Genomic DNA, 115,097 nt, shown 5'->3' with positions numbered 1-115,097 from the left:
GTCGTTCAAGCTTTAGCTCGTATTCCGTCCGTCTGGATTTGCTTAGCACTAACCACATGACCGCGAGCCCTGCACCCAAAAGAAAGATGATCAGTGAGGTAATGACGAGTTGGTGATCCTTTTGCCTTTCGATTTGCTCGGTTTGTGTCGCGACCATCTGTTCGAGTCGGTTTTGATAATGCCAGAGGGACTCTTGCGTGGTGCGGAAATCGCTAATATCAGTAATAATTGAGAAGAGTAATGTCGTACCTCGATAGTCGACAGGTACCGACGAGACTTCTACGGTGCGGGATGAGCCGTCGGCCGTGCGATGACGAAAAACAAAATAATTTCGGTTTTCAAGTTTGGCGAGTTTGCGCTCTTCAGCGACTGCATCTGGTGATAAGTCATTGATATCACTGATGCTCATTTGAGTTAGTTCATTGTTCGAATAGCCATAAAACCGACTCGCGGCAGGGTTGGCTGCCACAATTTCACCACTATCTGGCACGATCAACATCATTACCAGCGTATTTTTTTCAAACATCTGATCGAATAGGTCGACTTGACTCTGTGGCGTGGCAAGGGCTACCGGCACAAGCAAGACGCTTAACAGAAACATTAACAACTGCTTCATCACAAGTGGTGTTCGCTGCGTGTGGCCTAAAACATAAGCGTAACATATAAGTTAATTTGTTGTGTGACACCTGTAACCTAATGTGGCTGAGGTCCTTTACATCAGCGTGATTTGGAGCAGTGTGTGATGTTCTTCACTATGTTAATGGAATGTTTGCGCTAGAGCGGCTAGCTGGGCTTTTCACAGTGCGGCGTTAAACGGTGAGGCACCTGGGGAAGCGCCTTTACGCCTTTTTCTAGCGCTTGAATACGAGTGTCAGGCGATGGGTGGGTCGAGAGTAACTCTGGTGGCGCACCCTCTGAGGCTTCGGCCATGTTTTGCCATAAGGCGACACTCGCACTCGGATCAAAGCCAGCTTGATGCATAAGCTGTAAGCCAATTTTGTCAGATTCAGACTCCTGCGCACGATTGTAGGGCAGTAAAATCCCTACTTGCACGCCAAGCCCTAAACCGGCCATAGCCATCGCAGCGTATGGGCTGTCAGACATTGACATGCCTGTGATGGTGAGTCCCAGCGTGGCGAGTTGAGAGCGAGATAGGCGCTCGTTGCTGTGGTCAGCCAGTACATGTCCGATTTCATGCCCGATTACTGCCGCGAGCTGATCTGGAGTGTCTGCCACATTGAGTAAACCTGTATAAACGCCCACTTTGCCCCCCGGTAGTGCAAAGGCATTGACTTGCTCGCTATCAAATACGACTACTTCCCATTCGGAGAAATCTGCCTGTGGGGGTACGACGGCCAAAATAGCATCGGTGACACATTGTACATAGGCATTGATGGCTTGGTCGGAACTAATCGGCTGAGATTGTTTCATCTCTTCGAAAGAGCGTTGACCAAGGTTAGCCATTTGGTCACTTGAAAACAGTAATAGTTGATTGCGCCCGGTGGGAGAGTGTGCGCATGCTGAGAGCAATATCGTGAGGCTTGCTGACAAGAACACGGTTTTTGCGATGCGTAGCATGAGGGCTCCCTTTATGGTTATACTCGTTGATGATGGCAAGCTGCTGAAAAAACTAACGTATAGTAATCAACTAGACGCCGTTTTCAATATCGGGCTTTCATGACATGTAGCTTGATCCCACCCAACAGTATGACAAACATCCATAGCGACGATGAAAAATAGAGGCAAAGTGTGAGCATTTGGAAAAAAGCGATGTCATTGGAGGCTTTGAATGCTTCTTCGAGTAATACCTTGGTTGCTCATTTGGGCATAGAGTATACGGCATTTGATGAATCGAGCCTCACTGGGACCATGCCTGTGGCTCCCCATACCCATCAACCTTTAGGCATGTTGCACGGTGGCGCGTCTGTGGTGCTCGCAGAAACGCTGGGGTCGTTGGCGGCAAACATGTGTGTGCCTGACGGTAAGTATTGTGTTGGGTTAGATATCAATGCCAATCACTTGCGCGCGATGCGACAGGGGACAGTGACTGGCGTGGCAAGTCCTGTGCATCTTGGGGCAACCACCCAGGTCTGGAATATCACTATTTACGATGAGCGAGGTCGAGAGGTGTGTGTAAGCCGACTCACTATGGCAGTGCTCACCGATAAACGCGCCGATAAATCGTTGGAGGACTGAGTAAGATGGTCGTTGATATCGAACACGGCAAGCTAATCGTGACCGCGCATGAAGTGGTGATCAAATTGCCCGCAATGAAATTGAGTATGCAGGTTCAATCCGACTCTCTGCAGATGATCGCGGATGCTAATGTGTTGGTGGCTGATGCTGGCGATGTCCGTTGGTCACTGCCGTTAAGTGCGCAACATATTGCGTTAATTTCAGATATTACCGGTATCCAACCGCAGTAATTTGATTGATCCCAATAGATACCATCTTCCTCTGGAGATCGATAGAAAGACACACCGTGCAAGTGTTAATCATCACTTGCACAGTGTGGCAGGTTAGACGCACGATTAACTGTGCGACGCGCTTATCTCGTAGCTGGTAAACTTGCGCACATTGATCACGCCCGTATCAAATATCAGATACTGACCCTTGATCCCTTGTAATACACCACTGACTTCAGGGTGTTTATCAAAGTTATGAGAGCTGATTTTGGTGGGGTGTTTAGTGACAGGGTAACTAAAGCTCAGGGCATCCAGTGCGGCGGGTTGAACCGCATCGCCACCATACTGTAGGCGGATATCCGCAAGTTCTGACTCAATCGCTTGAGTCAGTCGTGCCGCTTCGGCGTGGAGATCGAGCTGACCATTATCGCCTTTTAAGATAGCGCGCCAATTGGTTTTATCCGCGACATGTTGTGCCATGGCGACTTCAACCAGTCCAGAAATATGACGTCTTTTTACCCGAAACAGCGGAAGAGCCTGCGTGGCGCCTTGATCGTGCCAGCGGGTTGGCATCTGGTTAGCGCGAGTAATTCCGACTTTTAACCCAGACGTGTTAGCTAGATAGACGATGTGGTCTGTCATGCAAAACTGCTCTCCCCATTCTGGCTCGCGACACGTCCCTTGAGCATAGTGGCAGGTTTCAGGTTTCATAATACACATGTCGCAGCGGGCGAGCTTTTTCATGCACGGATAACAATGACCTTGCGAGTAACTCTTTTTTGTTTTTCGCCCACACGCATCGCAAAAGATATTGCCAGTGTGGGTCAGGGTTAGTGTTTGTCCAAGGAGAGGGTTGAGATGCAGCTCTTCGTCACCGACACGCAGAAAGTACTGTACCTCTGCGCCGGCTTCTGTGCGCATCTTATCTAAGGTTCCAATCACGACATTGCTCATTTTAGTTTTATTAAGAGCGGCAAGTGTAGCAAATGGCGTGCACGGACGTCAGGCGGGAAAACACAGGCCAGCAGCGACTCGCCTGTGTTTGGCTAATCGTTAGCCGAGGCGGTCTTCAACCATTTGTTGGTTGTCGGTGGCATGTTCACGGTACAGGCTCACCGAGACGACTAACACTTCTTCTTGTGTGTCTTCGTTAATGTGTTCAATCACGAAATAGTCTGCGTCTTGATCTTGAACGCCACGCTCGGCTAACCGCAGCACATCTTCTTGAATGTTTCCTTGGATCTCGATATTGGCGGTCTTCTCAAAATCACCAAAATCGAGGGTGGATTTGGCAATCAATTCCGGCGCAGCAAATGCATTGAAAGACAGGATTGAAGCAAAAAGCATGGACATCGAGAGGATTTTTTTCATGACGCATCGTTAAGTCGGTGGATTTGCTGACAACCTAGCAAAGTGGCGGCGGGAACGTTGTCAGCGCTGCGTTAAAACTGAAAGATTCGTACGTCACTAGTGACGAGTGACGCAATGATATCCGTTAGCGGGATGCGTCTTCTACATCATCGCCAAATACGTCGTCTTCCTCGAAGCCGGTAGCATTGCCGAGATAGTCGGCAAGCAGATCGTCATCGGTTGGGATCACGTGCTGTTGTAATGTATCCATGATGGTTCTCCTTGTGCTGCGCCTGTTTTCAAGGCTTAGCGGTTTCCCCTTTTAGTTTGTACATGGCAGTTAGCTGACTCAGGGTGCCAGACGACAGGTTGCGTCTTTTTACTAATTGACCACATTAAACGATTTAGATGGTTGATTGCCATCAGTGTATTCAGTCTATGGCGGCTCGATGTCAGTATTGTGACAAGTTAACCACAGCAATAATGTGTTTTGAGTTAGCGTTGCGAAGCTGCTGGCTGAGTGAACTGCGCCACAATGGGACAATGGTCACTTAAACGGTAACGCATCACGGTGTGGTAATCAAAGTGATGCTGGTAGCTGTATTGCCACTGCTTGGCTAAAGGTTCACTGACTAAGATGTGATCCACCAAGCGGTTATACATAACTTGATTCCACGATTGGGTTCGATGGTTGTACCGTCTTGCCTTACAGCGTGCTCGGACAGACGCGGTGACGTTTATTAAATGGGTCGGTGTGGGGGACTTTTCAACCAGACGCGTCTGAAAGTCTCGCCAAACGGCATCATCGCTCTCACCGATGTAGCGATTAAAATCGCCTGCGACCACGACGTGTTCGCCAGCATGATGACGATCACTCACCCAATCGGCTAAGACACGCATCTGCTTGTTAAGTTTATCGCAGCTTCGGGTGCCTTGTGATTGATGAAAACAACCTGATTTCAGATGGACAGACAGCATATGAAACGGCGCTTGTTCAGGGGGCGTAATAATCACGTAGGTGGCATAGCGTAGCGCTGGGATACCAAAAAAGTGGGGTAACGCGATCGCGCGAAGATCGTTTGGATCCGAGACAGTCCATCCATTGCGTACCGCAATGCCAGTCAGTTGTTGACTATTGGGTTTATCACGCAGCGCGGGGTAGCGGTCAGAAAAGTAATAAGTGTATTGATCGCTGGGTACAACGCGTGCGAGTGCCGCCGGACTATCGACTTCTTGAAACGCGAGCACGTCCGGCGAAAGCTGTTCAAAAACCGAGGCAAGTTGATGGTAATCTTCGTCACCACGATCTCCAGCGCGTTGATCGCCTTTTAGAGTTAACCATTCAAAGTTCCATGTTGCTATCGTCAGCGCAAAGCTCGGGCACGTTACCGCCCAAAGTATCACTACGATTCCAAACCGCCGGATCACAGTGGCGTAAACCTCAATTATGACTTCATAACTGTGATCTTACTTGAAGCCTGTAAGTCACATTTGATCGAACCCACAAAATGCGGACAAGGTTTGATTTTAACTAACAAAAGTCACAACAATTCATCACAACATTGATGACCTTGTACGCGTTTATTCCTCCGAATTTCTCTATTCGAAACTTCGATGATCTGTATCAACACAATGGCGACCCCACTTGCTATTAAATGCCACATCTTGTGTTGTTTGCTAGGTTTAAATCCAATATATGGTGATGGAGGGCATATGCCAGCGGTAATAAAGCGCGACGGAACACGCGTCTCATTTGATGCAGACCGGATTGTTCAAGCGGTAACTTGTGCGCGAGAATCGGCACAGCGTGTGCAGGAGACGCGTTCGTGTTCGTTATCGGATCAGGCGATTCGATCATTGGCCGATAAGATCGCAACCCAGTTCGCTGGCGAGAAAGAAGTGGATATCGACCACATTCAATATGCCGTGGAAGATGCGCTAATGTCTGGGCCGCATAAAGCGGTTGCACGTGCCTACATTGAGTATCGTCACGATCGCGATATTGCCCGTGAACGCCGTGGCCGATTGAATCACGAAGTGCAAGGCTTGGTAGGACAAACGAACACCGAGCTGTTGCACGAAAATGCCAATAAAGATAGCAAAGTGATCCCAACTCAGCGGGATCTGCTGGCCGGTATTGTCGCCAAGCACTATGCCAAACAACATATGCTACCCAGTGCGGTGGTACGTGCGCATGAATCGGGAGAAATCCATTATCACGATCTCGATTATGCGCCTTTCTTCCCGATGTTTAACTGTATGTTGATTGACTTGGCGGGCATGTTGCAAAAAGGCTTTAAGATGGGTAATGCGGAAATTGCGCCGCCAAAGTCCATCTCGACTGCAACCGCGGTAACGGCACAAATCATCGCGCAAGTGGCCAGTCATATTTATGGTGGTACCACGATTAACCGTATCGATGAAGTGCTGGCGCCCTATGTCGAAGCCAGCTATCACAAACACCTAAAAGTGGCGCAAACTTGGTCCATTGCCAAGGCGGATGAATACGCCATGGCACGTACCGAGAAAGAATGCTTCGATGCGTTTCAGTCGCTGGAGTATGAAGTGAACACCTTGCATACCGCCAATGGGCAGACGCCATTTGTGACCTTTGGCTTCGGACTCGGACAAAGCTGGGCCGCCCGTGCGGTGCAACGAGCCATCCTTGCCAATCGTATTGCGGGCTTGGGCGAAAATCGCAAAACGGCGGTTTTTCCTAAACTTGTGTTTTGCATTCGCGAAGGGCTCAACCGTCATCCTTCAGATCCGAATTACGACATCAAACAGCTTGCGTTGGAGTGTGCGTCCAAACGCATGTATCCCGATATTCTCAACTATGAGCAAGTCGTTCAGGTAACCGGTTCTTTTAAAACGCCCATGGGATGCCGCAGCTTTTTAAGCGCCTATCAAGAAAATGGTGAGTGGGTCCACGAGGGACGCAATAACTTGGGGGTGGTCAGTGTCAATTTACCGCGATTGGCGATTGAGGCTGAAGGCGATGAAGAGACATTCTTTGCGCGCCTAGATGCCACGCTTAATATTGCCCGCCAAGCCTTGGATACCCGTATTGCACGTTTTAAAGGGGTGAAGGCCCGTGTTGCGCCGATTTTGTACATGGAAGGGGCCTGTGGCGTACGTCTTAATGCCGATGATGACGTGAGCGAGATTTTTAAAAATGGTCGCGCATCTGTCTCCTTAGGGTATATCGGATTGCATGAGACCATCAATGCTCTATACGGCAGTGATCCTCATCTCTACGACAGCGTGATTAAACAGAAAAAAGCCAAGGCAATAGTCGCGTATTTACATGATGCGACGGAGCGCTGGAAAGAAGAAACGGGCTACGGCTTTAGTTTGTACAGCACACCGAGTGAAAACCTGTGCAGTCGTTTTTGCCAACTCGATACCAAAGCCTTTGGAATGATTGAAGGGGTCACAGATAAAGGCTACTACACCAACAGTTTCCACTTAGACGTGGAAAAGCAGGTGACGCCTTACGATAAGATTGATTTTGAAATGGATTATCCACGCTTAGCAAATGGCGGATTTATTTGTTACGGCGAGTACCCCAACATGCAGCACAACATCGAAGCGCTCGAAAATGTTTGGGACTATAGCTACACACGTGTGCCTTACTATGGGACCAATACGCCTATTGATGAGTGTTACGAGTGTGGATTCACAGGGGAATTTGATTGCACCAGTAAAGGATTTACCTGCCCTGCATGCGGCAACCATGATCCCGCCAAAGTATCGGTCACGCGCCGTGTCTGTGGTTACTTGGGCAGTCCTGATACGCGGCCATTTAATCCGGGTAAACAACAAGAAGTGATTCGTCGCGTCAAACACATGTAGGAGAGGGGCGTGAACTACCACAAATACATTCCTATTGATGTCGTGAATGGTCCCGGCACACGGTGCACATTGTTTGTCTCGGGTTGTGAGCATCAGTGTCGTGGCTGTTACAATAAATCAACATGGTCGCTTACCAGCGGCCATCCATTCACGGATTTAATGTGTGAGCAAATCATGCGCGATCTCACGGATACCCGTGTTCCAAGGCGTGGCTTATCACTGAGTGGTGGTGACCCCCTGCATCCTGCCAATCTCAATGGTGTAAAATTATTGTTACAAAAGGTGGGCGAGCATGCACCAGACAAGGATGTTTGGCTATGGAGTGGTTATACTTTGGCGGATCTCTCGCCGGAACAACAAGCAATATTGGCTTACGTTGATGTGCTGATTGATGGGAAGTTTATACAATCTCGCGCCGATCCTAACTTGGTCTGGCGAGGGAGTGACAACCAATGCGTACACTTTTTGTCCGAGCGAGCCCAGCAGTGGCAAGAGAATCAGCGCTGAGAGGTTGCCAATTTTCCCGCATGGGGTAGGGTATTACGTATCTTGAGCATCCAAGCCTAAAAGGACGTAATACTATGTTAGATCTGCTCTCGCCTGCCCAGCAGGATCCGATCCTCTCTTTGTCATTGGCATTTCGTGACGATCCTCGTGAGCACAAAATGGATTTGGGCATTGGTGTATATCGTGACAGTCACGGGCAAACACCGATTATGCAAGCGGTTAAAACCGCGCAGCAATCATTGGCGCAAAGCCAGCAAACCAAAGCCTATGTTGGCCTTGCTGGCAATGAAAACTTCAACCAAGCCATGGTTGATCTACTGCTGAAGGGTACGGATGCTTACCATCGCTGTGCCGCAGTACAAACCCCGGGTGCGAGCGGTGCGTTGCGGATGCTGGCTGACTTGATGCATCTCGCCAAGCCGGTGACCACGGTATGGCTTACTGACCCAAGCTATGTGAACCACAAACCTGTCATGGAAGCGGCAGGCCTAACGGTCAAGTTCTACCCGTATTTCAATCGAGACACCAAAATGGTGGATACCGATGCCATGCTGAATGCATTGTCTCAAGCCGGCGCTGACGACGTGGTGTTACTGCATGGCTGTTGTCATAACCCAACGGGAGCGGACATTAGCCTGAAAGAGTGGGAAGCAATCACTGATCTGGCTAATCGCAATGGCTTTACTCCGTTTGTTGATATTGCGTATCAAGGGTTTGGAGATGGCGTAGATGAAGATGCGCGTGGCCTACGTGTGTTAGCCGATAATGTTGAAGAGATGCTGATTGCTACCTCTTGCTCGAAAAGCTTTGGCCTCTATCGTGAGCGTACCGGTGCTGCCATTGTAGTGGGTAAATCAGCCAAAGAAGCGCAAAATGCCAAAGGACGTATTTTGCAGCTGGCGCGTAGCACCTACACCATGCCACCGGATCATGGGGCGGCGATCGTCGAAACCATCCTCACCGACGACGCCCTCACGAAGCAGTGGCGCGAAGAAATCGAAGCAATGAACACACGCATTAACCGCCTGCGTGAGGGCCTGACGGCAGCTTTACGCGATCGAACCGGTGATGGCTACTTTGACTTTATTCAACAGCACCGCGGGATGTTCTCTGTCTTGGGATTGAGCACAGAACAAGTCAATCAACTGCGTGATAAGCATGGCGTCTATGCGGTTGGAGATAGCCGCATCAATATTGCCGGCTTAGCGGAGCGCCATATTGATACACTGGCCGATGCGCTGGTGGACGTAACGCGTTCTTAATTTAGCGCGGGTTGTATAACGGAAGAGGGCTTTTAGCGCATATTGCTAGGCCCTCTTTTTTGTCAGTGTAAAACGCGCATGCGGACGTAGAAAAAGGTGCGCCCTTGAGAAGACAAGGGCGCAAGCTGGTTCATGTGGATGGGGGATGATGAACTAGCTTAAATCGACATTTTTACAGCCAAAGAAGTATGTCGCGAGAAAGCCAACCACATAAGCGATAAGCAGTCCGGCAACAAAGATCAGCATGCCCGGGAAAATGCCGCTATCTGACGTCATCAACGGGATCGCTACGATACCTGAAGGGCCGAATACTGTGTTCAAGCCAACCGGCAGACCTAAGTACGACACCAGACCGATAAAAAATCCGCCGGCTGCGCCACCAATACATGCTGTCACAAAGGGCTTCACGCGAGGTAAGGTCACGCCATAAATTAGTGGTTCACCAATACCGAGCAGGCCAGGAATAATTGCGCCTCTCACTTGGGTGCGCAGTAGCGCATCTTTCTTCGCTTTGAAATACAGCGCCATGGATGCACCCACTTGGCCACCACCCGCCATCGCGAGAATAGGAAACAGCGAATTAAAGCCTTGGGCCTCCATCAACGCGAAGTACACAGGGACGAATCCTTGGTGAATGCCGAATACCACAGAAATCAGGAACACGCCGGCTAAAACCGCAGCACCTAACGGGTTATCGTTTAAGTTAAGGAACAGCCAAGACATTGCTTTGAATAGCTCGCCACCGATCGGCATGATCAACAAGAAGGTGACTGCACCCATGATAAATAGGGTGATGAGCGAGGTTAAAATCATATCGAGATCGTCTGGCATGTATTTGCGAACCTGACGTTCTACTTGCGCACCGACAATGGCTGCGATCAATACGCCAATAATATTGCCGCGAGGATCGATCGTCATTCCAAAAAACTCACTCATGCCCGAGTAGATGCCCGAACTGGCGTCGGGGTCATAGCCCAACACAAACAAAGACGCGAGAATGGCACCATTGACGCCCGAGCCACCAAACGCTTGCTGAGCGTTGTAGCCGAGTAAGATACTCAGAAACGCGAATAAGCCTTTGCCAAATACTTGCATATACGCGATCAAATCGACCACAAACGGACTCGGGGTTTGGCCCAGTACAAACATCTGCTCTAACAAGGTCGCAAAACCAAGTAGCAAGCCCGCGGCAATAAAGCCGGGGATCAGTGGCGTGAATATGGTGGCAAACTTACTCAGAAAGCGTTGAATAGCGCTGGTTTGTTTGCTTTTTAGCTGTTGTTTTTGCTCGGCCGCCAGTGTAGACAGATCTGGCTGCGTCGCAGCCGATGCTTCGTCACCACTGACGGTCAAGGATTCAAGAAGCTGATTCATCATCTCTGCGGCTTGCTGTGCTTTACCGGGCCCGAGAATAATTTGAAACTGCTCATCGCTCTCGACCACCCCCATAACGCCGGGGATTGTTTTGAGAACTGACTGGTCAGCCAAGCTGTTATTGGCAAGGGATAACCGCAGTCTTGTCATACAGTTACCACATCGACTGATATTGCTGCTCCCTCCAACGGCGGACAGCAGTTGCGCGACGGTATTTGCAGTGATTTTGGCCATGGGGGCGATCCTCTGGAGCTTAAAATAGTTAATCACGATGGAGGGCTGCACGAATAAAACCGTTGTGCTCGGTGAGGAGAGTTTTTGCTTGCTCGGCGTCCAAATCGGCCAAAATCATCAAGATGGCGGTTTTGCAATGACGATCGCATGCGCAGAGGGCCTGTTCAGCCAACGCTTTTGAGGCGCCGGTTGCCTCCACCACAATATTGATTTGGCGTTGGATCAGTTTGGCGTTAGTGGCTTCAACATCAACCATCAGGTTACCAAACACTTTACCGCTGCGGATCATTGCTCCAGATGTCAACATATTGAGGACGAGCTTTTGCGCGGTACCGGCTTTCATGCGCGAAGAGCCGGTGACGACTTCGGGCCCTACGATGGGCAGAATCGCAACATCTGCGGCCTCAGCCATTTGGCAATGAGGATTACAAGCAATCGATGCTGTCATGGCGCCAATGGTTTTTGCATAGGCTAATCCGCCGAGTACATAGGGCGTACGACCGCTCGCCGCAATACCGACAACTACATCTTTATCGGTTAGGTTGAGTGACTGTAAATCGTCTTGGCCTAGTTGCTCGTTATCTTCCGCGTTTTCCACCGCCTTTAAAATAGCTTGATGGCCACCCGCGATAAGCCCAATGACTTGATCCGGATGTGTGCCATAGGTGGGAGGACATTCGCTGGCATCCAAGACACCTAAGCGACCAGATGTTCCCGCACCCATGTAGATTAAGCGTCCGCCGTGTGCAAATGCATGAGTAATTGCATCAACCACTTGCGCAATTTGTGGCAAGACGGCTTTCACCGCAAGCGCCACTTTTTGGTCTTCATCGTTGATCACTTGCAGCATTTCGACCGTTGAAAGTGTGTCTATCTCTGCACTGGCCGGGTTGCGGCTTTCTGTGACCAATCCGCTTAAATCAATTGTCATGCCTTGTTCTCACATCAGCTGTTATTTGACGGCGATTCTATGGAATAAAATRTTCCAATATAGTGATCAAAATCACTGTTATGGTTATTCTTTATACACTGTGATTCTGGAATAATATCGATAATACTTGGGGTAAATGGCGCTTAATATGCAGGTGAATGATGCTTTTTCAGCAATTTAGGGGTATTCGATGTAATTCCAATATTGGAATAATTTATTTATATTATTGAGGCGTTATGTCAATTATCAATAAAATTTTGGCTCGGCGGACACAATTGTCGCAGCGCGGGTGCCTGATTGGCGATTGGGTTGTCGCGCATCCAGAGAAAGCGGCGCAGCTAACGAGCCAAGCGCTGGCTAAGCAGGTGGGGGTGAGCCAATCGAGCATTGTGAAATTCAGCCAAAAAATGGGTTACAAAGGATACAGTGAGTTCAAGTTGGCGCTGAATGAAGAGATTGGCCGTAAGCAAGTGATGCAATCGACACCGATGCACAGTGACATCTTAGCTGATGATCCGATGACGGTGATTTCCCAAAAGTTAGTCAAAGCGAAAACGGAGGCCATGTTTCAAACTACCAATGCCCTTTCTTATGAAGCCTGTCATCAAGCGGTAGCGTGGCTTAATAGAGCTCGTCGGGTACAAGTGGTGGGGATTGGCAGCTCGGCGCTGACTGCGAAAGATCTGAGTTTTAAATTATTGAAACTAGGGATCACGGCGCTGTGTGAACAAGACAGTCATGTACAAATTGCCGTCGCGCGCACGTTGGGGGTGGATGACGTGCAAATTGTCATTTCATTTTCGGGGGAACGAAAAGAGATTTTAGTCGCCACGGAGGCTGCTAAAGAACAAGGTGCCAAGGTGATCGCCTTATTAGGACCCGGACGAAGTCGTATCAGACACATCGCAGACATTACGTTCGATACCATTGCCGACGAAATCAAACATCGCAGTTCGTCTATTGCGTCCCGCACGGCGCAAAATGTGATCACAGATTTACTGTTTATCAGTTTGGTGCAACAAAGAGATGAGAGCGCTCGGCAATTGATCAGTGATATTTCATCCGATATCAAACAGATCTTATCGTGATGAGCTTAAAGGGACGTGTGATTAAAAAGGCCCGATGTAATCAGGCCTTATTATGTGCGGATGCTTTGGCACCCAGACAGGTAGATGCGGGATAGTGCTTAGCGTTTATTCTTTAAATAGCGCTTACGCCGCGCTTCTTTGTTCGCCGCTTTTTCTGCCTCGCGGCGTGCGGTTTCTTCTTCCACTTGCACTAACTCAGTTTCAATCATATCGGGCGCTTCCAGGGTGATACCACCCAGCGCCCCGGTACGGAGGTCGTGAAGCAGGATTTCTGACGCCTTATGAATATCGACCCGCCCGCCAGCACGCAAACAACCGCGTTTCGCACCAATCGCTTCCATCAACTCGATTTCAGTTTCGGGTAAATCGTCTAGCTGATAGCGCTCTTGCAGACGTTCTGGATAGGCGCTGGCTAGGTACTCGACGGTGTAAAACGCCACTTCGTCGTAGTCCATTGCCGTGTCTTTGACGGCGCCGGTTGCCGCGAGGCGAAAACCGCTATGTGGATTCTCTACTTTCGGCCATAGAATTCCCGGTGTATCGGAGAGCACCACGCCATTTTGCAAGTTAATTCGTTGCTGCTGGCGCGTCACGGCGGGCTGGTTACCTGTTTTAGCAATCACCCGGCCGGCAAGGCTGTTAATGATGGTTGATTTCCCTACATTGGGGATCCCCATGATCATCGAGCGAATATTTTTGCCCATGGCTTCGCGATGAGGAGCAAGCGCGCGGCAACGCTCCATGATTCGATTGACTTCACTTTGCTGCTGCGTGGTGATGGCCATAGCAGAAACGCCTTGCTCTTGCTCCAGATGAGCCATCCACATATCTGTCATGGCAGGATCGGCAAGATCGCGTTTGTTCAGAACTTTGATAACAGGCTTATCGCCGCGCAGTGTGCGGATCAGCGGATTCTCACTGCTAAAGGGAATACGTGCGTCGAGCACTTCGATGATCACATCGATCTTAGGGACGACTTCTTCGATTTCTTTCCGCGCCTTGTGCATATGGCCCGGAAACCATTGAATCTTGTTGTTAACCATTTTCTTACGGCCTTTTCTACGTCTGCATGCTACCAATACGGAAGCACGACGCTGATAGATAGCGTTATTATGACGCGCATCATACCACTTAACCGTAACAATGAGAAAAGCAGGCCATGCTGGCCTGCACACTTGGAGGGTAAATTATTTCTTATTATCAAACTGCTTGATTAAAACAGAGGTATCACAGCGGCCAAACCCGCGCTGTTGGAGTTGTGCGTAGCGCTGATCAACTTGTTGGGTGAGAGGGAGATCCACGCCTAATTTGGCGGCTTCGTCTAAACAAAAGCCAAGGTCTTTGCGCATCCAGTCAATGGCAAAACCGAAATCAAACTGATCGTCTGCCATGGTATGGGCGCGGTTGCTCATCTGCCACGAGCCTGCTGCACCGTGCTGAATGGCGCTAATCATTTTGTCGATATCTAAATTGGCCGACTGGGCAAATGCGATCGCTTCCGACAAGCCCTGCAAAACGCCCGCAATACAAATTTGATTGGCCATTTTACAGCGCTGTCCACTGCCATGGGGGCCGATGTGTTGGCTCGCCTTAGCGTAAGCGCGCATGACGGGTTCAACGCGTTCAAAAACGGATGGCTCACCTCCAACCATAATGGTCAATGCGCCATTTTCCGCGCCTGCTTGTCCGCCCGACACAGGAGCATCTAGAAACTGGATGCCTTGTCGGCCACAGACGTCAGCGAGCTCTAAGGCCAGTTCGGCTGATGTCGTGGTATGATCGACCAGCACACTGCCTTTTTTCATATTGGCAAGCACCCCGATATCGCCATACACGACGCTTCGTACATCGTCATCGTTCCCGACGCACATAAAAACAATATCGGCGTGAGAGGCAGCCTCCGCCGGTGTCGTACCGAAGGCCCCTTGATATTGCTCTGACCAGTGTTCTGCTTTGGCCGTTGTGCGGTTATAGACAGTGGTTGGAAAGCCATTTTTTTGTAGATGTCCGGCCATGGGAAACCCCATGACGCCTAGGCCAATAAAAGCCACAGAAGGAGTTTGAGTTGTCATATAGCATCCTTGTTGTTATATGAGCGATAATTTATCAGAAACTTAACCTGATTTGTTCCTTCAGATGATAATCTTGTACCATCACATTTTGTGTTGTAACACGGATTACTATGACAGCACCTCAATCTATCGCTTTAACCATTGCACACATCAACGACACCCACTCGCATTTTGAATCGACACCTGTTTCGCTGAGCTTGGATAGCACACAGACGCGTGTTTATGCGAACTGCGGTGGCTTTGCACGTATTGCATCTGCCGTTAAGCGTTTTCGTGCTGAGGCGGACCAGCAAGGCCACGCGTTCATGTTCTTGCATGCGGGGGATTGCTTTCAAGGTACCTTGTACTATTCCCTATTTAAGGGGCAAGCCAATGCCGATATGCTCAATCAGTTGGGCATTGATGCGATGGCAATCGGGAATCATGAGTTAGATCAGGGCAATGGTCCGGTTGCTGATTTTCTTGATCGTATTACCTTTTCCTTGCTGGCCGGCAATTGGCACGTTGCCAATGAGGCTGCAGACAAAGAAAAACGCGTCAGTGAAAAGCCCGCGTTGTTGCCTTATTTGCCCGAACAGAAACGTGCCAGCGTGCTGATCAAGACGATAGCAGGGCGTAAGGTGGGTATTTTTAGTCTCGCGGTCGAGCAGATGGCTGCACTGGCTAACCCTGATCATGACACGCCCTTTTTGCCTGTGACAGAAATTGCCAAAAACACGGTAGCATACTTGCGTTTGCAAGGGGTCGGTACTGTGATCCTGCTCAGCCACTTAGGGTATGACAAAGATAAATCATTGGCTGAATCCGTCTCTGGCATTGATGTGATTGTGGGCGGGCATACCCATGTCTTGCAGGGTGACTTTCAAAACATTGGCCTCGACAGCCAAGACCCTTACGGTTATCAAGTGAATGATACCTGGATTGTACAAGCCGGTTGCCACGCTCAGGCAATTGGACGTTTTACCTTAACGCTAGATACCAAAGGGCGCCCGACTCATTTTGAGGGGCAAAACTATTTATTGTTAGGCCGTAGTTTGGCGATGGATGCGTCGCGCGAGCATAAACTGACTGCTTCCTCATACCAAGCGGCACGTGACTATTTGAGCCAACAGCCAAATCTTCTGATCTTGCCGAGTGATCTCACGCTCAAGCAGTATTTGCAGCAAACTTATCGCCCTCGGGTGGCTCAGTTAGAAAGTGACATTGTCACGCATGTGCCACAGCGGTTGCGTCATGTTCGCGTGCCGGATCAGCAAGGCGGCAGTGATGTCGCGCCATTGGTGACGGAGAGTTTTCTATGGGCGGCGCGTGAACAGGGTATCGAGGCAGATTTTGCCATCCATAATGCCGGCGGCGTTAGAGTAAGCTTAAATGCGGGGCCACTTTCTGCCGCACTTATCGCCGGCTCGTTACTTCCGTTTGCGATTGATGTGATTGCGTATCGGGTAACGGGCGCGCAAATCCGCAGTGCTCTAGAAGGTGCAATTAATAATGCCACGGATAATGGGGTGATTGGACTCGGGTCGGGCAGTTTTCCCTATTGTGCCGATCTACGCTATCGCTATGAAGCATGGCAGCCGATGGGGGCGCGGATCACCCAATTAGACATTAAGCGCGGCCAGCACTGGATTGCTATTGATGACGAGCGCCAATACGTTGGTGTGTCATCTTCATATACCGCGCAAGGTAAAGAAGGCTATGACGCTCTTCAAACCGGCCGTCGTCGCTCAATTGGTTTATCGATGGCGGAATGCTTCATGCAATACGCGCGAGCGCAAGATGTATTGCAACTCCCTGACCAGCCTTTGGTGTGTTATCTCGTATCACCTCAGCAGGGCGAAAGCTGCTGGCAATCATAATCACTTACTTGGCCCATCCCTTGCTTACTATCAGATGAAGGGTAACCACGGCACTTTGTTGCCGCAAGGTTAAGTTTTCATCTCCATGGTCGATATGTATCTAGGAACGCAGTTTATCGGCACACGAATAGAAAGTGAGGTTCGTATGGAAATGCGTGATTGGTTCGATGTGGGTTTAATCACCTTTTGGCTACTCGCGTGGGCATCGTTAGTGTATTTTGTGCCCGTTATTTAAGCGAGTTATCCGTGGTGGCGTTGTGGGATGCGCGCTTTAAACGCACTCCCCAACGCACCAGTAACGGTTGTAAATAAATGGGTAACTGAATGGCCCCAATGAGGGGTAAAAATACCGGCCCCAATGCGGCACCTGCCACCGTATAAGTGAGTAACACGTTGCGGTTCACGGCGGTAACTGCGGCAATCATACTGGCTTCTTCCCCGTATCGCCGGTAGATAATGTACGCAACTGCAAAGAAAAGCATGCATAATGCGACTGAAATTGCTAACAGCTCCAAGGCGTAACCGCTATCCTTCTGCCACATGGCGCCAATCGGACCCACTAAGCCCAATGGAAAGCTAAACACCAATACAATCGTGAATTGCGCCAGTTTTCCATGAATACGTTTTAATTTTTCAGGCTTAATCCATGCGTGAAACAGCGCGGCCATTCCCATCGGACCAAAAATAAAGATCACAAGCCTCGCAATATAACTGTGTAAGTCGAGTGAGAACGCTTCGCCACTCAATAGGCTCAGATTAATAAAGAGAACAATGGGCATCAGTAACGTCGACGCAATGGTGTATGCCATGGCGATCAATGCGTCCATTTCTAATGAGCGAATAATGGCAGGTGTTGCGAATAACGAGCCAGTGGCACAGATCCCGCTGATCGCGAGTAGCATGGTATCGGAGGCGCCCAGTCCCCATGCAATCGTACAGGTAACGATAGTCAGAACCACGGCATGCACAAACGCATAGAGCCAAACTCGCCATTGCCCGAGTGCTTTTACCAATAAGGACTGATTAATCCCGAGTAAGGTAAATAACATTAATGCGAATAACACATAGGGCAGGTAGGGAAAAAGCGCTAATGAAATGTGAGGAAACGCAAAACCGATTACAGCGGCAATAAAAAGAAACAACGCAGAATGTCGAGCAAGAAATGCCAGCATAGACAGCACCCTAATCACATGTGTAACGGCAATGTTACCAGCTTTTTTCTGCAAGTGAGTAAAGATTGTTCGTTTTCGTCGATTTATACGCAAAAAAGCCTGATATAGCATGTAGCAGAAGGAAGGTTCAGCAATCGATGTTGTTTAAAATCGACCATATCTCCCATGATTTATATCAGCCCTTTATTTAACCTAAAATTAACAACAAATCACCGCTGTGCATAGGGGTGTTTCGAATAAGTAAAACTAATGGCTAGGTTGAATTATCATCAGTGTAGAATCTAAGTCACTGTTTCTATAATGCGCCGCGAGTGATTCAGAAAACAAAGCGAGGATCGTATGACAACTTTTACGGCAAACATGCCACGCACACGTCGATCTTACGCGGTGACAATCAAAGGACTGATCGCTCATGCCATGGATGTGTTGTTCACCAACAACACCAATGCACATGCTTATGATGCAAGCCGTTTACCCGCACATTTGCAACGTGACATTGGCATAAACCGATAAGATGACCTGATAAAAAGTAAAGCGCCATATCATAACGATATGGCGTTTTTTTTGTTCTATCGCGACGGTTAACGTAAAGAAACCGGTGTGCGACTAGTACTTTGGTTTGGATCATGGCAGGTTAACCATTGACGCTAAACGTATTTCAATGGAGCGACAAACATAATGGGATGGTTTTCTAAGTTATTCTCACGAAACGATGCCCCTCGCAAGGCATCAGCCCCAACAGTTACCCCGACTGAATACAAAGGTTACCTTATATATCCCGAAGCAACGCCAGAAAACGGGCAGTACCGAGTGTGTGGGCGAATTTGCAAACGGCAGGGACAAGAAACGCTCACGCATCAGTTTATCCGCTCAGATTTATTGGGAAACCAGGAAAATGCCAACAGCTTGATGCTAGTAAAAGCCAAGATGATGATTGACCAGAATGGCGATCGCCTATTTTGACCTTACTTCTGGCATGGGCTTCTGCGCTATACCAAAACTAATGCATAAATATTCGAAACAAAAAAAGATAAAATGTAGCACTGATCACATTTACACCAGAATTGCGATCCTTGCCCTGTGGTGATTGTCGCTCAAACTCGTTAAGTTAGTGATGTTGCGTTGCTAAGCATCGGACGCTGACAACAGACTGCACCCACGTCGCACGTGCCTTATGTGGTGCTTGCGGCGTTATTTTTTATCGATTTTTCGCAGTCTTTATGGGTTTTATCAAGGTATGCCTTTTTTTGTCAGTATTATGCCTACAGGTGCTTGATATTTGACCTGTGGTTCGTTACAAAAAATTTCTCATAAGCCAATAGTCAGGGAATAGCTATGCAGATTGGTGTTCCAAAAGAAAGGCTCGTTAATGAAACGAGAGTTGCTGCGACACCAAAGTCGGTGGAGCAGTTGATAAAACTCGGCTTTGAAGTAGCAGTTGAAAAAGGCGCTGGCGAGCTAGCGAGCTTTGAAGACACAGCCTATGAACAAGCCGGGGCGAGTATTGTCGATACCGAAGCCGTTTGGCAATCGGATATCATTTTCAAAGTGAATGCACCGGGTGTGGTTGAAGAGACCGGTCAAGATGAAATTGCTCTCATTAAAGAGGGTGCCACGCTAGTCAGCTTTATTTGGCCAGCGCAAAGTGAAGAGTTGCTGGCGCGTTTGGCGGCTCGCAAGATTAATGTGATGGCGATGGACGCGGTGCCAAGGATCTCCCGTGCACAATCGCTGGATGCGCTAAGTTCGATGGCCAACATTGCTGGTTATCGCGCGGTGGTCGAAGCCGCGCATGAGTTTGGCCGTTTCTTCACTGGACAAATCACTGCGGCAGGTAAAGTGCCACCTGCGAAAGTCTTTGTTGCGGGCGCTGGTGTGGCCGGGCTTGCCGCCATTGGTGCCGCAGGTAGCTTAGGGGCGATTGTCCGTGCGTTCGATGTACGCCCTGAAGTGAAAGAACAAGTTGAAAGTATGGGCGCCGAGTTTTTAGAGGCTGATTTTAAACAAGACAATTCAGGCAGTGGCGATGGGTATGCCAAAGAGATGTCTGATGAGTTTAATAAAGCCGCAGAAAAGCTCTACGCTGAACAAGCGCAAGATGTCGATATTATTATCACGACCGCGCTCATCCCCGGCAAACCTGCCCCGAAACTGGTGACCAAAGAGATGGTCGACAGTATGAAACCGGGTAGCGTGATTGTTGATTTGGCCGCTGCAAACGGCGGTAACTGCGAATACACGGAAAAAGATAAAGTGATCACAACACCCAATGGGGTGAAAGTGATTGGCTACACCGATATGGTGGGCCGCTTACCGACGCAGTCATCACAGCTGTATGCCACCAACTTGGTCAACCTCACCAAACTCCTTTGCAAAGAAAAAGATGGCAATATCGGCATTGACTTTGACGATGTGGTGATTCGTGGTGTGACCGTCATCAAAGAAGGTGAAGTCACATGGCCTGCGCCACCGATTCAAGTTTCGGCGCAACCTAAAGCGGCACCGAAAGCCGAGCCTGCGCCGAAAGCCGAGCCTAAGAAAACCTCTCGTGCGACTAAATATGGTTTGATGGCCGCGGCTGCCGGGGCATTTGGGTGGATCGCGAACTATGCGCCGAGCGAGTTTCTTTCTCACTTCACGGTGTTTGTTTTGGCCTGCGTGGTCGGCTACTACGTGGTGTGGAATGTCACTCACGCACTGCATACACCACTGATGTCGGTTACCAATGCGATTTCCGGGATTATTATTGTGGGCGCATTGCTGCAAGTTGGACAAGGCATTGGGTTTGTCACCTTCCTCGCATTCATTGCCGTGTTGATCGCGAGTATCAATATATTTGGCGGCTTTACTGTTACAAAGCGCATGCTTGAAATGTTCCGTAAAGGGTAAGGAGAAACAATGTCTGAAGGATTGGTACAAGCTGCGTACATTGTATCGGCGTTGTGTTTTATTCTGAGTTTGGCTGGACTGTCCAAGCAAGAATCAGCGCGTGCCGGTAACTATTACGGTATTACCGGGATGGCGATCGCGTTAGTCGCGACGATTTGGGGTCCTGAAGTACAGGGCGTTGGCTGGATTATTCTTGCGATGGTCATCGGTGGTGCGATTGGTATTTATTATGCCAAGCGTGTTGAAATGACCGAAATGCCTGAGCTGGTGGCCATGCTACATAGCTTTGTAGGTTTGGCTGCGGTACTAGTGGGCTTTAATACCTATATTGATCATCCACCATTGACTGGTGCGATGCTTAATATCCACTTGGTTGAGATCTTCCTCGGTGTATTTATCGGCGCGATTACCTTCACCGGTTCAATTGTCGCCTTTGGTAAACTCCGTGGAGTGATTTCTTCCAAAGCCTTGATGCTGCCACACCGTCACAAGTTGAATCTAGCCGCGGTTGTCGTCTCGTTCTTGTTGCTGATTAGCTTTGTGAATGCGGAAGGGTCAACGGCAGCACTGTTGATTGTGACCGTGATTGCGTTAGCGTTTGGTTATCACCTCGTGGCCTCGATTGGTGGTGCAGACATGCCAGTTGTGGTGTCGATGCTTAACTCCTACTCAGGCTGGGCGGCTGCCGCCGCAGGCTTTATGCTAGCAAACGATCTGTTGATCGTGACTGGTGCGTTGGTAGGTTCGTCGGGTGCGATTCTGTCATACATCATGTGTAWAGCCATGAACCGTTCGTTTATCAGTGTGATTGCGGGTGGGTTTGGTTCTGATGGTACGGCGTCATCCGGTGACGAGGAGATGGGTGAATACCGTGAAGTGACCGCCGAAGATGTTGCTGAGATGCTGAAAGACTCAAAAAGCGTCATCATCACCCCAGGCTATGGCATGGCGGTTGCTCAGGCGCAGTATCCCGTCTATGAAGTGACAGAGAAGCTTCGTGGAATGGGTATTGACGTACGTTTTGGTATTCACCCTGTTGCGGGTCGTTTGCCCGGTCACATGAACGTATTGTTAGCCGAAGCGAAAGTCCCTTATGACATCGTGTTGGAAATGGATGAAATCAACGATGATTTCCCTGAAACGGACACTGTCTTGGTGATTGGCGCGAACGATACGGTTAACCCTGCCGCGACCGAAGACCCGTCAAGCCCGATTGCAGGTATGCCAGTGCTTGAAGTGTGGAATGCACGCAACGTGGTGGTATTTAAGCGTTCTATGAATACCGGCTATGCTGGGGTACAAAACCCGCTGTTCTTTAAAGAGAACAGTGCGATGTTGTTTGGTGATGCGAAACAAAGCGTTGAGGCAATATTTAAAGCGCTTTGATTGGCAAAAAGCGTCAATATAGGTATAAAGAGTCAGCGAAGGCTGGCTCTTTTTTTGGGCGGGAAGGTTCACGTTGAACTGCGGTGTCATCGTTACCGATTGCTTTCATCGTGTGCAATACACCGAACTTACATTGCACTGACATTTCATTCACGTTGGGTGATAAGCTTGCGACTATGCGAATCCTGCTGTTAATGACCTTGGCGCTTATTGCGCTGCCAACGAGTGCTGCAAGCTCTTTCTCTGAACAAATGACAGCGTTCAGAGCACAGCTATTGCTTGCCGATCCGGTGGCACGATATAACCTTATTGGCATTAATCGCGCCTTCCCCAAGGTCTTACTCAGTCCCGACAGTTTATTGCCACAAACCGCTAATTACCCGCTTAAAGACATTCGTCGTTTGTACCAAGCCGCACAAAAGTGCCAAGGGCCGTGGCCTGTTCACCCCAAAGTGACCGAGCCTTTAGTGTTCACGCGCGCCATGTGTAATCACACTCAGTTGCCGGTTGCTTGGTTTTCCCGCTCAGGGTTTATCCATCCAGGAGGAGGCAGCTATGCGGCGAAATATGTCGAACAATTTCCGTCTCGGCGCAGTGAGCTGACCCGTTTTTTTCATATTCAAGAACGGCCAACGGCTCAACCGGATACCTTGTTGGGGCGGTTGCAGCGTATGGATACCGCTGCTGTCGAAGCACTGAATAGTGGTGCGAAATCGCTACTCAGTAGTGATGAAATGTGGGTTCGTGTCGGTAGCTATTATCACTTGTACCCTTCGACACAATGGCAGCCATTATTAGCAGAGTTTGATTTGCGTTTGTCCGCGATGGGCGAACAAGATTTTTGTTTGGCGCGCGTGGGAAACATTTGCTGGAATGAAGAAAAAGCGCCGACGTATTGGCCCTACTTAGTCGGTGCCTTGATTGTTATCAACCTTGCGGCACTCGGAGGTTGGGCATTTAACCGTTGGACGGTTCAGCGCCGGTTGATGCAAGAGCGGATGCTGGTGCTACAGATCCTCACCCACGAACTGCGTACGCCGATTGCCAGCCTCTCAATGACGGTGGAAGGGTTTAGGCGCAAGTTTGATACCTTGCCTGAGTCATTTTATGACGAGTTTCGACGCTTGTGTGAGGATGCACGTCGCTTAAAGCAGTTAGCGGAAGCGAGCAAAGACTATTTACAATCGAACCAAAAGCCGTTGAATAAAGAGACGATCCCTTCACTAAAAGAGTGGTTGGGGTACATCTGTGACGAGCACAATGTCACTATGTATGTCTCGCAAGATGGCGCTGTCAGTGCCAATGTGTATTGGCTAGCAACCTCATTGAACAATTTGATCGCTAATGCGGTCAAATATGGTGTAGCACCGGTTGAAGTGCGCGCACAGGTATTGTCAGATCGTTTTACGATCGCGATTCAGGATCAGGGCGACCTGACTGCCAAGGACTGGAAACATATTCGTAAACCCTTTGTTAGTCAAAGTGGCTTAGGCCTCGGACTAACTATCGTGGAATCTATGATTGAGCGGATGGGGGGTAAGCTAAGCTTATCGGGCCCGCCCACTACATTTACTTTGGAGATTCATTGTGACGCAAGCGACGTTACTTCTGGTTGAAGATGATGCCAACTTGGCTGATGGCCTACTTGCCAGTTTAGAGCAGGCCGGTTACCGCTGTTTATACGCAGATAGCGCGACAAAAGTGGCAGAGCTATGGCGTGATGCAGATTTGGTGATCCTCGATCGCCAGTTACCCGAAGGCGACTCAATTGATTGGTTGCCTGACTGGAACAAACTCAAAACGGTACCTGTGATTTTGCTGACCGCGATGGTCTCCGTGCGTGACCGTGTCGGCGGCCTTGACTCGGGTGCCACCGACTACATCACCAAACCTTTTGCTGAAGCAGAATTGCTGGCACGTATTCGTGTTCACCTGCGTAACCCTGTTGGTGAAGTCGATGCATCCAGCGATGAAATTGTTGTCAACGATGTGCGCATTGATACTGCAAGTCGCGCAGTAATGTGTGGCGAGCAAGAAGTCGTACTGACACGGACTGAGTTTGATTTGCTTCATTTCCTGGCTAAAAATGCGGGACGAGTGTTCACACGGGATGAGCTACTGGATCAGGTTTGGGGCTACAACCATTACCCAACGACGCGCACGGTTGATACGCACATTTTGCAACTTCGCCAAAAGTTGCCTTCAGTGAATATTGAGACATTGCGTGGCGTTGGCTATCGCATGAAAGCATAATGCGTTTACGACTCACGCACGGTTTATTCGCTGCTGCCTTGATAGCAGGTGGTACTCAAGCGGCCTGGTTTGATGGTAATGATGCCTTGACCAGCGCCCACCAACGCCTGCTGGAAGGGAATACAGCAGGCAGTATGGATGCCATGATTGAAGCTTGGCAGCAGCCAAATCTATCCGCTTCGCGTCAGCAGCACTTGGCGCAGCTGCTTGCGTTGGCGATAACCGAAGATTGCGGGCGGAGCTTGAGTCAGCAGACGATGCCAGATTGGCTGAGTAATTTATCCCTGCGTCGTGAAACGGTACAGACGACCAGCCGTGTCTATTATCGCTTGCAAGTTCGTGGGGAGTCTCAGCCCGGTATTGCTCGTTTTTCGCTTAAGCATTGGCCTGATGAAACCATCATTTCGCAGCGATTGAGTGGTCAAAACCAACACCAGTGGTTGCTAGAGCAAGATGGTCTTTCCGAACCAGTGAAAGAAGGGCTCTATCAGCTTGAGGTGACGTCAGTAGAAGGAGAAACATGGACCAGCTGGTTATTGATGACGCAGCCTCAACCCTTGCAAAAAATCAGCTGGAAAGACACGCGAAGTTGGCGGATAGCCCCGCCTGACAGCTTAGACTCTACATGTCAGCGCCCGTTTCTGACGCTCAATCTCTATCCCCACAATCAGCCAGATGGTGCGCCGATATGGTCGGTCGAAAAGCACAAACGCCTGCCCACGACGTTGCCAGTGCTGGATGTACCGAACGGCCAGTATTGGTTTAGTGTGGCGCTGATTGAAAGGCGCTGGCAAGGTGCGTTGTCTGTTGAGGAAGTGCAGCGAATTGGCCGGGCTATTGATTTACCGGATTTGGATCCGGATGCGCTTCGCGCAATAAAGCCCGACTGACCAAGGTGTTACACGGCTGAAACCTGACATTGTTCACATCTTTTGACCTTACCTGATCGCGCTGGTTGCCAAGCCGCTACGCTCTTTAGATAAAACGAAGAGGAAAGCGAGGCAACCTAATGCACGATAAAAAACACCTACTTGTGCTTGCACTTGCAGCATGCACAGGGTCTGCAGTGGCAGCGACCAATCCTACCGATGCGCGAACAAATGCTATGGGTGGGGCTGCGGTCGCAGCAGGCGACTACTTATCTGCGGGATTTCACAACCCTGCCTTGGCGGCACTTGACCCTGACAGCGCGTTTGGGGTGATTTTTCCTTATCTGGGCGCGGAAGTGCGTGACCCAGATGAGCTCATGGATGATTTAGATGATATCTCTGATGCGTACGATAACAACGACCTAACGGCCGCGCAGCAAGCAATGCGAAATGCGCAGGGCGATCAAGCACACTTGGATGCGGGGGTCGGTGCAGCCGTAGGGATCCCAACTGGCTCCATTTCTGCGACACTCTTTACCTCAGGGATCATCGAAGGCGCCGTCTTACCGGATATTAAAGACAGTGATATTACCACACCGTCAATTAACCCCAGTTCGACCGCGACCATCGTTGCCGTGGGTGTGGGTGAGCTGGGTGTTGCGCTTGCATCAAACGTGGAAATTGCAGGTCAACGTATTGCGGTGGGTGTCTCCCCAAAATTGCAGCAGATCACAACCTATAACTATGGCGTCTCGGTTGATTCTTATGACACCGATGACTGGGATGATAGCCGTTACCGTGAAGAAGATAACGGCTTTAACATTGATGTCGGGGCGGTGTGGCAGACTGGCCCTTATCGCGTCGGCTTAGCCGGTAAAAACCTGATCAGTAACGATGTGGACACAGTGACAAGTAGTACAACGGGTCACAGCTTTACCTATGAGGTAGGGCCACAGTTTACGCTTGGCTCGGCGTTTGTTTCCGACTTTGTCACCATTGCCGGCGATATCGACTTAAACAAGAGCAAAGGATTTAAAGGTACTTTAGATATTGATGATGATACCCAGTTTTTCCGGATCGGGGCTGAATTTGATGCCTTTGGTCATGCTCAATTACGAACCGGTTATCGCGCGGATATGAAAGATAACGTTGAAGACGCGTTTACACTGGGTCTAGGCTTGTCACCCTTTGGGGTGGTTAACGTGGATATCGCGGCGAGTATCATTGATAGCAACAGCTATGGGGGCTCAGCCCAACTCGCGTTTACTTTCTAAACTCGTGGTGACGAAAAGTCGATGACAACGCAAAAGGCAGGCCCTAAAATAGCCTGCCTTTTTAATAGATGAGCGTATTTATGTTCGACGGTATTACATTGACGCATGATGAGCAGCAACAGGCTGCAGAGCGTATTCACGCTTTGATGGCAGAGGGCATGAGTAGTGGTGAAGCCATCATGAAAGTCGCGGCAGAGATCAGAGCACAAGCAGCGGCGGCCTCAGCGTCTGAAGAGTGAGAAAAAGCAGCAGAATATGCTGCTTTTTTATTTACAATTCATCGGATCCCTGATTTATTTAATAGTAGAGAGGTCAAGGGAGTCGGGGATGAGTCACGCGGTCGAACAAGCAAGAGAGTGGGCACGAGTCAGGCATGCGCTGCAACGATATGGTGCGCAGCCTTATCGTTGTCATCTCGATCATGTAGAGCGTATTGCTGCACCTTATGGTGAAGACGCGCGTATTGTCGCTCAGTTGCATGATATTCTTGAAGACACCGCCACTCGTGTCGAAGAAATCGCCGAGCGCTTTGGGCCGACGATAGCGCGAGCAGTTATGCTGGTGACCGATCCGCGCAAACCGACCCGACATGAGAGAAAACGGGCACTCAACCAACGTTTGATCGCGCTGGATCCCAGCGATGAAGCCGCATGGCTCGCCTTGGTTGTTAAAACCTGTGACCGTCTTGCCAATGTGATCGCAAGCAGTGAACACAGTCCTCCGCGTTTTCAGCAATACCAACGAGAGCATGGCGGCTTTCGGGTTGCCGTATATCGCCCTGGTCTATGTGATAATTTATGGGCGGAGTTGGATGGTCTGATTGATGCCGGCCAGCAAGCCGACCGACACCCCGACCACCAACTTCACGCCTCGATATCGTAGACAGTCGGAATGGGTTGACGTTTGTGCTGGGTGGCTTGATAGACCTGAATGATCTTCCCTTTCACCGCCTCATCGACGGGCTTGCCTTCCAAGAAGTTATCAATCTGCTCATAGGTCAGCTGAAGCGCGTCTTCATCGGCTTTTTGTGGTGATAACTCCTCCAAATCCGCGGTCGGAACTTTATTGACCAATACCTCTGGCGCACCCAGTGCCGCAGCCAGTTGGCGCACTTGTCGCTTGCTTAATCCAAATAGAGGAGCAAGATCGCAGGCACCATCACCGTACTTGGTATAGAAACCAGTAATGTTTTCCGCAGAATGATCGGTTCCAATCACCAACCCTTGAGTTAGTCCAGCAATCTCGTATTGAGCGACCATGCGGGCGCGTGCTTTGACGTTACCTTTGACGAAATCAAGGGTGTCTTCGTTATCGGGTAACAGATCCACCGCCGCGACGGCATCTAATACCGCACTGTGCGTGCCATCAACACCGGGTTTAACATTGACCGTGACCGTTTTGCTTGGCTTGATGAACGACAATGCCAATTGCGCTTCGTCTTCATCTTTTTGCACGCCATAGGGCAACCGCACGGCGATAAATTGATAGTGATTACGGCCGAACTCTTCGTTCAATTGCTCAACGGCTAGCTGGGCTAATCGACCACAAGTTGAAGAATCAACGCCCCCGCTAATACCTAACACCAGGCTGCGCGTTCCCGAGCGGGTGAGCATGGTCTTAATGAAGTGAATGCGGCGTGTAATTTCTGCTTGTGGATCGATAGAAGGTTGAACGCGCATTTCTTCGCGGATGTGTTGTTCCATGTTGTGTTCCTCTTGATTTCGCTTGCATGCGACCGACGTGATGATTCTTATTGTGCATGATCTCGCAAAGCTTGGGTATAGCTACGCCACGATTAACCGTTATCACTGGTTATGAGATGGCCAATAGCGTCGATTCACTTCGCTGATGGTCGCGCAATCAGGCAGATACATGTAAACTTCGTGACAAAGAGGAATGATATGACTGAAAAAATTGCCATTTTTGGCAGTGCGTTTAATCCGCCCACACGCGGGCATGCATCTGTTATCGAACAGTTGACGCATTTTGATCGCGTACTACTGGTACCAAGTTATAAGCATGCGTGGGGAAAATCGATGGCCTCGTTTGAGCAGCGTTGCCAATGGGTTGATGCCTTTATTCACGATTTGAACATGCCGCAGGCCTCGTGCTGTCGCCTTGAAGCAGAGCTGGGTAAAAATGGTGACGCTGTCACAACTTATATGTTGCTGACCGCGCTGCAGGCACACTATTGCCACGCCGATCTGACTTTTGTCGTCGGGCCAGATAACTTATTAAAGTTCGGCCAATTTGCGCACAGTGAGCAGATCCTGGCGCGTTGGTCCGTGCTAGGAATGCCAGAATCCGTCAATGTACGCAGTACGTATATCCGCGATCGGCTGGCAAAAGGGCTGTCAGTCGACGACTTGACGACCCCAAGTGTTGCCGAGCAACTCAGCCATACAGCATTCTCGCTCTCTAATTAAACGATTACAGCGTGATATTCGTCGGACAGCGCGAGGGCGGCATCGTAAGATAGCCCGAGCGACGTCGCTGCAGTTTCCAGCTTGTTGCCGGATTTAAGCTGCGCCCTTAGCTGGCGGACGGTGAGGTATTCGCACAACGCTGAATAGGTAAGCTGAGTGCAGGCCTGGAAGGTAAAATGCGCGTTGTCACCTTCGAGTGGCCGTCCAGCATTCGCATGATCAACACAGGCCGCTACACATTGATAGCTAGCGTCGTTTGCGATTGCGGGTGATAGCGTCACCAGCTGATCGAGCAGTACCCCATGCAGGCGACGCGTTGCCGGTGTGTTTTGGTTCGCGCCGGATAACGGCTCAAGTGCTGTGAGTCCGGCATGCAATAATGCGCTGGGTATCACGTGGCCCGCAGACTGAGGAAGTGACACCGTCACTCTAGGCGATACCGTTAGCTGATGCAGGCTGGTGTGTGGCGTGATCATCAGTGCGTATAGACAATCAAACGGGAGCCAAAAGCCTTGGCCAGCGTACACGGGAATATCCTGTTTACCGAGGCGTACGAGAACTAAACCGAACTCTACGTATAAGAAAGTGGCGGTATGGCGACGCTTTCGCGGGGTAAGCACGAGGCAATCTTGGTGATAGGCGGTGTATTCGCTGGTGTACTTCATGTCTGGCTCTCATTTTTACAGGTCGGCAATGTTGAGCACTTTTAAACAAGAGGTCAAGCCCCAATATGGTTGAGGGAACTCACGAGTACAGAATAGGTCTGACCTCCAACCTCTATAAAATGTCGCTGGATTAACTTTGAATCCTTGTTTGACCGCGTAGAATGGCGCGGTTTTTATCAAATGAAACGGAAGAACGTGCAAACAGTTAACGATCCTTACCAAGACATCCGTCCTTATCATGATGATGAGGTGCCTGCAGCGATTCATCGCTTGATCCAAGACGATGAATTTATCAATGCGATCTTATCCTATCGTTATCCTCATGCTTCGGGTCCGCTAGGGTGGTTACTTAAGCCCGCACTGAAACTTTATCTCACCCAAAAGTGGCGCAACATTAAAACCGTACAAGACGTGCAGTTGCATGTCGCGAGTTACATGCGCAAGATGATCAAAACATCATGTGACAACGTCACTGTTTCGGGGGTCGAGCACCTCTCGCCGGATAAAGCGTATCTCTTTGTCTCTAACCATCGTGATATTGCGATGGATCCCGCGCTGGTCAATTGGTGTTTGCATCAGCAAGGCTTAGACACAGTGCGTATCGCGATTGGTGATAATTTGTTGCGTAAACCCTGTGCTACCGAGCTGATGAAGCTAAATAAGAGCTTTATCGTCAAACGCTCAGCGAGAGCGCCGCGTGAAATGATGAAATCGCTCTCCCAGCTGTCGGCGTACATACGCCATTCATTAGATGAAGGCCAGTCTATCTGGATTGCTCAGCGGGAAGGGCGTGCAAAAACAGGATTAGACATGACCGATCCTGCCATCCTTAAGATGTTCTACATGGAAGGGCGCAAAAACAAGCAATCCTTTGATGAGTACATGCAGGCACTAAACATCGTTCCGGTAGCCATCTCATATCAAAATGATCCTTGCGACTTAGACAAAGCGACTGAGCTAGATGCCGTCAACCGTTTGGGCGCTTACGAAAAGAGTGAATTTGAAGATATTCAAACGATTGTAAAAGGCATTGTGGGGCATAAGCGTCAAGTTCATGTCGCCTTCGGTGCACCTGTGACGGTGTCACAATCAACACCAGAGACTTTAGCGGCGGATATTGATCGGCAAATTCACTGTCTATATCGACTTTATCCAGCTAACTATATCGCGGCGGGGGAAGCGCATGACAGTGTTACCGCCGAAGAGCGCGAGCTGTTTGAACAAAAGTTGGCACAAGCACCTGAGGTAGCACGCGATTATATTCGTCAGATGTATGCGAACCCGGTGATTAATGCGCAACGTGCCGCCAGTGATCAAGCGACGACATCGATAGACCAATAGTGACAAGGTCACCTATTGCTAGCGTGAAGGCGATCCCACACGGGCGGATCGCCTACTTCTTCGAGCATAAAGTCGATAAACTCGCGTACTTTAGGGGCTAAATGTTTGCGGCGAGGGTAGACGATATAAATCGGAAGCGCGAGGCAGGGACGCCAATCTGGTAAGATCTCAACCAGCTCACCTTTTTGAAGTTCATCATCGAGGAGGTAGGTCGCTAAATAGGCAACCCCCATCCCCGCTTTTACAGCTTCAAGCACGGCAGGGGCGTTATTGATGTTATAGCGGCCCGATACGCGAACTACTTGCTCATTGCCTGCTTTATTGAATGGCCATTTATCATAGCTGCGCTCGCGACTTTGATAGGTGATACAGTCATGGTGCCTCAAATCACTCAATTGACTTGGTGTTCCTTGCCGAGCTAAATAGTCCGGCGAGGCAACCAGTTTAAATTGGCAATCCGCGAGCTTGCGAGCCACCATTCCCTCTGGCGGTTGTTCATGGATCGCGACCCAGCAATCATAGCCCTCTTCAACCAGATTAGGGCGATGATCAAAGAGCGTAATATCGAGATCGAGCGCAGGGTAGTTTTGCCGAAATGTGGCAAAACTACGCGTGATCAGGGTATTACCAAATGACTGGGCGACACCGATACGCAACTTGCCCGTCACTTCGTCACGATAACCTGCCACCATGGCTTCTGCTTCGTCTAGCGTTGCCATAAGTTGCGCACCATAGTCGGCGTATTGTGCGCCGATTTCCGTTAGCGACACAGAGCGCGTATTCCGCTGTACCAATTGCACCCCCAACCTGTCTTCCAAATAACGCACTTGCTTACTGACTTGAGACTTTGAAATCCCTAACCGTTCTGCTGCGCGAGTGAAGTGTTGCTCTTGAGCCACGGTAGCCAAAACAACAATTTGTTGAAGGTGATCAAGCATTGCTTACGCTTCCCTGAAAGTTGGTAGCCAGAAGCGTACCACAGTTCAACCCAGCTCGGGAGAGCAGGGCATCATTTAGTGACGCCGTCACGTCATTAGTTGAGAGACCCAAAGTGGCTATTGCACTTATTTCATAAAATACTATCCAAGCGTGACAACTTACCAACTGCCAAGCTCGCTTATCGCTTCGATCATTCTATGACCAATGACGGGTCCACCTATCGCCTTCCTGTTATCTCTAACAAAATAAAATGAATACGTATCAATCAGTTAAACTTATAGTTTTCCAGTGGAAACAATGATACGTGTGAATTGTAAGTGCTTACTACAAGTGCTGTAGTTTAATTACGGCCGACGTGTTTGCGGATGCTACTGCTAACGATTTATTAATATCATTCATTTAATAAATCGATGTTATCTGTTTATATTCATGGGCTAACATGGATAGAATTCAGGCTGGAGGTGGACATGATCGAATTACTCAAGCAGTTTTTTATCTTAGGCTGTATGTCATTTGGTGGCCCTGCGGCACATATCGGCTATTTCGAGCACGTTTTTGTGAAAGAGAAGCAGTGGCTGAGTGCAGAGGCATTTGCGTCAGGTTTGGCGATCAGTCAGTTTTTGCCAGGACCAGGCAGTAGTCAGCTTGGTATGTATATTGGCTATCAGCGCGGTGGCTATTTGGGAGCATTGGGGGCATTTGTCGCGTTTACGTTACCTTCTTTCGCTTTATTAACCGCAGCAGCGATGTTTAGCAGCAGCAATGATACGGCGGGTTGGGTAAGCACGCTGATTAGTGCGGCTAAGTTATTGGCTGTGGTTGTGGTGATTGACGCGACAATATCGATGGGGCGAAAATTCATTCATTCGTTCACCACAGCGATGGTTGCAATTGTCACCACAGTATGGCTATTAGCGTCGCCGTCTGGCGTTGTTTATCAAGTACTCCCCATCTTACTCGCTGGTGTGATCGGGGCCGTTGGCTTTAAACAAACCGCTGTTCAGGCTACTTCGATATCGATAGTGCACGCGCAACGGCGCAGCGGGATCATTCTCAGCCTGTTTGTATTCTTACTCACGGTTCCTTGGCTTTTCAATAGTGTGCTGCCGGTACAAGTTTTCAACCTTTTCTACCAAGCGGGAAGTTTTGTATTTGGCGGCGGCCATGTAGTTCTGCCGTTGTTAGAGCCTATATTGGGTGACGTTGTCACAGACTCCTCCTTGATTGAAGGTTACGCCGCCGCACAATTAGTGCCAGGTCCGATGTTTACCATGGCTAGCTACCTTGGCGCGACGGTTGAAGGGCTATCGCCAATATGGGGCAGTATTATCGCGACAATCGCAATCTTTTTACCCGGTGCGTTATTGATGTTTGGTGTATTGCCCGTGTGGGAGGCCGTTAAATCGCAGCCTAGATTGGCGGGGGCCATTATTATGATTAATGCCAGTGTTGTCGGTCTCTTAGCGGCAGCGCTTTATCAACCCGTTTGGGTGTCAGCTTATAGCCAGTGGACTGATTTAATCCCGATAGTCGTTGGCTTAGCTGCACTCATTAAATGGCGATTATCGGTTTTTTGGGTGCTGCTAATGATGATTGGTTACCAATGGTTCTTTTGATGCCGTCCAGCCCGATATGAGTTCGGGCTTTATTTTACTCCCTTAATGCACTATAACTTTATATGTTAATCACAAATTCAACATACTATCTGGTGGTCAAAGATATCTCAGTAGCCAAGACAACAGGTATCACACCATGCGGTGTTTAGATGTGGTGGGCAGAAAGTGCGGTGCCCCAAGCGGTTATAACTCTTGGGGCGATTGGTAGTGAAGATATCCTTTATAGCGAATATTGCCATGTCTGGCGACTGCCGGTTTCCGAAGCACGTTGAGCAAGTTCAATCGCGTAAATTACCTTAGTCGCTGATTCGGCGCTCACCGGAGAAGGGCGTTGATGTGTGATCGACTCTGCCAGTAAAGTAAAAAGTTGCTGGTATTGGCCAGTATGTAATGGACAAGTCATTTTAGTGACGCTGTCACCTTTCTCTAGCGTTGCTTCATGCGACTGAGTACCAAAGTTTTTGTCCAATATGGACATGGCTGCACGCAGTTGATCTTCTTGAATATCTAACCCGTTGCAAGAGAAGGTTGCCTTTTCGCCGTGTACCGTAAAGCGCTCTGTGGTGCCTGACCGATATGGGCTAGAGTTCAATATCACTTCGCTATCTGGGTAATGCAACGTGAGCTGAAAATAGTCCGTTGTTTGGCTGCCCGGGCGTAAAGCGCGACACTGAGCTGAAATAGCGTCTGGGTCTCCGAGCAGGGTTAGTGTTTGGTCAATCAGGTGCGAACCCAAATCGAAAAGAATACCAGCGCCTTCGCCAGGCAGCTCTCGCCAACGTTGCCTAACCTCTGGGCGATAGCGGTTAAAGCTTGAATGCATGACTTTAATAGCACCAAGCTCATCTTTTTCTAGCAGTGATTGGAGAGTTAGAAAGTCGCCATCCCAACGGCGATTATGGTAAGGACAGAGGATTAGGCCTTTTTCATCCGCCAATGTTGCCAGAGCAAGACCGTCTTCACTGCGCGTGACAAATGGCTTTTCCACCAGAACATGGCAACCGGCTTCGAGTGATTGGCGTGCGTGCTCATAATGCAGATGATTGGGTGTGGTAATGACGACCAAATCAGGACTTTCATGCTCAAGCAGCGTATTAATATCCGCGTAGCATGTCGCTTGGGGTAAATGTTGCGTGACGTTCTCGGGCTTACTGGAGACAACAGCCGTAATATCAAACTGCGACATCGCATTAAGAAAAGGAAGATGGAATGTGTTGGCAGAAAAGCCGAAGCCAACCAATGCGGTTTTAATCATGAATAAACCCAAAATGGACGGTGTTTGTCTAAACCCTATAGAAAACCTCAAAGATGATCAATTGGCGCGCTCGACAACATCTATTATGCTTGTGCAATCAAGAAGCTCGGGTCGATAGCTTTTTGACTGAATGCATCAGAGAGACGCGGATGTGTCGCCATTTTAAATTGCTTAGGCCGGGCACTGCTAAGTCAAAGATTGATTTAAGGAGACATTTTAACTTTGCTATAAAATGACATTACAACTTTGTCCTTACACCATTGGTGCGCATTATCTATCTTATGTTAAATCACATATACGTCAGATGAAAATTAGCATCGATAAGACAAGCGCCTGCATTCCTCGTCGATACGTTTTCTCCCCCTTCAGTGTGTTAACACGACTATTCAACGTAATTATATATTTACCATAAAATAGCTAATCACCACTTTCTTTAATCAACTCAGTTCAAATGCTTCGCTTGACCTAAGGTGCTTCAATCACGCAGTGATAAGCTAAATGATGATCTTTTATGGGTATATTTAGTGTTATCTCAGCAGTTTCAGCCTGTTGACCTTTTTAGGTGCTGCAAGGTTTGCTACAGTTTTGCTAGTTTGTACGCGAACCGTTAAATAAGGGAAAAAATGAGAGCTCAAATAGTGGCTTGGCTGTTAGTCGCATTGACCAGCTTCAATGTGTCTGCTGAGGATGAAGGCGAAGCCAAACAAGCCTCCGCACAACCTAAGTCGTATGCGGAACAAAGTATTTATGACAAGCCATTGATGGAACGCTATGTTTTGGATGAGATTCGTAATCTCAGAACAGATTTTCAAGCCCTTGAAAAGCGTATGGTGGTTGAGATTACCGACCGTGAATTAGACGTAGCGGACAAATCACTTAACTATGCCAATGTCACCGTCACTTACTTTTTCTATTTGATTGCGGGCGCTGCATCATTGATCGCACTGGTTGGTTGGCAATCGTTGCGTGATATTAAGAACAACACCAAAGAACTCGCTGACCAACAGTTATCGGAAATTGCTGAACAATATGAGCGAAAGTTCCAAGCGTTAGAGCGCGATTTGAAACGCAAAACACGTATCATCGCCGAGAATAACAAAGAAATTGAACGGATTAATGAGATCCATAACCTTTGGTTACGCGCACAGCATTCACAAACGCCAGAGCAGCGGATGGAAATCTACAATGAGATCTTGAAAATTCGCCCTGGTGATCTAGAAGCCCTCACTCATAAAGCGGATGCCGCGATGGAAATGGGTGAATACCATTGGGCGTTGAGTATCAGTAACCGTGTTTTAGAGGTGGATGACAAAAATGCCAACGCCCTCTTCCAGCGTGCTTGTGCTTATGCGCGTCTTGGTGCGGAAGAGCAAGCGATATCTGACTTGGAAGTCGCCGTGGCGGAAAGCGCTTCTCTGCGTGAAGCGGCTCGCGAGGAGGCTGACTTTGAATCACTTCACGGTAACGAGCGCTTTGACGTGTTGATTGATCCGGAGAGTAATCCTTAGTCAGCATGCATTGTGGCAAATCACTGACAATGGGCAGCATGCGCTGCCCGTTTTTTATCCACCGGCGAGTTTGACGGTGTGGCCTTTTTTCTCAAGATGGGCTTTGATTTGATCGCGTTTATCCCCTTGGATTTCGATAACGCCGTCTTTAATCGCGCCACCACAGCCGCATACTTTTTTAAGCTCGGCGGCGAGTAGTTTTAACGCCGCGTCTTCAAGATCCAGCCCTGTTACTAAGCTAACGCCCTTCCCTTTACGCCCTTTTGTTTGGCGCTGAATACGAACGATGCCATCTCCCTTTGGGCGAACTGGCTTTTCCGTTGCCTCTTTGATGCGGCCGGTTTCGGTAGAATAAACTAATCGGTTGTTGTCAGACATGGTGTATACGTAATGTGAAAACCTTGGTGAGACTATACCAAAACAAAAAGCGGCTTTGCAGATAAAGCCGCTCATCTTATTGGTTGGTATACATTGGGTGTATTAGGCGCGCAGTTTTTCGCCGTTGCGATCAATATAAAGTTTGAGGGCGGGTAAGGTTCCTTTCATCAGGTTTCCCCGAACCATCATGTACCAGCCCTTTTCGTCTTTCTCGGGATCGTCATTCATCAGGCGAAACCCTTTGTACTCTTCGACTTGGCGGGTTTGTTTACGAGCAAGCGCATCAAACTCGGCAGGATCAGTGACCATGCTGGTATCGACCCACCATTCAATCGACTTTTTGACACCAGTCAAGCTGCCAGACACAACTTTACCGCCTAGCCGTGCACGATACACCTCTTGGATATCACCAGAGCCTTCTACTTTCTCAATGGTGTAGCCACGGTGAAAAAGGCGTTGGGTCATAGTTTCCTCCTGATGCCGTTCCCACAACAGTAATCTACCTATTATGAGTTACGAACCTACTAAATTTTTAGACTATTATCACGTTGAGTTCGAGGATTTTCACTAATTTTCAGCCTTGGAAAGACAGGTGGTTAGACAAAGTGCGATATGTTTCAAGTTTTACTCTTTGGTTGATGTTACTATACATGCATAGAAATAAAGTTATAGTGCACCATGAAAAAGATTAATCCCATTGATGACAAGAACTTAAGTGCGAGTATTCAAAAATTTAACCAGGGCATACTCTCCGTTGAGGATTGGAATGGTGTGACAGAATCTCGGTACAGTCGAAACTCTCTACTAAGCTATCGAAATGACTGGCAAGTTTTTGTTTCTTTTTGCCAAAGCCAACATGTCACGGCGTTACCCTGCGCGGTGACAACACTGCGTCGATTTGCTGAACTCACCTCTCAGCAGCGAAAAGTATCGGCGATCCGCCGAATCATTGTCACTGTGGGCTTGGTGCATCGCTTACACCGTCAGCGAGATCCGAGTAAGCATCGCGAAGTGAAATATGCCATGGCGCGGTTGCTTGCTGCGAAACTCCCAGAGGCAAAAGAGGCCGCACCATTTAAAAAAAGACACCTGTCAGCACTTCGAGAGCGGTACCAATCAAGCAAGCGACTACGCGATATCCGCGACCTTTTAATTTGGTCATTGTGTTATGAGGGCTTACTCAAACGCAGTGAACTCGCTGCACTCGCCGCAGAAGATATTCTGTATGACGGCGAAAAGGCCTATGTGATGATTGGAGAGCAACGAGTTGTGCTCTCTGAACAAACGGCAATGACGCTCGCCATTTGGCTCGAGTACAGTGGGATCCATCAAGGCCCCCTACTGCGACGAATTAACAAGCATGGTCACTTAGGCGACACACCGTTAGACCCCTCTTCAATTTATCGCGTTTTTCGCCGCGCCAGTGATGTGTTAGGAGAATCAGTGATGTTCTCTGGACAATCACCACGCGTAGGGGCTAGTAAAGCTCTGGCAAAGCAAGGGTTAAGTATCAAGCAAATCCAACATCTAGGCCGCTGGAAAAGTCCGGCTATGCCGGCGCAATATGTCGGCAACCGCGAAGCCAGTGAGCAAGCCAAGGCACGTTACCGACATAAAAAGCCTACAGAGTAGCCCCTAAATCACCCGTTTCCCTGTTGCTTTGCTAATACACTGGGCGAGATATTCGTGGAAAGGATAACCATGATGCTCTACCAATTTGGGGAACATTGAAATCGGAGTCATTCCTGGGAAGGTATTGATTTCATTCAGTAAGATTTGATTATCGTCACTCAAAAAGAAGTCGATACGAGACAAGTCTTTTAAGCGTAGGTGCACAAATGCTTGACGCGCATACTGTTGAATCGCCTCTATTTGTTGATCCGTGAGGTTCACCGCTTCAATATGCGTATTGCTATGGCTCCCGTCGCTGTACTTTTCCTCGTAGGTGTAGAAAGTGTCCTCTGGGCAGCTGATTTCGCCCGGCGGTGTGACAATTACATCCTCTCCCATGTGGAACGCGGCGACTTCAAGCTCACGTGGCTTGATCGCTTTCTCGATAAGCACTTGGTCTGAAAACGTAAACGCATCTGCAATTCGCGCTTCTAGCTCATCGTCTTTCGACACTCGGTAGCAGCCCACGCTGGAGCCTTGGCTTGCCGCTTTGACAAAAACCGCCCCTTGCTCGTCATAAAAAGTACGTGCCCGAGCCAAGCTACTTGGGCTTTGATCGGTTAAAAAGACGTAAGGTGTGTTCGGAATCCCAAGGGCGTCAAACCATAGCTTGGAGGTGATTTTGTTAAAGCACACTCGGCTCGCCTCAGGTCCGCAACCGAGATAAGGCAAGCCTGTAATTTCTAATAATGATTGAATATCACCTGTCTCACCGGGAAAGCCGTGAATACAAGGCACCACATAGTGGATTTGGGTGTGTTCTACCTTGCTACACAGCATGCCATCGGTATCCAAATGGCAGCGCATGCCATCCGCTAAATGCCAACCTTGATCGGTCATTTCCACTTTATGGACTTTCACTCGCGGCAGTTTTGCCAGTTGTGACTCAAGATACTGAGCCGAAATCAAAGAAATCGCATGTTCAGCGCCACCGCCACCACACAGCAAAAGAAGGTTTATTTTACTCATCATTTTCTCACAAGACGTGTCATGCACGTATTTTGCTGACTTTTAAGCCATAGTAGACAATTGTTCGCTAGCTTTCATTATCCAAACAATCTTTATGCCCGCTTTGATAGTCAATTGCTTGTCAATTATACAAGTGAGTACGGCACACCAGGCGCTCAGCTGTGCGTCACCCACCACACACAAAAAAGCCGGCAAATCGCCGGCCGGTTCAGCAAATGGGCCGCGCTTAGTTAACGCGCACCATTTGTGGGTTGGACGAGCGTTTGATATCCGCAATGGAGCGAACAAATGGGCCATATTGGCGCACTGTTTGTGGAAGCGCCTGAATCGCTTGCTTGGCCGCATCTCGGGTTGGGTACTCGCCATAGAGCAAGGTGTACCAAGGCAAACCATCGACCATTTTTTTATTACTCCAAAGCGGCTGATCACTGGGCAGGCGTTTAGCGTAATCGCTAAATCCACGATCGTGACTCAGTGCTACAACTTGAATGGTATAGCCCGGCCCTTGTTTCGCTGGTTTTACCGTTTGCTTTTTAGGCGCAGGTTTTTTTGGCTGAGCTTGTGGCATCGGCTCCGCTTTCGCCATCTCTGGCTGTTCGGTCGCACGGGTATCGGTCGACTCAATGGTCTGACTATAGATTTCGGTAGTGACGCCGCCACCGCTGCATCCCGTCAAGAGCGCGGCAACAGCCAATAAGGCCAATTTTTTCATTGCAATTCTGTCAGTTATCCAAGTTTGTGTCATTGTGCCCCCGACCTAACAACCATTCAATAAAAACTTAGGTGGCGGCGTAAGGTTTCGGCTGCAGCTCACAGATGGCCACCCCTGCCTGTTTCTCAGTGTATCGTGTTGAATAAATTCTGCTCCGCACAGATCACATTGCGTTAAAAAAAACCGCTGAATTCAAGCACGAATAGATACACTGGCTGACAATCTGTCCTGTTTCTCGGCTTATCATGCCACGCAAAGGAGGAGCGTTATGTCAGGGATTGATCAGTTACTTAAGCCCAAATCAATCGCGGTTGTTGGTGCCTCAGACCAAGCTAACCGCGCTGGGTATGTGGTGACTCGCAACCTGCAATCGGGGGGATTTCAAGGCCCAATCATGCCCGTCACGCCGAAATATCAGGCGGTTGCGGGAATACTGGCCTACAAAACCATCGAAGCACTGCCATTAGTGCCTGACTTAGCCATCCTGTGTACCCGCGGCGAGCACAATCTCAGTCTCATCGAACAGCTGGGCGAACGTGGCGTCAAATTAGTTATCGTGCTAGCAGCGGGCATGCGCGGGCAATTTAATGAGCAAGGCGAAAGTCACTTTTCACGTATGCAGGCAATTGCGGCGCGCTATACCATGCGGGTGCTTGGACCGAACAGTCTGGGGATGATTCTGCCTTGGCTCAATTTGAATGCGTCATTTGCGCCTGTGTCTGCCAACAAAGGAAACATTGCCTTTATTTCTCAATCCGCCGCTGTCTGCACCACAATTTTAGACTGGGCCAAAAATAAGCGAATCGGCTTCTCAACCTTTATTTCACTCGGCGAAGCCTGTGACATCGACTTCCCCGAGTTATTGGATTATCTGTGTCGTGACAGTAAAACCGATGCCATTCTGCTCTATGTCGATTCAATCCGTGATGCGAGACGATTTATTTCCGCCGCTCGCGCCGCGGCACGTAACCGACGTATTTTGGTGCTAAAAAGTGGCCGCACTCGCGGTGGCTCGGTGGCATTGGAACAGCTGAGCCACACCAATATGGGCCTCGATGCTGCCTATGACGCAGCCATTCGTCGTTCGGGGATGCTGCGCGTGAATAACACTCACGAACTATTCGCCGCGGTCGAAACCTTGTCGCACTCCGTTCCTTTACGTGGCGAGCGTTTGGCCATTATTACCAATGGCGGCGGCCCTGCTGTCATGGCAGTCGATACACTGATGGATTCGGGCGGTAAATTGGCGTCTCTTAGTGAGAAAACTATTGAAGCGTTGAATCAGGTATTACCCGCAAGTTGGTCGCGTACCAACCCGATCGATATCGTGGGCGATGCGGACACACAACGATACCAAGATGCCATTGATATTCTCTTGGCGAGTGATGATGCCGATGCACTGCTTATCATGCATTCACCCTCCGTCACGGCGCCGGGGCTGGCTACCGCGAAAGCCATTATCGCTGCTCTCAAGGAAAATCCGCGCGCGCGGCGTTTTAATATTCTCACCAACTGGCAAGGCGAAGGCGATGACGCCACCGTTGCTCGACTAGCATTTACCCATGCTGGCTACCCGACCTATCGTACGCCAGAAAGCGCCGTTACCGCCTACATGCATTTGGTAGAGTACCGGCGTAACCAAAAGCAGTTGATGGAAACACCCACGTCCACCGGACAAACAGACTACGACTTGCCGGCGGTTCGCGCCTTTATCGATCAAGCCGAAGACATTGAGCACCTCACTCTCACCACACATGAAGTCCGCCCTCTTCTTGAAGCGTATGGCTTACACGTCATGTCAACCTGGCTGGCTAGCGATCCGGTCGAAGCGGCGCAAATTGCCGAGCAAGTGGGCTATCCGGTTGCGGTGAAACTGAGATCGCCGGATATCCAGCATAAGTCGGATGTACAAGGCGTGATGCTCAACTTGCGCACGGTCGCTGAAGTGGCGAATGCTTCACAAGCCATTTTGGACCGCGTGTCTATGACATTCCCAAACGCACGCATTCAAGGCTTATTGATTCAATCCATGGCTCCCCGCGCCGGTGCGCAAGAGCTAAGAGTGACCATCAGTAATGATCCCGTGTTTGGCACCATTATCTTACTTGGTGAAGGTGGCTCGGACTGGGACGTGACCAAAGATGCCGCGGTGGCCATCCCGCCGCTCAATATGGCGTTAGCCCGTTATTTGGTGATTGGCGCGATTAAGTCTGGCAAAATCAAACAGCGCAGCTTCCCCGTTTCCATTGATGTGCCCAGTTTATGCCGCTTTTTAGTGACACTGTCACAGATGATCATTGATTGTCCTGAAATTGACGAGCTGGATATTCACCCACTGTTAGTCGCTGGCGACGAGCTCACTGTATTAGACGCCTCTCTACAATTGCGTGATTATGCCGGTAGTYAGCATCAACGTTTGGCGATACGCCCCTATCCTAAAGAGCTTGAGCAACAGGTTACCTTAAAAAATGGCAATACATTGCTATTACGTCCTATTCTTCCCGAAGATGAGCCAACCCACAAAGCGTTTGTAGAGCAAGTATCGGAGGAAGATCTTTATCGGCGCTTTTTCTCTGACGTAGGCGAACTCAACCATGAGGCCCTCGCCAACCTCACTCAGATTGACTATGACCGAGAAATGGCACTGGTTGCGACCTACACCTCTCCTTCTGGACAAGAAGAAATTTGGGGCGTGGTCCGTTTACTGGCCGATCCTGAAAATACAGAAGCCGAGTTCGCCGTGCTGGTGCGTTCGGATTTAAAAGGCGTTGGCCTTGGCAGTATCTTGATGACTGCAATCATCAATTACGCCAAACAGGCTGGCCTGTCTCGTATTACCGGCATGACAATGCCGGCGAACCGAGGCATGATTGGATTAGCACAAAAGTGCGGGTTTAGTATTGATGTGCAGATGGCAGACGGCGTGGTGGATATGCTGCTGCCATTGCATAAAAACCAAGATGCATAAACCGATTACGGCGTATCAATTGGAATGTCACCGGCTTGCAAATAGGGCGCAAGCAGCTTAGGGACTTGCCGCACCAACCAAGATTTCGCATTGCCCATACGGTTGCGCTTCCACGCGAGTCCCATCTTTAACTCGAAAGGTGTACTGCCCTTCAATAGCTTAAGGCGACCCGCTTTCAAGTCATCTTGGACCCAAAACCACGGTAAAGTACCAATCCCCTGACCTGCCAATATCGCTTGATACTTATCATGCATCGAGCTGACGGTTAAACGCGGTTGATCTTCCAACACATTGTAAGTAATCGGCTGCATGCCGCGTGCAGTATCGGCAACCGCAACTCCCCGATAACCAGCCCGAATATCCGGGTCGACAGGTCGCGATTCCTTATGAATGGGATGATCAGGCGTGGCAACCCAGTACGCACTCATTTCACCTAAAGGTTGTACTTTAATCCCTTGAGGAACTGACGCTGGGATCGGCGCAATCAGCACATCGGCTCTATCTTGCGCGAGCGATTCCCAGCATCCGGCAAGAATTTCTTCTGACAGTTTCAAACGCGTGCTGCTTTTATTGGCAAGGCGCTCAATGAGCGGGAAAAAGAACGCACTTTTAAACAAACCGTCGTAGGCAAGCCGAATTTCGAGCTCCCACCCATGAGCTAACGACGCCGCATCGGCAATCATCTCATCGGCCGCGTTCAGTAATAAGCGTCCACGCTCTACCAATAAATGGCCGGCATCGGTAAATGTCGCGCGGTGACCGGACCGATCAAAGATCACTAGTCCAAGCTCATCTTCCAGCTTTTGAACTTGATAGCTCAATGAGGAAGGGGCTCGATTGAGTGACTCCGCTGCGGCGGCAAAACTGCCTTTTCGCTCAATGGCATCTAAAACCTGTAACGCTTCAAACGACAACATAGTGCTTCTCTTAATCTGCATCACGGAACGTCGAGAGAATTGACGATGGGCGATGCAGGTAGGGACCTATAAAGTCTTAACACTTTAGCAGGGTTTTCAGTGCACTCCTACTTCAAACGCCAATAAAAAATGCCTATCAGATGATGAGATAAAGGCAATAAATCAGCGATATAGCACAAAATCGTCACCGGATTTATTTCCTTTCAACAAGAACTGTCATACAGTAAATGAGAGGTGACGATGAGACTAGACCGGATTGAAATAGCAGGCTTTCGTGGCATTAAGCGCCTGTCACTACAAGTTGATGAACTCACCGTTTTAATCGGTGAAAATGCGTGGGGTAAATCTTCCCTTCTCGACGCATTAGAAATCGCGTTGCATCCTAGTGGTGATCGCCCTAGCTTCAAACGCTCGGACTTTCATGTTGACCACACCCTAGGGATTGCCCCAGAACAACAATTTCAAATCGTACTGCGTTGGCAAGAAAGCTTTGCTGGCGAACATAAAGCGCGGCGCTATCGACGCTTTACACCGGTGTGGAATGGCGAGCATGAGGGTTGCCGTACTCTCGATTATCGCTTGAGCGCCACCACAGAAGAAAGCAAAGTCCACGTACGTCGCGAGTTTCTATCCAGCCAGGGCGATGTCATTCAAGATATCGAGAGCGATGCGCTGGCACAGCATCTCATGCAGATCCATCCTGTGGTGCGGGTACGCGATGCAAGACGCATGCGGGTCCCCGGACAAACAGTAACTAAAGACAATACCCGCCTAGAGCAACGGCTCGACAATACCTATCGCCGATTGTTAATGATGCCCGGCCACGTCAATAAAGGCGAGATTAAGAGTGGGCTACATGCGATGCGTCAACTGCTAGATCATTACTTTGCCGTGCAAGAGCACGACCGCCCTCCCTATCCTATCCATGCTCCCGGAACGCTAGCTTTTACCCATAATCAAATGCATCCCTTAGAAGCGGTGGCCAACAATACCTCCAATCAAAGCCACCTTATCCTGATGGGACTGTTGAGCGCATTTGTGCGGGCGCGAGGACCAAAGCAGCTTAAGCGCAATGCGCGACCGATCATGGTATTTGAGGATCCTGAAGGTCGCCTGCACCCCACCTTATTGAATCAAGCTTGGCGCCTTATCCAGTTGATGCCGATGCAAAAAATACTGACCACCAATAGTGGTGATCTTTTGGCGGGGGTTCAACTTGATCATATCCGAAGATTGGTACGCCATCCGACCGAGACACGCAGCCACCAAGTCCCCTCACAGCTGTTAAGTAAAGATGAACGCCGTCGCGTTACCTTTCATGTCCGCTTTCATCGCCCCAGTGCCTTGTTTGCGCGCTGCTGGCTGTTGGTTGAAGGCGAGACGGAGATTTGGTTATTTAATGAGCTAGCTCGCTTGCAAGGTTATGACCTCGCTGCCGAAGGCGTCCACTTAATTGAATTTGCACAAAGCGGTCTACGTCCATTAATCAAAACCGCCAAAGCCTTGGGGATTGAATGGCACCTAGTCGCCGATGGTGATATGGCCGGGAAGAAGTATGCCGCAACAGCGCGCGGACAGATTGAGAATCAGCCGGAGGGCGTCAGGCTTACCGTTTTGCCGGATAAAGACATTGAACATTTCTTGTATAACAACGGCTATGAACCTTTGTTCCGAGATATGGCAGGCATGACAAGCCAACAGCCTCACATGAATGACAGGCGCATCATTACCAAGGCACTCAAGCGTTACGCCAAACCTGATGCCGCGCTCGCGATCATCGCCTATACCGAGAACGAACTGAAAACGCCGATCCCTAAGTTGCTTCGGTGGATCCTGCAACGCGCGATCGGCTTAGCCAGAGGGATGGGCTAATTAGCCCTCCTTGTTGATACGCTGGAAAAACAGCGTCACTTTCCCCACTTCAACCCCCCATTTGCGCATCGAGGTGACATTAAATAAATGATCTGAATCTTGTCGGAACATCCAGTCGTCAAAGTGCAGTTGATACTCGCTGTCACCAACGGGCACAACCAAATCATAGCGCCAATTTAACGCATTCCCTTCGACAACCCCTGTCGCAGTGCCCACGATATCTCCGGCGGTCCCTGAATAGGTGCCGTCTGCGTGGCGGGTAATCGTCCAAACACGCGTTTGGGTCTCGCCGTCGTCATACACAAAGGACTCGTCGAGTGTCAGTGTATCGCCATCCACCGTGCCAATGATATCTACCTCAAAACGCCGACGTTGCTCACCAGAAAAATCTTGCACCATACCCCATGCTTTTGTGTGTCCTTCAAAATACTCAAACAAGTCAAACGCAGGGGTACGAGCTTTGTAGTCTTCAATGTCCGCTGAACACGCCGTCAACAGCAGCGCAGCCACGGCGAGCAAGGCCCACTGAATTGGCTGGATCTGCCTCGTCGGTAGAATCATGATGGATCTCCTAATAATGCTTTACGGTGATCGGGGTAATCGGTGTTTTCTGATAACCAAATGGCCAAGAAGGCGTCGGCCAATGCCACATCAGTCAGATTAAGTGTTGGCTGCCAGTTTTGGTCCGCGCGTTGGTAATAAAATGTACCGCCGGTCCGAGTACGGACAAAAGCGAGACGATCGTTCTCCTTGATATCGCCCCAAGCTGGCGAGATTGTTTCCAGCCACACTGCGCGCTGTGATGCAGAGAACCCAAGGTGCTGCCACTGATCGTCCGTCGCTTCCATCAGTCGTTTGTCGCTGATATCTCGGGCATAGGTAATCACCAACGCATGTGGCTCTTGTGATTGATACTCTCCCTCAGGCGCACGCAACTCGGAGCGATAAATCGTCCACCAGCCCCATGTGAGTGTTGCCTTGCCAACTTGAGGCCAAGATTGCCATGCAGTCTCTATCGGGGAAGATGCCGTCTCGGCAGAACTCGGCCAAGAGAGAATCAAGGTAAGCCAGCTCACAAGCAGAATAGCTTTCATCACTCACCTCCTGAGGCCAACGTCGTTGGCTGTGTTTTTTCTACCAGCCAACGCATTAGGTGGATAAGGATCACACTGTACACCGCCCAGACCGCCACTAGAACGAGACTTGTGGTGAGCCAAGGTTGCGGAAAGACAATCGCGCCAAGCCGTTCTCCAGCAACATAACTGCTCGCGCCACCCAAAGCGCCAATCAGACTCATCGCCCATAGAGAATGGGCGAGAATAATCTCACGCAACAACCAAATAAAGGCGCAGAACCCGCACCAAAGTAGCGCCAGCCACTCCGGCATCCACGTTGATACAGGTTCAGTGGCAAGCCAGCCAAAATGGATTAACACGTTGTCACCGACAAGGCCTATCGGCGTTAAGGTGATGATCGCCCTCAAGACATTGCGCTGATAGAAAATCGCCGCGGCAAGCATGGCGACCAGCAGCCACTGGGTGCTACTTTGCCCCAGCGCTGCCGTGAGCCAAAACACGTTAAAAAGCAGGGAGATCACCACAAAGCGCATGGGATTAAGCCTCACGCCAAGCGGGGCGACTAAACAGCAACTGCACAGCGCTGATGGTGCGCTCGCGGAATCCCCCCTCGCAATAGCAGAAGTAATACCGCCACAAACGCGCAAAGCGTTCGTCATAGCCAAAGGTTTGTAGCGTATCAGCGTTTTGGTTAAAACGCTGATGCCAGTCGGCGAGTGTATTGGCGTAATCGATACCAATATCTTTTAAATCACGCATCACAAAGTCGGTCTGCGCGGTAAAATGATCCAGCAACACATTGACTGAGGGCAGGAAGCCGCCAGGAAAAATGTGCTTTTGAATAAAGTCCACATTCCGGCTGTAGTGGTCATAGCGTTGGTCGGAAATGGTAATGGCTTGAATGGCCATCAGCCCCTCAGGTTTAAGTAACGATTGACACTTTTTCACGAAGGTATCGAGATATTCTTTGCCCACCGCTTCGATCATTTCAATCGAAACGAGCTTATCGTACTCACCATCAAGATCGCGGTAATCTTCTTTTAGCAAGGTGATTTGGTTTTGCAGGCCCGCTTGTTCAATACGAGCTTTTGCCCAGGCATATTGCTCTTCAGAAATCGTCGTCGTGGTGACTCGGCAACCGTACTCTTTAGCGGCGTAGATAGCCATGGCCCCCCAGCCCGACCCAATCTCAATTAAGTGATCCGATGGTTTGAGCTTGAGTTGCCGACAGAGGCGGTCCATTTTCTCAATTTGTGCCGCTTCCAAGCCCGCAGTGTTCTCGGTGTAAATAGCACTAGAATAGAGCATCTGCTCATCAAGAAAGTGGCGGTACAGATCATTACCCAGATCGTAATGCGCTGAAATATTACGACGTGCGGTGTCTTTTTCGTTGCGGTTTCGCCAGTGTGCCAGCTTATTGCCAAGATTCACCAACCAACCGGTGTGTTTTTCAATGCGATCGATGGCAGGTAGATTGCGAGCAAAGACGCGGATCACATCGGTCAGATTGGGAGATTCCCACCAACCATCGACGTAAGCTTCAGCGGCGGCAATACTTCCGCCGGTCAACATACGCGTGTAAAAGCGCGGATCGTGGACGAGCACAGAGGCATGAAGACTAGCTTGTGGATCACCACATTGTAAGGTTTGCCCCTGCTCGTCGACTAAAGAGATACAAGCATCTTTAACATGTGCCAGTAATGTGTAAACCAACTGCTTAGCATAGTGCTCTTTGCGTGTCAGCGTGCGTTGAGTTTGAGAAACGTCCGTCGCAGACATAATTACTCCTTCTTCACACCTGGGTGCGGATAAAACGGTGCGCCCTTTATCCATAATTTGAGCGCCTGCCAATAAATACCAATGAGAACTTTTACTGTCTCGATCGGGGTTCGGATCAATAGTTTATTGAGGGTTTTCGTGGTAAAGGGGCGCCGCTTCATACCTAAAGTGGCATCGAACTCTCGATCATCTCGGTGCGCTTCTAAGTGCACATGCACACGTTCACCCAGTGGTTTGAGCCGCCAATGATACCGTTGCTCAATCGGGTTGAATGGTGAGACATGAAAGGCTTTATCATGCTGCCAGCGCTTCCCCGCGGGTATCGCATAAAAATGCTTCTCTCCCCAAGGGGTATTACTCACCTCAGCCAACAAATACCGCCACTGATTGTCCTTGTCGTAGATGTAATAAAGGTTCACTGGGCTAAAGTACACGCCCAAATAGCGCAGTTGGCACAATGCGTAGACTTTACCCGAAATACGCTCACCGGTTAGCGCATAGAGTTTATCGAGACAGGCCGCTTTGGTGTCCGACTCCCCTGCGAAATAGTCGGCGTGATGAAAAGCGGCGACCCCCCACTTCCCGAGTCGAAAGCCGCGCACACGCTCTGCCAGTGTGCTTAGCTCATCCAAATCAATCAGCGGCATAAACACGGGATAGTTAAAGGCGTGTTTGATCGGCGTAAAGCGTCTATGCCGAACTTGGCCAACATAAAGCCCACTTTGAAGTGATTCTGCCACTGTACTCACTAACTCATTTCCTCAACTACATCGAGCGCACTGCGCACACCATCTTCATGGAAGCCGTTGTACCAGTAGGCGCCACAGAACCAGCTTCGTTGCTGGCCATTAATTCGATGGCGCTGTTGCTGCGCGGCGACGCTTTCGGTATTAAATACCGGATGCGCATACACAAACTGCCGTAAAATCTTACTCGGATCGATTCGATCCGTTTGATTTAGCGTGACACAGAAGGTTTCAGGCGACTGAATTGACTGCAATATATTCATATTGTAGGTCAAAGCTGCAGGTTGCGTGTCTATATCTTCTGACACGGGCAGATGATAGTTCCAGCTCGCCCATGCCCCTTTGCGAGTGGGAAGTAATGAGGTATCGGTATGGAGCACCACCTCGTTATCTTGATACGGAATTGCGCCTAACACTTCACGTTCAGCTGTTGAAGGATCGGCTAGCATCGACAGGGCTTGATCGCTATGGCAAGCAAAAATGACATGATCGAACTGATACTCGCCACTCTCTGTGGTGAGCACAACGCCGTGCTGGTGACGTGTTACTTGCCTAACGGGGGTGTTTAATTGGATCTTTTCAGCAAACGCTGGGGTGAGCTTTCTAACATATTCACGCGAGCCACCCGGAATGACGTACCACTGCGGGCGATTCGTAATATCCAGCAAGCCGTGGTTTTGGAAAAAACGGAGGAAAAATGCCAGAGGAAATCCGCGCATATCTGAAAGTGTGGAGGACCATATTGCCGCCCCCATCGGTAAGATATAGTTTTGACAGAAGTAGTCGCTAAACCCGTGCTGGTTAAGAAACTCCCCCAAGGTGTGCATAGCCAATGTATCTGACACTTGGCCGCGCTGATGAGCCTCACGCGCCAAACGGTTAAAACGCATAATCTCGGCTAAGAAACGGTAAAACCGAACATTCACCACATTACGTTTTTGCGCGAACAGCGACGCTAAGCTATGTCCGTTGTATTCCAGACCATTTTCATCGTTACGCACACTAAAACTCATCTCAGAAGGCTGTCGACCTACCCCGATTTCTTCCAGTAAACGTTCATAATTCGGATAAGTACGATCGTTAAACACGATAAAGCCCGTGTCGATCGCATAGCGTCCACTCTCAACCTCTACGTCAACGGTCGCCGTGTGACCACCGAGATAGTCGTTGGCTTCAAAGAGCTGAATGTCATGACGCTTATTTAAATAGTGGGCACATGTCAGGCCCGCAATACCGGAGCCGATAATGGCAATTTTCATGCTTGTTTCCTTGTCATGCGTCGAGCAATGGCGATCTGCCATGATGTAGGGAGTAAGGCGATAATTTTCAGGAAATAGGTAAACTTACGCGGAAAGTGAACTTCTGCTTTGCGTTTCTCAAGCCCTGCTTGAATGGCCGCCGACGCTTGCTCGACGGTCACCCGCATCGACTGATAGCAGCTTTAGATGCACCATACGCCTCTGCACGCGGTAAAGGCATGTAACTCGCTGAAGAGCCAACGATTGCCAAATGGGTGCCCGGCACAAAGCTTGCCTGCAAGGCTTCGATACAATTAAGGACGCCAAACACGTTGATATCGAATACGCGTTTAAACAAGGGTACATCGATTTTTCCGTAGTCGATGTATTCACAGGTGCCGGCATTTAGGATCACCAAATCAGAGCTTGCTGATAAGGCACCGAGCGCTTGATGGGTTTGGTCCCTGTCTGTGGCATCAAACACTAACGGCTCGAGAGAAGCATGATCGCGCTGCATCGCATCGAGCTTGTCTTTGTTACGACCACACGCAATAACGCGCCACCCTTGGCGCGCATAGTCTCGCGCTAATTGCTCGCCAATCCCCGATGTCGCGCCAGTAATCACAACCTGTTTCATTGTCCTAACCTCGCTTTTATGTAAGTGAGTAGTCGACCCATCAACGGCAAGGCCTCATAAATCATTTCACCCATGTCAAAATAGTCACGGTGACGACTGATTCGCCCATCCGTAAACGTCAAATGCGAGCAACCATGCACCTGTCTCGGTCTGCCTTGTTGCACACGCGGATGAGAAAACGTCATGGTCCACGTCACGAACGCATCACTGTCGCCAGCCGTGGTATGGTGAATATCAAACTGACAGCTGGTGACGTTTTGATACAAGGAAGCAAAGTACGCTAAGAACGCAGATAGCCCTTCAATACGGTGTGCTGGGTCGATAAACACAATGTCGGGGTGGTAGATCGTTTCAAGCGATGCCAAATTGTCTTTACTGAGTGCTTGATAGACTTGCGCAAAACGCACCACTTGAGTTTGAACGCTCCCGCTCTCCATTATGCAGACTCCTTGGGCTGATTTTTGGCCGCCTCAAAAATCGCTAATGCCTGTTTGCGCTGCTTAGCATGATCAATAATCGGTTTGGGGTAATCCAATGACCGCGCATACTTTTCCGCCCACGACCAAGGTTGATGGATTTGCTTACCAGGCACCTCTTTTAGTGCTGGTAGCCAACGACGTATGAAGCGCCCATCACTGTCGAAGCGCTCCCCTTGGGTTGTCGGATTAAAAATTCGAAAGTAAGGCTGCGCATCGGTGCCAACTGACGCTGACCATTGCCAACCACCGTTGTTGGAAGCAAAGTCACCGTCAATCAGCTTGGACATAAAGTAGTCCTCCCCCCAACGCCAATCGATGAGCAAGTCCTTGGTTAAAAAGCTGGCCACTATCATCCGCAGTCGGTTATGCATCCATCCGGTGGTGTTTAATTGCTGCATCGCAGCATCCACAATCGGAAAGCCGGTTTTACCCGCTTTCCACGCTTCAAAGCGCGCTTTGTCGTTATCCCATACCACAGACTCTCCCCACTCTAAAAAGCAATGCTTTTTGCTAATACTGGGGTTTTGAGCACTCACTTCTTGATAGAAATCGCGCCAGATTAACTCTGACAACCAAGTTGCTGCGCCTGAATCGGGCTCGCGCCAGTGCGGATGCTCAGATTGCAGTCGCGTTAAGCATTGGCGAGGGGACAATGCGCCAATGGCAAGATACGGTGACAGCTGACTGGTGCCATCAATGGCAGGGAAATCCCGTTGCGCCTTGTAATCTGCGGCTTGTTCTCGGCAATAAGTGCGTAACTTATCTAAGATGGCTTTTTCCGTGGTCGGCCATGCCGAGACGGCCTCGGTTGGATAGTCAAATTCAATCGGCTCAAGAGAAGCAAAAATAGTAGTTAACCGCGTATCATCAGCACGAGCAGCTGGTGCCTTGAGCGGTGACTGATCCATGCCTTCTAATGCACGTAGACAGGCTTTTTTAAACGGGGTAAAGACTTTATACGCATCGCCTTTCCCAGAACGAATCGTGCCGGGCGCAAACAGATTACGGTCATGATAGGCGTACCAATCAATGCCCTTCGCCTCCAATCGTTGCTGTGCTTGGCGATCGCGATTTTGCTCATTCAGCTCGTATTCACGATTCACAAACACGGCGTTGACGTCTAGCGAGTTCGCAAGGGTTGCGACCGTTTCAGACGCCTTCTTATAGTCAGCGGCTCGTGTCACCAACAGCGGAATGTTAAGTGCACTGAGTTCGTCACGCAGCGTCTTAAGTCTTGCTTCAATCAATCCCGCCTGAATCGGGGCCATATGGTGGGCAGCCCATTGATCCGGTGTTTCCACAAAAAGGCCCACAACAGGCTCGTTTGCTTCGCACGCTGCATGCAGTGCACGATTGTCGAGGCAGCGCAGATCGCGTCGAAACCAAACTAAATGCATAACGGATTGTTCTCCTTGAGTTCTTTTAGCTCGTCTCCATGTACGGAGCAAATAAATGGCTGGCTCACAATGTGAATGTCAGATTGTGCGTAACACTGCCGTAGCTGATTAAGCTGGGAACGATCGAGACGGTGCGCAGCCATCACTGCGAGCGTGGGAATCTTTTGCTCTCGCATAACTTCGAGGATAAGGCCAAGTTGGGAGTGTGGCTCACGCAAAATGGTGACGTTGTAACCTTTTTCATTCAGACGCATCGCCATCATAGTGCGCTGATAATCTTCTGTGTCGGTGAGTGTCACCAACCAACAAGGGAACTTACTGTTGCGTTTTGCGTTCGCCAACATTGCCGCTTGGCATTTTTCGATCACCGTACTGCGCCACATATCCTTCTGCAGAGAACTGATGGCGCTTTGCTCCTCATCCAACCACGTATCTAGCGGCGTAAAGACGTGTTCGATGAGCCAATAAAACGGATATTCTTTTAATAAGGTTTCGACGTACTGGCCGAGTTTTTTCAATGATAAATCACGAATCAACTTCATCAGCTCACGCGCTGACGTGTCATCTTCGCTATCTATTGGGGTCTCGGTTTGCGACAGTAACGGTTTCACTTTGCTGATCGGAACACCTTTATCTAGCCAGCGTAAGATCCGACCAATCATGGCGACGTCTTCATCACTGTATAGACGATGGCCTTTCGGCGTTCGCGCCGGAGATAGCAAACCATAACGGCGTTGCCATGCGCGTAATGTCACCGGGTTGACGCCGGTACGATCAGCGACTTGGCTGATCGTCAGCGTGTTTTCGAGATTAGAGTCCATAACGTAACCTTAAGGCATCTGGATACGGCTTCAGATACGCTTGACTAGCAAGGTAATCATCTGGGTGGTTGTGCAAATGGTGAGAAATTAGAGTCAACGGCGCTAACAGCGGCATCGTACCTTGACGGTAAGCATGAATAAGGTGAGTCAGCTCTGCTTTTTGGCTCTTGTCTAAGTTGTTCTTAAAATAGCCTTGCAGATGCATCAGCACATTGGTGTGCTTTTTCCGTGTCGCACGGATAGCCAACGACTGCATAAACTGCGTGCGATACTGGTGGAAGAACTCATCAATATCGTACTCCGCGATGTTCGCCATAAAACGGCCCAACTCTCGGTAGCGCTCAGGCGAGTGCGCCATCAAGACTAATTTGTACCGCGAGTGGAATGCAACCAGTGCTTTTCTTGTCACGCCACTTTCGACACTGCGATATAAATCGTCTAACGCAAATAACCGGAACACAAAATTCTCACGCAGGATGGGATCATTTAATCGGCCATCTTCTTCAATTGGCAGCCACGGCATACGTTCCATTAATGCTTGGGTATACAGCCCTACCCCAGAGATATCAGAGGTGTAGCCATTTTCCCGATAGACTTTGACACGCTCCATGCCACAAGTGGGCGACTTGGCACAAACGATATAGCCGCGCAGTGCTTTATAGGCCAATTCATCCGCTTTTCGTTCACTAAAGGCCACCATTTTTTCAGTATGATCTTTGCTGGCGTCTTTCGTCTCAACCAAACGAATGTCGCCCACATTCCCCTTCTCTAATAAACGAATCGTCGGCCTTGGAACCGGTAGGCCGACTGCGACTTCCGGACACACAGGGACAAAATTGACATAGGGAGCGAGCTCTTTGGTCACAAACGGACTGCGTTTATGACCGCTATCAAAGCGCACCTTTTCACCAATCACACATGCGCTAACACCAACTGGAAACGACATGCTTCACCTCTTCTTATCAAGCGGCATGAGCCGCAGAGTTGTACATTTATTTTTTGTTGTACAACTCAATGTAGGTGAAGGATCACTTTTGTACAATTTTTTTTATTTGTACAAGTTTATTCTCGTCCTTGATCTGTCATCACGCAGTGGCCTCAACAACTGCTACGCTTGATTTATCCTTTATCAAAGCGGGAGTCTCATCTTTGTCTCACTATTGATACGATTTGAGTCATTCGCGTCACATACACTTGAAACCATCATGATATAGCTTTCACGACCATGCCCTTACAGAGAACGAAACTTAACAGCAATGACCGTCTTTCCATTGCGAAGCGTCCTTTTCRGCCTCGCGGCCGCTCTATGGGCGTGATTGCGATAATCTGCTTTTCTATCCTGATTGCGACTTTTTCCTTATTTAATACCGCACAAGAACAACAAAGACTGCGCACCGAGCAGCTGTTAAGCGTGGAAGCAAAATCCTTTGCTGACGCGTTAACGCGTCATATGAATGCTCACCTTAATCAACTCAGTGTGCTTGCCAGTGAGATAGAAAAAGATATCCCTTCAACGTATTCGACATGGCAAGCATTAGTGCAAGCGCATCAGGGAAATGACGTTCATTTTCAAACTCTTTTTTGGGCAGAGCCTGATCGGACGATTCGTTGGCATTATCCCCAAAGTGATTCAGAACAGCCCGAGCAGTTCCCGTTTGACGTTTTAGGAGAAGATAACGCTCAGCTTTCGCGTATGGATGTAGAGTCGCTTCATAACTGGCATATTGCACACCCTATCTATACGCAAAATCGGAATACCCCTGATTATTTCCTCGGTGGCACCCTCGATGTTGCGAAACATATCAGTTACCTAGCAGCCGATTACCTCGATACGTCTCAGAAACTCACGCTCTACGCTGCAAGTAATGGGCGCGCTGTATTCGGGGAAATACCGCCTAATGGAGCGGCAACAGGACAAGTTGGGCTCACGCTAACCGGCGCTAGCCCCGAGTTTGTCGTCACATTGTGGAACACCCCGGAGTCGGAACACTTTTTGTCCTTGCCGATGCTCATTTACATCTCAGGGTTGGTTGTCACGATCCTAGTGGGGATTGCGTTGTATTTAATTGAAATCAATTTAATGGCAAGAAAAGCGGAACAGGCGACCATTTCTCGGCTACAAAATGAAATAACCCAGCGCAAAGACGTTGAAAATCAACTGCATTTTATTGCTAATCATGATCCCCTCACCTATCTGCCAAATCGCCATGCGCTGCTTAATCACATTCAGCACACCATTAATAAGACGCTCTCGACAACGCGTACGCTATCGCTGATTTGTATTGATATTGATAACATCAAGGAAATCAATGATCTTCATGGCTATCGCGTTCATGATGATGTATTAACTACCGTCGCCAAACGCTTACAAAATATACTGCCCCCCCAAGCTTATTTAGCCAGAACCAGTGATGAACACTTTGTCATGCTGCGCACCGATTTATCGCCGTTAGAAGCCGAGGTACACGCCAAGCAAGTACGCTTGAGTGTAGAAAAAGAATGCCAAGTTCAGGGAGTGACTGTTTTACCCAACTGCGCGATTGGTGTGGCGTATCGCTATGATACATCTATGCCGGCTCATGAATTACTGCGCCACGCCGATACTGCTGCGCATCGAGCTCGACAACTCATGCACCACCGTGTAGTGGTATTTCAAATGGCGATGCGTGACCACCTTCAGCAAAAACGCGACATCGAATACATCATTCGCAAAGCCATCCAAGGCAGTGAATTGATGCTGCATTTTCAGCCCCAGATCGATTTAAGAACGCAGCGTATCGTGGGCATAGAAGCCTTGGTACGCTGGCAGGATGAAGGGGGAACTATCATTTCGCCTGATACCATCGTGCGCACCGCTGAAGATACAGGGTTGATGCAGCAATTGGGGAATTGGATTATTAACAAAGCGCTTGAGCACTATGCCATGCTGCTCACTGAGGGCTGTGCACCGCCGATGCTTGCTATCAATGTCTCTGGTCATGAATTTCAAGACAGTTTTCTGGCTGATACGATTTTACAAGCCATCGAACGCCATAAAGTGCCGGCAGAGCGCGTGCAAATCGAGTTGACCGAGCAAGTGTTTATTGAAAATTTGGAACAAAATCAACAGACACTGCACACACTCACCGAAGCGGGTGTATCACTAGCGATTGATGATTTCGGGACTGGATACTCATCACTGGCATACCTGAAACATTTCCCTGTTGATACGGTTAAAATTGATCGCAGCTTTATCGACCAACTACCAGGATGCAAAGACGATGCAGTGATTTGCCAAGCCGTGATTGGCATGGCGGACTTGTTAGGCTTGAAAGTGGTCGCTGAGGGCGTCGAACACCAAGCACAGATGGATTATTTAGCCCAAATCGGCTGTCGCTATATTCAAGGTCATCTGTACTATCCCGCGATGGGCATCGATCAACTCCTTACCTTGTTAAAACAACATACTCCGTACCAGCGCTATTCGAATTCATAGCCAAGTAACCGACGTGTACACGCGTTACGACTCCCACCACTGGACGTCGTTATCTCCCAGACATAATGCTTCTTTACGCTTCTTGGGCCACTGTTTAATCCGATATTCCAACTGCATAGCGGCTTGTTTGCTCATAGCAGGAGATTGCCATACCAGAGAAAGTGGCCCTTTCCCTCGCAACGCACGCGCACCTTTGCCACTGAGGTGCTGCTGAAAGCGGCGCTCAACATCCGTCGATACGCCACAATACAAAGCATTATGCCGCGTACGAACCAAGTAAACGAACCAGAACTCGCTCATCTTTCTTACTTGGATAACAGCGCGTTTAATGCCTCACGCAGACTGGCGACTTCTTGCTCGAGCGCATCAACCCGCGCTTCCAGCATGTGGTTCATCCCGTTAGATGGGTTTGGCACCGCGGTGTTATCTGCACTTAGCTCAGGCGTTTCTGTTTCGGGTCTCATTTTGCTTTCAGAGCTCGATTCGGCTGATTCACCAAATAAATGGATATAGCGCGATTCCCGTTTACCCGGTTCACGTGCTAGCTTGATAATCCATTTGGCCTCTATCATGGCACTTAGCGTGCTCTCTACCTGCTGCATATCGGCAAATTCACATAACCTTTGCGTCCGGGTGCGTAGCTCACCCGCAGTCTGGGGGCCACGTAACAACAGCACGCAAATAATCGCTTTTTCTTGATCCGTAAACGTCAAGTTACCGAATGGCGTATTACAGAAACGATGCTGGTACTTGCAGACGCGGCTTCCCATCCCTTCCTGTGGGCTGATAAGACGTGAATCAATAAGCTCGTTCACAACATCTAACACATCGGCGTCGGTGAGCGTATAGACAGGCTCTCGGTTACTTTTTTGATTCACCGCCGTCGTGAGCGCATTTAAGGTCAGTGGGTAATGGTCAGGCGTGGTCACTTCTTTTTCAAGCAAACTGCCGATGACACGTTGTTGATAGGGCGTTAATCGCATTGACATGATCCATGTCCTCATCGAGATAATAATCGTGTTATAGCAAGTTGGGCATATCCGAGCAATTACGCTTCAACTAAGTGCTGAATAATTCGGCACAAACAGGCCCTCAGACTGGTATCAGGATCACATGTTAGTCAGGCTTGAGTGAAAAGATCGCGACACATAGCCTGACACCAGATGATATACTGGTAGGAAATGGATTGTGGAGTACAAACTATGGGCCTGTTTCGTTCAACCCCAAACCGTAACCTTGGTTTGTCAATCGTGGCGAAAAACTGCAAGGTTGTTGGTGATATTGAGCTTGACGGAGATATCCAAATTGATGGCTTTGGTGAAGGCAATATCACTCAGGCCAATGCCGTGGTTATCTCAGCAACCGGACACTTCCGTGGTACGATTCATGCCAAGCACATTACAATTAACGGTTTGGTTGAAGGACAATGTGAAGCCGATGCGATTGACATTCTCTCGCAAGGTAAAATGAAAGGCGTGCTCAACACCGAGCAGCTCACCATTGAGAAAGGCGGCTTGCTCGCAGGTGAAAACCGTGCCACCTTGGCCACCGATACCGTCGTGCCACTGGACGACCAAACACGCAGTGAGCGTACAGAGAATAACGAAAAGAAAGACCGAAAAGCCGCAAGTCGCTCATAACGACGTGGGCTTAGCATAAAAAGTGAAGGAGAATCGGCACATGTCCGATACCAGCAGTACCAATATGAGTTTTGACGAGTTTTCCCCAGAGCTGCAAAGCGTGATTCGTTATGAAAATGCTCCTGAAGCCATGTACACGATGATAGCCTCTGTTCATGACGCTGCAGAGCCTAGTGTACGTGAAGCATGGGAAAAGCTCCCTGCTAGTGCGCAAAATGTGCTCGACAGTTTCGACCAGTTTCATGCTTTAGTGGCAATCAGCCAAAGTTATGTCGGGATTGATACGCTCAACGAATTGCAAAACGTCAAACTCGATGACATGTCCGAGGACGATCAAGAGAATTACAAAGCGCAGGTATTGGACGATGTACTTAAACGTTGCGTTAAAGACTTATCCAAGCAATTGAAGCAGGCGCGTTTAAAACCCGCGCTTAAGCGTGAGTTTCAATCTATCTTTCAAGTACAGTAATGCTCACACAGTAAGTCCATCGCACGAGAATAAAATAAGGGCCAGTATTATACGCTGGCCCTTTTCTTTTTAAGCGCTCTTACGCTGCTGTTTTGCACCTCGTCTGGCTCTTACTGCGCCCGCTAGCTGACGTAGAGTTAGCTCGGTGTCTTCCCAGCCAATACACCCATCGGTGATGCTTTGTCCATAAGTGAGCGACTGCCCTTCAATCAAGTCTTGACGCCCCTCAATCAGATGACTTTCGATCATGACGCCAAAGATTGCGTCATTGCCGCCAGCAATTTGCCCCGCGACATCGTGACAAACCTCTTTTTGCTTTTGATACTGCTTGCTGCTGTTCGCGTGGCTAAAGTCGATCATTACCTTTTGGCGCAACCCGGCACCTGCAAGCGATGAACAGATCTGATCAACATCTGTTGCGCTATAGTTAGGCGCCTTGCCGCCACGAAGGATCAGGTGACAATCATCGTTTCCTGCCGTTGCCACGATAGCAGAATGGCCGTATTTGGTTACCGATAAAAACTGATGCGGCGCGCTTGCTGAGCGAATGGCATCCGTCGCAATCTTAATATTGCCATCCGTGCCGTTCTTAAATCCAACCGGGCACGACAAACCTGATGCCAACTCACGGTGCACTTGAGACTCAGTGGTACGCGCACCAATAGCGCCCCAACTGATTAAATCGGCCATATATTGCGGCGTGATCATATCAAGAAATTCGCCCGCTGCCGGTAGGCCCATATTGGCAATATCGAGTAGAAGCTCTCTTCCCAAACGCAGGCCATCGTTAATCTTGAAACTGTTGTCTAGATAAGGGTCATTAATCAGGCCTTTCCAACCCACCGTCGTACGCGGCTTTTCAAAATAAACGCGCATCACCACTTCCAAATCGTCATTAAGCTCTTCTCGGAGTGCTTTGAGCTTGCTGGCATATTCTTTGGCAGCATTCGGGTCGTGAATAGAGCAAGGGCCGACTACGACCACTAATCTATCGTCTTCGTCATTCAAAATATGATGAATAGATTGACGTGCATCGAACACGGTCTTCTCTGCTATCTCTGTGGCTGGAAATTTTTCTAATACAGCGATCGGTGGCAGCAGCTCTTTAATTTGTTGAATTCTTACATCATCTGTCGGGTGTACACTCATGGGCTTGATCCTGTGCTTGCATGCAGCTTCATAGGGCTGCTTTTTCCTTCATGAGCCTTTACGCTAACGTGAACACCGCCATGGTGCAAATATTTTTTTACGAGTTTTAAAGTTAAAAAATACTGGATAAATTTGACTAGAAACAGTTGTTGAATTTCTCCATATTTTGACAACTATGCGTCAACTCATAAAAAAGCCACCGCCTCGTGGTCACTTATTGCGCATGTTCTACACATGCTATTACACTGACATTAAACGATTAAGGAGCGTCTCACGTGACAAAACGCCTGATTGCAAGCGCGGCTCTGGCATGTGGCTTATTATTGCCAAATGCTCACGCCACCAACTTCAACTACAACCACATACAGATTAACGTTCTGGCCAACCCAAGTGGTTTAGGCGGGCTGGCGCGCTTTGCATTTATGGAGGGTGCACACTTTGTCGCCAAAGGAGATACGCAGTTTGAAGGCGACTGGTACACCTCTGCGGGTGCAGGCTTTCACGCCCCAGTAAACGAGTTTGTCGATCTGTACGGAGAGATCGAAGCTGCGTGGCTAAGACGTCCAGAGGATGACAAACACGACACTGGCGACATTGCGACAGTAATTGGTGGCGGTGCTCGAGCTTGGATCGCCCCTCCTTTCGAAGCCACAATGTATGTCGGCTCGATTATTTTCGACAAAGATGACAGCGAGAGCATTGTCGAACTTGGCGGTCGCTTTCATTCAACAGAGGCACTTTCACTGGGTGCGACGTGGCGGGCAAACGGTCTTGAAGAAAATAGGTTGATTTTTTCAGTCAGATACCTGTATTAATAGACCACGGTCATCCACCCTATTCTTTCCTACTCTGGATGACCGTGTCAGTGCGACCTCTCTCACTGGCTTTATCGCTATATTAAACTAACTTTATGTGAGATACGTATGCCACCAATGAAGGTGGCGTGTGTCTTGTGTGCGTGGTGATAAAACCCATGTCAGGACGTTCGCCGTCATTGTGCGTGGGAACTGTCGGAGGGTAAAACGATGGTGATGACTCAACGTATTGATGAATTTGAAAGAAAAATTCAAGAGGCCTATCAAGAAGGTAATATCGAAACCGCACATCGCTTGGAAGAGCAAGTGTCGATGTTACGTCGACGCCTTACAAAACCGGCTGCGGATTTTAAAGCCGCCAGCCAAGTTGAAGATTTTCATGAGGTAGCAGACGGCGATTACTACGACAACTAACCTCACTTCCCTCTTCAGTACGCGCCTATTCGGTGCGCGATAAATAACAAAGCCTTCTCAAAAGAGAAGGCTTTTTTACTGACAGAATGAGGTTTTAAAGGGCCTAGTCAGCAAGTTATCTCGTGAGGCGCTTATTGCGCGGCACGTTCGCGGCGCACAATCCACGCAGCAGCAGTGATAAAAGCAACGACCAATGCAGTTTCCACAGCGTTTCCTATTAATAGTCAATGAATCTTGTATGCAGCCGTCCACCGCACACTCCAACCCGCATTTGCTTAACCATCAAGCAACGATTGCTGCACAGTGTACGTAATATGTAATTAAATTGCTGCAAAAAAGCACAGTTTCACCAAAGAAAAGTGAGATTTTTGGGCATCATAGCGTTAAGCAAAACAAAGTTTCATTGGTGTACAAAATTTAGTGATATACAGCGAATATCTTCCTGATGGTAGCTAGCCGCCGGCATAATAGATAAAACAAAGGAGGGATACCCCTCCTTTTATTCGATAAACGGTATTTTGCCCTATTCTGGTTTAGGTTTTTTCCGCATCATGGGCGTATCGCCAGCAGGCACATTGTTATAAAAGCTCTTATCGCGTTTCTTAGGTGCTTTCGGCTTCGCCTTTTGGGTTGGCTTTTTGCGTTTCGCAGGCCCTTTCGACTGAAGTTTGACTGATTTTTTCTCTTTGAGACCTTTAAATTTACCCGTTAGGCCCTCAATCGCAGTGAAAGATAAGCTCAAACGCAAAAAAGCTTCAATATTTTTAAAGCTTCGCCAATCTTTCGGGCCAACCAATGAATAAGCCAAACCTTGATGTCCAGCTCGCCCAGTACGACCCACACGGTGAATATATTCTTCCGCATGTTTCGGCAAATCAAAGTTGATCACCATAGAGACATTAAGCAAGTCCAGACCACGGGATGCCACATCCGTAGTGACCAAGACATCATGAAGGCCGCGCTCAAACTCATCCATAATACGATTACGAGATGACTGGTTAAGCTCACCGCTCAAGGCAATGGCTTTATAGCCGGCTTGGTTAAATCTCTCCGCAAGACGCTCAGTGTCTGCGCGCGTTGCGGTAAAGACCATCACTTGTTTGTGCGCATTAGCTTCCATTAAGTGATCCAATAGCGCATGCTTGTGATCAAGATGATCACTTAGCACAAAGTGCTGTTCAATGTCACTATGTAGAGTATGCGTTTCTCCCGCCGCAATGCGTTTAGGGGACTTAAGCAGCCCTGCAGCCATGTCTGTCACTTGCTGATGGTCCAGCGTCGCAGAAAACATGAGCGTTTGGCGTAAACGATGGTTAGCTTGCTCGTTAATGGCATCTAATTGCGCCTTGAATCCAAGATCGAGCATACGATCAGCTTCATCAAGGATCAGCATTTCCAATCCAGCTAACGACAAGTGATGCTGTTTCAGATGATCGGCAAGACGCCCAGGCGTGGCCACAACGAAAGTAGGTGACTGACGGAAGACTTTCGCTTGCTCGTTAAAGTTTTCCCCCCCCAATACCAATGCGGCTTTATGGGGCGTACCACTGGTCAGCATACGCAATTGCCCATACACTTGCTTTGCCAATTCTCGTGTGGGCGCGAGCACCAAAACACGTGGGTCGCGACGACTGAGAGGTTTAGTACGTAGCACGCGCTGCATTGCCGGCAATAAAAACGCCAGCGTTTTCCCTGAGCCCGTTTTTGAGGAGGCCAACAGATCCTTCCCAGCCATAACAACAGGAATCGCCTGTCGCTGGATATCGGTTGGCTTTTCAAATCCACGGTGGGCAATGAGCGACAGTAAACGTCTATCTAATCCCAGATCGTCAAATTGCAAGGTATTACTCCAATGGTATTTCTATGACAAAGCGCGCAGTAGCGCCATTTAAGGTCGCGAATGCTACCATACTTTACAACAAAACACTGCACTAAAAACGGGTGCAACACGCGTTGAGGATAGGGATGAAAGAGACGATTTACCACCAATGGAAACGCCTGTCGTTGGTAGAGGCACAAACCGTATTGCCGGATGGACGCTCTCATCGGCATCATGTCATTCGCCACCCTGGCGCTACGGTTATTTTACCCATGCTCGGGGATGGCCGCCTTGTGTTGCTCAATCAATTTCGACCCGCGGTTAATCAATGGTTGCTAGAAGCGCCCGCTGGGACATTAGAGCGTGATGAATGCCCGCTAGAAGGTGCAAAGCGTGAGCTTGAAGAGGAAACGGGCTACCAAGCCATGTCATGGCACTCGCTGGGCTCTGCACTCCCCGTGCCCGGATTTTGCGATGAAGTTCAGCACTTCTATCTGGCCTCTGACCTCACACAGACTGAAATGAATCTGGATGATGATGAGTTTATCCAACTCCGTCTGATGACCGTGGCCGAAGCAAGAACACGCATTGCGGCAGGAGAGATAAACGACAACAAGACCGTTGCCCTTATTGCACGCGCTGATTATCAAGGCTTATTGTCACGGCCTCAATCTTAGCTACCCACTCCGCATTGTTGTTAATGAAATGTTGACGCCACAGTATGGCAACGAGTAGCTTGGACAGGTATGACCAGATTAACAAGGAGTGTGTATGTTTTCTTCCCCTTTGGCGCGTGCTAATCAGCACCTTTCGCTGTTTGGGTTTCTCAAAGTTCCTATGATTGGTTGGTGTCGGCCCAAGATTCTTGCTATTGACGATCAGCACGTACAGATGAGAATCCCATTAGGACGCCGGACTAAAAACCACCTAAACAGCATGTATTTTGGCGCGCTAGCAGTAGGTGCCGATGTGGCTGGCGGTTTTCTTGCCATGGCGATGGCCGAGCAACACGGGATTAAAATCAGTCTCGCTTTCAAAGCAGTCACGGCAGATTTTCATAAGCGCCCAGAAGACGATGTGATTTTTACCTGCCTCGATGGGCAAAAAATCCAAGCCATGATCAGCGAAACCATCGAAACCGGTGAGCGTGTCAATCAGCCTGTCACCATTGTGGCTACCTGCCCCACGCTTCATGGCGATGAGCCGATGGCAACTTTTGAGTTAACCCTATCCCTCAAGCAAATCAGCTAGTTTCTCTCTATATTGCAAAGCAGCCTTACCTATTCGGTAACGCTGCTTTACTGCCTCATATCAACATCTTGCACACTATTTCTTGGTAATCAATCAGTTACATTTAGCATCCGGTTTGAGTGTGACGTATCTATAAAAGTCTTACTCAGCATATTGACTTTTAACTGTCGCGCTCCTGATGCTGCTTAGCGACGAAATTCACCGAGTTATTAACTGTTTCTGTGGATAGTTCTACAGTTATACACAGCCTCAATCTTGAGACACTGCCATAAAAAAAAGCACCGCGATTGCGGTGCTTCGTCGTATCATGCATTGCGGTGATAATGGATTTGATAAAAAATCCGGTACAGTACGGGCACTACAATCAGTGTTAACACGGTCGCAAAGCCCAACCCAAACATGATAGTCACTGCCATTGGGCGGAAAAACACATCCGGTAACAGCGGCAACATCCCTAAAATGGTCGTCACCGCAGCCATACAAACCGGACGAACACGACTTACGGCCGCGTCCACTACCGCTTGGTAGCGCTGTTTGCCACTGGCAACCTCAATATTGATTTGGTCAATCAATACAATCCCATTTTTCAGTAGCATACCACTTAGGCTTAAGAAGCCGAGTAATGCCATAAATCCGAACGGCGTATTCAGTAAGAGCAGACCCGTGGTCACCCCGACAACTGCAAGCGGCACGGTTAACCAAACAATTAACGACTCTTTCACCGAGTTAAATAGCAGTATGGTTACCAAGAACATAAAGAGGTAGCCCAGAGGCATAATACTAAACAGCCCTTCTTTTGCTTCTGTGGATGACTCATGCTCACCGCCCCATTCAATACGGTAGCCCTCTGGAAGAGGAATCGACTCAATATCACTGCGGACCCGCGTCAATAACGTTGCCGCAGTGACGCCACCCAATGGATCGGGGTCAGCCATCACTGTCAGCATGCGTTTGCGATTTTTACGCATGATGATGGGGTCTTCCCAACGAAGGTCATAGTCGAGAATCACCTGTTGCAAAGGAATATAATTTTTCAGCACAGGGCTCCAGATCTTCATCCCTTCGAGGGTATTAATATTGACGCGCTCCTCATCCGGCAAGCGGGCCACAATGGGCATCAGATTGGTGCCATCACGATACACGCCAATGCGTTTGCCACTGAACGTCATGGTCAAGAGATCGTCCACGTCTTTTTTCGTAATCCCGTAGCGACGCGCTTGGCTCTCGTTAAACTCAGGTTCGAGCACTTTGGTACGTTCGCGCCAATCATGACGAATATTGACGGCATCGGGGTCTTGATGAAGACGTGCTTCCACCTGCTTAGCAATAGCTCGCAATTCCGTCGGCTCAGGTCCGATAATCCGCGCTTCAATTTTAGATCCCGACGCAGGCCCTAAGGTGATCGGTTTGAGCTTGAGTTGAACATTCGGATATTGCTGCTGAATATGTGAACGCACCAGCCCCATCGTGGGTTTCACATGTGCATACTCGTCCACGCGGACGATCAGCTCACCGTACGCGGCGTAAGTTTTCTCTGGTGAATAGGTCAACATGAAGCGCTGAGACCCTTTCCCTGCACTGGTCGATACATAGCTCACCCCTTCTTGTTCACTCAACCAGCTTGAGACATCATCCAAGGTGCCTTGGGTCGCCCGAATATCTGTCCCTTCAGGCAGCCACAAATCCACCATGAACATCGGTGTGGTCGAGTCAGGGAAGAAAGACTGTTTCAGATGGCTAAACCCGTAAACACTGGCTCCCAGCGCAATGACCATGACAGCTAGAGTAAGATAGGCATGATGCATACAAAACGATAAGAATCGTTTATAGATCACAAATAGCACGCCATTGTAGGGGTCCGATTGCTCATCACCCTCGAAAACGGTGGTTTCTTTGAAAAACATGCTGGCAAAAAAAGGCGTCAGCGTAATGGCTGTAAACCAACTGAGCATCAAGGAGATCAGCAGAACCGTAAACAAGGTGCCGCAATACTCACCGGTTGCATCTTCAGATAAACCAATCGGCGCAAACGCTGTAACCGCAATCACGGTCGCCCCCAACAAAGGCCACTTGGTCTGAGTGACAATATCGTGCGCGGCCTGCATTCGCGTTCGGCCGCGTTTTAAGCCGACTAATATACCTTCAACCACCACAATGGCGTTATCCACCAGCATGCCAAGCGCAATGACCAAGGCACCGAGTGAAACACGCTGTAAATTAATATCGAAGTAGCGCATAAACACGAACGTGCCCAGCACGGTTAGCAGTAACACCAAGCCAATTAAAAGGCCCGAGCGCAGTCCCATAAAAAAGAGCAACACGATAATAACGATCGCCACCGCTTGCCCGAGACTAGACACAAAACCGCTGACCGAGTTGTCGACTTCATCGGGCTGGTTATACACATGATGCACTTGAATACCAACCGGCTGATTATCATTGAGCTCCGCCAAACGTTTATCGACGCTCTGCCCAACTTCAACCACATTGACACCATCAGCAAAAGAAATACCAACTTGCAGCGCTTGCTTACCGTTATACGACAGGACTTGGCTCGGTACTTCTTGGTATCCCCGTTTTACATCCGCAACGTCGCGCAGGTAAATCAGGCCTTGTGAGCCCGCTTCGGTGAGGATTAGGTTGCCCAATTCATCCACAGACGAGAACTCGCCGGTAGGATGAATACGAATATACTCATCCCCCACTCGCACAGCTCCCGCATTGCTCACTAAGTTTTGGGTTGCCAGCAGGTTAAATAAGGTATTAGGAGAGATACCCAAGCTGCTCAAGCGCTGAATCGACACTTCGATAAAGACTTGTTCCTGTTGCGCACCGGTCACTTGTACTTTGCCCACCCCTTGGACTAATTCAAGCTCACGACGCAAATAATCCACATAGTCTTTAAGCTCGCTATAGCTATATCCGTCACCGGTTATCGCCAATAAAATCCCGTACACATCACCAAAGTCATCCATCACTTGTGGCGGGTTCACGCCAGGAGGAAGTTGTCCCCGTGCATCGTTCACTTTTCGGCGCAGCTCATCCCATATCTGGGGAAGATCATCGGAACGATATTTGGGTTTCATTTTAACCGTGATCTGGGAAAGGCCACGGCTGGAAATAGAGCGAACTTCATCGACATAGGTAAGCTGCTGTACCGCTTTCTCAAGCGGATAAGTGACTTCTTCTTCAACCTGCTGCGGCGTTGCACCAGGATAGCTGGTGATGACCATTGCATCTTTAATGGTAAAGGCCGGATCCTCTAAACGCCCTAGCCCCAAAAACGCGATGGTACCCCCAATCAAAAAGATCAGTGTAATCATCCAACTGATAACTTTGTTTTGAATAAAATAACCTGCCACGCCTTGCTTCATGATCTCTTTTCCTCTTGTGACGCGAGCTGTACGGTTTGCCCATCGGCCAGTTGATTCGCGCCGTCAACAACAATGCGATCACCCTGTTTCAACCCTTCAACCACTTCAATCCGGTGACCGTGAATGCGCCCCATCTCAATCTGCTGCTTGTGCACGGTATTGTCCTCAGCATTCAAGAGCCATACATAACTGTGCTCGCGATCAAGCGGGTCACCATCTTGGTTAAACACCGCTTCTATCGGTATAGAGAGCCCTGTACGGGTTAACTGCAAGCCTTGACGAGAAATACTGACTTGAACGGGCATACCATCGAGAATGAATTGTTGCTCTGGCATCGGCATCGTTAAGGTCACCACAAAGGCACCGCTTTGCGGATCCGGCTCGGCGGTATATTCGTCGATCGATGCCTTGAAGGTATTGCCTTGTTGGGTTATCACTTCGGGAACCAACCGCGTTTGCACCGATTGCGTGTTCACACCCGCATTGCGACTAAACAAAATATCAGGGACTTGAATGCGAATGTCGGCACGTGTGGCATCGTGGATATTCATGATCGCTTGCCCCGGCGCAATGGTTTCAAATGGCTCCACGCTGACACGAGAGATAACGCCATTTTCCGGTGCTTTCAGCTCAACGTAGGATAAATGCAGCTTCGCCAGCGCCAACTCTGCTTGCGCAATTTCGCGCTGTGCTTTTAGCTCATCAAATTGTGATTGAGCCAGCATACCTTGTTTAACCAAGGGGGCCGAGCGACGATACTGAGCATCCGCGACATCAAAGCGCGCACTGGCATTCTCGACCGCTAAGCGATAGTCTGTTGGTTCAAGTCGCGCCAGTACATCGCCTTTCTTGACCAAATCTCCCGCTTTTACGTTAATTTGCTGCACCTCGCCAGGCACCCGAAACGCTAACGTTGCTTTATCTGCCGCGGCGGCCACCGCGGGGAAGGTAATACGTTCATCTTGTTGCTGATGGTGCACCTTAAAGGTTGTCACCACTGGCGTTGCCACCTCGCGAGGAGCAGACTCAGGCTGGCACGCCGAAAGGAGCAGCACACAGCCCCCAATACCCAAGAGTTTTGTGATTGCTTTCATAGTCCACGCTCCTTCACCCAAGCTCGTACCCGATCGCCCTCTTGAAGCGCACCCGAGCCGGTCGCGACAATCACATCGCCATTTTCAAGGCCATCACTCACTTTGCCATCCTCTAAACGAATGGGCGTGAAAGACACAACACCTTGCGGATCGACTCGCCAAACACCAAGCTCATCCCCTTTTTTGATCAATGCTGAGTCAGGAATGGAAGTCTGTGCATCTGTCGGAATGGTGACACTCACTTTCGCTGCCATGCCCGGCAATACATTCACCGCTTGTGGCCGCATTAAGCTCACCGTGACCCGATAGGACGCTGTTTTCGTGTCCGCCTCTGTATCCATCTCCTTAAACTGGGCAGGAAAGCGGCGATCGCCATACGCGTCAAACGTCACAAATGGCGTTAACTGCTCTGTTTGCTGGCTAAAGTAATGAAAGTAACGTTCAGGTAACTGAAAGCTGACGTTAATGATATCTTTCGACTGAATGTGGAGGATAGGCTCTTGAGCTCGGGCAAACTCATTGACTTCTTTCATGCGCAAAGACACGGTACCTGAATATGGCGCTTTTAGCTGCGTATAATTCACATTCGCCTGCGCTTGCTCTAAACCAGCAGCAGCCTCACTCAACGCCGAGCGCGCTTCATCAAAGCGCTGTTCAGATATGACTTTGTCATTGTGTAGACGATCTGCGCGATTGAATTGCACCTGGGCCAGTTGATACTGGGCCTTGGCCTTGTCTAGCTGCAGACGATATTGCTGCCCATCCAACTCCGCTAAAATATCGCCTTGATTAACATCCATACCTGCTTTCACCGGCATGCTCTCTATCACGCCTGATACTCGAAAGGAGAGCAACGCCTTATCATCGGCTTCAACCTGAGCGGGAAATTGACGGGTAATCCCTTCATGACCGATAGCTACCGTCAACAGCTTAGCGGGTCGAGCTGGCGTTTCTGATGGTGCGGAGGTCGCCTGCTCACCACAGCCACTGAGTAGCAAGGTGACGGCGCAAACCAGCACAGCACTTTTATTCATCTGCCTTTCCTCACAACAAAACCTAGCACTCGACGTTAGGGTCAAGCACTAGGTGTTTGATTGGTCTTTAATTTTTAATCTAAGTTGACACCACACCCATGCTAACGAGCGTGACGAGATGTATCAAGATGTTTCCGGTAGGCCAGCGACCTGTTCAACAATAGCTTGGGTATGTTCACGAATTGTCGGTAAGTACGCTTTGAGTGTTTCAGTGTCTTCCGACGATGACTTTTCAAGTTCTAAACAAATACCTGAGAGTGTGTTTGCCCCAATCATCGCCGCGGCGCCTTTCATCTTATGAGCGAGCTTCTTAACAGCAGCAACATCTTGCTCATTAAACGCCGTTTCCATTTTTTCTAAGTCATTGGTCTGATTGTTTACGTACTTATCAAGGATCATTTTCACCAGATCCATGCTATCGCCCACCTGTTCTTTGACATGAGCAATATCGACGGGAGGATCATTGGATACCATGGTTGCCGCTCCATTCACATGATGATCGGGGTCAGGTTCAATATCTGTATTTATGTCTGTGTCTGACTCGCTGGTGTGTTTACCTGCCGTCAACGTGTTTTCATCTAGATCCGCCAAGTCCAGCCCATCATCGGTGTCATGCGGATCGTCATAATGGACCGCATCGTTGCTGGAATAGAGAATCAGCAACTCAATTAACTGATCTTTGCTAAAAGGTTTGGCTAAGTGCCCATTCATGCCTGCATCCAAGCAACGCTCCGCGTCACCCGATAGCGCATTAGCGGTCACGGCAATAATCGGTGTATGCTTATCAAACTCACGAATACGGCGCGTTGCCTCAAAGCCATCCATTTCAGGCATTTGGCAATCCATTAAGATCATATCAAAAGGTGCTTTTTTATGCAGTTCAAGCGCTTCTTTGCCATTTTCAGCCAGCGTGCGCTTACATCCCAGTTTGGCAAGAATGATATCAATTAAATCTTGGTTGACTAAGTGGTCCTCCGCAACCAGAACATTTAAATCAAAACGAATATTGTCGTACTGCCCAACGGTCGCAAGATTGTCATCAAGCTCCGTCTCATTCGAGGTCAATACCCGATACAACTCGCTGTAATTAATTGGGCATGTCAACGTCTGCATACCGGTGTCGTGATGGCCATTGTGACTAACGGCGATACTTTTAGCGACTTTGCCCACCAGATGCTGACAGCTCTGCATCTTRTCTTGATCAATCATYAAGGTTARYTGTTCGCTATCTCGCGTATCAACTTGCGYCCCCTCAGCAACAGTGATAAACGAGACAGACAGGCGATCGAGATATGCTGCCAATGTTGTGGTGAGCAAATTATCTTCTGAGACCAAACAAACCCGCTGCGCTTTTTCTTCTGCACTCAGTTCATAACCATCGAAGAGTGTATGTGGTGAGTCGGTAAAGGTGATAGGCACAGTAGACACAAACGTCGTGCCTTTGTTTTCTTCGCTATGAATAGTGATATCGCCATCCATCAATCGCAGCAATTTACGACATACCGGTAGGCCCAAACCTGTCCCTTGATAAGAGCGCGAATACGAGTTATCCACCTGAGTAAAGTTTTCAAAGATAGCCTCATGGCGATCTTCTGGGATCCCAATCCCCGTATCTTCCACTTCCATAACAAGGTTCGTGGCTTCGCCATCTTGTGTTTGAAACAAGCGTACGTAAATATGCCCTTGTTTCGTAAACTTCACCGCATTCCCAACTAAGTTGATAATCACTTGTTTATAGCGAACGGCATCGAGTTCAATATCACACGGCATACGAGGATCAATAAAACAATGGAGTCGCAATTGTTTTTCGGCCGCTTTAGCGGTAAAGATGCTTAGGGATTCATGTACAAGATCGGCCACATTGAGTACTTGCTTTGAGAGCGTCATTTTACCGGCCTCGATTTTGGTCAAATCGAGCACATCGTTGATGATGTTTAGTAGCGCGGTAGAGGAATGTTGTAAGGTATCGACGAAATAGCGCTGCTGTTGCGTCAGTGGCGTCTCAATTAATAAGTTCGACATCCCTACAATGCCATTCATCGGTGTGCGAATCTCATGACTCATCATCGCCAGGAAATTGGTCTTTGATTCATTGGCGCGTTCCGCCTGCTCTTTCGCTCTCGCCATCTCTTTAGAGATCATATCGTTCAGGTTTTTCTGCTGAACAAAGTGAATCATTGAACTCAAACTCGACAAGATCGGATCGATCCAGCTTTGCAACTCGTCATCATAGGTGGTTGATTCATCGAACAAACAGACCACGCCGACGAGTTGGTTAGACATGTATAGCGGTAACCCCAAAACATTAATGATCATTTTTTGGTTGTTACCCGCGACACCCGCCATTTGCAGGCTACGTTTACTTTGTTTGGTTTCAATAATTTCAACCAACAAATTACGAACAAACTCGTCGCCTACGTAACCGTTTTGAATCAGGCGAGTTTGGGCAAGCACATTATAAGGTAAACCCATTTGCTCAGGTTCATCATTGCCTCCCACTTCGACGATAATGCCATGATTACTCTCACCGATACGCAGCAAGATTTTAAGGACATCATGGAAACTTTTACTAAAATCCTCTCGAATCAAAAATTTATCTTGTAAGCTCTTCATGGCGGAGAATAACTCTGCCCCTTTAGAGACTTTTTGTTTATCAAGGTGTTGCTCGGTGATGTCGCGAATAATAGCGACATTCAGTGCGCGTGGATCTTCGTCTTTGATGGGGGTGGATTTCACCTGCACCACTCGCTCTCCGCTCTCAGTTTCTATTTCATAAGAGCGATTGGTCTTGCCATTCAAATCGTAAAGTGCCTGTGAAAAATAAGCGCGCGAGTTGGGCTTAACTCTTGACACAATGGCCGATAATGTAATGGCTTCATCAGGGACGGACTCCAACTCAAACAGCCGCTTTGCCGAGTCGTTGATGGTAATAATGGAATGTTTGTCCCCCAGCACCAAGAGTGCATCGGTATAGCTATGAATAACGGTATCGAGGTACGCGCGGCTCTGCTCGGCTCGGCTGATTTGCTTGGCATATTTCCAAATAAAGAATCCCACCAGCAAGTTCAGCAAGATAATTTGCGTCGTCGTACGTAATATCTCAGTGTTGAGCTCTTTATCGATATACCTGCTATCACGATAAATGATCAGATCGCCGACTTTTACCGAACGGCTGCGATCATCGTATTCAAGAGGAATGGTCAATTGACTCAGTTCAGAGTCTGCCCGCGTCCCTTTTGAGTCTGTGACGTAACGGAACTGTCCATTCACATCAACCAGTTCTAATCGATGGACGTATCGCGATCCCATCTCGCTATCGAGATCATTTTGGACATTCTCAAAATCATAATTCCACATCAATGTGGGCAGGCGCTGTTTGAGTCGCTGACTGAWGGACGTCAAGTCCTGATTCATATCCGACTCTAAGCGCGATTTCGCAACGTGATAGTTATAATAGCCAAATCCACCTAGCAGCAGTGTTGCCAACACAATCAAAACGATAGCTAAGCGCATTCCCACTCGATTCATACTTATACCTGCATGGTTGCGGCGAGTGTTTGCGTTTGCTCGCGCGCTTTCTCAAACGCTTTCAACACGACACGTTCTTTCAATTTCAGTTTTTCGCAAGTTTTCGACACCCAATTCCAATTGGCATGCTCGATATTCTTGCATACTTCCAGTAAAGCACCGTAGTAGCCATTTTGTGCCAGTAAAGCTTGCTTAGCTTCTTGGCTCAGATCCAAGTGACCCACCACATCTTCCATCGGACAACCCAACATGGCATCTAAAAAAGAAAAAGCACCAACCAGAAAACCTTCATCAGCATCGAGTCCTTTCAACATGGGTGCAGTTTGTTGCATAAAAATTGCGCGCAAAATGGCAGCGTTTTGCAAATGTAAACACTCCTGATGATTCATATTGGACATGATGAGGAGAGAAATTAAACGGCGTAATGACTCTAAACCGAGATAAACCACCGCTTGTTTGGGATTAGTGATGCTTTTTTTCTTGGACTTGGCCAATACATTGGCGCTGGTGACCACCTTATAAAGCAGGGACACATCACGCGATATAACGTCCGTGATTTCGTCAATGTCATAGGGACTTCGGTTGATGATAATACAGGCATCCAACAGGTTGATGACTGACGGCGCAACATCACTTTGACGCCGGATTTTCGGCTGCTCAAAAWAATAACCTTGAAACAAGCTAAAACCAAATTGCTGCGCCAGCGTAAACTCTTCTTGCTTCTCTACTTTTCGAATTAAAAAGCGGATATCAGGATAATCAGAGATGGTTCCTACCCAGCGCATCGGATCGTCACGATCCATATCGACACTGATTAAATTAAACAGATTAATATGTTCTAACCATTGGTTAGAAAAGACCGAGCTGGATGCCAGTAACATAAAACCCGCCTTTTTGTAGGCTCTAAGCTTGTTCAGTAGTAAGGGGGAGGGACGGGTTTTCTCACTAATGCAGATCACCAAACGTGACACCGGCATGGATAAAGGTAACTCGTCAAGTAGTGCGGTTTCGGAAAAGCTCACCACGTAACGTAACTGGTCGTCTAATTCATTACCAGACAGGAAATTAGCACTCAGTATTCTTGATGTGGCAGTGTCTTCGTCAATTGACGGAAACTTGTTTTCTAGACCTTCACGAAAAAGCAGCTCGCTTCCCCAGTGCTGCTGTCGGTCATCAAAAATTGGCTGACACGAAAAGAAGGTTTCACTCACGATGTTAACCCCCGAAATTAGATCCCTTTAATAAACGTAGACTAATCGCGCCAACCCTGATGATTTTTTCTGATTGAACTGAGTAAGTTAAGCGCTAATCGCATCTAACCGATAGCCACGCCGTGCTAGGGTATTTGCTTCGCCACCCACCCAAGCGCGATTATGGCCTTGCGCATCAACTTTGACCACGGCAGACAGTAGCGATCGCGCCCCAATATGCTCACCCTGCTCAAAAACAAATCGATTATGTGTGCCCTGATACTCAGTCAAGTACGCCGCTAAGGCGGCAGCAGCACTTCCAGTAGCCGCCTCTTCATCCACTCCGACCGCAGGTGCAAAGTTTCGACAACACGCAGTGATATCCGACTCGTGGGGAGACAAAGCAAACGCATGCACCCCAATGCAATCGTACGCCTCCGTCAGCGCAATAACCGCCTCTCTGTCTTGTGACATCCGAGCAAGTGCATCGAGGGACGCAAGCGGCAAAATGATATTGGGTCCACCCGCGGAGACGACTTTGACAGGTAATCCCGTCGATAGGATATCTTTACTGTCTATGTGAAACGCATCGGCAATCACCTTTTCATTCGGCCCGTCACTGATAACTGGAATTGCCGTTTCAAAGTTAACTTTTCCCGAATCTAAGATGGACACTTGCAGGACGCCTGCCCCGGTTTCTTGCGTATAATCGCCAGCTTCAAGTTCACCCAACTGCCAAAGCGCAGAAAATGTTGCCACAGTGGCGTGACCACAAAACGCGACCTCATTAGTCGGGGTAAAGAACCGCAATCTGACATCAGCATGCTCGCTATGACAAATAAATGCCGTTTCTGGATAGCCGAAGTCTGTTGCAATCGCCTGCATTTGTGCATCATCCAGCACATCTGCATGCCTAACAACACCGGCGGGATTCCCTCCCTGCCCTTGTGCAACGAATGCATTTAGGTGATAGAACTCAACAAATCTGTCCATCATTGCTTCCTCGCGATAGCCGCTGTGTGCGGGTTTCCATTTAAAGGCTAGCGTCGATTAACGCGACACCCTGCACGCCTTGTGCTCCTTCCATCCTATGCGCTTATACTAAAGTATGACAATAAAAACTTGTTCCGTATGCCAAGACAGACGGTAAATAAATCAAACTATTAGCTGTGTCTGATTCAATATTGTTACCCTTTTCGTGTGGGTCAACACACTAAATATGTATAAAATCGCGATGAAGGTGCCGTTCCGGTCTAATCTTTTACTAGAACAAAGAACTAGGTGGAGGATAGGCCGTGAAGCTGCAGTCAAAGTTATTGATTGGAACAACATCTTTAGTGATCACTTTTGTTGTGGTCAGTGCACTGACATTAGGCTTTCTCACCGTTAATGAATCCAAATCATTGCTGACTAAGCGGATTGAAAGTCAACTCACGGCTAGCCGAAACCAAATAGCACAACAGCTAGAAAGCTACTTCAGCATCATTCGTCGTCAAGTCGAATCAAACGCTAACAATTTGATGTATCGGCAAGCGATGCAAGATTTTAGCGTCGCATTTTCAACAACATTTCAAACACACTCCACTACAGTATCTTCATCACTAGAGTCTTACTACAATAACGAATTTGCCAGTCAGTATCGAAATCAAAACGCAGGCGAGAGCCCACCATTAAACAGCATGCTTAGTGGTCTATCGCCACCGGCTCGCTACTTTCAAACACTGTATATTGGTGATAATCCATCCCCCCTTGGTAGCAAAGACAACTTGAATCGTTCTCCAAACGATACCGACTATGACAATGTGCACGCCAAGTATCACCCCATCATCAAAGCGTTTTTAAACCAGTTTGGCTTTTACGATATTTTCCTCGTAGAACCTTATAACGGTCACATCGTTTACTCAGTCTATAAAGAGCTGGATTTTGCGACATCACTCACCTCAGGCCCTTACAGTAATACGGGTATTGCCGAGATTTATAAACGAGTGCTGGCGTCGGGTGAAACAGTGTTAAGTGACTTTGCTTCTTACTTGCCTTCATATGATGCCGCTGCGGCTTTTATTGGCACTCCCATAACCCGAGATGACGGTTCAGTCAGCGGCGTACTAATTTTTCAAATGCCCATTGATGCCATGAACGCAATCACGACACACAAACAAAATTGGAAGAAAACCGGTTTTGGGGAGAGTGGTGAAACCTATTTGGTAGGTAGTGATAACCTCATGCGCTCAGATGGTCGATTCTTAATAGCCGACCCCAGCAACTATTTTGAACAACTGGCACTATCTGGTGTGGCGAAAGAGACCATAGACGAAATCCGCGCTCGTAATACGACCATCGGCTTACAGCCGGTAAACACGCCAGGAACGCAAGCTGCGCTCGCTGGAGACACTGGATTTTCCCTCTTCGATGACTATCGCGGTGTTCCAGTATTTTCCGCCTATCAGCCTTTGAATATTCAAGGGTTAAACTGGGTACTGTTGAGCGAAATTGATGAAAGCGAAGCCATGCTGCTGGCGCAATCACTCAAAAACCAAACCTACTCAACATTATCCGTGATGCTGATCTTGGCATTACTAGCAAGTGTCCTGGTTAGCTGGTTAATGGCTAAAGCGGTTACATCACCGCTACGCAAAATGGTCGGTACGGTGCACGATCTATCGTCTGGGAGTGGAGATCTGCGTTATCGTCTCGAGTCCTCAGGTTCGAATGAGCTCTCAACCCTGTCTGCAGGTTTTAACTATTTTATCGAGTACTTGGATAGCACCTTCTCCAACTTATTAAGCGCCATTGCTCGGTTAAAACCGATATCTGAAGATGTTCAGGAAATCAATGGCATACTGACTCGTCACGCGACCGACACACAATCGCAATCCGATGAAGTACGCAACAGTTTAACGTTATCACTCGAAACCAGTCATACCGTTGAAAGTGAACTCACCAACATCAAATCCGCCACAGAGCATGCAGCAACAGAAGTCAAAGATGGGCGGAAAGCCGTCAGCGATACGGTGACGGTGATGCGAGAGTTGGAAGGAGAAATTGACGATGTTTCCTCTGCGGTCGATGAACTAAAACAACACGCAGAAGATATTAAAAAGGTCGTTGATGTGATTAGCGATATCGCAGAGCAAACTAACCTACTCGCCTTGAATGCATCTATCGAAGCGGCACGCGCTGGGGAAATGGGACGCGGTTTTGCTGTCGTTGCCGATGAAGTTCGAAACTTAGCTTCAAAAACAACACGATCAACATCCGATGTGACGGAGATGGTCAACAATATTGTCGCCAGTACGCATCACCTGTCCTCAGCGATGGAAAAAGGACAAACATCGACACGTGCATGCGCCTTGAGTGTGACCGAAACAGAATCTAGCCTCGAAGATATTGCGCATGCAATGACTGCAATCGATGCGCATGTAGCGCAAATTGACTCAGCGATTAACCAACAGGTAAACGTTCTCTCTGGCGTCAGCGATAACTTTACCGTAATGGATGATAGGTTTGAGTCAACGCGTCGTGCCATTGATATGTGTGCAGGTCTAAGCGATGACATTAACAAAATGGAAGAAAAACTCAGACACATCGCCGGTAATTTCAAAGTAACCAATGCCGAGTTCTCGACCGCACGACGAACAAAAATGCGTTTTGATGAAAACCAATAAAATAACGCCTCGGTTTGATGTTAACGGAGATGCTCTTAGCAAGCGACGCGATTTTCGGACGAATATGGTAGGCTTGTCAGTAAACTTTTTAATACCGTATGAGATGTAAACTTATGGACCCTTTACAGCATATTGCCGATGACGCACCCGAGCATGAGCCGGAGACCTTGCCATCACTCGACGAACAAAAAGCGATTGTGGCAAAACTCAAAGCCTTTGAGGAGAAAGGTGAGCTCACTGACGAAATTCTCGCGCAGTATTTTGCCGTTAAGCAAAAAGACACAAGCGACGAAGAAGAGTAAGAACAAAACGAAAACGTGACCGCGTCACTTTTTAAATTTATCTTACTTCTACGAAGAAGATGCCGAGAGATGATAATGAATGACATTAGCGGCGCAGGGTTGACACTTGCGAGGCTAGGATAGAAAGAAGATTATCGACACTGATCCGCCCCGAGCTCAAACTCGGGGCTTTTTTTTGGTTTACTCAGGGGCAATGCCGTCGGTTTTCGCCGCACAGATAAAATCATTTTTGTGCAGGCCTTTAATCTTATGCGACCACCACGTCACGGTCACTTTCCCCCACTCCAGTAAGATACCGGGATGGTGTCCTTCTTGCTCGGCCAGCTCAGCCACTTGGTTGGCAAATGCCCACGCCAACTTAAAGTTACGGAAGGTGAACTCACGTTCGAGCTGATCAATCCCATCTCGCGTCACTTTACGCCACTGCGGAATGTCTTTAAGCAGCGTCGGCATTTCCTCAGCGCTAACCAAAGGGGCATCGATATTACAGGCTTCACATTTCAACTCAGTTAGTTCAGACATGTTGCGTTTCCTTTTGCTGTTCTGTCTTTTTCGGTTTGGGCGGGAACAAAGGCGCGTGAAGGCCCAGTTCCATCGCTTGCTGCACATCAGCAATCAAATCACGTTGACTGATGGCAAATAAATCGTCAATCGACTCAATGGTAAAGTAAATGGGTTGCATGATGTCAATCCTATATGGCGTGCGCATGACATCTATCACTTCTAAAGGCTTACGTACCGCTTTGTCGCTATTAAAGGCGTACTCAGTCTCCGCCGGCGAAGACAAGATCCCGCCGCCATAAATACTACGGTTGCCTTGCGAGTCACTGAGCAAACCAAACTCGACCGTAAACCAATATAAGCGTGCAAGATAAACGCGCTCTTTGGGCGTGGCTTGCTTACCGAGCTGGCCGTACATATGGGTAAACTCAGCGAATGCTGGGTGAGTCAGCATCGCACAGTGACCGAAGATCTCGTGAAAGTAATCCGGCTCTTGCAGGTAATCGAAATCGTCTTTGGTGCGCAAAAAGGTCGCCGCAGGGAATTTCTTATCCGCCAGCAAGGCGAAAAAATGGTCAAAATCGATCAATGCAGGCACAGGAGCCACTTGCCAACCGGTTTCTCGCATTAACACGGCATTCACATCTGGAATCTGTGGCACCGTATCATGCGGCAAATCCAGCATTCGCAACCCGTCGAGATATTCCTGACAAGCTTTATCTTTGATACATGCAAGCTGCCGTGTAACTAGCTGGCGCCATACATCGTTTTCTTGTGCCGACCAGGCTACACGACCCAGCTCATCAACTGGTTTGGATTCGTATTTACTCTGTTTCACGTTCACCGCCTTGTGTCGTTGTCTGGCGTAAAAATCGCGCGTAAACAGCGGCCCTTAGCCTTACGCAATGTCTCCGTTACTCACAGATTACGTCGACTTTGCAGAGAAAATCATCTCCTCACTGCGGTTTTAATTTTACCTTTGCGTAACATTTATTTTACATTGCACATCCGAAAGGCTGCTGCTTTAGCCAATGCTTCACCCTCGAGGGATCCGCGTGCTTGCATGGCTCGTAGTATCTTAAAAATACCTAACTGCAAGGACGAGTGATGAATTTACAACTGAGCGAACTGATAAATTACGACAACATTGACAAGATTCAGATCCGTGGCATTGATGGCATGTTATATCAAGCCATTGCGTTTTTGCGTCACGGCGATGCGGTAGAGCAGAAGCTGATTTACCACGGCGATAAGCCCTATTTATCTCGCAGTTTGCTGGCAGTGAAAGATGATTTTGAATGGGTTAATGCCGCGCAATACGTGCTAGTCACTGACACGGCATATGATGAAATGATAGGGCTTGGCACGGAAAAACCATTGTCGTCCCTAGAGCAGCCATTGCATTGGAAATAACTCAACAATGCCCCAACCTACGGGGCAATTTCTTCCCCGTCCCACGCAAACAATCGGCCGGTGTGACGACTGTCGAGGCCATCCAACACCGACAACAAATAGCCAGCCGATTGGGCCGGGCTGAATAACTTGCCGGGCTTAACATTGGCTTGGAATGGCGCGGATAAATGGCTATCGACCGTCCCCGGATGCAGACCGACCACGGTTAATGATTTGTCTTGACGGCCAAGCTCAATGCTCATGCATTTGATCAGCATGTTCACCGCCGCTTTACTTGCGCGATAGGCGTACCAACCGCCCGCACGGTTATCACTGATACTGCCCACGCGCGCCGACAAGATGGCAAGCTTGGCCTCGGCGTTGCGTTTCAATTTGGGCGCGAGGTGCTTGCTCAATAGCAGCGGCGCGACGGCGTTGACGTCAAAGAGCTGATGCATGGCCTCACTACTGCACGCCGCGAGCCGCTTTTCTGGGCTGACCGCATCATCATGAAGCATGCCCGAGGCAATGATCACCGCATCTAAGCTGTTGTCGTCGATGTGCTCGGCCGCCGCTTGTATTGATGCTTCATCGCGAATATTCACCGTCACAGGCACCACCTTTTCACTTATCTCAGCAAGTGGTGCGGGATGGCGCCCCAACGCAAAGACTTGCTGAATGGATGGTTTGTCGAGCAATGCGCGGCAAAAAGCTTCACCAATCGCGCCACCTGCGCCGACAACCGCCACGCGCTGCATGGAATCACTGTTCATTCTCTTGGCTCCTCAAACAAAAAGAGATGCAAACTGCATCTCTTTAGTTAGGGATGAGGCGATCCTGTCGATCACCGTGCGTTAAAACTATAGCTTACGTAGCACGATCATTAGGTATAGCCCCCCTATCAACGAAGCAATGATCCCAGCCGGCATTTCTTGCGGATACAACCATTGTCGTCCGAGCCAATCGGCAAACAGCATCAATCCCATGCCAATCAACCCGGCGGTGACCATATGCGCCCGGGCATTTTTCGCCCCCCAGCTACGCGCAATGTGCGGGGCCATTAAGCCGACAAAACTGAGCGGCCCCACCACCAAGGTGGCACTGACGGTCATGACCGCAACGAGGGCCAGCAACAGCATGCGAGCACGTCCAACCTTAACCCCCAACGATTGAGCCGTTTCACCACCGAGCGGCAAAATATCGAGCCAACGCTGGCACATTAATCCTAGCGCCACCAGCACGGCAGCAACCAAGGCCAGTGTGGTCACCGTACTGTCAGTCACATAGTAGGTTGAACCTGAAATCCACGCGAGCACTTGATACGCGCGAGGATCGCCACCTGCCATCAAGAAGCTTTGTACCGCTTGCATCAGTGCGGCTATGGCGACGCCAGTGAGCAACACCTTTTCTGGCTGAAAGCCAGTTTTGCGATTAAGCAGCACAATCAACGCCAAGGTTGCCCCCGCACCGATTAGACCACCGACATATAAGCTCAGCATAGATGCGCCCATGCCAGCAAAAATAGTGACAATCAGTCCCAGCGCCGTACCGGCACTGATCCCCATAACTTCAGGGCTCGCCATCGGGTTAGCACTTAAACGCTGAAGCACGGCACCGGCAACAGCAAGCACACCACCCGCCAATGCCGCGGCCAGCAACCGTGGCAAGCGCCATTCCAACAAAGACCAATCGCCACTGAGCGCCAGCCACTGCCAGCCCTCACTTTGACGCGATACGGTAGCAAAAATCCCCACACCCAACACCAGTAACATCAGCGTTCGGCCTAACGGCCAATACTGACGTGGCGTGGGCGCCCCGGCATGCATCTGTTGGCGTTGACGATTCCCCAGTGACACCCGTGGTAACAACCACAAAAGAAGAGGCGCTCCCAACGCTGCCGTGGCGGCGCCGGTGGGCACCATCATTGCCCGGCGGCCCGGTAACAGTTGGACAGCCAAATCGGTGGCGGCCAACATCAAGGCGCCTAAAATCATCGCTAGGCTCAATCGGGTGATGAGCTTACGAGCGCCACATAAGCGCGCAATCGCGGGCGCGGCTAGACCGACAAAGCCAATCACGCCAATTAAGCTGACCACCCACGCGGTCAGCAGTACCGATAGTCCCAGTGCAATCACACGGATTTTAGCCAGTGATACGCCCAAGCTTTTTGCTCCTTCATCTGAAAGGCTTAGGACGTTGAGCGGCTTTAACAAGGCAAGGATCAACACGACCGCCAATCCAACACGTGGCAATAAGGCTTGCACACTGTGCCAGTCGGTTTGCACCATCGAGCCCGCGCCCCACACCATCATGCCGTGTAGCGCTTCTTGATTCATCAACAGCAGCACGGTGCTGAGCGCGCCGCAGTAGAGGTTTAAAATCAAACCCGCGATCACCACTACGGTGGGCGATAGACCGCGTCGCCATGCCAGCGCAAACACCACCAGCATGGTCAGCACTCCGCCAGACATCGCCACCATCGCGCTCGACCAAATCAGTAGCCAAGGGGCATAAAGCGTAGCTAGCATCAGCGCCAAGCTGGCACCATTCGCCACCCCCAGCGTCGAGGGCGAGGCCAAGGGGTTACGCAATACCTGTTGCATCAAGGTACCGGCCAGCCCCAAACACGCCCCTGCCAACAATGCGGTGACCAAGCGTGGCCACCAGGTTAAATGCATCACCACCCCAATCGACGCACTGTCATCCAGCGACCACAGCGACTGCCAGAGCATAGATGCATTCACATTCCACTGCCCCAACTGAGTGGAGGCGAGGCTCAACAATGCCGCCAGTAATGCCAAGGGCACCCATAATAGGTTCAGTTTCATGACTGCCCTCCTTGCTCGATCAATGCCGCGGTCACAAGGCGGGCAAAACGTAACGCCGACGGAATCGCGCCAAAGCTCCATACCGGATCAATCATCAATGGCGTATGACCCGTACGTTTAACCAAATATTGCCAAAACATATTGGTCTGAAGAGTTTGCTCGACGCCCGCGGGGAGTGGGCGCACAATCACTAGTTGCGCATCAAGGTCTAGCAGCTCGCGGGTGGAGACCATGCTAAACCCCCAACTGTTGGTGGTATTTTGCCACGCGTTGCTGAGCCCCAATTCACTGATAGCGGCGTGATACAAGCTGTTCGTCCCGAACACCCGCACATGATTGGCATCCAGAAACTGGATCATTAACAGCGGTGGCTGTTCGACGGGAATAGTATCGCGCAGGCTCGCTAACTGCTGTTTCGCATTAGCAATCAGGGTTTCACCGGCCTCAGGACGGTTGGCCTCACGTGCAATTTGCCGCGTCACGGTTTTGAGCGACGCCCAGCTTAGGCCGCTTTCATACAGAGGAATTGAGCTGACCGGCGCAATGGTGCTTAGCTTGGGCTTCATTGCCTTAAAAATGGGCGAGATCAGAATTTTATCGGGGTGAAGCTCGGCCAAACGCTCCATGTTGGGCTGGGTGCGAAGCCCAATATCGACGGTTTTTTCTGGAATGGGCGGGGCTTTCACCCACGAATTGTAATCCGCCTTTTGCGCGACCGCGACGGGCGTCACCCCTAAGGCCAACAAGGTTTCAGTTTGGGTCCAATCCAGCGAAAGAATACGAGGCGATGCGCTGACGCTCGCTGACATCATGGCCGCGGTCAGCCAGACCACAAGCGTCAAAAAAGAGGACTTGATCATACCGGCGATAACTCCCCCGGCATAGCAACCGCATAGCCGGCGGTATGATCGGCAATCGGCATTTCAATGCCATAAATCGATTTGAGGGCCGACTCTTGAAACACATCGCTAACCGCGCCTTGAGTCAGAACTTGCCCGCTGTGCAGCGCGACAATCTCATCACAAAAACGCGCTGCCATATTAATGTCGTGCACCACAATAATGATGGACTTATCCAGCTCTCGGCTAAGTTTACGCACCAAGGTCATCACCTCAACTTGGTGGGCCACATCCAGTGCAGATAGCGGCTCATCGAGCAGTAAGTAACGCGTTTGCTGTGCCAGCAGCATCGCAATCCACAACCGTTGGCGCTCGCCGCCCGATAAGGTATCGACCAAGCGCTCGGCATAATCCTGAGTACCAGTGAGCGCCATTGCCTCGTTGATCGCTTGGTGATCGGCTTTGGTCAACCTCCCCAGCAAGCCATGCCAAGGATAGCGACCAAAACTGACCAACTCGTACCCGGTTAAGTTATCGGTTGCCGGTAAATGCTGTGGCAAATACGCCACCTCGCGCGCAAAGGCTTTTTCCGACCATTTTGATAAGGGCTTTTGGTCTAATGCGATCTGCCCGCTGCTGGTTGTCTGTTGCTGCGCTAACAGCTTTATCAACGTCGACTTGCCCGACCCATTGTGTCCGACTAACGCACAAATTTTTCCCGGCGTAAACGACAAGCTCACCTTATCGAGTAACACTTTTCCGTTGACGGCAAACGCAACGTCCTTTGCCTCTAACATATCCCGATCCTACTTCTGCAAACACAAGCGCGTGGCACTTGCCCGTTATCTCTGAGAGCGCTAATTTTCCGATGCTTAAAAAGCAAATGCAAACCATTTTGATTTCGCTTTGTACGCTTAGCGCTTGTTAATGAGAGAAATTAGACCTCAACCAAGTCCCTATTAGGGATCCAAGCGTCATTCAGCCTCGTACCGCCAAGGGTGAATAAAAGTTTGTTGTTACGACTGTCGAGAGCCCTATGTCCGCGCCCATCAGCCTTGTATGGCTAAAACGCGATTTACGCCTGCGGGATCATGCCCCTTTACAAGCTGCCATTGCCGCGGGGCGTCCCTTAGTGATTTTGTACCTGTTTGAGCCATTGCTGCTTAACGATCCGCACCATAGCGAGCGCCACTGGCGATTTGTCTGGCAGTCGCTGTGCGATCTTAATCAGCAGCTGGCGCCGCTTGGCGGGCAGGTCACCATTTGCCAAGGTGACGCACTCGCCGTTTTCGACGCCATCCACCAGCAGCAGGCAATTGGCGCGGTGTACAGCCATCAAGAAATTGGCGTCGACGCGACATTTTCTCGAGATAAAGCGGTGGCGAAATGGCTAGCAAGCCATCAGATCCCTTGGCATGAATATCCCACTGGGGCGGTGATCCGCGGCGCGAAAAGTCGGGTTGATTGGGACGCAGAGTGGCAAAAAGTGATGCGTGCCTCTCTTGCCGATCCGGATTGGCAACAAGCGCGCTGGCCAGACACATCACTTACGCTACCCGCGCTCGGTCACCACAAGTGGGACTCTCCCGCGCCACGCTTTCAGCCCGGCGGGCCGAGTTGGGCGTATAAAACCTTGCAATCTTTTTTCCGCGAGCGTGGGCAAACTTATCAGCGCCACATCTCTAAACCGCTCGCCAGCCGCAAAAGCTGTACCCGACTGTCGCCCTATCTTGCTTGGGGTAACATCAGCTTGCGCGAGATGTATCAAATTACCCTCCTCCATTGGCAGAAAAAGGGTTGGCGGCGTGCGCTGGTCGCTATGGTGTCGCGTTTACATTGGCACTGTCATTTTATGCAGAAATTTGAAAGCGAGCACCACATGGAGCATCGCCCCGTTAATCGAGGCTACTTACATTTTGAGTACGCGAACGGCCCGCAGAGCGATGCGCATCTGCTCGCATGGCAACAAGGTCATACCGGTTATCCGCTCGTCGATGCCTGTATGCGTTGCCTACACGCCACTGGTTATATCAACTTTCGTATGCGGGCGATGCTGGTCAGTTTTTTAACCCACCATCTACTGATTGATTGGCGGCGTGGTGTGCATCATTTGGCGCAGCTATTTCTCGATTTTGAGCCCGGTATTCATTACCCCCAATTTCAAATGCAGGCTGGCGTGACGGGCGCCAATACCCTGCGCATTTATAACCCAGTGAAACAATCGCAAGAGCAAGATCCGGAAGGGGCATTTATTCGTGAATGGTTACCTGAGCTCTCTCCTTTGCCCGACAGTTTGATCCATACCCCGTGGCATATGACCGATATGGAAGCGATGATGTATGGGGTGGTGCTTGGTGAAGACTACCCGAAACCTATTGTCGATATCGAACAAACCGGCAAACGTGCGCGTGATATTTTATGGTCGTTTCGTCAACAAGACGCGGTTCGTATCGAAAAAGCACGGATCCTCGCCACCCATGTGCGTCCAAACAGCCCTGAGCAAACACATAGCCCTGAACAACGAAAAAGCCCGGGGCACGCAGACAAGCGCACTAAAAAATCACGTTTACCTGCCACTCAATCCCCTGGAGGCAACCCAGATGGCGCATAAAAAGCCGCACCTTCCCACCAAGGTATGTTTGACGTGCGAACGCCCCTTTACGTGGCGTAAAAAGTGGGCGCGCTGTTGGGACGACGTTAGGTATTGCTCTGACCGTTGCCGTCGCGAAGGTCGTCGCCATGCGCGAGCGGCGACGCACTGAACGCATCTAAAAGCGAATTCAATTTCGGGTGTACCCACTGACGTTTAATCGATACCGCATAGAAGGGCTCATACACACTCGGCAGTAAGGCGTAGCGGGTGAGCATGCCGCTATCTAGCTCATCGCGAACCACCACTTCAGGCATCACCGCCAACGCGTCATTGTCTCGGGTTAATAGGCGCAGCATCGCCATATCATTAGCTTCTGCCATGATGTAAGGCTTAAGTTGATACTGCGCAGAGATAGCATCAAACCCCGAGCGAATCGGGTTATCGCCATAAGGCAACACCCACGCTTGGTGCTGGTAGCTGGCATCTAAGGTGGGCGACAAGGCTTTACCCGGCCAACCAATCACGGCTACGGGCTGGCGTGCCAGTTGCTGATACTGCCAAATTTGTTTATTGGTGCCACGCACCGCGATATTGGTTAGCGCCAGATCCAACTGGTGATCAGACAGCGCATGAAGCAAGCCGGTTTGATCCATCGACTGCAACACATAACGGCACTCCCGTTGATTGACCAGTGGCTGAATAAACTGCTCGATAAAGTTCCGCGACATGGTCGATAAGGTGCCAATGCGAATCGTGGCACTGGACAGCGCCCCGCCGCTGGATAGCAACTGCTCTAACTCTTCCCCCTGTCGGAATATCTCTTCGGCATAGTTCATCGCTTGATAGCCACTTTCGGTCAACGTCAATGTACGACCTTGCCGCTCAAACAATTGCACCTGCATCGCCTGTTCAAGCTGTTTGATTTGCGACGACAGCGCCGACTGCGAGATATGCAGCTGACGGGCGGTCTGAGTCAGGTTTCCGTGGCGCGCCACCTGCCAGAAATAATACAAATGATGGTAGTTGAGTCGGCTCATCGTTCTCTAAAACAGAATGAAAAGTGATTTATTATGTATTTTACTTAACTGTAGTAAGTTTTCACAATGGTTCGCATAACTATTGCTGTGAGGTAAGTCATGTTATCCCTATTTCTCGTCACTCCGCTCAAACTGGTGCTGCTCGCTCTGGTTGCTCTTCTTGGCGGTGTTATATGGCGATACAGTGCCACTGCGTTTGCGGGCGAAGCCGACAAACACCGTTTTCTTTCATCCTTACTGCTCACCTTGTCGGCAGTCTTGCTGGYTTTAGTCAGTAATCACCTGTTGCTGTTTTGGCTCGCTTGGGTGGCAGTTAGCCTCTCATTGGGTCGCTTAATTCTTTTCTATCCGCATCGGCCTCGCGCCCAACTCGCGGCACACAAAAAAATGCTGCTCGCCCGCTTTAGCGAATTGCTACTCGGTGGCGCATTTTTACTGTTGTTTTTCCACTACCAAACCGCACAGATTGACCAATTGATGTTTCAAATCAGCCAGCAGCCTCACACGCTGACTGTAAGCATCGCCGCCTTTATGTTGGTGGGCGTGGCGATTATCAAGTGCGCTCAACTGCCCTTGCACGGCTGGTTGATTCAAGTGGTGGAAGCGCCAACGCCTGTCTCTGCCTTATTGCACGCCGGTATTGTGAATCTTGGCGGGATTTTATTGATGCTATTCGCGCCAGTGCTCGCGGCAAGCCCCAGTGCCAGCCTTGCCCTGCTGGTTATCGCAGGCATCAGTACGCTGGTGGCGGGACTGGTGAGCCTGACACGCGTGAGCATTAAGGTAAAACTGGCGTGGTCGACCGTCGCACAAATGGGTCTGATGTTAGTCGAAATCGCCCTAGGTCTTTACGAGTTGGCACTGCTGCACTTGCTGGCGCACTCTTTCTACAAGGCGTTTTCTTTCCTCAACAGCGGCAATGGCGTGAATCATTGGCTCGCCACCCAACTGGCTGACGCCTCAGTTCCGCGTCGCTGCCATTGGCTTGCCGCGATGGCCACCGCCGCCGGTTTGATTGTCGCCGTGCATCTAAGTGTTGGTATTTTAAATAGTTTGGCAGCCGGTTGGTTGCTATGGATGGCGATGACCATGCTGCTATTACCGGCCTTTACCCGCCCAGGCGCTGCTCGCCCGACACGCGTGCTGCTCAGTAGCATGTTTGCCCTTGGCCTGCTCGGGCTTTACGCCGCCATTAAACATAGCTTGATTGTGTTTGTCGCGGGCGGAAATGCCACCTATTTATTTGCCGATGCCTTTGCGCTGGTGCTGTTTATCGCGCTATTTGCTCTGTCATTGGCGGTCCAGTACTGGCCTCACAAAGCGTGGGTCAACCGCCTGTTTATTTGGCTGAACGCCGGGGCTTACCTTGATGAATGGGCGACGCGCCTAACACTCAAATGGTGGCCGAGTGCTTCTTTAATCCAACTACAAACGACCCAATGGCAACCGCATAAGGAGACGCGTTAATGATTGCGAAAACGCCCAACGTATCTGCACACCCTGAGTCCGTCGATGTGAGCGATTTTCGCGATGCCACCCAGCAAGCAGTCGCAGCAATTGCGCCAAGCTGGCCGTTGGATCAAATGATTGCAGTGAACCCATGGTGGCCGCAACGCTTTACCCCCATTGAGCAAGTCTTTGCCGAACAAGCGGTGTTAAGCGGGCACTGTCCGCTAATGCCGTCGGCGTACTATCTGTCGCATTGGCAATCGCCCATTAGTGAGGCACATCTTGCCGAGGCCATCTCAACCTCTGGCAGCGCATTGACGGTCAGTGATTGTCTGCGTGCGCTGCGTAGCCATAGCAGTGACCTCCCGCGTTGGAAACCACTGGCTGAGTTGTGTGACCGCACTCGAGAAGCGCAAGAAGGCTTATCGTGGCAGCAAGAAATCCAGCAGCAAGTGAGCCAGTTTCTCGCGCTTTATCACCAATACCCACAGCGCTTTGATGCCCAAGGCCAAGGCGGTGAGCACCTTTATCAATGCTGGTTGGATGTGGTGAGCCAAGATAAAGGCATTAAAACCCTCACTGGCGTGGATTTGCTTGCCGATTTCGCCGCACTGCCCACTCAAATGGATGCACTTATCGCTGAAGCGGCCACCTTTTGGCAACCGATCCTTCACGACCAAGACGGTAACTTGGCCTATTGCCACGCGCTGATGCATGGTTTATCAGGTTGGGCAAGCTGGCAGGCTTGGTTAGATTGGCAGCAACAGCTCAGTGACAGTGAACAACAAGATCATGGCATGGGCCTCTTCGCGATTTTACTCGCATGGGATACAGTGCTGGCACGTTGGCTTGCCAAACACCGTGAAACAGCGTGGACAAGCATTCGTCAGTCCATGCACCATCAAGCGGTGAATGTGCGCCATTGGTATCACCAAGCACAACAACAGCTCGCACCACTGTGGATTTGGCAACAAGCGCTAGAAATTAGTCAGCAGCGCCCTTGGGCACACGCCTTGTCCGCGCAGGCCAGTGTCGACACCCTCGCCACCTCACCCATGTTGCAAGCTGTGTTTTGTATCGATGTACGCTCTGAACCGATGCGTCGCGCGTTAGAAGCACAATCCGATCGGATTCAAACTCTTGGCTTTGCTGGCTTTTTTGGCTTGCCGATCGCCTATCAGCCCACGGATAGTCATATTCACCGCCCGCAACTGCCCGGCTTACTGGCACCGGCGGTCACCGCCTCACAAACCCATGCTACCCCCGAACGCTGGTTACGAATGACCAAGCTCGGCTGGCAGCGTAGCCTCGATGCGCCCGCCGCCAACTTAGGCATGGTCGAAGCCGGTGGCATGCTGAAGCTAGTGAGCCTATTAAAACGCGCATTACGCATTTCTGGCACCGAAAACCCGCTAAATCGACTCAGCCATACTGACAGTGATTGGGCGCTCACCCGTGACAATACACCGTTAAGCGCAGTAGAAAAGGCGGAGCTAGGCGCTGGTATCTTGCGGGCAATGGGCATTGCTGATCAACTGGCCGATGCCGTCTTGTTGGTGGGTCACGGCAGTGAAACCTGTAACAACCCTCATGCAGCAGGGCTTGACTGTGGTGCTTGCGGTGGACAAACCGGCGAGGTAAATGTCCGCGTACTTGCACAGCTTCTTAACGATGCCGACGTACGTGATGCCATGGCAAAGCAAGGCGTGACGATTCCCGCCAGTACCCGTTTTTATGCCGCCATGCACAACACCACCACCGACGCACTGGATGTCTTTCACGCCCCCGAGCATGCCGAGTGGCAAACTTGGCTGGCCGCTGCGAGCGAACAAGCACGTGCAACCCGCGCCAACCAGTTTGATCAAACACCAACCCAGCCATCTAAACTCAAACGATTCTTTGCTACACGGGCCAAAGACTGGGCACAAATGCGTCCTGAGTGGGGACTGTGTGACAACGCCGCGTTAATCGTGGGCCCGCGCACCCTGTCTCGACAGATTAATTTGCAAGGTCGCAGCTTTTTACACGACTACGACATGCATAAAGACCGTGACTTTAGTCAGCTTGAAACCATCCTCACTGCGCCCATGGTGGTGACCAATTGGATCAATCTGCAGTACTTTGCTTCCGTCACCGCACCGGAAAAATTCGGCAGCGGAAACAAACTGCTACACAACATCGTAGGTGGCCACATTGGGGTGTTTGAAGGGAATGGTGGCGACTTACGAATCGGCTTATCGCATCAATCCGTGCACGATGGTCGTCGATATCGCCATCAGCCAGTGCGATTAAGCGTATTTATCGCTGCCCCTCGGGAGGCAATTGATAGTATACTTGCACGCCATGACGATATAGCCGCGCTGGCGAATCACGGCTGGCTGTACTTAATGCAAATTGATGCGCAGGGTGCAGTTTGGCAACGCGATCGCTCGGGTCAGTGGTATCACCTGAACGTAGCAAAATAAAACGGAGCATGTCGTTGAAAACGCAACTTCTCTCAGCGCAGTGTTCAACGGATCTAACACAAGCCGCCGAGCTGCTGAAAGCCGGCGAACAAGTCGCGGTGCCCACAGAAACCGTGTACGGCTTGGCAGCGGATGCCAGCAATCCAGACGCCGTCGCGGGTATTTTTACCGCCAAAGGGCGACCCGCCAATCATCCTTTGATTGTTCATCTCGGTGACGTCGCATCGATCACCGAGTGGGCAATGCAGATCCCGGATGAAGCATATAAGCTGGCGAATGCCTTTTGGCCAGGGCCGATGACGCTGCTGCTGCCACGAGCCGAGCATGTTTCACCGGTAGTCACGGGTGGATTAGATACCATTGGGCTTCGCGTGCCCGCGCAACCTGTGTTATTGGACCTGCTTACCACTCACCAACTTGCCGTTGCCGCCCCGTCAGCGAACCCGTATAAAAAGCTCAGCCCCACCACGGCAGAGCAAGTGATGCATGGTTTAGGCGGAAAAATAGCCGCAGTGATTGATGGCGGCCCTTGCCAGCATGGGCTGGAGTCGACCATTGTCGATCTTACTAAGCGTCCTTTTCGTGTACTTCGCGCCGGTCCAATCACCGCCAGCGAGCTGAGCGCCGTGCTGGGTGAAACGGTCGACGCCCCCGAGCAGCACGACACCGTGGTGCCCGGCAATGTGGGAAGCCATTACCAACCCAACACCCGGTTGCAGATGGTGGCTGCGGACTTGTCTGATCTCCCCGCGCCCCAGCCTGAAAAACGCGCGGCCTTGCTTCACTTTGGCGAAGCCCCGACACGGGATGATCTGGTCTGCATTGCTATGCCAGATGACGCCGCACGCTATGGGCAAGCGTTATATCACCAACTCGCCCAAGCCGACCAACTGGGCGTCGATGAAATCTGGCTCGCCCAGCCCCCTCATGGCGAAGCGTGGCTTGCGGTGCATGATCGCCTGCGCCGCGCCGTCAGCTAGTTTTTGACGCACGCATTCGCATAAAGCTTGCCGTTGCGCTGGCACACACAGTGTCTGCAACGGTAAGCGTTGCCTCCAACTGACTCATTCCGTGTTTCGCTTTTACACACCAAGCACGTATCTCAGCCTCAACCGCAATGGGCACTGGATGGTGATAGCGAACATTAAGTGACGCTGTCACACTTTGCGGGGCAAACAGGAAGGTACAATGGGTCAACGCCGCATCAATAAGCGTAGCGATTACCCCACCGTGCAGCTGATCTTGATACCCTTGCCAAGCGCTTTCTAACCATACGCTTGCGGTCACGGCGTTATTATCGTCTTGATAAAATTTAAGGTTGAATAGCCCGTTGTCACTGCAAGCCACACACTGATGATGCGACCGTGGCGGCATCACACGTAATTCAGCCATGGCAACCGCAACCCTGTCCACTATCGCGACCGTCTTTACCTTGCCGCTTGCCACATCCGCGATACGCAGAACCTAACCCACTGCGTTTAGAACCACACCCGCACATTCGATCAGCACGACACGCTCCTTTCCGTAGTTGGGATTGCTGCTTCATTTGCTGCAACGCCGGCCGCCCTTGACTCGCATCCGTAAGCGGTTGCCAGTACGCAGGCGACAGCCACTGAGTGGGATTTAGACGACCATTGGTTAACTGATACACATGTAAGCCAGCATCAAGTAATCCCGCTAACGCATGCTCGCCAATATGACGGGTCACCACACGTGTTACTTGGTTAGCTTTCAGCATCGCTATCAAGGCGTTTTTGGCACCGCAACCTTCTGTTACACGTGGGTTGGCGAATTGAGCGAGTGCTTGGCCATCGTCGTCAAACAGCGCAAAGTGTTCGGCCTTCATAAAATGCCCCGCCGGGCGGTCTTGGATCATCGCAATAACAATTGTCATCTTCCGTTCTCTCTTTATATAAATAGCATATGCCAAAAATACGCTTGATTTGTGGCATATGCAARCTATTCTGTGAGAGAAAAATGAGGAAAGTTGCGTCAAGACATCGAGAGTATTCGCATCAAGCTGCAACGCCGTGCGACAAAATGCTTTTTCGAACACTCGCTCATCCTTGCTAAGTCGCATAATGAATGACAATAACTAAATGGAAGCATTGGTTTAAAAATACCTATTTTCACGGCAATCATTGACGTGAAAATATGACTATTCAAACTACAAACCGAAAAAAGTTTGAAAAACTAAAAATATACGTCAATAATTAACGTGTATTTTATTTTTTATAAACCAGTGTGGAATGACTCATGCTGAACACTGAAGCGAGAGAACAACTACAGAAACTACTGCCCCTGGATATGGTTGCCACTAAGTCATGGCTAGAAGCACAAGGACTTAATCTGCACTTTCTAGATAATGCGATACGAAACCAAACGCTAGTCCCTCTTGCAGCCGGTGTATACATAAGGCAAGAAGCGAGACTATCTTGGAAAGGCATCGTTGCTTCATTGCAATGTATGACCCATACCCCTATCCATGTTGGGGGCCTTACCGCGTTAGAGCTGGAAGGACTTGGCCATTACCTGTCCAAAGGAAACAAACCCAAGGTTCACCTCTATTCTGCTGAAATGCTGCCTAGATGGCTGGCTAGAATCGATGCGCCAGCACAATTTGAGTGGCATGGCACTCGTCGCCTATGGGCAGAGACGCTGATGCAAGACAACCAGTACCTGAGGCAAGATAGCTGGCAAGCGTCTCTTCCTTCATTACATTATTCCTGTCCAGAGAAAGCCATTTTGGAGCTTTTAGCTATAGTGCCCAATACCATCAGCTTTGAACATGCTGACCAACTTATGCAAGGATTACACAACCTATCGCCTCGTAAGCTGAATGCCTTGCTAAAAGCCTGTAGCAATATCAAAGCAAAGCGCCTCTTTTTCTGGCTGGCAGGAAGACATAAACACGCTTGGCTTAAGCATCTCACACCAGAAAAATATACACTGGGCTCTGGTAAAAGACTGATCGCTAAAGGCGGCAAGCTAGAGCCAACGTGGCAAATAACGGTGCCAAAGGATATGTGAAAGTATGGATAGACAAAGTCATTACTACCGACAAGTGCAGTTACTACTCAGGGTTATTCCTTTTGTCGCCAAACACGATTGTTTCGCTCTCAAAGGTGGGACCGCTATCAATTTGTTCGTTCGTGACTTTCCCCGACTTTCAGTTGATATCGACTTGGTTTTTCTGCCCATGATGGAGCGGAATGAAGCACTACGGACCATCAAGAGCAACCTAGATACCTTGGCCTCCACGATCACAACCAATATCGACAATACGCGTGTTATCAGCGCCTACCAGACTAAACCAGATGCTCTTCGTTTATTGGTGGAGCGAGATAACATACAAATCAAAATTGAGCTATCCCCTGTGCTACGCGGTACGGTTTACAACCCCCGAGTCATCCCCGTCAGTGAGGCTGTTGAAGATGAGTTTGGTTTTGCAGAAATATCAGTAGTAAGTTTTGCCGATTTATACGCGGGCAAAATATGTGCAGCACTGGATCGTCAGCATCCAAGAGACCTTTTCGACGTCAAGCAACTACTTGATAACGAGGGACTCACCAATGATCTTCGCAAAGCCTTATTGGTTTATATCATTAGCCACCCACGTCCGATTGCCGAGCTACTCAACCCACACTTCAAGGACATTTCAGATGCTTACGAAGGGGAGTTTCGGAATATGGCCGATCAAGACATTCGCCAGACGGAACTCGAAGCAACTCGCGAGCAGCTGGTGAGGATCATAAACTCGTCTTTGACTCCTCGAGAGCGATCATTTTTACTGTCCTTCAAAAGTCGTACCCCTGATTGGGCGCTTTTAGGGCTGTCGGGAATTGACCAGTTACCAGCCATCCGTTGGAAAATGCAAAATCTCACCAAAATGAACGCCGAGAAACATTCAGCCGCGTATCATCAACTTAAAAAAATATTAGGCCCTATGTAAGCCTAATAAACTCGGCAAAACACGACTCTTCTGACTCAAACACCAAGGCTTTACCTTCTACAAGGCAGGCGGTGGTTTTGGCGCGAGCGCGTTTGACTAGGTTGGCTAACGTTTGACGAGATACGCCCATGACTTCCGCCGCTTGCAGTTGCTGCATACCCTGATGATCAACAAGACGCATGGCTTCGAACTCATCCAGACCAATGGTCACCGTCTCTAGCTCACTGAGTGGAATGGCGTTGGGTTTAAAACAGTTGGTATGGGGTTTCCCGCAGATACGGCGGGGCATTTTAGGACGCGGCATAGGGTCTCCTTTTTTGCTTATGCTAAGTGAGTTTTTTGCTTATGCCAACAAAAAGGGATGCCAGCACATCCCTTTTCTATTTATTGCTATGGACAGTGACTTAGTCTGTCACGTTACACGCCGTACGTTACACGTCGTACGTGGTCGAGGCGGTGTTACCGCCGGTGCCTGTCCAGTTGGTGTGGAAGAATTCACCACGAGGCTGATCAAGACGCTCATAGGTGTGCGCACCAAAGTAGTCACGCTGAGCTTGCAGCAAGTTCGCGGGCAAGCGTGCCGTGGTGTAGCCATCCAAGAAGGTCAGCGCCGATGTAGTACATGGCATGGGGATGCCTGTTTCCATCGATTTCGCCGCCACTTTACGCCATGCAGCCAAGCAGTTATCCAAGATCCCTTTAAAGTACGCATCTGAGCCCAAGAAGGCCAAGTTAGGATCCTTATCAAACGCATCACGGATATTACCCAAGAAGGCTGAGCGGATGATACAGCCACCGCGCCACATCAGTGCGACGTTACCGTAGTTAAGATCCCAGCCATTCTCGTTAGACGCTTCACGCATCAGCATAAAACCTTGCGCGTAAGAGATGATTTTTGACGCCAGCAGTGCTTGACGCAGCGCATCAACCCACTCGGCTTTATCGCCATCAACCGGCTGGATGTGTTTTTCAAACAGCTTCTCTGCCGCGACACGCTGATCTTTAAGTGCCGACAAGCAACGAGAGAAGACCGATTCAGAAATCAGGGTCAGCGGAATACCAAGATCCAGCGCGTTGATGCCGGTCCATTTACCGGTGCCTTTTTGGCCTGCAGTATCGAGAATTTTCTCAACCAATGGCTCACCGTCTTGGTCTTTATAGCCCAAAATGTCTGCGGTGATTTCAATTAAATAGCTATCCAGCTCGGTTTTATTCCAGTCGGTAAACACCTGCTGCATCTCGTCATGGCTCATGCCAAGGCCGTCTTTCATGAACTGGTACGCTTCGGTGATCAGCTGCATGTCGCCATACTCGATACCGTTGTGCACCATTTTCACAAAATGACCGGCGCCATCACGTCCAACCCAATCACAGCATGGTTCACCGGCGTCGGTTTTCGCGGCAATGCCTTGGAAGATAGGTTTAACAGCTGGCCACGCTTCTTCAGAGCCACCCGGCATGATAGACGGTCCAAAACGGGCACCCTCTTCACCGCCAGACACACCGGCACCAATAAAGTGAATGCCTTTTTCACGCAGTGCTGCCACGCGGCGGTTGGTATCTGGGTAGTTGGTGTTACCGCCATCGATAATGATGTCACCTTCGTCAAGCAATGGCGTCAGTTTGTCGATAAAGGTATCTACAACGGCGCCTGCACGAACCATCAGCATCACTTTGCGCGGCTTTTCAAGCTTTTCAACCAGCTCTTCTAACGAGTAAGCGCCAACAATGTTGGTGTCCTTCGCTGGGCCTTCCAGAAATTCATCGACTTTGGCCGCGGTACGGTTATGCGCCACCACTTTAAAGCCGTTGTCGTTCATGTTAAGAATCAGGTTTTGGCCCATGACCGCCAAACCAATTACGCCGATATCACCTTTCATCGTGCTCTCCATTAATTCTGTTCTGGTAATTTTTTTGCTGCCGCGGCATCGAGTAGCCATTCCGTGGTGCCTTTGGCACTACGGATATTGGCGGCAGGATATGGCAGTTGGGTAGGCTCGTGTGTGGCGATCTCATGCACGATCGCTTGCTTACCTTCACCCAACACCAGATAACTGATTTTCTTCGCCGCGCGCAGCACACGGGCGGTTTTTGATACACGCTTTTGCCCCGATTCAGGATGCGAAGCCACCAGCGCGAGCGCGGTATTGTCATACTGAGGATCGTGCGGGAACAGTGAGGCCGTATGGCCATCGCCACCGACGCCCAGCAAAATCCAATCAAACACAGGCGTGCCGTTTTCGCTTGGGATCAAGGCTTGCATTTCCGCACTAAAGCGGGCCGCTTCCACGTCCGGAGCCTCTTCACCCCTAATACGGTGAATGTTCTCTTCCGGAATGCGAATGTGGCTAAACAGCAGCTTATTGGCTTCGCCGAAGTTACTCTCGGCATCATCCGGTGCCACACAGCGTTCATCGCCCCACCAAAAATGCAGGTTTTGCCACTGAATCGCATTGGCATAATCATCACTGGCTAAACGCTTAAACAGCATTTTGGGCGTGCTGCCGCCAGAAAGCGAAATGTGCACGGCACGATCTTGCTCGCTCAGCGCTTGCATCGTGTCGGCTAAATGATTGACCACCGCGTCGGCATCATCAAAAATTCGGGCATTTATCATAATTCGCAGTATTCCGTGTCAGTCAGGTTTTTGCAGGGAAAGCGCCAAGCATGGCCATCACGCTCCAGCAACTGATCCGCTTCTTTCGGTCCCCATGTTCCGCAGGCATAGCCAAACAAGGCTTTGTCATTTTCTTTGTACTGCAGAATAGGCTCAACAAACTGCCAGCAAGCTTCGACTGCATCACTCCGTGCAAACAAAGTGGCATCGCCTTTAAGCGCATCTAGTAACAAGCGCTCGTACGCGGTCAACATCTGGGTTTCCCTTTAAGGCCAAAGCTCATTTGAATGCCTTCGTCGGGCTGAATGCGGATCACCAAACGGTTCTCAGGGGCATTTTTGCCGAATACAGGATGCGGAGTTTGTTTAAAGTGGATCACCACTTCGGTTACGCGAGTTGGCAAGCGTTTACCGGTGCGCACATAAAAGGGCACCCCGTTCCAACGCCAGTTATTGATAAACATCTTCAGGCCAACATAAGTCTCAGTGCGCGAGTCTTCCGCAACACCTTGCTCATTGCGATAGCCCGGTAACGCATTGCCACCCACTAATGATTCTGTGTACTGGCCGAGCACCAAGTTGTTAGTCAGATCATCATCAGACAATGGTTCGAGCGATTGTAGTGCTTTAAACACCTCATCACGCATGGCGTCAGCATTGATTTGTGCCGGCGGCTCCATCGCCACAAGTGCAAGCACTTGCAGCAAGTGGTTTTGGAACATATCGCGCACCGCACCCGATTGATCGTAGTAACCACCGCGGCCTTCTACACCCAGATGCTCCGCACCGGTGATCTCTACATAATCGATAAAGTTACGGTTCCAAAGCGGTTCAAACATCGCGTTGGAGAAACGGAAAACCAGCAGGTTTTGTACTGTTTCTTTGCCTAGGTAATGATCAATGCGGTAAATCTGATGTTCAGCAAAGTGGGCGTGAATGTCTTTGTCGAGCTGGCGCGCGGAGGCTAAGTCATAACCAAATGGCTTTTCGACCACCAAACGTTTCCAGCCGGTGCTTTCATCATTGAGGCCATGTTCAGCCAAGCTAGCAGGAATCGAGTTGTAAAGCTTTGGTGGCGTGGCAAGATAAAACAGCGTGTTCCGCTGGGTGAAGCCATACTGAGCGGCCAACGCATCTAACCGCTCGGTTAGGTGGTGGTATTCGTGAGTATCCGAGATATTAAATGACTGATAGTGCACATGCGCCATAAAGGCGTCGAGTGTAGCAGGATCGGTCTTCTCTAGCTCCTGCATAGAGTGACGCAACTTGTCGCGAAATGACTCGTCACTGTAGAAGGTGCGGCTTGCGCCTAGAATTGCGAAAGACGCAGGCAGCTGTTTGTTCGCATACAAATGATACAGGGCTGGGATCAGCTTACGGAAGGTCAGATCGCCAGATGCACCAAAAATAACAATGCTGCTGTTTTCTGGAATTACCATCATCTTTCCTTTGATAATAAAGGTACTGCATGTGATTTGCGCCACAAATTAGCAGCGCTATGGCCAAATTGGTAATTGGCGCTACCTATTGATGCCATCGTTGTAACCACTGAATCTGGCGGCTGTTCCTTGTTCATCCCTACATTGAGAACTCAGCATTCCCAGCCAGTGTGCTACAAAGGCGGTCTAGTCTAGCACTTTCTTACTCAATAAGCTTTACCCTAACTGGTATGACATGGTCGAGTGTCCATCTGCTGAGCAGCGTCACACAGCTGTTGGATCAGTGCCTCGACTTTCTCATGCCGCGCATTACGCAGGGTATATAAACCGACGTTACCCGTTTTGTTGGGCTGGGTTGTCAGCACGCTCACACCCTGACTGGCAAGGTATGTGTCGGCTTTGCTGGTATAAGGCATCACTGCTTGCGTGTCGTGCAACAGATCGATACTGGCGCTCAGCGCATCGACATCAAACACCACGGTATGCGCACAGGTGACAGGCGTAATCGGGTTGGCAAGCAAATGCGCATGCCGGGCATGATCAGGCGTGACACGCATCAACGGCCAATCATTTAAACGCTGAGGATCGATGCGGGTCGATGTGTCTGCGAGTAGCGGATGGTTATCAGCCACATAGTAGCTTTCCGCGTCCTGAAACAAGGGCATAAAGCGCACTTGCTGGCTCGCAACCAGATCGTCAATTTCATGACCGATAAACACATCCACATCGCCACTGAGCAGCGATGCCATCAGTGCCAAGCGATTACCAAATTCGATGTGGACCGCACACTGGCGCTCAGCTTGATAATCAAGCACTGCCGGTTTAACAAACAAAGGCCACCACGCCTCCCCGGTACCAAGCTTTATTTGCCCCGCTTCACGCGCTTGCAAAGCATGAAGCTGGGCATGAAGCCGTTGTCGCGCGGCATGCTGTGCGGTGGCATGCTGATAATAAAGCTCTCCCGCGGGGGTCATACTGACGCCACGAGGATGGCGCACCAATAGCTGACATGCGAGACGTTGCTCAAGCTTTTGGATCTGTGCCGTCAATGAAGGTTGGCTGATCCCTAACTGTAACGCGGCCGCTTTAATACCACCTGCCTCAACCACTGCAATAAAGTAGCCAGCAACTTTTTCTACATCCATACCGCACTCACTCACAATTTAGCGGCTTACTTTATAGCCTAATAGAGATACACGATTCAATGATACCGCCGATTTTTAATCTATTGGCATCTTATCTATAGCCAATAGGTTATATCAATAAGCGTCACGCCTATTTTTCTTGGCATCGATCGCGCGCTAGGCTGTTGGCCACATCTCAAGCTGAGGCTTTGAGGATTTTTATTGTCGATAAGAGGTAATCGGTATGCAGAACACTTGGTGGCATGATGCGGTTGTTTATCAAATCTACCCTCGCAGTTTTTACGACACCAATGGTGATGGCATTGGCGATCTTAATGGAATTATCGAGAAACTCGATTACTTACATTGGCTCGGCGTCAATGTGTTATGGCTATCACCGGTGTACCAATCGCCGATGGATGACAATGGCTACGACATTTCGGACTACTGCGCGATCGCGCCTGAATTTGGCACCATGGAAGACATGACGCGCTTGATTGATAAAGCCGGCGCGCTCGGCATCAAAATCGTGATGGATTTGGTCGTCAATCACACCTCCGACGAACACCCTTGGTTCCAAGCTGCGCTTCAAGACAAAAAAAGTCCCTATCGCGACTTTTACATTTGGCGCGATGCCAAACCCGATGGCAGCGCACCCGATGATCAAGGCTCAATTTTTGGTGGCAGTGCATGGCAATGGGAGCCAAACACCGAGCAATATTACTTTCACTTGTTCTCCAAACGTCAGCCCGATTTGAACTGGGAAAACCCCGCCGTCCATGACGCCGTGCATAAAATGATGAACTGGTGGATCGAAAAAGGCATTGGCGGATTCCGCCTCGATGTGATTGATTTAATTGGTAAGGAAATCGACAAAGGCATTACCGGCAACGGGCCGCGCCTTCACCCTCTGCTACAGGCAATGAATCGAGCCACATTTGGCGACAAAGACTTGCTCACCGTCGGCGAAACATGGGGCGCAACGCCGGAGATCGCCAAACTTTATAGCGCACCGGAACGCAATGAACTCTCCATGGTGTTCCAATTTGAACATATTACCGCTACCTGGAAAGACGGCGATAAATGGCAGCCCGTACCGCTGGATGTCGCCGCACTCAAACAGGTACTGTTCAAATGGCAACAAGAGCTGGCCGATAGCGGTTGGAACTCACTATTTTGGAACAACCACGATTTGCCGCGCGCCGTATCCAAATTTGGTCACGACGGCCAATACAGAACCCGCTCGGCAAAAATGCTCGCCACAACCTTACACTTGATGAAAGGCACGCCCTATATCTACCAAGGGGAAGAGATTGCGATGACCAATGTCGCCTTCCCGTCTATCGACGATTATCAAGACATCGAAACCCGCAATTTTTACCACTTGCGTGTTGCAGAAGGCGTTGATCCAGACACCATGATGGAGGCGGTCTACCAAAACAGTCGCGACAACGCCCGTACCCCAATGCAATGGGAGAACGCACCGCAGGCAGGCTTTACCCAAGGAACACCATGGTTACCGGTTAATGCTAACTACACCACCATCAATGTGGCACGGGCCACTGAAAATAGCGGCTCTGTACTTTATCACTACCGTGAACTGATCAAGCTCCGCAAGCAATACCCAGTGATCGTACACGGCCAGTTTGCGCCTGTGGAAGAATCACACCCTAACGTGATGGCTTACGAGCGCTTCGACGATACCCACCGCATTTTGGTAGTCAGCAACTTTAGTGAGGAAAAACAAATCATCACCCTCCCCACACACTGGCTCGATAAGGCTTTAACCTGCCTTAGCTACAATATGGATCCGGTCAAACAGTTAAGCACCACCTACAAACTAGCCCCTTACGAGTCGTTTGCGGTAATGCAGTAGCAAGGGCGTTTAGTTGCCGATATCATCACACGCCTGCAGATAGCTGCAGGCGCCCAGCCAAAGGCGACTCACTCCTCTTACACGCCATAAACGACGTCTACCGAAGCCATTAATACATATACCCCAGCCAATCCATATGGCCTGCAGGCCATGATTTGTCTTTCATCGGTTTTACATACAATTCATCGACATATTCGACCGCAACGCCATAATTTGTATGTTCATGGATGCGTAGCCAAGAGGCATCTGACTCGACAAGCTGAAAGCCATTAGCCACATAAAAATCGTGCACCTCAGAGATAAGAATAATGAAATCAACGTCCTTATCTCTGGCATAGTCAGCCAGTTGCGCCAGCATACCCGAGCCAATCCCTTTTCTTTGCCAAGCGCTGTCGATGCAAAAATCACTCACGCCTAATACTTTATATACGTCGCCACCGACATTCACTGCCCTATAATCCAACCCCATATAACCAATCAGTTGATTATCTTGGTATTGTAATGCCCGCATGTGGAGAAGCTGCTTATAGTAAGAACGGGCAACTTGATGGTCAGGAAATGCCTTGTTTCTAAGGGCTTGAATAGCCTCATGCTGCGCGTTCGACACTTCGATTTCTGGGAGAATTTCCATGTTTAAGCTATTGATAATAAATCCATTTATTCAATTATTAACCAAGTCGATATATTAATATGATTCCAATCATGTTGGCTTATAGGTCACGGGGAAATGAGTTTTAGTTCACACAATAAAAATGGCGGCTTCTACGTAACGTAAAAGCCGCCATTCCTTTATAACCTTGATCAGCGCTCTATGAGAGTCACTCCCTTTCTTGTGGGGTTTGCTTTTATACAAGCTGTTAGGTCACGATCAATCGATACAAATACGCGTCACTCGCCCCATACTGAATCCGTTTGATTCTTTGAAAACCCTGTTTCTCGTAAAACCGCTGCGCGCCGACACTGAACGTGGGAGTTTCTAGTTCGATCACTTCTCCCGGCAGTACGTGTGCCTTAAGAAATTCGAGTACCATCTGACCCATCCCTCGCCCTTGATAATCTGGGGCGATAAACAGCCTTATCAACTGGAGGATGCCGGATTGGTATAAAAAGTAAAACCCGCCCACCCGCTGACTGTTTTGCTTAATCACATAATATTGGTAACAGCTTGCGGCGTATCGTTGATGGTCATAGCTATCATAACCAGGCGGTCCCGACCCACAAAGCGCGCGGTCAGACTCAAATGCGCGTATTTGCAACCGTACGAGTTCATGCATGTCACACTCATTTGCCTTTTCGATCAAGCACACGTCATCACTCACTTCTTTCACCATACCAAGCAGCTGTGGTCACGCCTCTTTCCAATCACGAATGGGACTCATGGTTGCTCTATCTGCTTAAAGTTGAAATTCAATAGCTGAGATTTACTGATTGGCGTGCTCGATTCAGCAAAGAAAACGTGTCGCGCTCCCGCCCCTAGTGTCGCTTCGCGGAAAGCACGTACCTCAACATTAGTAATCCCACCTTCAATTTTCTCGATAAATTGAACAATCGCTATTGGCGATAGAGAAAAAATACTTTTAGGTAATAGTTCATCAAGTACATCTTTTAAGCAGCGTTCAATGGCAAAGAATTCACCCATTAAGGTTCTTGGATGCGATAGTGCTGCACATGTCCGCACAATCGAGCTATCCGTTTCAAGATGTGTTGCTTTAACTTCACCCTTTTTAATTTTCAGATGCACATGATTCTTTTTGAACACTTAAGCTCCTTGGAAAAATGGCACACATCATTTTTAAATATTGGTCTTATCAATATTCTTAATGGTTACCTGCGCACCCGTTTGACTGTTGATTGTCTTATGGTATCGACCATTAACGAAATGTAGTGCTGAATAATCACTGATCCCATAGCAAGGCATGTTTATATGATGATTGGCGAACTGAGAAAACAGCTCAGCTTTTTCGTCACTCCCCGTATAATGCGCTGATGCAAGACCTTGGACAAAGCTAAGCCCCTCGATAACGGAATACTTCTCAGGATCGCTATCTGTGATCCCGTAGTCGAACCAACATATTGCGCCCGCACTCATACCACACAATATGATGCCACTTTCATAGCAATCTTGAAGTAGTTTATCTATTCCCCACGCTTTCCATACCGCTAACATAGAGCGTGTATTACCACCGCCAACATAAATTACATCTTGCTCTTGCAGATGTGTTCGCCAGTCTAGGTTGGCTTTAAATAATGGAAAATGACTTAAGCGGCGACTGAGTTTGGACTGATAAAAACGGTCGATGGCTTCCTCCGCATCCCCAGTGGCAGTGGGAATATAGCAAACTTTCGGATCGCTTTTCCCAGTTAACCTGAGCGCATATTGATCTAATTCGCTTTGCTGCTCTCCCATCATCCAACCACCACCGCCTAACGCGACAATATGTTTATCCATGACATGGCCTGATTATTGACTAAAGTTCCCTATGTATTAAAAAGTATCAAGGAAAGAAGTGACATCTTCCCTTCGCGTAAAATGAAATTTTACACCAACAAATTTTTCGAATAATTGGCGATGATAGCTGTGTGAGCTCTTTGATTTTCTAGAATAATACTCGGAGGCCCATTGGATTAACGCTTGAAAGTTGTTTTTCGCTAACTCAGCATTCGTTTCTTCGCTAACATTTTGACCTCTTAAACGTAACGATTCTTCGCATTTGGTCCAGTCTATATCAATAAAAATCAATGTATCAGCAAACTCAAGTAACTTCTCAACGAGCGCACCAAAAACACCTTCGACAACCCAAGCATCCTCTGATGATAATTGTTTTAAATCGTCATCAATAAATTTTGTTGGCCGTTTATTGCTATATCCACCTGGCTCCCAATAAAAAGTGTCTAGGTTAACGTCTCTAGCACCAATCTTGGCTGACAGCCGAGCTGATAGCCAACTCTTCCCAGCCCCTGAGTTACCTATTATAACAACTCTTTTCATACACGGTTATCCATTTAATTGTAGCCACATAAAAAGGAAAAACGACAAATACTTCCCGATGTAATCCATCTTAAAATATTTGTCGTCAATGCTATTATGCCCTTGGGTCCGGGATGGTTTTAAAGGTAGCGTCGAAAACCTTGTTGTCACCCTCAGAGAGCTTTAACTGATAACTAAGTGATTTTTCATAAAACTCTATAGCTTGGGCTCGTTCTCCTGTGATCAATAGTGAATGACTTAAGACCGCATTCGTGAATGCTTGAATCCAATTCGCACCTTGTCCGTCAAAGTAGGAAAATGCCGTTTTCGCAAATTGAATACACAGAGGAGAATCATTGATACAAAGTGCTCTTGCTATTGCTAAATTGGCAAGTTCAATATTCTCTTGGGTTCCTACTTCTGACCAATGATACAGAGAGGAAAATGCAACAGTTAAAAGCTTTTTCTTCTCTTCTTGGCTCAGGTCTGACTCCGATAACGACCAAAATTCATTGTTGCTTTCAATTGCGAAGTATCGGTTAAAGCGAGAGATTTCTTCACTATTTGGCTTTGCCATAAACATCCTTATTAATATAAATGATATAATTATAACCCACCCAATGCCTAGCAATAGGTGGTAACAATATACACTTTATAGTTATTAGTTACAATTCAGAAGCGTATACACAAACTTCCCTTTTCTGTCCTTGTATACGATACGACTCCCTACCTATGTATGTGATACCCAATTTTTTAATCACAGATTTTGAGCGCGAATTTCCAACTAGATGTGTCACTTTCAAGCGCTTCAATCCATAGTGTTTTTTAGCAGATTCTATTAAACAACGTGATGCTTCTGTGGCATAACCTTTTCCCCAGTAAGGGATACCCAACCAATAACCAAGCAGGCCAGTACCCTCCTGCAATTTTGGAAAGCTCACCGCCCCAATCAGTTCCAGCGTGGTTTTTAACGTGATGGCATAAACCACACCTTGACCACTTAAAAACAACGACTCGTGGGTTCGTATCCAACTTTCGGCATCAGAAATATTATATGGATGGGGGATATTTGCGGTCATTTCCGATACTTTCTTTTCCCCAACCAGTTCGGCGACACGTTCCGCATCATTGAGAGAAAACGGCCTCAATATTAACCTGTCACTTTCAAAAATTTTTTGCACTATACCTCCTTAAAAAATGAAACGAGCCTTATAAAAGGTCAAAGCGCATGATTTCTTAATGAAATTTAATTGTCCAAATGGATTTAAACCTAAAGGTTACTATTGAAATTCGTCACCCTGATTTTTTAAGGTTTTATGCCCGCATCTTGTACAAACTTCATATCGATCGATTAAGTCCAACGAAGCACCAATAGGACTAGCAACACCACCAAAGAAACCGTCGAGAAAAGCCTTAAACTGTTCTTTTTTACTTTTCCCATATTTCGAAGGCTTTTGCTTTATGATTTCTTTATGCTCAGTTTCTTGTCCACATTTCTCACAAAACATACTATTCATTCTGATTCCTCAACACTTCTGCACCTTTATTCACTTTTCGATGCGTCTCATCGCTCCATCCAGCCACGTTCATTTTTAAGCTTAGTGAATATATTCCGTCGTCTTTTTAACTTGATTTATAGGCTGGCTTACTCAGATCGTCGATGCCTGCTCAATAAAACTGGTTAAAATCCATAGCCGACCCAATTCTTTGATGGCTTTAGTCCCGCCAAGTACTGCTTGGCGAGACTCCTATTAAAAACTATGAGGCTCAAGGCCTTTCCGTGCTCTGTTTAGTTAATCGCGTCTATCTAAACGTTGCTCTGTTGCGCTGATTTAGCGTTTGATAACAATAGTGCCCGTTTCAACGACACGAGACTCCTTCGACGCCATGACCTTCGCCGTGTGCTTTTCGGATGAGAAAAGTGATTTCGCTGATGTCATCGGTTGACTGATAGACGGAGCATGCTCTTGTTTTTGATAATGAATTTCCCAATTTCGAGTGCCAGTGTTGTAGCGCATGAAGGCAAAGCCAGTAATATTTTTAATCATGGTGTGGCCTTGCTGGTAAAAGCCGTAGTCACGAAAACTCATGTACTTGATTAAGTTATTACCGTGTTCTTGCACATCATTGTATTGCTTATCTTCTTTACCACCTTCCACATGGTAGACTCTAATGCGGTCATCATCCCAGTCATCAACCACAAAAGAACACCCGCTAAAATTTGGCGTGAAAACATACAAATGGTCTCGATGAGGATCGGGATGCTTGGGTATATCGAGGTACTTACCTTGCGCTACCCAGTAGGCCATCTGTGATGTATTTTTATCGGGCTGTTCACCTGCGAATGTATCGATGACTTGAATCGTACCGACTGTTCCATGTGCGTATTGATACTGCATACCACTAAAAACAAGTTCACCACTCTCTCTTACTTCCTTTTGAGTCACCGCGCTAAGTGATGAGACCTGTAGGGCGACAACTTCAGCGCTAACAGGCTGATTCGCGAAGCTGGCCCCAAGTAGATCCGAGGGTAAAACACGTTTTCCTACCGCATCGTTCATTCCCATTCTGGATGCTGGCATCGGTGACAAAATTGCACCAGGAAACTCCCGCTCTTCACCGACATAAATACGGTTATTTTGTTCTTTCGCTTTACGGTCAGCGGCGATCTTATTTCTGTGCGCAGCGTATCGAGGTTCATTGGCTTGAGTTTTTTGCCAGTTTTCTTCCTGCTCCTGAAATCGTTCTCTACGCTGCCTTTCAATTTTTTCTCTCGAAGTTTCTTTTGGCGCGACGGGTTCGCTACTCGCTTTATTGACCGGCATTGATGCGCCTGTTGGCGCAAAATTTCTTGTAGTGGCGCGATCTAATGCAGCCTTTGACGCAGCGGATTGCCTTGCCATTTCACAACTCGCACACGGACACGTTAATGGATCAGGATGCATGACGGGACATCGGTGAGGTTTAGAGGAGTCAAAAACATCGGATAAGTTCATATCACAATCCACTCGCGTTCTCTGAATATGCGCATCGTTCCATAATGAGGAAAACAGGTGCGTAACATGCAGTAGTTATGTTAATGAGTCACCCTCCTATTTTTAAACAACGTTAAACGTAGAGGGTTTGGCAGTACGCTCCAATATCATTGGAGAGTCATGCCGCCTAGTACCATTAGGTCATCATTGTTCTATATTTACCGCCACCAGTTTCATATCTATCCGTGACGCACCCATACCCCCCTAACGAGTATAAGGTTAGCAACAGGACGCTGACCTCAGCATCGAAAAAACCTGGCTCTTGGTAACACGTTTTTCATAACATAGTCTTCTGCATGTGACGAGAAAAATCGCTATGTGCTCTCCACTATTTTTAGTATGAATATATCGTCCTATCGATTCACCGCCGCAAGACTGAAATAAACCGCCATAATGATGTACGCAAGAGAATGGTTATTTGAGATTTGATAAGCCGAGACAGCGTGATTTAACTCGTTCTCACGCTCCTGAGTGGGAACGGGAAGTAATGTCTAATGGCCCTGTCACGGCAAGCAGCGGTGAGTCGCAGTAACAGACCTTCTATATGTGTTTGCCGTAAGCAATGACTTAATGGCGGAAAGGACAGAACGAAGTAGACGACTTTGTTGTTCGAGAGCATTGGCTGCTCGCGCAGCCAAAAAAATGCTATTGCCTATTGACCGGAGAAGGGCTCATAGGTGTTAGGCGACATTTCTACGTTTAACTTCTTTCTTATACGAAGATTCATTGTATAGCCAAATAACCCAAAATGCGAAAAACATCCCGATCGTGTAAATTGAGTAATTAAGAGCATTATCCGATAAGAAAATCGTAATGCTTGCCGCATCAGAAGATGGATAAAGGAAAATAACATTAAAAATCATGTACAAAATGGCTGTGACGAAAGTCGTTCTGAAAAGCCAATTTAAACACCCTTTCTTTCGCGATTTTTGCCAATTATCAAATGCTTTACCATTCATTAATCCACTCCTTTCTATTAACTGAAGCTAGATTCACGCCAAGATACTATCAATACTCTATCGTTTATCTCATGTCGCCTAACGAATGACATGGATTCCCCCTCTTGACGATCTGCCACACTTAGGTGCGGCCTTTAATAACGGAGGTAACCATGTCTACTCCATTCTTTTGTGGCGTTAGTCTCGCCAAGCACAATTTTTCTCTTCACGCGGTGGGTGACCACGGGAAGTAATGTCTAATGGCCCCGTCACAGGATTGCAAGGCAGCGGTGAGTCGCAGTAACAGACCTTCTATATGTGTTAGTTGCCCATCTCAAGTCCGAGTGCTAACATTTGTACACACAACAGCAAAGGAACACATCATGGACACTAGAATTCAATTTCGTGTTGATGAAGAAACAAAACGCCTAGCACAACAAATGGCTGAGAGCCAAGGGCGCACACTGAGTGATGCTTGCCGTGAACTTACTGAGCAACTCGCTGAACAACAAAGAAAAACATTATCTCACGATGCGTGGTTAACTGAACAAGTAAACCTAGCATTTGAGAAGTTTGACTCAGGAAAATCCGTTTTCGTTGAGCACCAAGCTGCTCAATCTCGAATGGAAGAGCGTAAAGCCAGAATCCGTAATCGAGGCAAGTAATGATTTTATGGGAAGAAGCGTCACTTAACGATCGTGAAAAGATCTTCGAATTTCTCTATGACTTCAACCCTGATGTAGCAGAAAAAACTGACAGCCTCATTGAAGAAAAAGTAGACAACTTGCTTGAACAACCTTTAATGGGCGTACAACGAGATGGCATCCGCGGACGATTACTCATTATTCCTGAGATTTCGATGATTGTCTCTTACTGGGTCGAGGGCGATATCATCCAAGTTATGCGTGTACCGCACCAGAAACAAAAATTCCCTACGGATTGATTGCCTCCTCTGGGGAACATAACGAATGACATGGATTCCCCTGTTGAAGATCTTCCACACATAGGTGCGGCCTTTAATACCGGAGGTAAGCATGTCTACTCAATTCTTTGGTGGCGTTAGTCTCGCCAAGTACACCTTTCTCTTCACGCGGATAATAGCCCTGTCACAGGGTTGGCAGGCAGCGGTGAGACCGCAGTAAGAGACCTTCTATATGTGTTTGCCGTAAGCAATGACTTAATGGCGGAAATGACAGAACGAAGTAGACGACTTTGTTGTTCGAGAGCATTGGCTGCTGGCGCAGCCAAAAAATGCTATTGCCTATTGACCGGAGAAGGGCTCATATGTGTTATGTATAATTTTTCACGAAAAACATAACCAGCCAGCCATTAGTAAGAATGCTACCGTCGCAAGTAAAAAGGTTAGATCCCAAAAAAAATACAGAGGGTGTATAAACTGTAAAAGACTTTTTAACCAACCATGTTGTAGTTGGAGAAATGCTTTCTCTTCCATGAAACTAGACATGCTAAACCACAGCCCTCGAACACAATCAACCTCTTTCAAAATCACATAGCGCCCTTTAATTAACTCATTATTTTGCGACTTCAAAACCAACCAAACCACAAAAAACAAGGCAAAAAAGACAAACGTCGGGATTACCATCCACCCTAGAGTAGCAAGTAAGATTGAGACTACAATATTATCCAATGTGCCACCTAACCAAATTATTCATAACGCCAATCTTCAGCGGCGACCTTTACGCAGCTAAGCGGAGAAAAGAGCGTCCGGTGGAGGCCCGCTAGGGCCGGAACGAACTGTAATGGCTTGTTAAGGATGTCAATCGTCAGCATAGATATCGATGATGTGCTTTGGAGAAAATTCTAGCTCCAAGCCTGACTGGATTTGATCTGTGCAGTACGGGTCATTATCCAATATACCAACGTAGCCCTTCGCGGTTGCCTCCTTAACGACCACCCACATTCTTTCGACGTTGACCTCACCATCCTCCTCTATGCGGAACACAAGCTTTACGATGTCGCCAGAAGAAAGAGACTGTCTAGCATCCAATGGCGGAATCCAAAAAGTATCCGGGGCTTCTACGTGGAGCTGTTCTCCACTCTCTAGCTCAAACTCGACCATAGTATCCTTAACGCTCTGAATCGGTAGGCTTGCGCCTTTGTTCTGCTTGAAAGCGTTGCCACTTTTTTAAGATATCGTTCTCCTCTTCAAGCTCTGTGATCCGTCGCTTGAGTGCCGATAACTCATCCTTCACCTTGTCTGGCTTCACTTTATTTTTTTGGGACTTGACCATACCAAACTCTCCATCTCGATACGCTTTACGCCATTTCGATAGCATGAATGGATGGATATCAAGCGCCTCTGCAACCGACTTCACTGTTCGATGCGTCTCATAGCTCCATTCAACCGCTTTTAGTTTGAAGTCTAGTGAATATTGCGCTGTCTTTTTACCCGTTTTATAGGCTGGCATACTGACCTCCTCTGGTCGTCGATGCGTGTCCAGTAAAACGGATCAAGTCCACTGTCCCTCTTGAAGAGTTTGTTAAATTTCATTTTCGTTGTTCTGAGCCTTAAACGAGTATTGAGGAAAATCTAACATCATGCCTCTTTCGATAGAGTATTTAACAAATATATATTGCTTTACAGCTTCCTCATTACTTCGAGGAATATCGCAGTCAGCGACCATGATATTCTCTTTAGCTTCGAGATCGACAAGGTCAAATATTCCGATTTTTCCAACGAACTTAGATAGAAAATAAGAAGATTTAAACTCTGTGTAGTTTGGTGATTTATCGTTAACAAGCAAAACAACGTTTTTATTTGTGATAAGAAAAACACCATCTATGATATTTCTATGCTTAAAGAACTCGCTATGATAAGCGTAGTAACAGCTTGACGCTTCACTGGACTGAGATTCAAAGTCAATGATGTGCTTTCTACCATAAAGCGTTGAAATTATTTGCTCAGCCTGTGTACCTTGCGCTACACCATTAGCAACAATAAAAAGTAAGCAGAAATCACTCTTTGTATTTTCTTTCTGCGCTTTCAATTGCTTTATTCCGTTATCTATAACTCCTGAGATACGGTTACGATAACCTGTAGTCCCAAGGTGCTCAAATACGCCACCTTCAGCTAACTCTTTTTGTTCACGCTGATGTAATGCTTCGTCGTCTGATTTTTCCTTCAATTCGATCAAAACGGTTTCTTCCTGTTCAATCAGAAAATCAGGTGTTTTTTCGTCAGACTCAGCAATTTTTCGAGCTTCTACAGAGAACTTTTTGAAGTATTCAATAACTTCATTTTCTAAGTTTTTCATCTATGTCCTTTATGAAATTTAACGCCAAAAAACAGCGGCAAATTTATGCGTCCGGCTGATTTTTCTTGTTATGCCATATAGCTAAGTAGAAAACTCTCTACATCTCTAATCATATTTTCCACATCTGAATCTTTAAACTCATCTGGCTTGCCATGAGCTGCACTATTTCGAATGTCGGCAATAGCAGTAATTCTCTTTTGTTGAAGCTTATTATAAACTCCAGATTTGGCTAGCTGCGCATTCATAGTATCGAGTTTTCCGTGAGAAATTGAATTACTATCGCAAAGGTCTCGTAATGCAGTCTCGAGAACGACTCCAGAGATAACGGCAGCGGCAAGTTTATAGCCATTATTAAGTAATTCTGTAGCCTGCTCTAACTCACTATCAAAGACTTCAGCCTGAACCAAATATTTTAGTGAGGCCAAATATCCGCCATCGAAATCTTCCTTAGCTGCTAGAAAGATAGCGCCAAGTCTTTTTTTGATGGAATAGTCTGACTCCATTGTTCTGCGTTTTTCGCCTGCCTCGAAAGCCACAAAGTGCTGCGATTCTTCACCGCAGGCAGTAACCAATAGATTCTTTACTTTAACTTTCCAGCCGGTAAATAACTCGATATCAATAGCTTCAGTTATTCCTCCATTAGCTCTATTGACGCTTCGTTTCGTAGCCTCAATATCATCAAGTTGATTCTCCAAATCGACAAACCTTTGAGCCAATTTCTTATTCATATTTTATCCTTTCTTGATTCCGCATCCTCGATTGGCATAACGCCGCAAACAGTGGCGCTTTCACCAATATTGCAACAACAAAAAACCTTTAAACAACAAGCATCCAAGCGTTAAGCGTCCATTGATTTGCTTTGTTATGTGCGTATTTTATCGGCTTCGGCATCATCAATTTCAACACCGTTATTAACCAAATATTTCACTTGTTTAAATATATCGCTATCGTTGGTGAAGTTTAAACTATATATTGGCTTACCGATTGATAGTGCATGTTCAATTTCCAATGATATCCAAGGTGATGTAAATGAATTATCAGTATTCACGGAATTTTTTGTTTGCAGAAATACAATACACCTTGATTGTTCAATTCGCTTTTTTAACACCATTTTGGTGTAGTCACTTACTAGATTTCGCTTCAAAAAATCATTATCGCTAGTCCAGTCACAGTAAACACTCAAATCATGATTATTAAGGCACGACTTAACCTGCCTTACTAAATCAGAGTCTTTATAGCTATGCGAGATGAACACATGGAACTTCTTTTTATTTTGTATAGTATTTGACTCTAATCTTTGGTACAAATCTTCTGGAGAAACAGTAAACCGGTCTGTCTCTGTATTATATTCTGTATTATAT

The 115,097-nt window shown here is 48.9% G+C and carries 113 protein-coding genes and 2 pseudogenes (1 of these 115 running past the window's edge); 45 read left to right on the top strand and 70 right to left on the bottom strand.

The genetic code is table 11. The features are described from left to right. Together BZJ19_RS08440 and BZJ19_RS08435 are read right to left on the bottom strand one after the other, a co-directional pair. Window positions 1-601, bottom strand: the start of a protein-coding gene (locus tag BZJ19_RS08440; protein WP_162274217.1) for a sensor domain-containing diguanylate cyclase. Its footprint begins 926 nt before the window's first position; only the first 601 of its 1,527 coding nucleotides appear in the window; the start codon lies at window positions 599-601; its stop codon lies beyond the left edge, outside the window. A gap of 182 nt (window positions 602-783) precedes the next feature. After that, window positions 784-1,578: a M48 family metallopeptidase gene (locus tag BZJ19_RS08435; protein ID WP_077675290.1), complete on the bottom strand. Its 795-nt coding sequence runs from the start codon at window positions 1,576-1,578 to the stop codon at window positions 784-786. A 171-nt stretch (window positions 1,579-1,749) separates the two neighbouring features. On the opposite strand from BZJ19_RS08435, the gene BZJ19_RS08430 reads away from it, so the two are divergent. Together BZJ19_RS08430 and BZJ19_RS08425 are read left to right on the top strand one after the other, a co-directional pair. Next, window positions 1,750-2,196: a hotdog fold thioesterase gene (locus BZJ19_RS08430; RefSeq protein ID WP_077675289.1), complete on the top strand. Its 447-nt coding sequence runs from the start codon at window positions 1,750-1,752 to the stop codon at window positions 2,194-2,196. A 5-nt stretch (window positions 2,197-2,201) separates the two neighbouring features. Continuing rightward, the gene (locus BZJ19_RS08425; protein WP_069586918.1) at window positions 2,202-2,426 is read left to right on the top strand and encodes a DUF3389 family protein; all 225 of its coding nucleotides are present in this window, start codon (window positions 2,202-2,204) and stop codon (window positions 2,424-2,426) included. 105 nt (window positions 2,427-2,531) lie between these two features. On the opposite strand, the gene BZJ19_RS08420 is transcribed toward BZJ19_RS08425, so the two are convergent. The 4 genes from BZJ19_RS08420 to BZJ19_RS08410 all read right to left on the bottom strand — a co-directional run bounded on the left by BZJ19_RS08420 (window position 2,532) and on the right by BZJ19_RS08410 (window position 5,159). Then, entirely contained in the window at window positions 2,532-3,359 is an 828-nt protein-coding gene (locus BZJ19_RS08420) for a DUF2797 domain-containing protein (protein WP_077675288.1), read from the bottom strand. Between the two features lie 99 nt (window positions 3,360-3,458). Then, window positions 3,459-3,776: a hypothetical protein gene (locus BZJ19_RS08415; RefSeq protein ID WP_077675287.1), complete on the bottom strand. Its 318-nt coding sequence runs from the start codon at window positions 3,774-3,776 to the stop codon at window positions 3,459-3,461. 124 nt (window positions 3,777-3,900) lie between these two features. Further along, complete coding sequence (locus tag BZJ19_RS17350) at window positions 3,901-4,026, bottom strand: hypothetical protein (RefSeq protein WP_268794308.1); 126 nt, start codon at window positions 4,024-4,026, stop codon at window positions 3,901-3,903. 224 nt (window positions 4,027-4,250) lie between these two features. Next, window positions 4,251-5,159, bottom strand: a complete 909-nt coding sequence (locus BZJ19_RS08410; protein WP_157891169.1) for an endonuclease/exonuclease/phosphatase family protein — start codon at window positions 5,157-5,159, stop codon at window positions 4,251-4,253. Window positions 5,160-5,468: 309 nt separating this feature from the next. On the opposite strand from BZJ19_RS08410, the gene nrdD reads away from it, so the two are divergent. From nrdD to BZJ19_RS08395, 3 genes are all read left to right on the top strand, one after another. Beyond that, a complete protein-coding gene (gene nrdD, locus BZJ19_RS08405) occupies window positions 5,469-7,610 on the top strand; it encodes an anaerobic ribonucleoside-triphosphate reductase (RefSeq protein ID WP_077675285.1) in 2,142 nt (713 codons plus the stop codon). Window positions 7,611-7,619: 9 nt separating this feature from the next. Beyond that, on the top strand, window positions 7,620-8,117 hold the full coding sequence (gene nrdG, locus BZJ19_RS08400) for an anaerobic ribonucleoside-triphosphate reductase-activating protein (protein WP_077675284.1): 498 nt from the start codon (window positions 7,620-7,622) through the stop codon (window positions 8,115-8,117). A gap of 74 nt (window positions 8,118-8,191) precedes the next feature. Then, on the top strand, window positions 8,192-9,379 hold the full coding sequence (locus BZJ19_RS08395; protein WP_077675283.1) for an amino acid aminotransferase: 1,188 nt from the start codon (window positions 8,192-8,194) through the stop codon (window positions 9,377-9,379). Between the two features lie 153 nt (window positions 9,380-9,532). Here the strand turns inward: BZJ19_RS08395 and murP are convergent, their stop codons facing one another. Together murP and murQ are read right to left on the bottom strand one after the other, a co-directional pair. Beyond that, a complete protein-coding gene (gene murP / locus BZJ19_RS08390; protein WP_077675282.1) occupies window positions 9,533-10,987 on the bottom strand; it encodes a PTS N-acetylmuramic acid transporter subunit IIBC in 1,455 nt (484 codons plus the stop codon). A 28-nt stretch (window positions 10,988-11,015) separates the two neighbouring features. Next, a complete protein-coding gene (gene murQ, locus BZJ19_RS08385; RefSeq protein ID WP_077675281.1) occupies window positions 11,016-11,918 on the bottom strand; it encodes an N-acetylmuramic acid 6-phosphate etherase in 903 nt (300 codons plus the stop codon). Window positions 11,919-12,154: 236 nt separating this feature from the next. On the opposite strand from murQ, the gene BZJ19_RS08380 reads away from it, so the two are divergent. After that, entirely contained in the window at window positions 12,155-13,006 is an 852-nt protein-coding gene (locus tag BZJ19_RS08380; protein ID WP_077675280.1) for an SIS domain-containing protein, read from the top strand. A 98-nt stretch (window positions 13,007-13,104) separates the two neighbouring features. Here the strand turns inward: BZJ19_RS08380 and ylqF are convergent, their stop codons facing one another. Then, window positions 13,105-14,049 (bottom strand): ribosome biogenesis GTPase YlqF, encoded by a 945-nt coding sequence (gene ylqF / locus BZJ19_RS08375; protein ID WP_077675279.1) that lies wholly within the window; start codon window positions 14,047-14,049, stop codon window positions 13,105-13,107. Between the two features lie 144 nt (window positions 14,050-14,193). Then, window positions 14,194-15,078, bottom strand: a complete 885-nt coding sequence (locus BZJ19_RS08370) for an NAD(P)-dependent oxidoreductase (RefSeq protein ID WP_077675278.1) — start codon at window positions 15,076-15,078, stop codon at window positions 14,194-14,196. 110 nt (window positions 15,079-15,188) lie between these two features. On the opposite strand from BZJ19_RS08370, the gene BZJ19_RS08365 reads away from it, so the two are divergent. Next, entirely contained in the window at window positions 15,189-16,937 is a 1,749-nt protein-coding gene (locus tag BZJ19_RS08365) for a bifunctional metallophosphatase/5'-nucleotidase (RefSeq protein ID WP_077675277.1), read from the top strand. An 85-nt stretch (window positions 16,938-17,022) separates the two neighbouring features. Further along, window positions 17,023-17,172: a hypothetical protein gene (locus BZJ19_RS17155; protein WP_158074971.1), complete on the top strand. Its 150-nt coding sequence runs from the start codon at window positions 17,023-17,025 to the stop codon at window positions 17,170-17,172. Here BZJ19_RS17155 and BZJ19_RS08360 read toward each other — a convergent pair. After that, entirely contained in the window at window positions 17,165-18,109 is a 945-nt protein-coding gene (locus BZJ19_RS08360; protein WP_201249183.1) for a hypothetical protein, read from the bottom strand. The genes BZJ19_RS17155 and BZJ19_RS08360 overlap by 8 nt on opposite strands. A gap of 339 nt (window positions 18,110-18,448) precedes the next feature. Here BZJ19_RS08360 and BZJ19_RS17180 point away from each other — a divergent pair, with 339 nt between their 5' ends. From BZJ19_RS17180 to BZJ19_RS08315, 10 genes are all read left to right on the top strand, one after another. Next, window positions 18,449-18,622, top strand: a complete 174-nt coding sequence (locus tag BZJ19_RS17180) for a hypothetical protein (protein ID WP_167370405.1) — start codon at window positions 18,449-18,451, stop codon at window positions 18,620-18,622. Window positions 18,623-18,787: 165 nt separating this feature from the next. Further along, entirely contained in the window at window positions 18,788-19,072 is a 285-nt protein-coding gene (locus tag BZJ19_RS08355) for an HlyU family transcriptional regulator (RefSeq protein ID WP_077675276.1), read from the top strand. 372 nt (window positions 19,073-19,444) lie between these two features. Beyond that, window positions 19,445-20,998, top strand: coding sequence for a Re/Si-specific NAD(P)(+) transhydrogenase subunit alpha (locus tag BZJ19_RS08350; protein WP_077675275.1), 1,554 nt, complete (start codon window positions 19,445-19,447; stop codon window positions 20,996-20,998). A gap of 9 nt (window positions 20,999-21,007) precedes the next feature. Beyond that, on the top strand, window positions 21,008-22,384 hold the full coding sequence (pntB, locus tag BZJ19_RS08345) for a Re/Si-specific NAD(P)(+) transhydrogenase subunit beta (RefSeq protein WP_077675274.1): 1,377 nt from the start codon (window positions 21,008-21,010) through the stop codon (window positions 22,382-22,384). A gap of 176 nt (window positions 22,385-22,560) precedes the next feature. Beyond that, complete coding sequence (locus BZJ19_RS08340) at window positions 22,561-24,000, top strand: ATP-binding protein (protein WP_077675273.1); 1,440 nt, start codon at window positions 22,561-22,563, stop codon at window positions 23,998-24,000. Further along, window positions 23,972-24,637 (top strand): response regulator transcription factor, encoded by a 666-nt coding sequence (locus tag BZJ19_RS08335; RefSeq protein ID WP_077457738.1) that lies wholly within the window; start codon window positions 23,972-23,974, stop codon window positions 24,635-24,637. Before BZJ19_RS08340 ends, BZJ19_RS08335 begins: the two co-directional genes overlap by 29 nt. After that, a complete protein-coding gene (locus BZJ19_RS08330) occupies window positions 24,637-25,527 on the top strand; it encodes a DUF2861 family protein (RefSeq protein ID WP_077675272.1) in 891 nt (296 codons plus the stop codon). The genes BZJ19_RS08335 and BZJ19_RS08330 overlap by 1 nt, the downstream gene beginning before the upstream one ends. A gap of 119 nt (window positions 25,528-25,646) precedes the next feature. Beyond that, entirely contained in the window at window positions 25,647-26,780 is a 1,134-nt protein-coding gene (locus tag BZJ19_RS08325; RefSeq protein WP_077675271.1) for a conjugal transfer protein TraF, read from the top strand. A gap of 80 nt (window positions 26,781-26,860) precedes the next feature. Then, window positions 26,861-27,019 carry a YoaH family protein gene (locus BZJ19_RS08320; protein ID WP_077480879.1) on the top strand — a complete coding sequence of 53 codons (159 nt, stop codon included), beginning with the start codon at window positions 26,861-26,863 and terminating at the stop codon, window positions 27,017-27,019. Window positions 27,020-27,107: 88 nt separating this feature from the next. Beyond that, window positions 27,108-27,662, top strand: a complete 555-nt coding sequence (locus tag BZJ19_RS08315) for an HD domain-containing protein (protein ID WP_077480881.1) — start codon at window positions 27,108-27,110, stop codon at window positions 27,660-27,662. On the opposite strand, the gene nadE is transcribed toward BZJ19_RS08315, so the two are convergent. Further along, the gene (gene nadE, locus BZJ19_RS08310; RefSeq protein ID WP_077675270.1) at window positions 27,644-28,483 is read right to left on the bottom strand and encodes an ammonia-dependent NAD(+) synthetase; all 840 of its coding nucleotides are present in this window, start codon (window positions 28,481-28,483) and stop codon (window positions 27,644-27,646) included. The two genes, BZJ19_RS08315 and nadE, sit on opposite strands and share 19 nt — an antisense overlap. A gap of 198 nt (window positions 28,484-28,681) precedes the next feature. Here nadE and BZJ19_RS08305 point away from each other — a divergent pair, with 198 nt between their 5' ends. Continuing rightward, window positions 28,682-29,206 (top strand): nicotinate-nicotinamide nucleotide adenylyltransferase, encoded by a 525-nt coding sequence (locus BZJ19_RS08305; RefSeq protein ID WP_077675269.1) that lies wholly within the window; start codon window positions 28,682-28,684, stop codon window positions 29,204-29,206. Here BZJ19_RS08305 and BZJ19_RS08300 read toward each other — a convergent pair. After that, window positions 29,203-29,871, bottom strand: a complete 669-nt coding sequence (locus tag BZJ19_RS08300) for a hypothetical protein (RefSeq protein ID WP_077675268.1) — start codon at window positions 29,869-29,871, stop codon at window positions 29,203-29,205. The genes BZJ19_RS08305 and BZJ19_RS08300 overlap by 4 nt on opposite strands. Window positions 29,872-30,066: 195 nt before the next feature. Between BZJ19_RS08300 and BZJ19_RS08295 the strand changes: the two genes are divergently transcribed. Further along, entirely contained in the window at window positions 30,067-31,212 is a 1,146-nt protein-coding gene (locus tag BZJ19_RS08295) for a lysophospholipid acyltransferase family protein (RefSeq protein WP_077675267.1), read from the top strand. 8 nt (window positions 31,213-31,220) lie between these two features. Here the strand turns inward: BZJ19_RS08295 and BZJ19_RS08290 are convergent, their stop codons facing one another. Further along, window positions 31,221-32,150: a LysR family transcriptional regulator gene (locus BZJ19_RS08290; RefSeq protein WP_077675266.1), complete on the bottom strand. Its 930-nt coding sequence runs from the start codon at window positions 32,148-32,150 to the stop codon at window positions 31,221-31,223. Window positions 32,151-32,618: 468 nt separating this feature from the next. Here BZJ19_RS08290 and chrA point away from each other — a divergent pair, with 468 nt between their 5' ends. Then, complete coding sequence (gene chrA / locus BZJ19_RS08285; RefSeq protein ID WP_077675265.1) at window positions 32,619-33,767, top strand: chromate efflux transporter; 1,149 nt, start codon at window positions 32,619-32,621, stop codon at window positions 33,765-33,767. Window positions 33,768-33,987: 220 nt separating this feature from the next. Here chrA and BZJ19_RS08280 read toward each other — a convergent pair whose 3' ends face one another. Further along, on the bottom strand, window positions 33,988-35,022 hold the full coding sequence (locus BZJ19_RS08280; protein ID WP_077675264.1) for a Gfo/Idh/MocA family oxidoreductase: 1,035 nt from the start codon (window positions 35,020-35,022) through the stop codon (window positions 33,988-33,990). Window positions 35,023-35,645: 623 nt separating this feature from the next. On the opposite strand from BZJ19_RS08280, the gene BZJ19_RS08275 reads away from it, so the two are divergent. Further along, window positions 35,646-36,530 carry a TPR end-of-group domain-containing protein gene (locus tag BZJ19_RS08275; protein ID WP_077675263.1) on the top strand — a complete coding sequence of 295 codons (885 nt, stop codon included), beginning with the start codon at window positions 35,646-35,648 and terminating at the stop codon, window positions 36,528-36,530. A 54-nt stretch (window positions 36,531-36,584) separates the two neighbouring features. On the opposite strand, the gene yciH is transcribed toward BZJ19_RS08275, so the two are convergent. Continuing rightward, a complete protein-coding gene (gene yciH / locus BZJ19_RS08270) occupies window positions 36,585-36,908 on the bottom strand; it encodes a stress response translation initiation inhibitor YciH (RefSeq protein WP_077675262.1) in 324 nt (107 codons plus the stop codon). 102 nt (window positions 36,909-37,010) lie between these two features. Beyond that, window positions 37,011-37,373: a DUF3319 domain-containing protein gene (locus tag BZJ19_RS08265; protein ID WP_077481227.1), complete on the bottom strand. Its 363-nt coding sequence runs from the start codon at window positions 37,371-37,373 to the stop codon at window positions 37,011-37,013. 213 nt (window positions 37,374-37,586) lie between these two features. On the opposite strand from BZJ19_RS08265, the gene BZJ19_RS08260 reads away from it, so the two are divergent. Continuing rightward, window positions 37,587-38,540: a tyrosine-type recombinase/integrase gene (locus BZJ19_RS08260; RefSeq protein ID WP_077675261.1), complete on the top strand. Its 954-nt coding sequence runs from the start codon at window positions 37,587-37,589 to the stop codon at window positions 38,538-38,540. A gap of 3 nt (window positions 38,541-38,543) precedes the next feature. Here the strand turns inward: BZJ19_RS08260 and BZJ19_RS08255 are convergent, their stop codons facing one another. Together BZJ19_RS08255 and BZJ19_RS08250 are read right to left on the bottom strand one after the other, a co-directional pair. Then, on the bottom strand, window positions 38,544-39,548 hold the full coding sequence (locus BZJ19_RS08255; protein ID WP_077675260.1) for a D-alanine--D-alanine ligase: 1,005 nt from the start codon (window positions 39,546-39,548) through the stop codon (window positions 38,544-38,546). Between the two features lie 226 nt (window positions 39,549-39,774). Then, a complete protein-coding gene (locus tag BZJ19_RS08250) occupies window positions 39,775-40,260 on the bottom strand; it encodes an SPOR domain-containing protein (RefSeq protein ID WP_077675259.1) in 486 nt (161 codons plus the stop codon). A gap of 268 nt (window positions 40,261-40,528) precedes the next feature. Here BZJ19_RS08250 and BZJ19_RS08245 point away from each other — a divergent pair, with 268 nt between their 5' ends. After that, entirely contained in the window at window positions 40,529-43,228 is a 2,700-nt protein-coding gene (locus tag BZJ19_RS08245; RefSeq protein WP_077675258.1) for a bifunctional acetate--CoA ligase family protein/GNAT family N-acetyltransferase, read from the top strand. 5 nt (window positions 43,229-43,233) lie between these two features. Here BZJ19_RS08245 and BZJ19_RS08240 read toward each other — a convergent pair whose 3' ends face one another. Next, a complete protein-coding gene (locus BZJ19_RS08240; protein ID WP_069586460.1) occupies window positions 43,234-44,145 on the bottom strand; it encodes a LysR family transcriptional regulator in 912 nt (303 codons plus the stop codon). Window positions 44,146-44,385: 240 nt separating this feature from the next. Here BZJ19_RS08240 and BZJ19_RS08235 point away from each other — a divergent pair, with 240 nt between their 5' ends. Further along, a complete protein-coding gene (locus tag BZJ19_RS08235; RefSeq protein WP_069586459.1) occupies window positions 44,386-46,017 on the top strand; it encodes a DUF2813 domain-containing protein in 1,632 nt (543 codons plus the stop codon). Here BZJ19_RS08235 and BZJ19_RS08230 read toward each other — a convergent pair whose 3' ends face one another. The 11 genes and pseudogenes from BZJ19_RS08230 to BZJ19_RS08180 all read right to left on the bottom strand — a co-directional run bounded on the left by BZJ19_RS08230 (window position 46,018) and on the right by BZJ19_RS08180 (window position 55,136). After that, a complete protein-coding gene (locus BZJ19_RS08230) occupies window positions 46,018-46,578 on the bottom strand; it encodes a DUF3833 domain-containing protein (RefSeq protein ID WP_077675257.1) in 561 nt (186 codons plus the stop codon). It lies immediately after the preceding gene. Next, complete coding sequence (locus tag BZJ19_RS08225) at window positions 46,575-47,111, bottom strand: chalcone isomerase family protein (RefSeq protein WP_077675256.1); 537 nt, start codon at window positions 47,109-47,111, stop codon at window positions 46,575-46,577. The genes BZJ19_RS08230 and BZJ19_RS08225 overlap by 4 nt, the downstream gene beginning before the upstream one ends. Then, window positions 47,111-47,626, bottom strand: a complete 516-nt coding sequence (locus BZJ19_RS08220) for a DUF2878 domain-containing protein (protein ID WP_077675255.1) — start codon at window positions 47,624-47,626, stop codon at window positions 47,111-47,113. The genes BZJ19_RS08225 and BZJ19_RS08220 overlap by 1 nt, the downstream gene beginning before the upstream one ends. A gap of 4 nt (window positions 47,627-47,630) precedes the next feature. After that, complete coding sequence (locus BZJ19_RS08215; RefSeq protein ID WP_077675254.1) at window positions 47,631-48,872, bottom strand: SAM-dependent methyltransferase; 1,242 nt, start codon at window positions 48,870-48,872, stop codon at window positions 47,631-47,633. Between the two features lie 2 nt (window positions 48,873-48,874). Next, window positions 48,875-49,612: a DUF1365 domain-containing protein gene (locus BZJ19_RS08210; RefSeq protein ID WP_077675311.1), complete on the bottom strand. Its 738-nt coding sequence runs from the start codon at window positions 49,610-49,612 to the stop codon at window positions 48,875-48,877. 8 nt (window positions 49,613-49,620) lie between these two features. Next, window positions 49,621-50,877: an NAD(P)/FAD-dependent oxidoreductase gene (locus tag BZJ19_RS08205; RefSeq protein WP_077675253.1), complete on the bottom strand. Its 1,257-nt coding sequence runs from the start codon at window positions 50,875-50,877 to the stop codon at window positions 49,621-49,623. Further along, a pseudogene (locus BZJ19_RS08200) lies at window positions 50,874-51,493 on the bottom strand (SDR family NAD(P)-dependent oxidoreductase). Before BZJ19_RS08200 ends, BZJ19_RS08205 begins: the two are co-directional and overlap by 4 nt. Further along, window positions 51,490-51,930 (bottom strand): nuclear transport factor 2 family protein, encoded by a 441-nt coding sequence (locus tag BZJ19_RS08195; protein WP_077675252.1) that lies wholly within the window; start codon window positions 51,928-51,930, stop codon window positions 51,490-51,492. Before BZJ19_RS08195 ends, BZJ19_RS08200 begins: the two are co-directional and overlap by 4 nt. Beyond that, window positions 51,930-53,369 carry a deoxyribodipyrimidine photo-lyase gene (gene phrB, locus BZJ19_RS08190; protein WP_077675251.1) on the bottom strand — a complete coding sequence of 480 codons (1,440 nt, stop codon included), beginning with the start codon at window positions 53,367-53,369 and terminating at the stop codon, window positions 51,930-51,932. The genes BZJ19_RS08195 and phrB overlap by 1 nt, the downstream gene beginning before the upstream one ends. Next, the gene (locus tag BZJ19_RS08185) at window positions 53,360-54,190 is read right to left on the bottom strand and encodes a MerR family transcriptional regulator (protein WP_077675250.1); all 831 of its coding nucleotides are present in this window, start codon (window positions 54,188-54,190) and stop codon (window positions 53,360-53,362) included. The genes phrB and BZJ19_RS08185 overlap by 10 nt, the downstream gene beginning before the upstream one ends. Beyond that, on the bottom strand, window positions 54,180-55,136 hold the full coding sequence (locus BZJ19_RS08180) for a YbgA family protein (protein WP_077675249.1): 957 nt from the start codon (window positions 55,134-55,136) through the stop codon (window positions 54,180-54,182). The genes BZJ19_RS08185 and BZJ19_RS08180 overlap by 11 nt, the downstream gene beginning before the upstream one ends. A gap of 465 nt (window positions 55,137-55,601) precedes the next feature. Between BZJ19_RS08180 and BZJ19_RS08175 the strand changes: the two genes are divergently transcribed. Continuing rightward, the gene (locus BZJ19_RS08175) at window positions 55,602-57,665 is read left to right on the top strand and encodes a putative bifunctional diguanylate cyclase/phosphodiesterase (RefSeq protein ID WP_162274216.1); all 2,064 of its coding nucleotides are present in this window, start codon (window positions 55,602-55,604) and stop codon (window positions 57,663-57,665) included. Window positions 57,666-57,689: 24 nt separating this feature from the next. Here BZJ19_RS08175 and BZJ19_RS08170 read toward each other — a convergent pair whose 3' ends face one another. Next, window positions 57,690-57,965, bottom strand: a complete 276-nt coding sequence (locus BZJ19_RS08170) for a GIY-YIG nuclease family protein (RefSeq protein WP_077675247.1) — start codon at window positions 57,963-57,965, stop codon at window positions 57,690-57,692. A gap of 5 nt (window positions 57,966-57,970) precedes the next feature. Then, window positions 57,971-58,654, bottom strand: coding sequence for a YceH family protein (locus tag BZJ19_RS08165; RefSeq protein ID WP_077675246.1), 684 nt, complete (start codon window positions 58,652-58,654; stop codon window positions 57,971-57,973). A gap of 213 nt (window positions 58,655-58,867) precedes the next feature. Here BZJ19_RS08165 and BZJ19_RS08160 point away from each other — a divergent pair, with 213 nt between their 5' ends. Together BZJ19_RS08160 and BZJ19_RS08155 are read left to right on the top strand one after the other, a co-directional pair. Continuing rightward, window positions 58,868-59,305: a bactofilin family protein gene (locus BZJ19_RS08160; protein ID WP_077457476.1), complete on the top strand. Its 438-nt coding sequence runs from the start codon at window positions 58,868-58,870 to the stop codon at window positions 59,303-59,305. Between the two features lie 40 nt (window positions 59,306-59,345). Then, a complete protein-coding gene (locus BZJ19_RS08155; protein ID WP_077675245.1) occupies window positions 59,346-59,774 on the top strand; it encodes a DUF3069 domain-containing protein in 429 nt (142 codons plus the stop codon). A 69-nt stretch (window positions 59,775-59,843) separates the two neighbouring features. On the opposite strand, the gene aroG is transcribed toward BZJ19_RS08155, so the two are convergent. Next, window positions 59,844-60,923: a 3-deoxy-7-phosphoheptulonate synthase AroG gene (aroG, locus tag BZJ19_RS08150; RefSeq protein ID WP_077675244.1), complete on the bottom strand. Its 1,080-nt coding sequence runs from the start codon at window positions 60,921-60,923 to the stop codon at window positions 59,844-59,846. A gap of 275 nt (window positions 60,924-61,198) precedes the next feature. On the opposite strand from aroG, the gene BZJ19_RS08145 reads away from it, so the two are divergent. Together BZJ19_RS08145 and BZJ19_RS08140 are read left to right on the top strand one after the other, a co-directional pair. Then, complete coding sequence (locus tag BZJ19_RS08145; RefSeq protein ID WP_077675243.1) at window positions 61,199-61,738, top strand: hypothetical protein; 540 nt, start codon at window positions 61,199-61,201, stop codon at window positions 61,736-61,738. A gap of 216 nt (window positions 61,739-61,954) precedes the next feature. Beyond that, window positions 61,955-62,152: a hypothetical protein gene (locus tag BZJ19_RS08140; RefSeq protein ID WP_131825065.1), complete on the top strand. Its 198-nt coding sequence runs from the start codon at window positions 61,955-61,957 to the stop codon at window positions 62,150-62,152. A gap of 523 nt (window positions 62,153-62,675) precedes the next feature. Here the strand turns inward: BZJ19_RS08140 and BZJ19_RS08135 are convergent. Further along, on the bottom strand, window positions 62,676-63,992 hold the full coding sequence (locus tag BZJ19_RS08135) for a DEAD/DEAH box helicase (protein ID WP_077675242.1): 1,317 nt from the start codon (window positions 63,990-63,992) through the stop codon (window positions 62,676-62,678). A 125-nt stretch (window positions 63,993-64,117) separates the two neighbouring features. On the opposite strand from BZJ19_RS08135, the gene BZJ19_RS08130 reads away from it, so the two are divergent. Further along, window positions 64,118-64,648: an NUDIX hydrolase gene (locus BZJ19_RS08130; RefSeq protein WP_077675241.1), complete on the top strand. Its 531-nt coding sequence runs from the start codon at window positions 64,118-64,120 to the stop codon at window positions 64,646-64,648. Window positions 64,649-64,742: 94 nt separating this feature from the next. Continuing rightward, window positions 64,743-65,222 carry a PaaI family thioesterase gene (locus BZJ19_RS08125; RefSeq protein ID WP_077675240.1) on the top strand — a complete coding sequence of 160 codons (480 nt, stop codon included), beginning with the start codon at window positions 64,743-64,745 and terminating at the stop codon, window positions 65,220-65,222. Window positions 65,223-65,527: 305 nt separating this feature from the next. On the opposite strand, the gene BZJ19_RS08120 is transcribed toward BZJ19_RS08125, so the two are convergent. The 6 genes from BZJ19_RS08120 to BZJ19_RS08095 form a co-directional block, all read right to left on the bottom strand. Continuing rightward, window positions 65,528-68,596, bottom strand: a complete 3,069-nt coding sequence (locus BZJ19_RS08120; protein WP_077675239.1) for an efflux RND transporter permease subunit — start codon at window positions 68,594-68,596, stop codon at window positions 65,528-65,530. Continuing rightward, entirely contained in the window at window positions 68,593-69,690 is a 1,098-nt protein-coding gene (locus BZJ19_RS08115) for an efflux RND transporter periplasmic adaptor subunit (RefSeq protein ID WP_077675238.1), read from the bottom strand. The genes BZJ19_RS08120 and BZJ19_RS08115 overlap by 4 nt, the downstream gene beginning before the upstream one ends. Beyond that, window positions 69,687-70,724: an efflux RND transporter periplasmic adaptor subunit gene (locus BZJ19_RS08110; protein ID WP_077675237.1), complete on the bottom strand. Its 1,038-nt coding sequence runs from the start codon at window positions 70,722-70,724 to the stop codon at window positions 69,687-69,689. Before BZJ19_RS08110 ends, BZJ19_RS08115 begins: the two co-directional genes overlap by 4 nt. Before the next feature lie 123 nt (window positions 70,725-70,847). Next, complete coding sequence (locus BZJ19_RS08105; RefSeq protein WP_077675236.1) at window positions 70,848-74,252, bottom strand: PAS domain-containing hybrid sensor histidine kinase/response regulator; 3,405 nt, start codon at window positions 74,250-74,252, stop codon at window positions 70,848-70,850. Window positions 74,253-74,254: 2 nt separating this feature from the next. Then, window positions 74,255-75,463: an EAL and HDOD domain-containing protein gene (locus BZJ19_RS08100; protein ID WP_077675235.1), complete on the bottom strand. Its 1,209-nt coding sequence runs from the start codon at window positions 75,461-75,463 to the stop codon at window positions 74,255-74,257. 87 nt (window positions 75,464-75,550) lie between these two features. After that, window positions 75,551-76,438, bottom strand: coding sequence for a PhzF family phenazine biosynthesis protein (locus tag BZJ19_RS08095; protein ID WP_235608173.1), 888 nt, complete (start codon window positions 76,436-76,438; stop codon window positions 75,551-75,553). A 299-nt stretch (window positions 76,439-76,737) separates the two neighbouring features. On the opposite strand from BZJ19_RS08095, the gene BZJ19_RS08090 reads away from it, so the two are divergent. Both BZJ19_RS08090 and BZJ19_RS08085 read left to right on the top strand, forming a co-directional pair. Then, on the top strand, window positions 76,738-79,107 hold the full coding sequence (locus BZJ19_RS08090) for a methyl-accepting chemotaxis protein (protein ID WP_077675233.1): 2,370 nt from the start codon (window positions 76,738-76,740) through the stop codon (window positions 79,105-79,107). Window positions 79,108-79,220: 113 nt separating this feature from the next. Continuing rightward, on the top strand, window positions 79,221-79,409 hold the full coding sequence (locus tag BZJ19_RS08085; protein WP_077675232.1) for a restriction endonuclease subunit S domain-containing protein: 189 nt from the start codon (window positions 79,221-79,223) through the stop codon (window positions 79,407-79,409). A 180-nt stretch (window positions 79,410-79,589) separates the two neighbouring features. On the opposite strand, the gene BZJ19_RS08080 is transcribed toward BZJ19_RS08085, so the two are convergent. Together BZJ19_RS08080 and phhA are read right to left on the bottom strand one after the other, a co-directional pair. Next, window positions 79,590-79,931 carry a 4a-hydroxytetrahydrobiopterin dehydratase gene (locus BZJ19_RS08080; RefSeq protein ID WP_077675231.1) on the bottom strand — a complete coding sequence of 114 codons (342 nt, stop codon included), beginning with the start codon at window positions 79,929-79,931 and terminating at the stop codon, window positions 79,590-79,592. After that, on the bottom strand, window positions 79,924-80,796 hold the full coding sequence (gene phhA / locus BZJ19_RS08075; RefSeq protein ID WP_077675230.1) for a phenylalanine 4-monooxygenase: 873 nt from the start codon (window positions 80,794-80,796) through the stop codon (window positions 79,924-79,926). The genes BZJ19_RS08080 and phhA overlap by 8 nt, the downstream gene beginning before the upstream one ends. A gap of 221 nt (window positions 80,797-81,017) precedes the next feature. On the opposite strand from phhA, the gene BZJ19_RS08070 reads away from it, so the two are divergent. Next, window positions 81,018-81,323: a DUF6482 family protein gene (locus tag BZJ19_RS08070; RefSeq protein ID WP_077675229.1), complete on the top strand. Its 306-nt coding sequence runs from the start codon at window positions 81,018-81,020 to the stop codon at window positions 81,321-81,323. A gap of 17 nt (window positions 81,324-81,340) precedes the next feature. Here the strand turns inward: BZJ19_RS08070 and BZJ19_RS08065 are convergent, their stop codons facing one another. From BZJ19_RS08065 to BZJ19_RS08050, 4 genes are all read right to left on the bottom strand, one after another. Next, the gene (locus BZJ19_RS08065) at window positions 81,341-82,075 is read right to left on the bottom strand and encodes an SDR family NAD(P)-dependent oxidoreductase (protein WP_077675228.1); all 735 of its coding nucleotides are present in this window, start codon (window positions 82,073-82,075) and stop codon (window positions 81,341-81,343) included. Between the two features lie 87 nt (window positions 82,076-82,162). Then, on the bottom strand, window positions 82,163-84,130 hold the full coding sequence (gene fhuB, locus BZJ19_RS08060) for a Fe(3+)-hydroxamate ABC transporter permease FhuB (protein ID WP_077675227.1): 1,968 nt from the start codon (window positions 84,128-84,130) through the stop codon (window positions 82,163-82,165). Beyond that, entirely contained in the window at window positions 84,127-84,990 is an 864-nt protein-coding gene (locus tag BZJ19_RS08055) for an iron-siderophore ABC transporter substrate-binding protein (RefSeq protein ID WP_077675226.1), read from the bottom strand. The genes fhuB and BZJ19_RS08055 overlap by 4 nt, the downstream gene beginning before the upstream one ends. Next, window positions 84,987-85,766: an ABC transporter ATP-binding protein gene (locus BZJ19_RS08050; RefSeq protein WP_077675225.1), complete on the bottom strand. Its 780-nt coding sequence runs from the start codon at window positions 85,764-85,766 to the stop codon at window positions 84,987-84,989. Before BZJ19_RS08050 ends, BZJ19_RS08055 begins: the two co-directional genes overlap by 4 nt. Before the next feature lie 239 nt (window positions 85,767-86,005). On the opposite strand from BZJ19_RS08050, the gene BZJ19_RS08045 reads away from it, so the two are divergent. Further along, window positions 86,006-87,580: an FAD-binding domain-containing protein gene (locus BZJ19_RS08045; protein WP_077675224.1), complete on the top strand. Its 1,575-nt coding sequence runs from the start codon at window positions 86,006-86,008 to the stop codon at window positions 87,578-87,580. Beyond that, window positions 87,570-87,731, top strand: a complete 162-nt coding sequence (locus BZJ19_RS08040; RefSeq protein ID WP_077640842.1) for a DUF2256 domain-containing protein — start codon at window positions 87,570-87,572, stop codon at window positions 87,729-87,731. Before BZJ19_RS08045 ends, BZJ19_RS08040 begins: the two co-directional genes overlap by 11 nt. Here BZJ19_RS08040 and BZJ19_RS08035 read toward each other — a convergent pair. After that, window positions 87,667-88,599 (bottom strand): LysR family transcriptional regulator, encoded by a 933-nt coding sequence (locus BZJ19_RS08035; RefSeq protein WP_069589407.1) that lies wholly within the window; start codon window positions 88,597-88,599, stop codon window positions 87,667-87,669. The two genes, BZJ19_RS08040 and BZJ19_RS08035, sit on opposite strands and share 65 nt — an antisense overlap. Window positions 88,600-88,698: 99 nt before the next feature. Between BZJ19_RS08035 and BZJ19_RS08030 the strand changes: the two genes are divergently transcribed. From BZJ19_RS08030 to BZJ19_RS08020, 3 genes are read left to right on the top strand one after another with little or no spacing between them, the layout of a single operon-like run. After that, window positions 88,699-90,066 carry an NADH-quinone oxidoreductase subunit L gene (locus BZJ19_RS08030; protein WP_077675223.1) on the top strand — a complete coding sequence of 456 codons (1,368 nt, stop codon included), beginning with the start codon at window positions 88,699-88,701 and terminating at the stop codon, window positions 90,064-90,066. Next, on the top strand, window positions 90,066-92,513 hold the full coding sequence (locus BZJ19_RS08025; RefSeq protein ID WP_077675222.1) for a DUF2309 domain-containing protein: 2,448 nt from the start codon (window positions 90,066-90,068) through the stop codon (window positions 92,511-92,513). The genes BZJ19_RS08030 and BZJ19_RS08025 overlap by 1 nt, the downstream gene beginning before the upstream one ends. Before the next feature lie 8 nt (window positions 92,514-92,521). Continuing rightward, window positions 92,522-93,493, top strand: a complete 972-nt coding sequence (locus tag BZJ19_RS08020; protein WP_077675221.1) for an L-threonylcarbamoyladenylate synthase — start codon at window positions 92,522-92,524, stop codon at window positions 93,491-93,493. On the opposite strand, the gene BZJ19_RS08015 is transcribed toward BZJ19_RS08020, so the two are convergent. Beyond that, window positions 93,486-93,905, bottom strand: coding sequence for a PaaI family thioesterase (locus tag BZJ19_RS08015; protein WP_077675220.1), 420 nt, complete (start codon window positions 93,903-93,905; stop codon window positions 93,486-93,488). The genes BZJ19_RS08020 and BZJ19_RS08015 overlap by 8 nt on opposite strands. Then, a complete protein-coding gene (locus tag BZJ19_RS08010; RefSeq protein ID WP_157891168.1) occupies window positions 93,898-94,407 on the bottom strand; it encodes a NifB/NifX family molybdenum-iron cluster-binding protein in 510 nt (169 codons plus the stop codon). The genes BZJ19_RS08015 and BZJ19_RS08010 overlap by 8 nt, the downstream gene beginning before the upstream one ends. Before the next feature lie 362 nt (window positions 94,408-94,769). Here BZJ19_RS08010 and BZJ19_RS08005 point away from each other — a divergent pair, with 362 nt between their 5' ends. Both BZJ19_RS08005 and BZJ19_RS08000 read left to right on the top strand, forming a co-directional pair. Beyond that, window positions 94,770-95,543, top strand: coding sequence for a type IV toxin-antitoxin system AbiEi family antitoxin (locus BZJ19_RS08005; protein WP_077675218.1), 774 nt, complete (start codon window positions 94,770-94,772; stop codon window positions 95,541-95,543). Between the two features lie 4 nt (window positions 95,544-95,547). After that, window positions 95,548-96,465 (top strand): nucleotidyl transferase AbiEii/AbiGii toxin family protein, encoded by a 918-nt coding sequence (locus BZJ19_RS08000; protein WP_077675217.1) that lies wholly within the window; start codon window positions 95,548-95,550, stop codon window positions 96,463-96,465. Here BZJ19_RS08000 and BZJ19_RS07995 read toward each other — a convergent pair. From BZJ19_RS07995 to BZJ19_RS07975, 5 genes and pseudogenes are all read right to left on the bottom strand, one after another. Next, window positions 96,458-96,769 (bottom strand): DUF134 domain-containing protein, encoded by a 312-nt coding sequence (locus BZJ19_RS07995; protein ID WP_077675216.1) that lies wholly within the window; start codon window positions 96,767-96,769, stop codon window positions 96,458-96,460. The genes BZJ19_RS08000 and BZJ19_RS07995 overlap by 8 nt on opposite strands. A 127-nt stretch (window positions 96,770-96,896) precedes the next feature. Then, complete coding sequence (gene gnd / locus BZJ19_RS07990) at window positions 96,897-98,345, bottom strand: decarboxylating NADP(+)-dependent phosphogluconate dehydrogenase (RefSeq protein WP_077675215.1); 1,449 nt, start codon at window positions 98,343-98,345, stop codon at window positions 96,897-96,899. An 11-nt stretch (window positions 98,346-98,356) separates the two neighbouring features. After that, the gene (gene pgl, locus BZJ19_RS07985; RefSeq protein WP_077675214.1) at window positions 98,357-99,082 is read right to left on the bottom strand and encodes a 6-phosphogluconolactonase; all 726 of its coding nucleotides are present in this window, start codon (window positions 99,080-99,082) and stop codon (window positions 98,357-98,359) included. Further along, a pseudogene (gene zwf, locus BZJ19_RS07980) lies at window positions 99,079-100,520 on the bottom strand (glucose-6-phosphate dehydrogenase). The gene pgl and the pseudogene zwf overlap by 4 nt, the downstream one beginning before the upstream one ends. Before the next feature lie 221 nt (window positions 100,521-100,741). Next, entirely contained in the window at window positions 100,742-101,665 is a 924-nt protein-coding gene (locus BZJ19_RS07975) for a LysR family transcriptional regulator (protein WP_077675213.1), read from the bottom strand. Window positions 101,666-101,888: 223 nt separating this feature from the next. Between BZJ19_RS07975 and BZJ19_RS07970 the strand changes: the two genes are divergently transcribed. Next, a complete protein-coding gene (locus BZJ19_RS07970) occupies window positions 101,889-103,520 on the top strand; it encodes a glycoside hydrolase family 13 protein (RefSeq protein ID WP_077675212.1) in 1,632 nt (543 codons plus the stop codon). A 109-nt stretch (window positions 103,521-103,629) separates the two neighbouring features. On the opposite strand, the gene BZJ19_RS07965 is transcribed toward BZJ19_RS07970, so the two are convergent. The 10 genes from BZJ19_RS07965 to BZJ19_RS07920 all read right to left on the bottom strand — a co-directional run bounded on the left by BZJ19_RS07965 (window position 103,630) and on the right by BZJ19_RS07920 (window position 110,482). Beyond that, complete coding sequence (locus tag BZJ19_RS07965) at window positions 103,630-104,151, bottom strand: GNAT family N-acetyltransferase (RefSeq protein WP_077675211.1); 522 nt, start codon at window positions 104,149-104,151, stop codon at window positions 103,630-103,632. Window positions 104,152-104,377: 226 nt separating this feature from the next. Next, window positions 104,378-104,794 carry a GNAT family N-acetyltransferase gene (locus tag BZJ19_RS07960; protein ID WP_235608169.1) on the bottom strand — a complete coding sequence of 139 codons (417 nt, stop codon included), beginning with the start codon at window positions 104,792-104,794 and terminating at the stop codon, window positions 104,378-104,380. Window positions 104,795-104,895: 101 nt separating this feature from the next. Continuing rightward, entirely contained in the window at window positions 104,896-105,279 is a 384-nt protein-coding gene (locus BZJ19_RS07955) for a hypothetical protein (RefSeq protein ID WP_077675210.1), read from the bottom strand. 33 nt (window positions 105,280-105,312) lie between these two features. Continuing rightward, a complete protein-coding gene (locus BZJ19_RS07950; RefSeq protein WP_077675209.1) occupies window positions 105,313-105,969 on the bottom strand; it encodes a Type 1 glutamine amidotransferase-like domain-containing protein in 657 nt (218 codons plus the stop codon). Between the two features lie 36 nt (window positions 105,970-106,005). Next, on the bottom strand, window positions 106,006-106,509 hold the full coding sequence (locus BZJ19_RS07945) for a P-loop NTPase family protein (protein ID WP_077675208.1): 504 nt from the start codon (window positions 106,507-106,509) through the stop codon (window positions 106,006-106,008). 94 nt (window positions 106,510-106,603) lie between these two features. Then, a complete protein-coding gene (locus BZJ19_RS07940) occupies window positions 106,604-107,065 on the bottom strand; it encodes a hypothetical protein (RefSeq protein ID WP_077675207.1) in 462 nt (153 codons plus the stop codon). Between the two features lie 88 nt (window positions 107,066-107,153). Then, window positions 107,154-107,669: a GNAT family N-acetyltransferase gene (locus BZJ19_RS07935; protein ID WP_077675206.1), complete on the bottom strand. Its 516-nt coding sequence runs from the start codon at window positions 107,667-107,669 to the stop codon at window positions 107,154-107,156. A gap of 99 nt (window positions 107,670-107,768) precedes the next feature. Beyond that, window positions 107,769-108,005, bottom strand: a complete 237-nt coding sequence (locus tag BZJ19_RS07930) for a hypothetical protein (protein ID WP_069589425.1) — start codon at window positions 108,003-108,005, stop codon at window positions 107,769-107,771. A gap of 315 nt (window positions 108,006-108,320) precedes the next feature. Continuing rightward, the gene (locus tag BZJ19_RS07925; protein WP_077675205.1) at window positions 108,321-109,484 is read right to left on the bottom strand and encodes a cytotoxin; all 1,164 of its coding nucleotides are present in this window, start codon (window positions 109,482-109,484) and stop codon (window positions 108,321-108,323) included. A gap of 719 nt (window positions 109,485-110,203) precedes the next feature. Next, window positions 110,204-110,482 (bottom strand): hypothetical protein, encoded by a 279-nt coding sequence (locus BZJ19_RS07920; protein WP_077675204.1) that lies wholly within the window; start codon window positions 110,480-110,482, stop codon window positions 110,204-110,206. A 362-nt stretch (window positions 110,483-110,844) separates the two neighbouring features. Here BZJ19_RS07920 and BZJ19_RS07915 point away from each other — a divergent pair, with 362 nt between their 5' ends. Both BZJ19_RS07915 and BZJ19_RS07910 read left to right on the top strand, forming a co-directional pair. Beyond that, window positions 110,845-111,126 (top strand): type II toxin-antitoxin system TacA family antitoxin, encoded by a 282-nt coding sequence (locus BZJ19_RS07915; protein ID WP_069586513.1) that lies wholly within the window; start codon window positions 110,845-110,847, stop codon window positions 111,124-111,126. Then, the gene (locus BZJ19_RS07910; protein ID WP_077675203.1) at window positions 111,126-111,404 is read left to right on the top strand and encodes a type II toxin-antitoxin system RelE/ParE family toxin; all 279 of its coding nucleotides are present in this window, start codon (window positions 111,126-111,128) and stop codon (window positions 111,402-111,404) included. The genes BZJ19_RS07915 and BZJ19_RS07910 overlap by 1 nt, the downstream gene beginning before the upstream one ends. Window positions 111,405-112,238: 834 nt before the next feature. On the opposite strand, the gene BZJ19_RS07900 is transcribed toward BZJ19_RS07910, so the two are convergent. The 5 genes from BZJ19_RS07900 to BZJ19_RS07880 form a co-directional block, all read right to left on the bottom strand. Beyond that, the gene (locus BZJ19_RS07900) at window positions 112,239-112,541 is read right to left on the bottom strand and encodes a DUF2314 domain-containing protein (RefSeq protein ID WP_077675201.1); all 303 of its coding nucleotides are present in this window, start codon (window positions 112,539-112,541) and stop codon (window positions 112,239-112,241) included. A gap of 7 nt (window positions 112,542-112,548) precedes the next feature. Next, window positions 112,549-112,890: a transposase gene (locus BZJ19_RS16985; RefSeq protein WP_102136120.1), complete on the bottom strand. Its 342-nt coding sequence runs from the start codon at window positions 112,888-112,890 to the stop codon at window positions 112,549-112,551. Between the two features lie 72 nt (window positions 112,891-112,962). Further along, a complete protein-coding gene (locus BZJ19_RS07890; protein ID WP_077675200.1) occupies window positions 112,963-113,736 on the bottom strand; it encodes a hypothetical protein in 774 nt (257 codons plus the stop codon). Between the two features lie 68 nt (window positions 113,737-113,804). Next, window positions 113,805-114,464 carry a DUF4145 domain-containing protein gene (locus tag BZJ19_RS07885; RefSeq protein ID WP_077675199.1) on the bottom strand — a complete coding sequence of 220 codons (660 nt, stop codon included), beginning with the start codon at window positions 114,462-114,464 and terminating at the stop codon, window positions 113,805-113,807. 134 nt (window positions 114,465-114,598) lie between these two features. Then, window positions 114,599-115,097: toll/interleukin-1 receptor domain-containing protein (locus tag BZJ19_RS07880; protein WP_131826389.1), on the bottom strand; the 499-nt coding region annotated here is incomplete at its 5' end.

Origin of the sequence: Salinivibrio proteolyticus (genome assembly GCF_001996165.1) — a bacterium.
Taxonomy (GTDB): domain Bacteria; phylum Pseudomonadota; class Gammaproteobacteria; order Enterobacterales; family Vibrionaceae; genus Salinivibrio; species Salinivibrio proteolyticus.
The sequence above is the reverse complement of the archived record's forward strand: the minus strand, read 5'-3'. Positions and strand labels throughout refer to the sequence as shown.

What these genes read in the sequence shown, in the direction of transcription:
- BZJ19_RS08435 (WP_077675290.1), bottom strand. Translation starts at nt 1,578, where the DNA reads ATGCTACGCATCGCAAAAACCGTGTTCTTGTCAGCAAGCCTCACGATA.
- BZJ19_RS08425 (WP_069586918.1), top strand. Translation starts at nt 2,202, where the DNA reads ATGGTCGTTGATATCGAACACGGCAAGCTAATCGTGACCGCGCATGAA.
- BZJ19_RS08420 (WP_077675288.1), bottom strand. Translation starts at nt 3,359, where the DNA reads ATGAGCAATGTCGTGATTGGAACCTTAGATAAGATGCGCACAGAAGCC.
- BZJ19_RS08415 (WP_077675287.1), bottom strand. Translation starts at nt 3,776, where the DNA reads ATGAAAAAAATCCTCTCGATGTCCATGCTTTTTGCTTCAATCCTGTCT.
- BZJ19_RS17350 (WP_268794308.1), bottom strand. Translation starts at nt 4,026, where the DNA reads ATGGATACATTACAACAGCACGTGATCCCAACCGATGACGATCTGCTT.
- nrdD (WP_077675285.1), top strand. Translation starts at nt 5,469, where the DNA reads ATGCCAGCGGTAATAAAGCGCGACGGAACACGCGTCTCATTTGATGCA.
- BZJ19_RS08395 (WP_077675283.1), top strand. Translation starts at nt 8,192, where the DNA reads ATGTTAGATCTGCTCTCGCCTGCCCAGCAGGATCCGATCCTCTCTTTG.
- murP (WP_077675282.1), bottom strand. Translation starts at nt 10,987, where the DNA reads ATGGCCAAAATCACTGCAAATACCGTCGCGCAACTGCTGTCCGCCGTT.
- murQ (WP_077675281.1), bottom strand. Translation starts at nt 11,918, where the DNA reads ATGACAATTGATTTAAGCGGATTGGTCACAGAAAGCCGCAACCCGGCC.
- BZJ19_RS08380 (WP_077675280.1), top strand. Translation starts at nt 12,155, where the DNA reads ATGTCAATTATCAATAAAATTTTGGCTCGGCGGACACAATTGTCGCAG.
- ylqF (WP_077675279.1), bottom strand. Translation starts at nt 14,049, where the DNA reads ATGGTTAACAACAAGATTCAATGGTTTCCGGGCCATATGCACAAGGCG.
- BZJ19_RS08370 (WP_077675278.1), bottom strand. Translation starts at nt 15,078, where the DNA reads ATGACAACTCAAACTCCTTCTGTGGCTTTTATTGGCCTAGGCGTCATG.
- BZJ19_RS08365 (WP_077675277.1), top strand. Translation starts at nt 15,189, where the DNA reads ATGACAGCACCTCAATCTATCGCTTTAACCATTGCACACATCAACGAC.
- BZJ19_RS17155 (WP_158074971.1), top strand. Translation starts at nt 17,023, where the DNA reads ATGGTCGATATGTATCTAGGAACGCAGTTTATCGGCACACGAATAGAA.
- BZJ19_RS08360 (WP_201249183.1), bottom strand. Translation starts at nt 18,109, where the DNA reads ATGCTGGCATTTCTTGCTCGACATTCTGCGTTGTTTCTTTTTATTGCC.
- BZJ19_RS17180 (WP_167370405.1), top strand. Translation starts at nt 18,449, where the DNA reads ATGACAACTTTTACGGCAAACATGCCACGCACACGTCGATCTTACGCG.
- BZJ19_RS08355 (WP_077675276.1), top strand. Translation starts at nt 18,788, where the DNA reads ATGGGATGGTTTTCTAAGTTATTCTCACGAAACGATGCCCCTCGCAAG.
- BZJ19_RS08350 (WP_077675275.1), top strand. Translation starts at nt 19,445, where the DNA reads ATGCAGATTGGTGTTCCAAAAGAAAGGCTCGTTAATGAAACGAGAGTT.
- BZJ19_RS08340 (WP_077675273.1), top strand. Translation starts at nt 22,561, where the DNA reads ATGCGAATCCTGCTGTTAATGACCTTGGCGCTTATTGCGCTGCCAACG.
- BZJ19_RS08330 (WP_077675272.1), top strand. Translation starts at nt 24,637, where the DNA reads ATGCGTTTACGACTCACGCACGGTTTATTCGCTGCTGCCTTGATAGCA.
- BZJ19_RS08325 (WP_077675271.1), top strand. Translation starts at nt 25,647, where the DNA reads ATGCACGATAAAAAACACCTACTTGTGCTTGCACTTGCAGCATGCACA.
- BZJ19_RS08320 (WP_077480879.1), top strand. Translation starts at nt 26,861, where the DNA reads ATGTTCGACGGTATTACATTGACGCATGATGAGCAGCAACAGGCTGCA.
- BZJ19_RS08315 (WP_077480881.1), top strand. Translation starts at nt 27,108, where the DNA reads ATGAGTCACGCGGTCGAACAAGCAAGAGAGTGGGCACGAGTCAGGCAT.
- nadE (WP_077675270.1), bottom strand. Translation starts at nt 28,483, where the DNA reads ATGGAACAACACATCCGCGAAGAAATGCGCGTTCAACCTTCTATCGAT.
- BZJ19_RS08305 (WP_077675269.1), top strand. Translation starts at nt 28,682, where the DNA reads ATGACTGAAAAAATTGCCATTTTTGGCAGTGCGTTTAATCCGCCCACA.
- BZJ19_RS08300 (WP_077675268.1), bottom strand. Translation starts at nt 29,871, where the DNA reads ATGAAGTACACCAGCGAATACACCGCCTATCACCAAGATTGCCTCGTG.
- BZJ19_RS08290 (WP_077675266.1), bottom strand. Translation starts at nt 32,150, where the DNA reads ATGCTTGATCACCTTCAACAAATTGTTGTTTTGGCTACCGTGGCTCAA.
- chrA (WP_077675265.1), top strand. Translation starts at nt 32,619, where the DNA reads ATGATCGAATTACTCAAGCAGTTTTTTATCTTAGGCTGTATGTCATTT.
- BZJ19_RS08280 (WP_077675264.1), bottom strand. Translation starts at nt 35,022, where the DNA reads ATGATTAAAACCGCATTGGTTGGCTTCGGCTTTTCTGCCAACACATTC.
- BZJ19_RS08275 (WP_077675263.1), top strand. Translation starts at nt 35,646, where the DNA reads ATGAGAGCTCAAATAGTGGCTTGGCTGTTAGTCGCATTGACCAGCTTC.
- yciH (WP_077675262.1), bottom strand. Translation starts at nt 36,908, where the DNA reads ATGTCTGACAACAACCGATTAGTTTATTCTACCGAAACCGGCCGCATC.
- BZJ19_RS08265 (WP_077481227.1), bottom strand. Translation starts at nt 37,373, where the DNA reads ATGACCCAACGCCTTTTTCACCGTGGCTACACCATTGAGAAAGTAGAA.
- BZJ19_RS08260 (WP_077675261.1), top strand. Translation starts at nt 37,587, where the DNA reads ATGAAAAAGATTAATCCCATTGATGACAAGAACTTAAGTGCGAGTATT.
- BZJ19_RS08255 (WP_077675260.1), bottom strand. Translation starts at nt 39,548, where the DNA reads ATGAGTAAAATAAACCTTCTTTTGCTGTGTGGTGGCGGTGGCGCTGAA.
- BZJ19_RS08250 (WP_077675259.1), bottom strand. Translation starts at nt 40,260, where the DNA reads ATGAAAAAATTGGCCTTATTGGCTGTTGCCGCGCTCTTGACGGGATGC.
- BZJ19_RS08240 (WP_069586460.1), bottom strand. Translation starts at nt 44,145, where the DNA reads ATGTTGTCGTTTGAAGCGTTACAGGTTTTAGATGCCATTGAGCGAAAA.
- BZJ19_RS08235 (WP_069586459.1), top strand. Translation starts at nt 44,386, where the DNA reads ATGAGACTAGACCGGATTGAAATAGCAGGCTTTCGTGGCATTAAGCGC.
- BZJ19_RS08230 (WP_077675257.1), bottom strand. Translation starts at nt 46,578, where the DNA reads ATGATTCTACCGACGAGGCAGATCCAGCCAATTCAGTGGGCCTTGCTC.
- BZJ19_RS08225 (WP_077675256.1), bottom strand. Translation starts at nt 47,111, where the DNA reads ATGAAAGCTATTCTGCTTGTGAGCTGGCTTACCTTGATTCTCTCTTGG.
- BZJ19_RS08220 (WP_077675255.1), bottom strand. Translation starts at nt 47,626, where the DNA reads ATGCGCTTTGTGGTGATCTCCCTGCTTTTTAACGTGTTTTGGCTCACG.
- BZJ19_RS08215 (WP_077675254.1), bottom strand. Translation starts at nt 48,872, where the DNA reads ATGTCTGCGACGGACGTTTCTCAAACTCAACGCACGCTGACACGCAAA.
- BZJ19_RS08205 (WP_077675253.1), bottom strand. Translation starts at nt 50,877, where the DNA reads ATGAAAATTGCCATTATCGGCTCCGGTATTGCGGGCCTGACATGTGCC.
- BZJ19_RS08195 (WP_077675252.1), bottom strand. Translation starts at nt 51,930, where the DNA reads ATGGAGAGCGGGAGCGTTCAAACTCAAGTGGTGCGTTTTGCGCAAGTC.
- phrB (WP_077675251.1), bottom strand. Translation starts at nt 53,369, where the DNA reads ATGCATTTAGTTTGGTTTCGACGCGATCTGCGCTGCCTCGACAATCGT.
- BZJ19_RS08185 (WP_077675250.1), bottom strand. Translation starts at nt 54,190, where the DNA reads ATGGACTCTAATCTCGAAAACACGCTGACGATCAGCCAAGTCGCTGAT.
- BZJ19_RS08180 (WP_077675249.1), bottom strand. Translation starts at nt 55,136, where the DNA reads ATGTCGTTTCCAGTTGGTGTTAGCGCATGTGTGATTGGTGAAAAGGTG.
- BZJ19_RS08170 (WP_077675247.1), bottom strand. Translation starts at nt 57,965, where the DNA reads ATGAGCGAGTTCTGGTTCGTTTACTTGGTTCGTACGCGGCATAATGCT.
- BZJ19_RS08165 (WP_077675246.1), bottom strand. Translation starts at nt 58,654, where the DNA reads ATGTCAATGCGATTAACGCCCTATCAACAACGTGTCATCGGCAGTTTG.
- BZJ19_RS08160 (WP_077457476.1), top strand. Translation starts at nt 58,868, where the DNA reads ATGGGCCTGTTTCGTTCAACCCCAAACCGTAACCTTGGTTTGTCAATC.
- BZJ19_RS08155 (WP_077675245.1), top strand. Translation starts at nt 59,346, where the DNA reads ATGTCCGATACCAGCAGTACCAATATGAGTTTTGACGAGTTTTCCCCA.
- aroG (WP_077675244.1), bottom strand. Translation starts at nt 60,923, where the DNA reads ATGAGTGTACACCCGACAGATGATGTAAGAATTCAACAAATTAAAGAG.
- BZJ19_RS08140 (WP_131825065.1), top strand. Translation starts at nt 61,955, where the DNA reads ATGACTCAACGTATTGATGAATTTGAAAGAAAAATTCAAGAGGCCTAT.
- BZJ19_RS08130 (WP_077675241.1), top strand. Translation starts at nt 64,118, where the DNA reads ATGAAAGAGACGATTTACCACCAATGGAAACGCCTGTCGTTGGTAGAG.
- BZJ19_RS08125 (WP_077675240.1), top strand. Translation starts at nt 64,743, where the DNA reads ATGTTTTCTTCCCCTTTGGCGCGTGCTAATCAGCACCTTTCGCTGTTT.
- BZJ19_RS08120 (WP_077675239.1), bottom strand. Translation starts at nt 68,596, where the DNA reads ATGAAGCAAGGCGTGGCAGGTTATTTTATTCAAAACAAAGTTATCAGT.
- BZJ19_RS08115 (WP_077675238.1), bottom strand. Translation starts at nt 69,690, where the DNA reads ATGAAAGCAATCACAAAACTCTTGGGTATTGGGGGCTGTGTGCTGCTC.
- BZJ19_RS08110 (WP_077675237.1), bottom strand. Translation starts at nt 70,724, where the DNA reads ATGAATAAAAGTGCTGTGCTGGTTTGCGCCGTCACCTTGCTACTCAGT.
- BZJ19_RS08095 (WP_235608173.1), bottom strand. Translation starts at nt 76,438, where the DNA reads ATGATGGACAGATTTGTTGAGTTCTATCACCTAAATGCATTCGTTGCA.
- BZJ19_RS08085 (WP_077675232.1), top strand. Translation starts at nt 79,221, where the DNA reads ATGGACCCTTTACAGCATATTGCCGATGACGCACCCGAGCATGAGCCG.
- BZJ19_RS08080 (WP_077675231.1), bottom strand. Translation starts at nt 79,931, where the DNA reads ATGTCTGAACTAACTGAGTTGAAATGTGAAGCCTGTAATATCGATGCC.
- BZJ19_RS08070 (WP_077675229.1), top strand. Translation starts at nt 81,018, where the DNA reads ATGAATTTACAACTGAGCGAACTGATAAATTACGACAACATTGACAAG.
- BZJ19_RS08065 (WP_077675228.1), bottom strand. Translation starts at nt 82,075, where the DNA reads ATGAACAGTGATTCCATGCAGCGCGTGGCGGTTGTCGGCGCAGGTGGC.
- fhuB (WP_077675227.1), bottom strand. Translation starts at nt 84,130, where the DNA reads ATGAAACTGAACCTATTATGGGTGCCCTTGGCATTACTGGCGGCATTG.
- BZJ19_RS08055 (WP_077675226.1), bottom strand. Translation starts at nt 84,990, where the DNA reads ATGATCAAGTCCTCTTTTTTGACGCTTGTGGTCTGGCTGACCGCGGCC.
- BZJ19_RS08050 (WP_077675225.1), bottom strand. Translation starts at nt 85,766, where the DNA reads ATGTTAGAGGCAAAGGACGTTGCGTTTGCCGTCAACGGAAAAGTGTTA.
- BZJ19_RS08045 (WP_077675224.1), top strand. Translation starts at nt 86,006, where the DNA reads ATGTCCGCGCCCATCAGCCTTGTATGGCTAAAACGCGATTTACGCCTG.
- BZJ19_RS08040 (WP_077640842.1), top strand. Translation starts at nt 87,570, where the DNA reads ATGGCGCATAAAAAGCCGCACCTTCCCACCAAGGTATGTTTGACGTGC.
- BZJ19_RS08035 (WP_069589407.1), bottom strand. Translation starts at nt 88,599, where the DNA reads ATGAGCCGACTCAACTACCATCATTTGTATTATTTCTGGCAGGTGGCG.
- BZJ19_RS08025 (WP_077675222.1), top strand. Translation starts at nt 90,066, where the DNA reads ATGATTGCGAAAACGCCCAACGTATCTGCACACCCTGAGTCCGTCGAT.
- BZJ19_RS08020 (WP_077675221.1), top strand. Translation starts at nt 92,522, where the DNA reads ATGTCGTTGAAAACGCAACTTCTCTCAGCGCAGTGTTCAACGGATCTA.
- BZJ19_RS08015 (WP_077675220.1), bottom strand. Translation starts at nt 93,905, where the DNA reads ATGGCTGAATTACGTGTGATGCCGCCACGGTCGCATCATCAGTGTGTG.
- BZJ19_RS08010 (WP_157891168.1), bottom strand. Translation starts at nt 94,407, where the DNA reads ATGACAATTGTTATTGCGATGATCCAAGACCGCCCGGCGGGGCATTTT.
- BZJ19_RS08005 (WP_077675218.1), top strand. Translation starts at nt 94,770, where the DNA reads ATGCTGAACACTGAAGCGAGAGAACAACTACAGAAACTACTGCCCCTG.
- BZJ19_RS08000 (WP_077675217.1), top strand. Translation starts at nt 95,548, where the DNA reads ATGGATAGACAAAGTCATTACTACCGACAAGTGCAGTTACTACTCAGG.
- BZJ19_RS07995 (WP_077675216.1), bottom strand. Translation starts at nt 96,769, where the DNA reads ATGCCGCGTCCTAAAATGCCCCGCCGTATCTGCGGGAAACCCCATACC.
- gnd (WP_077675215.1), bottom strand. Translation starts at nt 98,345, where the DNA reads ATGAAAGGTGATATCGGCGTAATTGGTTTGGCGGTCATGGGCCAAAAC.
- pgl (WP_077675214.1), bottom strand. Translation starts at nt 99,082, where the DNA reads ATGATAAATGCCCGAATTTTTGATGATGCCGACGCGGTGGTCAATCAT.
- BZJ19_RS07975 (WP_077675213.1), bottom strand. Translation starts at nt 101,665, where the DNA reads ATGGATGTAGAAAAAGTTGCTGGCTACTTTATTGCAGTGGTTGAGGCA.
- BZJ19_RS07970 (WP_077675212.1), top strand. Translation starts at nt 101,889, where the DNA reads ATGCAGAACACTTGGTGGCATGATGCGGTTGTTTATCAAATCTACCCT.
- BZJ19_RS07965 (WP_077675211.1), bottom strand. Translation starts at nt 104,151, where the DNA reads ATGGAAATTCTCCCAGAAATCGAAGTGTCGAACGCGCAGCATGAGGCT.
- BZJ19_RS07960 (WP_235608169.1), bottom strand. Translation starts at nt 104,794, where the DNA reads ATGCATGAACTCGTACGGTTGCAAATACGCGCATTTGAGTCTGACCGC.
- BZJ19_RS07950 (WP_077675209.1), bottom strand. Translation starts at nt 105,969, where the DNA reads ATGGATAAACATATTGTCGCGTTAGGCGGTGGTGGTTGGATGATGGGA.
- BZJ19_RS07945 (WP_077675208.1), bottom strand. Translation starts at nt 106,509, where the DNA reads ATGAAAAGAGTTGTTATAATAGGTAACTCAGGGGCTGGGAAGAGTTGG.
- BZJ19_RS07940 (WP_077675207.1), bottom strand. Translation starts at nt 107,065, where the DNA reads ATGGCAAAGCCAAATAGTGAAGAAATCTCTCGCTTTAACCGATACTTC.
- BZJ19_RS07930 (WP_069589425.1), bottom strand. Translation starts at nt 108,005, where the DNA reads ATGAATAGTATGTTTTGTGAGAAATGTGGACAAGAAACTGAGCATAAA.
- BZJ19_RS07925 (WP_077675205.1), bottom strand. Translation starts at nt 109,484, where the DNA reads ATGAACTTATCCGATGTTTTTGACTCCTCTAAACCTCACCGATGTCCC.
- BZJ19_RS07920 (WP_077675204.1), bottom strand. Translation starts at nt 110,482, where the DNA reads ATGAATGGTAAAGCATTTGATAATTGGCAAAAATCGCGAAAGAAAGGG.
- BZJ19_RS07915 (WP_069586513.1), top strand. Translation starts at nt 110,845, where the DNA reads ATGGACACTAGAATTCAATTTCGTGTTGATGAAGAAACAAAACGCCTA.
- BZJ19_RS07910 (WP_077675203.1), top strand. Translation starts at nt 111,126, where the DNA reads ATGATTTTATGGGAAGAAGCGTCACTTAACGATCGTGAAAAGATCTTC.
- BZJ19_RS07900 (WP_077675201.1), bottom strand. Translation starts at nt 112,541, where the DNA reads ATGGTCGAGTTTGAGCTAGAGAGTGGAGAACAGCTCCACGTAGAAGCC.
- BZJ19_RS16985 (WP_102136120.1), bottom strand. Translation starts at nt 112,890, where the DNA reads ATGCCAGCCTATAAAACGGGTAAAAAGACAGCGCAATATTCACTAGAC.
- BZJ19_RS07890 (WP_077675200.1), bottom strand. Translation starts at nt 113,736, where the DNA reads ATGAAAAACTTAGAAAATGAAGTTATTGAATACTTCAAAAAGTTCTCT.
- BZJ19_RS07885 (WP_077675199.1), bottom strand. Translation starts at nt 114,464, where the DNA reads ATGAATAAGAAATTGGCTCAAAGGTTTGTCGATTTGGAGAATCAACTT.